Annotated in this window: 98 protein-coding genes and 5 pseudogenes (1 of these 103 cut by a window edge); 39 read left to right on the top strand and 64 right to left on the bottom strand. The window is 65.5% G+C overall.

The annotated features are described in order from the left end of the window. The 3 genes from AVHM3334_RS07165 to AVHM3334_RS07155 all read right to left on the bottom strand — a co-directional run. Nucleotides 1-341 carry the beginning of an amino acid ABC transporter substrate-binding protein gene (locus AVHM3334_RS07165; RefSeq protein WP_284410895.1) on the bottom strand. Its footprint begins 562 nt before the window's first position, so only the first 341 of its 903 coding nucleotides appear in the window; the start codon lies at nt 339-341; its stop codon lies beyond the left edge, outside the window. 121 nt (nt 342-462) lie between these two features. Then, a complete protein-coding gene (locus tag AVHM3334_RS07160) occupies nt 463-1,353 on the bottom strand; it encodes an amino acid ABC transporter substrate-binding protein (RefSeq protein WP_502869872.1) in 891 nt (296 codons plus the stop codon). 186 nt (nt 1,354-1,539) lie between these two features. Continuing rightward, entirely contained in the window at nt 1,540-2,478 is a 939-nt protein-coding gene (locus AVHM3334_RS07155; protein WP_284410894.1) for a LysR substrate-binding domain-containing protein, read from the bottom strand. A gap of 200 nt (nt 2,479-2,678) precedes the next feature. On the opposite strand from AVHM3334_RS07155, the gene AVHM3334_RS07150 reads away from it, so the two are divergent. From AVHM3334_RS07150 to AVHM3334_RS07140, 3 genes are read left to right on the top strand one after another with little or no spacing between them, the layout of a single operon-like run. Further along, complete coding sequence (locus tag AVHM3334_RS07150) at nt 2,679-3,236, top strand: TRAP transporter small permease (RefSeq protein ID WP_284410892.1); 558 nt, start codon at nt 2,679-2,681, stop codon at nt 3,234-3,236. Further along, nucleotides 3,233-4,531, top strand: coding sequence for a TRAP transporter large permease (locus tag AVHM3334_RS07145; RefSeq protein ID WP_284410890.1), 1,299 nt, complete (start codon nt 3,233-3,235; stop codon nt 4,529-4,531). Before AVHM3334_RS07150 ends, AVHM3334_RS07145 begins: the two co-directional genes overlap by 4 nt. Before the next feature lie 43 nt (nt 4,532-4,574). Next, a complete protein-coding gene (locus AVHM3334_RS07140) occupies nt 4,575-5,606 on the top strand; it encodes a DctP family TRAP transporter solute-binding subunit (protein WP_284410888.1) in 1,032 nt (343 codons plus the stop codon). Nucleotides 5,607-5,662: 56 nt separating this feature from the next. Here AVHM3334_RS07140 and AVHM3334_RS07135 read toward each other — a convergent pair whose 3' ends face one another. After that, nucleotides 5,663-7,492: an ABCB family ABC transporter ATP-binding protein/permease gene (locus tag AVHM3334_RS07135; RefSeq protein WP_284410886.1), complete on the bottom strand. Its 1,830-nt coding sequence runs from the start codon at nt 7,490-7,492 to the stop codon at nt 5,663-5,665. 41 nt (nt 7,493-7,533) lie between these two features. On the opposite strand from AVHM3334_RS07135, the gene AVHM3334_RS07130 reads away from it, so the two are divergent. Further along, complete coding sequence (locus tag AVHM3334_RS07130; RefSeq protein WP_284410884.1) at nt 7,534-7,971, top strand: acyl-CoA thioesterase; 438 nt, start codon at nt 7,534-7,536, stop codon at nt 7,969-7,971. Between the two features lie 94 nt (nt 7,972-8,065). Here AVHM3334_RS07130 and AVHM3334_RS07125 read toward each other — a convergent pair whose 3' ends face one another. The 18 genes and pseudogenes from AVHM3334_RS07125 to AVHM3334_RS07045 all read right to left on the bottom strand — a co-directional run bounded on the left by AVHM3334_RS07125 (nt 8,066) and on the right by AVHM3334_RS07045 (nt 25,882). Beyond that, nucleotides 8,066-8,650: a bactofilin family protein gene (locus AVHM3334_RS07125; protein ID WP_284410882.1), complete on the bottom strand. Its 585-nt coding sequence runs from the start codon at nt 8,648-8,650 to the stop codon at nt 8,066-8,068. Nucleotides 8,651-8,800: 150 nt separating this feature from the next. Further along, nucleotides 8,801-9,289: a thioesterase family protein gene (locus AVHM3334_RS07120; protein WP_284410880.1), complete on the bottom strand. Its 489-nt coding sequence runs from the start codon at nt 9,287-9,289 to the stop codon at nt 8,801-8,803. A 16-nt stretch (nt 9,290-9,305) separates the two neighbouring features. After that, nucleotides 9,306-10,337: a tripartite tricarboxylate transporter substrate-binding protein gene (locus AVHM3334_RS07115; protein WP_284410877.1), complete on the bottom strand. Its 1,032-nt coding sequence runs from the start codon at nt 10,335-10,337 to the stop codon at nt 9,306-9,308. A gap of 187 nt (nt 10,338-10,524) precedes the next feature. Then, on the bottom strand, nt 10,525-11,304 hold the full coding sequence (locus AVHM3334_RS07110; RefSeq protein ID WP_284410875.1) for an enoyl-CoA hydratase: 780 nt from the start codon (nt 11,302-11,304) through the stop codon (nt 10,525-10,527). A 76-nt stretch (nt 11,305-11,380) separates the two neighbouring features. Beyond that, a complete protein-coding gene (locus tag AVHM3334_RS07105; RefSeq protein ID WP_284410873.1) occupies nt 11,381-12,208 on the bottom strand; it encodes an acyl-CoA thioesterase in 828 nt (275 codons plus the stop codon). 67 nt (nt 12,209-12,275) lie between these two features. Further along, nucleotides 12,276-13,475 (bottom strand): acetyl-CoA C-acyltransferase, encoded by a 1,200-nt coding sequence (locus AVHM3334_RS07100; RefSeq protein WP_284410871.1) that lies wholly within the window; start codon nt 13,473-13,475, stop codon nt 12,276-12,278. Nucleotides 13,476-13,524: 49 nt separating this feature from the next. Next, nucleotides 13,525-14,046 (bottom strand): DUF4442 domain-containing protein, encoded by a 522-nt coding sequence (locus AVHM3334_RS07095; RefSeq protein WP_284410869.1) that lies wholly within the window; start codon nt 14,044-14,046, stop codon nt 13,525-13,527. A gap of 24 nt (nt 14,047-14,070) precedes the next feature. After that, a pseudogene (locus AVHM3334_RS07090) lies at nt 14,071-16,371 on the bottom strand (3-hydroxyacyl-CoA dehydrogenase/enoyl-CoA hydratase family protein); the annotation flags it as partial. Nucleotides 16,372-16,455: 84 nt separating this feature from the next. Then, nucleotides 16,456-16,572 (bottom strand): annotated as a pseudogene (locus AVHM3334_RS24030) (3-hydroxyacyl-CoA dehydrogenase NAD-binding domain-containing protein); the annotation flags it as partial. Nucleotides 16,573-16,612: 40 nt separating this feature from the next. Continuing rightward, a complete protein-coding gene (locus tag AVHM3334_RS07085) occupies nt 16,613-17,047 on the bottom strand; it encodes a DUF2147 domain-containing protein (protein ID WP_284410866.1) in 435 nt (144 codons plus the stop codon). A gap of 60 nt (nt 17,048-17,107) precedes the next feature. After that, the gene (locus tag AVHM3334_RS07080; RefSeq protein WP_284410865.1) at nt 17,108-18,913 is read right to left on the bottom strand and encodes an acyl-CoA dehydrogenase C-terminal domain-containing protein; all 1,806 of its coding nucleotides are present in this window, start codon (nt 18,911-18,913) and stop codon (nt 17,108-17,110) included. Between the two features lie 80 nt (nt 18,914-18,993). Continuing rightward, complete coding sequence (locus AVHM3334_RS07075) at nt 18,994-19,662, bottom strand: TetR/AcrR family transcriptional regulator (RefSeq protein WP_284410862.1); 669 nt, start codon at nt 19,660-19,662, stop codon at nt 18,994-18,996. Between the two features lie 232 nt (nt 19,663-19,894). Next, the gene (gene slmA / locus AVHM3334_RS07070; RefSeq protein WP_284410861.1) at nt 19,895-20,548 is read right to left on the bottom strand and encodes a nucleoid occlusion factor SlmA; all 654 of its coding nucleotides are present in this window, start codon (nt 20,546-20,548) and stop codon (nt 19,895-19,897) included. A 116-nt stretch (nt 20,549-20,664) separates the two neighbouring features. Beyond that, the gene (locus AVHM3334_RS07065) at nt 20,665-22,107 is read right to left on the bottom strand and encodes a sensor histidine kinase (protein ID WP_284410859.1); all 1,443 of its coding nucleotides are present in this window, start codon (nt 22,105-22,107) and stop codon (nt 20,665-20,667) included. Nucleotides 22,108-22,155: 48 nt separating this feature from the next. Beyond that, a complete protein-coding gene (locus AVHM3334_RS07060) occupies nt 22,156-22,863 on the bottom strand; it encodes a response regulator transcription factor (protein ID WP_284410858.1) in 708 nt (235 codons plus the stop codon). Between the two features lie 112 nt (nt 22,864-22,975). Beyond that, entirely contained in the window at nt 22,976-23,869 is an 894-nt protein-coding gene (gene argB, locus AVHM3334_RS07055) for an acetylglutamate kinase (protein ID WP_092745378.1), read from the bottom strand. A gap of 127 nt (nt 23,870-23,996) precedes the next feature. Further along, on the bottom strand, nt 23,997-25,100 hold the full coding sequence (locus AVHM3334_RS07050) for a glycosyltransferase family 4 protein (RefSeq protein WP_284410856.1): 1,104 nt from the start codon (nt 25,098-25,100) through the stop codon (nt 23,997-23,999). Next, nucleotides 25,097-25,882: a glycosyltransferase family 2 protein gene (locus AVHM3334_RS07045; RefSeq protein ID WP_284410854.1), complete on the bottom strand. Its 786-nt coding sequence runs from the start codon at nt 25,880-25,882 to the stop codon at nt 25,097-25,099. The genes AVHM3334_RS07050 and AVHM3334_RS07045 overlap by 4 nt, the downstream gene beginning before the upstream one ends. 76 nt (nt 25,883-25,958) lie before the next feature. On the opposite strand from AVHM3334_RS07045, the gene AVHM3334_RS07040 reads away from it, so the two are divergent. Continuing rightward, entirely contained in the window at nt 25,959-29,849 is a 3,891-nt protein-coding gene (locus AVHM3334_RS07040) for a methyltransferase domain-containing protein (RefSeq protein ID WP_284410852.1), read from the top strand. Between the two features lie 141 nt (nt 29,850-29,990). Here AVHM3334_RS07040 and AVHM3334_RS07035 read toward each other — a convergent pair whose 3' ends face one another. From AVHM3334_RS07035 to gspE, 18 genes are all read right to left on the bottom strand, one after another. Then, nucleotides 29,991-30,848: an SAM-dependent methyltransferase gene (locus tag AVHM3334_RS07035; protein WP_284410850.1), complete on the bottom strand. Its 858-nt coding sequence runs from the start codon at nt 30,846-30,848 to the stop codon at nt 29,991-29,993. A 66-nt stretch (nt 30,849-30,914) separates the two neighbouring features. Then, a complete protein-coding gene (locus AVHM3334_RS07030; RefSeq protein WP_284410849.1) occupies nt 30,915-31,805 on the bottom strand; it encodes a class I SAM-dependent methyltransferase in 891 nt (296 codons plus the stop codon). Nucleotides 31,806-31,991: 186 nt separating this feature from the next. Next, complete coding sequence (locus AVHM3334_RS07025; protein ID WP_284410847.1) at nt 31,992-33,326, bottom strand: ABC transporter ATP-binding protein; 1,335 nt, start codon at nt 33,324-33,326, stop codon at nt 31,992-31,994. Then, nucleotides 33,323-34,123, bottom strand: coding sequence for an ABC transporter permease (locus tag AVHM3334_RS07020; protein ID WP_284410845.1), 801 nt, complete (start codon nt 34,121-34,123; stop codon nt 33,323-33,325). Before AVHM3334_RS07020 ends, AVHM3334_RS07025 begins: the two co-directional genes overlap by 4 nt. Nucleotides 34,124-34,216: 93 nt before the next feature. Then, entirely contained in the window at nt 34,217-35,122 is a 906-nt protein-coding gene (locus tag AVHM3334_RS07015; protein ID WP_284410843.1) for a peptidylprolyl isomerase, read from the bottom strand. Nucleotides 35,123-35,217: 95 nt separating this feature from the next. Then, nucleotides 35,218-36,873 carry a cell surface protein gene (locus AVHM3334_RS07010; RefSeq protein WP_284410841.1) on the bottom strand — a complete coding sequence of 552 codons (1,656 nt, stop codon included), beginning with the start codon at nt 36,871-36,873 and terminating at the stop codon, nt 35,218-35,220. Nucleotides 36,874-37,067: 194 nt separating this feature from the next. Beyond that, on the bottom strand, nt 37,068-37,490 hold the full coding sequence (locus tag AVHM3334_RS07005) for a hypothetical protein (protein WP_284410840.1): 423 nt from the start codon (nt 37,488-37,490) through the stop codon (nt 37,068-37,070). Between the two features lie 49 nt (nt 37,491-37,539). Continuing rightward, nucleotides 37,540-39,972, bottom strand: coding sequence for a type II secretion system secretin GspD (gspD, locus tag AVHM3334_RS07000; RefSeq protein ID WP_284410838.1), 2,433 nt, complete (start codon nt 39,970-39,972; stop codon nt 37,540-37,542). Nucleotides 39,973-40,018: 46 nt separating this feature from the next. Then, nucleotides 40,019-40,630 (bottom strand): hypothetical protein, encoded by a 612-nt coding sequence (locus tag AVHM3334_RS06995; RefSeq protein WP_284410836.1) that lies wholly within the window; start codon nt 40,628-40,630, stop codon nt 40,019-40,021. Next, complete coding sequence (gene gspM, locus AVHM3334_RS06990) at nt 40,627-41,187, bottom strand: type II secretion system protein GspM (RefSeq protein ID WP_284410834.1); 561 nt, start codon at nt 41,185-41,187, stop codon at nt 40,627-40,629. Before gspM ends, AVHM3334_RS06995 begins: the two co-directional genes overlap by 4 nt. Next, nucleotides 41,184-42,500 carry a PilN domain-containing protein gene (locus tag AVHM3334_RS06985; RefSeq protein ID WP_284410832.1) on the bottom strand — a complete coding sequence of 439 codons (1,317 nt, stop codon included), beginning with the start codon at nt 42,498-42,500 and terminating at the stop codon, nt 41,184-41,186. Before AVHM3334_RS06985 ends, gspM begins: the two co-directional genes overlap by 4 nt. A gap of 6 nt (nt 42,501-42,506) precedes the next feature. Beyond that, nucleotides 42,507-43,325 carry a type II secretion system minor pseudopilin gene (locus tag AVHM3334_RS06980; RefSeq protein ID WP_284410831.1) on the bottom strand — a complete coding sequence of 273 codons (819 nt, stop codon included), beginning with the start codon at nt 43,323-43,325 and terminating at the stop codon, nt 42,507-42,509. Between the two features lie 44 nt (nt 43,326-43,369). Beyond that, a complete protein-coding gene (locus tag AVHM3334_RS06975) occupies nt 43,370-44,044 on the bottom strand; it encodes a prepilin-type N-terminal cleavage/methylation domain-containing protein (RefSeq protein WP_284410829.1) in 675 nt (224 codons plus the stop codon). Next, a complete protein-coding gene (locus AVHM3334_RS06970; protein ID WP_284410941.1) occupies nt 44,044-44,451 on the bottom strand; it encodes a PulJ/GspJ family protein in 408 nt (135 codons plus the stop codon). Before AVHM3334_RS06970 ends, AVHM3334_RS06975 begins: the two co-directional genes overlap by 1 nt. Then, nucleotides 44,451-44,897: a GspH/FimT family pseudopilin gene (locus AVHM3334_RS06965; protein WP_284410827.1), complete on the bottom strand. Its 447-nt coding sequence runs from the start codon at nt 44,895-44,897 to the stop codon at nt 44,451-44,453. Before AVHM3334_RS06965 ends, AVHM3334_RS06970 begins: the two co-directional genes overlap by 1 nt. Nucleotides 44,898-44,923: 26 nt before the next feature. Continuing rightward, complete coding sequence (gene gspG / locus AVHM3334_RS06960) at nt 44,924-45,379, bottom strand: type II secretion system major pseudopilin GspG (RefSeq protein WP_284410826.1); 456 nt, start codon at nt 45,377-45,379, stop codon at nt 44,924-44,926. A 28-nt stretch (nt 45,380-45,407) separates the two neighbouring features. Further along, on the bottom strand, nt 45,408-46,679 hold the full coding sequence (locus AVHM3334_RS06955; RefSeq protein WP_284410824.1) for a type II secretion system F family protein: 1,272 nt from the start codon (nt 46,677-46,679) through the stop codon (nt 45,408-45,410). Then, entirely contained in the window at nt 46,672-48,414 is a 1,743-nt protein-coding gene (gene gspE, locus AVHM3334_RS06950; protein WP_284410822.1) for a type II secretion system ATPase GspE, read from the bottom strand. The genes AVHM3334_RS06955 and gspE overlap by 8 nt, the downstream gene beginning before the upstream one ends. A gap of 229 nt (nt 48,415-48,643) precedes the next feature. On the opposite strand from gspE, the gene AVHM3334_RS06945 reads away from it, so the two are divergent. Continuing rightward, nucleotides 48,644-50,533: a hypothetical protein gene (locus AVHM3334_RS06945; protein ID WP_284410820.1), complete on the top strand. Its 1,890-nt coding sequence runs from the start codon at nt 48,644-48,646 to the stop codon at nt 50,531-50,533. Nucleotides 50,534-50,567: 34 nt separating this feature from the next. Here the strand turns inward: AVHM3334_RS06945 and rfbC are convergent, their stop codons facing one another. From rfbC to rfbB, 4 genes are all read right to left on the bottom strand, one after another. Further along, the gene (gene rfbC / locus AVHM3334_RS06940) at nt 50,568-51,113 is read right to left on the bottom strand and encodes a dTDP-4-dehydrorhamnose 3,5-epimerase (RefSeq protein ID WP_284410818.1); all 546 of its coding nucleotides are present in this window, start codon (nt 51,111-51,113) and stop codon (nt 50,568-50,570) included. Nucleotides 51,114-51,201: 88 nt separating this feature from the next. Beyond that, nucleotides 51,202-52,086 carry a glucose-1-phosphate thymidylyltransferase RfbA gene (gene rfbA / locus AVHM3334_RS06935; protein WP_284410817.1) on the bottom strand — a complete coding sequence of 295 codons (885 nt, stop codon included), beginning with the start codon at nt 52,084-52,086 and terminating at the stop codon, nt 51,202-51,204. Nucleotides 52,087-52,110: 24 nt separating this feature from the next. After that, nucleotides 52,111-53,001: a dTDP-4-dehydrorhamnose reductase gene (gene rfbD / locus AVHM3334_RS06930; protein WP_284410816.1), complete on the bottom strand. Its 891-nt coding sequence runs from the start codon at nt 52,999-53,001 to the stop codon at nt 52,111-52,113. Continuing rightward, a complete protein-coding gene (gene rfbB, locus AVHM3334_RS06925; RefSeq protein WP_284410814.1) occupies nt 52,998-54,083 on the bottom strand; it encodes a dTDP-glucose 4,6-dehydratase in 1,086 nt (361 codons plus the stop codon). Before rfbB ends, rfbD begins: the two co-directional genes overlap by 4 nt. A 246-nt stretch (nt 54,084-54,329) precedes the next feature. On the opposite strand from rfbB, the gene AVHM3334_RS06920 reads away from it, so the two are divergent. The 3 genes from AVHM3334_RS06920 to AVHM3334_RS06910 all read left to right on the top strand — a co-directional run bounded on the left by AVHM3334_RS06920 (nt 54,330) and on the right by AVHM3334_RS06910 (nt 56,509). Beyond that, nucleotides 54,330-54,875: a phasin family protein gene (locus tag AVHM3334_RS06920; RefSeq protein WP_284410812.1), complete on the top strand. Its 546-nt coding sequence runs from the start codon at nt 54,330-54,332 to the stop codon at nt 54,873-54,875. Between the two features lie 152 nt (nt 54,876-55,027). After that, a complete protein-coding gene (locus tag AVHM3334_RS06915) occupies nt 55,028-55,696 on the top strand; it encodes a TetR/AcrR family transcriptional regulator (RefSeq protein WP_284410810.1) in 669 nt (222 codons plus the stop codon). Between the two features lie 36 nt (nt 55,697-55,732). Further along, a complete protein-coding gene (locus AVHM3334_RS06910; RefSeq protein ID WP_284410808.1) occupies nt 55,733-56,509 on the top strand; it encodes a tetratricopeptide repeat protein in 777 nt (258 codons plus the stop codon). Nucleotides 56,510-56,521: 12 nt separating this feature from the next. Here the strand turns inward: AVHM3334_RS06910 and AVHM3334_RS06905 are convergent, their stop codons facing one another. Next, on the bottom strand, nt 56,522-57,313 hold the full coding sequence (locus AVHM3334_RS06905; RefSeq protein WP_284410806.1) for a type III pantothenate kinase: 792 nt from the start codon (nt 57,311-57,313) through the stop codon (nt 56,522-56,524). Nucleotides 57,314-57,494: 181 nt separating this feature from the next. Here AVHM3334_RS06905 and lysM point away from each other — a divergent pair, with 181 nt between their 5' ends. After that, a complete protein-coding gene (gene lysM / locus AVHM3334_RS06900) occupies nt 57,495-57,977 on the top strand; it encodes a peptidoglycan-binding protein LysM (protein ID WP_284410805.1) in 483 nt (160 codons plus the stop codon). Between the two features lie 118 nt (nt 57,978-58,095). Here the strand turns inward: lysM and AVHM3334_RS06895 are convergent, their stop codons facing one another. From AVHM3334_RS06895 to glyQ, 6 genes are all read right to left on the bottom strand, one after another. Then, nucleotides 58,096-58,551 (bottom strand): rhodanese-like domain-containing protein, encoded by a 456-nt coding sequence (locus tag AVHM3334_RS06895; RefSeq protein ID WP_284410803.1) that lies wholly within the window; start codon nt 58,549-58,551, stop codon nt 58,096-58,098. Between the two features lie 75 nt (nt 58,552-58,626). Then, nucleotides 58,627-59,655, bottom strand: a complete 1,029-nt coding sequence (locus AVHM3334_RS06890) for a M48 family metallopeptidase (protein ID WP_284410801.1) — start codon at nt 59,653-59,655, stop codon at nt 58,627-58,629. After that, complete coding sequence (locus tag AVHM3334_RS06885; protein ID WP_284410800.1) at nt 59,655-60,401, bottom strand: lysophospholipid acyltransferase family protein; 747 nt, start codon at nt 60,399-60,401, stop codon at nt 59,655-59,657. Before AVHM3334_RS06885 ends, AVHM3334_RS06890 begins: the two co-directional genes overlap by 1 nt. Nucleotides 60,402-60,476: 75 nt before the next feature. Next, nucleotides 60,477-61,067: a D-glycero-beta-D-manno-heptose 1,7-bisphosphate 7-phosphatase gene (gmhB, locus tag AVHM3334_RS06880; RefSeq protein ID WP_284410798.1), complete on the bottom strand. Its 591-nt coding sequence runs from the start codon at nt 61,065-61,067 to the stop codon at nt 60,477-60,479. Between the two features lie 55 nt (nt 61,068-61,122). Continuing rightward, nucleotides 61,123-63,402, bottom strand: coding sequence for a glycine--tRNA ligase subunit beta (gene glyS, locus AVHM3334_RS06875; RefSeq protein ID WP_284410796.1), 2,280 nt, complete (start codon nt 63,400-63,402; stop codon nt 61,123-61,125). Between the two features lie 32 nt (nt 63,403-63,434). Then, a complete protein-coding gene (glyQ, locus tag AVHM3334_RS06870) occupies nt 63,435-64,379 on the bottom strand; it encodes a glycine--tRNA ligase subunit alpha (protein ID WP_284410939.1) in 945 nt (314 codons plus the stop codon). Between the two features lie 375 nt (nt 64,380-64,754). Between glyQ and AVHM3334_RS06865 the strand changes: the two genes are divergently transcribed. Both AVHM3334_RS06865 and AVHM3334_RS06860 read left to right on the top strand, forming a co-directional pair. After that, nucleotides 64,755-65,471: a DUF7079 family protein gene (locus tag AVHM3334_RS06865; protein ID WP_284410794.1), complete on the top strand. Its 717-nt coding sequence runs from the start codon at nt 64,755-64,757 to the stop codon at nt 65,469-65,471. A 127-nt stretch (nt 65,472-65,598) separates the two neighbouring features. Continuing rightward, nucleotides 65,599-66,636 (top strand): c-type cytochrome, encoded by a 1,038-nt coding sequence (locus AVHM3334_RS06860; protein ID WP_284410793.1) that lies wholly within the window; start codon nt 65,599-65,601, stop codon nt 66,634-66,636. Nucleotides 66,637-66,741: 105 nt separating this feature from the next. On the opposite strand, the gene fabB is transcribed toward AVHM3334_RS06860, so the two are convergent. The 3 genes from fabB to AVHM3334_RS06845 all read right to left on the bottom strand — a co-directional run bounded on the left by fabB (nt 66,742) and on the right by AVHM3334_RS06845 (nt 69,792). Then, entirely contained in the window at nt 66,742-67,968 is a 1,227-nt protein-coding gene (gene fabB / locus AVHM3334_RS06855; protein WP_284410791.1) for a beta-ketoacyl-ACP synthase I, read from the bottom strand. Continuing rightward, nucleotides 67,965-68,504 (bottom strand): 3-hydroxyacyl-[acyl-carrier-protein] dehydratase FabA, encoded by a 540-nt coding sequence (fabA, locus tag AVHM3334_RS06850; protein ID WP_284410789.1) that lies wholly within the window; start codon nt 68,502-68,504, stop codon nt 67,965-67,967. The genes fabB and fabA overlap by 4 nt, the downstream gene beginning before the upstream one ends. Before the next feature lie 202 nt (nt 68,505-68,706). Then, nucleotides 68,707-69,792 carry a type II asparaginase gene (locus AVHM3334_RS06845; protein WP_284410788.1) on the bottom strand — a complete coding sequence of 362 codons (1,086 nt, stop codon included), beginning with the start codon at nt 69,790-69,792 and terminating at the stop codon, nt 68,707-68,709. 150 nt (nt 69,793-69,942) lie between these two features. Between AVHM3334_RS06845 and AVHM3334_RS06840 the strand changes: the two genes are divergently transcribed. Further along, complete coding sequence (locus AVHM3334_RS06840) at nt 69,943-70,869, top strand: LysR family transcriptional regulator (RefSeq protein ID WP_284410786.1); 927 nt, start codon at nt 69,943-69,945, stop codon at nt 70,867-70,869. Between the two features lie 74 nt (nt 70,870-70,943). Here the strand turns inward: AVHM3334_RS06840 and lnt are convergent, their stop codons facing one another. The 4 genes from lnt to AVHM3334_RS06820 form a co-directional block, all read right to left on the bottom strand. Then, nucleotides 70,944-72,641, bottom strand: a complete 1,698-nt coding sequence (gene lnt, locus AVHM3334_RS06835; protein WP_502869871.1) for an apolipoprotein N-acyltransferase — start codon at nt 72,639-72,641, stop codon at nt 70,944-70,946. Then, nucleotides 72,638-73,522 carry a CorC family transporter gene (locus tag AVHM3334_RS06830; RefSeq protein WP_284410784.1) on the bottom strand — a complete coding sequence of 295 codons (885 nt, stop codon included), beginning with the start codon at nt 73,520-73,522 and terminating at the stop codon, nt 72,638-72,640. Before AVHM3334_RS06830 ends, lnt begins: the two co-directional genes overlap by 4 nt. Nucleotides 73,523-73,612: 90 nt before the next feature. After that, nucleotides 73,613-74,338, bottom strand: coding sequence for a GNAT family N-acetyltransferase (locus AVHM3334_RS06825; RefSeq protein WP_284410782.1), 726 nt, complete (start codon nt 74,336-74,338; stop codon nt 73,613-73,615). A 168-nt stretch (nt 74,339-74,506) separates the two neighbouring features. Then, nucleotides 74,507-74,989, bottom strand: a complete 483-nt coding sequence (locus tag AVHM3334_RS06820; protein WP_092745358.1) for an Lrp/AsnC family transcriptional regulator — start codon at nt 74,987-74,989, stop codon at nt 74,507-74,509. Nucleotides 74,990-75,154: 165 nt separating this feature from the next. Here AVHM3334_RS06820 and AVHM3334_RS06815 point away from each other — a divergent pair. From AVHM3334_RS06815 to AVHM3334_RS06790, 6 genes and pseudogenes are all read left to right on the top strand, one after another. After that, nucleotides 75,155-76,038: pseudogene (locus AVHM3334_RS06815) on the top strand (esterase/lipase family protein). 61 nt (nt 76,039-76,099) lie between these two features. After that, entirely contained in the window at nt 76,100-76,423 is a 324-nt protein-coding gene (locus AVHM3334_RS06810) for a lipase secretion chaperone (protein ID WP_284410780.1), read from the top strand. 142 nt (nt 76,424-76,565) lie between these two features. After that, nucleotides 76,566-77,702, top strand: coding sequence for a 4-hydroxyphenylpyruvate dioxygenase (gene hppD, locus AVHM3334_RS06805; RefSeq protein WP_284410779.1), 1,137 nt, complete (start codon nt 76,566-76,568; stop codon nt 77,700-77,702). Nucleotides 77,703-77,787: 85 nt separating this feature from the next. Further along, entirely contained in the window at nt 77,788-78,756 is a 969-nt protein-coding gene (locus AVHM3334_RS06800; RefSeq protein ID WP_502869875.1) for a Bug family tripartite tricarboxylate transporter substrate binding protein, read from the top strand. 61 nt (nt 78,757-78,817) lie between these two features. Continuing rightward, on the top strand, nt 78,818-79,657 hold the full coding sequence (gene phhA, locus AVHM3334_RS06795) for a phenylalanine 4-monooxygenase (RefSeq protein ID WP_284410775.1): 840 nt from the start codon (nt 78,818-78,820) through the stop codon (nt 79,655-79,657). 229 nt (nt 79,658-79,886) lie between these two features. Beyond that, complete coding sequence (locus AVHM3334_RS06790; protein ID WP_284410773.1) at nt 79,887-80,984, top strand: polyadenylate binding domain-containing protein; 1,098 nt, start codon at nt 79,887-79,889, stop codon at nt 80,982-80,984. A 104-nt stretch (nt 80,985-81,088) separates the two neighbouring features. Here the strand turns inward: AVHM3334_RS06790 and AVHM3334_RS06785 are convergent, their stop codons facing one another. Further along, the gene (locus tag AVHM3334_RS06785; protein ID WP_284410771.1) at nt 81,089-82,021 is read right to left on the bottom strand and encodes an esterase/lipase family protein; all 933 of its coding nucleotides are present in this window, start codon (nt 82,019-82,021) and stop codon (nt 81,089-81,091) included. A gap of 136 nt (nt 82,022-82,157) precedes the next feature. Here AVHM3334_RS06785 and AVHM3334_RS06780 point away from each other — a divergent pair, with 136 nt between their 5' ends. The 8 genes from AVHM3334_RS06780 to AVHM3334_RS06745 all read left to right on the top strand — a co-directional run bounded on the left by AVHM3334_RS06780 (nt 82,158) and on the right by AVHM3334_RS06745 (nt 91,589). Continuing rightward, a complete protein-coding gene (locus AVHM3334_RS06780; protein ID WP_284410769.1) occupies nt 82,158-83,843 on the top strand; it encodes an AMP-binding protein in 1,686 nt (561 codons plus the stop codon). A 506-nt stretch (nt 83,844-84,349) separates the two neighbouring features. Further along, on the top strand, nt 84,350-85,306 hold the full coding sequence (locus tag AVHM3334_RS06775; protein ID WP_284410767.1) for a sugar ABC transporter substrate-binding protein: 957 nt from the start codon (nt 84,350-84,352) through the stop codon (nt 85,304-85,306). A 146-nt stretch (nt 85,307-85,452) separates the two neighbouring features. Further along, on the top strand, nt 85,453-87,069 hold the full coding sequence (locus tag AVHM3334_RS06770) for a sugar ABC transporter ATP-binding protein (RefSeq protein WP_284410934.1): 1,617 nt from the start codon (nt 85,453-85,455) through the stop codon (nt 87,067-87,069). Next, complete coding sequence (locus AVHM3334_RS06765) at nt 87,066-88,088, top strand: ABC transporter permease (RefSeq protein WP_284410765.1); 1,023 nt, start codon at nt 87,066-87,068, stop codon at nt 88,086-88,088. The genes AVHM3334_RS06770 and AVHM3334_RS06765 overlap by 4 nt, the downstream gene beginning before the upstream one ends. 63 nt (nt 88,089-88,151) lie before the next feature. Further along, nucleotides 88,152-89,162 carry a LacI family DNA-binding transcriptional regulator gene (locus tag AVHM3334_RS06760; protein WP_284410762.1) on the top strand — a complete coding sequence of 337 codons (1,011 nt, stop codon included), beginning with the start codon at nt 88,152-88,154 and terminating at the stop codon, nt 89,160-89,162. 117 nt (nt 89,163-89,279) lie between these two features. Continuing rightward, nucleotides 89,280-90,230 (top strand): ribokinase, encoded by a 951-nt coding sequence (gene rbsK, locus AVHM3334_RS06755; RefSeq protein ID WP_284410760.1) that lies wholly within the window; start codon nt 89,280-89,282, stop codon nt 90,228-90,230. Next, entirely contained in the window at nt 90,227-90,616 is a 390-nt protein-coding gene (gene rbsD, locus AVHM3334_RS06750) for a D-ribose pyranase (protein ID WP_284410758.1), read from the top strand. Before rbsK ends, rbsD begins: the two co-directional genes overlap by 4 nt. A 34-nt stretch (nt 90,617-90,650) precedes the next feature. Next, nucleotides 90,651-91,589: an MBL fold metallo-hydrolase gene (locus AVHM3334_RS06745; RefSeq protein ID WP_284410756.1), complete on the top strand. Its 939-nt coding sequence runs from the start codon at nt 90,651-90,653 to the stop codon at nt 91,587-91,589. 103 nt (nt 91,590-91,692) lie between these two features. Here the strand turns inward: AVHM3334_RS06745 and AVHM3334_RS06740 are convergent. Next, nucleotides 91,693-92,642: pseudogene (locus tag AVHM3334_RS06740) on the bottom strand (IS5 family transposase). 238 nt (nt 92,643-92,880) lie between these two features. Here AVHM3334_RS06740 and AVHM3334_RS06735 point away from each other — a divergent pair. Beyond that, nucleotides 92,881-93,474, top strand: coding sequence for a hypothetical protein (locus AVHM3334_RS06735; RefSeq protein WP_284410753.1), 594 nt, complete (start codon nt 92,881-92,883; stop codon nt 93,472-93,474). A gap of 412 nt (nt 93,475-93,886) precedes the next feature. Here the strand turns inward: AVHM3334_RS06735 and AVHM3334_RS06730 are convergent. From AVHM3334_RS06730 to AVHM3334_RS06720, 3 genes and pseudogenes are all read right to left on the bottom strand, one after another. Then, nucleotides 93,887-94,034: pseudogene (locus tag AVHM3334_RS06730) on the bottom strand (IS5/IS1182 family transposase); the annotation flags it as partial. A gap of 40 nt (nt 94,035-94,074) precedes the next feature. Beyond that, complete coding sequence (locus AVHM3334_RS06725) at nt 94,075-94,602, bottom strand: DUF4124 domain-containing protein (protein WP_284410751.1); 528 nt, start codon at nt 94,600-94,602, stop codon at nt 94,075-94,077. A gap of 120 nt (nt 94,603-94,722) precedes the next feature. Continuing rightward, entirely contained in the window at nt 94,723-96,705 is a 1,983-nt protein-coding gene (locus AVHM3334_RS06720; RefSeq protein ID WP_284410749.1) for a lytic transglycosylase domain-containing protein, read from the bottom strand. A gap of 15 nt (nt 96,706-96,720) precedes the next feature. Between AVHM3334_RS06720 and AVHM3334_RS06715 the strand changes: the two genes are divergently transcribed. The 4 genes from AVHM3334_RS06715 (at nt 96,721) to AVHM3334_RS06700 (ending at nt 100,050) form a co-directional block, all read left to right on the top strand. Further along, nucleotides 96,721-97,293: a 5-formyltetrahydrofolate cyclo-ligase gene (locus tag AVHM3334_RS06715; protein WP_284410747.1), complete on the top strand. Its 573-nt coding sequence runs from the start codon at nt 96,721-96,723 to the stop codon at nt 97,291-97,293. Between the two features lie 116 nt (nt 97,294-97,409). Next, nucleotides 97,410-98,102 (top strand): glutathione S-transferase family protein, encoded by a 693-nt coding sequence (locus tag AVHM3334_RS06710; protein WP_284410746.1) that lies wholly within the window; start codon nt 97,410-97,412, stop codon nt 98,100-98,102. Nucleotides 98,103-98,239: 137 nt separating this feature from the next. Then, nucleotides 98,240-98,605, top strand: coding sequence for a hypothetical protein (locus AVHM3334_RS06705; RefSeq protein ID WP_284410745.1), 366 nt, complete (start codon nt 98,240-98,242; stop codon nt 98,603-98,605). 173 nt (nt 98,606-98,778) lie between these two features. Next, entirely contained in the window at nt 98,779-100,050 is a 1,272-nt protein-coding gene (locus AVHM3334_RS06700; protein WP_284410744.1) for a multifunctional CCA addition/repair protein, read from the top strand. A 57-nt stretch (nt 100,051-100,107) separates the two neighbouring features. Here AVHM3334_RS06700 and trxC read toward each other — a convergent pair whose 3' ends face one another. Next, on the bottom strand, nt 100,108-100,554 hold the full coding sequence (gene trxC / locus AVHM3334_RS06695; protein WP_284410743.1) for a thioredoxin TrxC: 447 nt from the start codon (nt 100,552-100,554) through the stop codon (nt 100,108-100,110). A gap of 125 nt (nt 100,555-100,679) precedes the next feature. Here trxC and otsB point away from each other — a divergent pair, with 125 nt between their 5' ends. The 7 genes from otsB (at nt 100,680) to AVHM3334_RS06660 (ending at nt 113,678) form a co-directional block, all read left to right on the top strand. Then, nucleotides 100,680-101,417 (top strand): trehalose-phosphatase, encoded by a 738-nt coding sequence (gene otsB, locus AVHM3334_RS06690; protein ID WP_284410741.1) that lies wholly within the window; start codon nt 100,680-100,682, stop codon nt 101,415-101,417. Then, complete coding sequence (locus AVHM3334_RS06685; RefSeq protein WP_284410738.1) at nt 101,414-103,225, top strand: glycoside hydrolase family 15 protein; 1,812 nt, start codon at nt 101,414-101,416, stop codon at nt 103,223-103,225. The genes otsB and AVHM3334_RS06685 overlap by 4 nt, the downstream gene beginning before the upstream one ends. Nucleotides 103,226-103,293: 68 nt before the next feature. Continuing rightward, nucleotides 103,294-104,667 carry an alpha,alpha-trehalose-phosphate synthase (UDP-forming) gene (gene otsA / locus AVHM3334_RS06680; RefSeq protein WP_284410736.1) on the top strand — a complete coding sequence of 458 codons (1,374 nt, stop codon included), beginning with the start codon at nt 103,294-103,296 and terminating at the stop codon, nt 104,665-104,667. Nucleotides 104,668-104,844: 177 nt separating this feature from the next. Further along, nucleotides 104,845-107,286 carry a type VI secretion system Vgr family protein gene (locus tag AVHM3334_RS06675; protein ID WP_284410734.1) on the top strand — a complete coding sequence of 814 codons (2,442 nt, stop codon included), beginning with the start codon at nt 104,845-104,847 and terminating at the stop codon, nt 107,284-107,286. Nucleotides 107,287-107,377: 91 nt separating this feature from the next. Then, nucleotides 107,378-112,105, top strand: coding sequence for an RHS repeat-associated core domain-containing protein (locus AVHM3334_RS06670; RefSeq protein ID WP_284410732.1), 4,728 nt, complete (start codon nt 107,378-107,380; stop codon nt 112,103-112,105). Between the two features lie 262 nt (nt 112,106-112,367). Beyond that, nucleotides 112,368-112,811 carry a DUF5412 family protein gene (locus AVHM3334_RS06665; protein ID WP_284410730.1) on the top strand — a complete coding sequence of 148 codons (444 nt, stop codon included), beginning with the start codon at nt 112,368-112,370 and terminating at the stop codon, nt 112,809-112,811. Nucleotides 112,812-113,324: 513 nt separating this feature from the next. Beyond that, the gene (locus tag AVHM3334_RS06660; protein WP_284410729.1) at nt 113,325-113,678 is read left to right on the top strand and encodes a hypothetical protein; all 354 of its coding nucleotides are present in this window, start codon (nt 113,325-113,327) and stop codon (nt 113,676-113,678) included. Nucleotides 113,679-113,953 lie beyond the last annotated feature (275 nt).

The following is a 113,953-nucleotide window of genomic DNA, read 5'->3' as shown; positions in this document are numbered from 1 at the left end:
TTCTGGCGGGCCGCGTTGTTGGTGGTGGAGCCGCACTCGATGTCCACCGTGCCGTTTTGCACCAGGGGAATGCGGTTTTGCGACGTCACGGGCTGGTACTTGACGTCCAGCTTGGACAGGCCCAGCTGCTTTTGCACGTCGGCGATGACCTTGGCGCAGACATCGTAGTGAAAGCCCGTGTACTTGCCGTCACCCAGGGTGTACGAAAGACCGGAAGATTCGCGCACGCCTTCGGTGATCGTGCCGGAGGCCTTGATCTTGGCCAGCGTGTCGTTGGCTTGCGCGAAAGCGCTGCCTGCGGCCAGGGCGGTGATGGCGACTGCCAGCAAATGTTTCTTCATCAGGATCTCCTAAGAACTTACGGATGCGAGGGAAAGAATCGTTCTAGATAGTGGCACAGGGCGGAATCCGCCACCATGCCGAATACCCGGAACATCGGGGAAGCGCAGCAAAAAACCTTGCTCAAAACGGAACCTGGTCGGTGGGGTATCTCCAGAAATCCCTCAAGAGATAGCTCACGGGAAGATTGAGCGCGCGGTTGGAAGGCGGTATGGGTTGCGTGAACCACTTGTCGTAGATGGGGTAGATCTCGCGGCTGGTGATGAGGCGGCGCATTTCGTCGTCCACCAGCTTCTTGAACGCGGGATCGTTCTTGGGCAGCATGATCGCCAGCGGCTCGGTGGTGATGAACTTGCCGACCACCTTGAGCGCAGCGGGGTTGGGCCGGTTGGAAGCCAGGCCGTACAGCAGCACATCGTCCATGGCGAAGGCGTCGGCCTCGCCCTTTTCCACCATTTCGACGGCTTTGGCGTGGTCGGGGGCTTCGATGACGTTGATCTGCAGCAGGCGCTCGCGGTTGATCTGCTGCGCGGCCTTGAGCGGCGTGGAGCCCTTGGTCGAGACGAGCTTCTTGCCGCTCAGGTCTTCGATGCGGTCCACATTGCTCTGCGCCGGCACCAGCAGGCGGGCGCCGGTGATGAAATGCGGCACGGTGAACGCCACGGCCTGGCGGCGCTCGGCATTGTTGGTGGTGGAGCCGCACTCCATGTCGGCGCGGCCCTTTTCGATGGTTTCGAGGCGGTTGGCCGAAGTGACCGGCACGAATTCCACCTCCATGTCCTTGCGGCCGGTCTTCTTGCGAACGACCTCGGCGATCCGCTGGCACAGGTCCACGGCATAGCCGATGGGCTTGCCGCCATCCACATAGGAAAAGGGCACCGAGGATTCGCGGTAAGCCAGAACCAGCTTGCCGCCCGCTGACACACGGTCCAGCAGCCCTTGGGCGGAGACAGCCATGCCCCACCAGCACAAGGCTGCGGCGACCCCTACGGGCTTCCAGCGGAATGTTTTCATGGCTTGTCTCAAAGTTCGTAAGTTCTAACCCGAGCAAACACCGTGCCAGGCCGGGCCTCTCTGTTGGGCGAAGGCTTTTGCGCTTCGCTCCGGACGCCGGGACGGAATGTACGTCCCGACACAACGTCTTTCCAATGCCAATTGCTCTGTGGAATTATGCAATTGACACATAACGCGCCTACCGCGTCAAAGGGGCTTGTCCGTACCGTGGGCCTGCAGGTAGGTCCACAGCGATTGCACGATGCCCTTGGAGGGCTCTTTGCCCGACGGCTTCTCGCGGTAGGCGCGCACCTCCATCGCCATCTGCAAATCCTCCACCCCCGGTGGAGCGGCGCTCACCAGGCGGCGGGAGCGGAGTTCCTTTTTGACGGCGCTGTGCGGAAGGAAGGCGACCCCGTGCCCTTCCACGGCCATGGCCTTGAGCCCCTCCGCCATGTCGGTCTCATAGACACGGTCCAGGTGGATGGCCGTGCTCGACTGTTTAAGGATCAATTCCGTCACGCGGCCCAGATACGCACCGGGCGCATACCCCAGATAGGGCAACGGATCGCTGGCACGGCCCGGCAGGCTGAACAGCGGCTGGCCTTCGGCATTGGCGCGGGAATAGGGCGAGAGGATTTCCTGGCCCAGCGTCACCATCTCGTAGCGGTCGGCATCGAGCTGGAACGGCTGCGAGGGGTGGTGGTAGGCGATCAGCAGATCGCACCCTCCTTCCACCAGGCGCAATACGGCGTCGTGCACGTTGAGGGCGATCAGGCGGCTCTTGACGGGCCCGAAGCGCTCGCGAAGGCTCGACAGCCATGCGGGAAAGAACGTGAACGCCAGCGTATGGGGCACCGCGAACTCGATCATGTCCTTGCCGGCGCTGGTGTGGGCCCGCAGCATGGCACGGGTGTTCTGCATGGCCTGCAGCATCTCCAGCGCCTCTTCGTAAAGGGTCTTGCCCGCGGGCGTGAGCCGGGTCGGGTAGGAACTGCGGTCCACCAGATCGGTGCCGGCCCAGGCCTCGAGCGCCTGGATGCGGCGCGAGAACGCTGGCTGGGTCACATGGCGCAACTGCGCCGACCGGCTGAAGCTGCGCGTTTCCGCGAGGCTGACGAAATCCTCGAGCCACTTGGTTTCCATGGCGCGCATTATCGGGGCGAGCGCATGCCCCTCCTGCTCAACGCCCTGGGGAAACCCTGCACCGGACGCTGGCACGTTTGCTTGCAAAATGGCCTTCGGCGTTCCGAACGCCGCCCGTCCGGGCCCCTGGCGCACAAGGCCGGTGGGCAGAGTGACCTGCATCGCCACGTTGTTTGATCTCCCTGACCCCTCTGCCTCCCATGCCCCTACCTCCCCCGTCCGGGCCTTCGCCCCATGGCGCCGCACCCGTCGCCAAGCCTGACGACGACACCCCCCGTTCCCTGCGCATCGAAGACTGGCTCACCGTCATCGTGATGGCGGCCCTGGCCCTCATCACCTTCGCCAACGTGCTGGTGCGCTATTTCACCAACTCCTCTTTCGCCTGGACCGAAGAGATTTCGGTCTTTCTCATGATCGTTCTGGCGCTGGTGGCGGGCTCTGCCGCCGTCGCGCGCGACCAGCACATCCGCATCGAATGGTTCGCCGAAGGCGGCTCGGCCGCGCGGCGGCACGGCCTGGCGCGCTTCGGGGCGCTGATGGTGGCGCTGCTTTTCGGCGTGATCGCCGTGCTGAGCGTGCGCGTGGTGTGGGACGACTACCGCTTCGGCGAAACCTCGCCCGGCATCGGTGTGCCGCAATGGTGGTATTCGGTGTGGCTGCCGCTGCTGTCCGCGCTGATCACCTGGCGCGCAGTCGGCCTGTTCATCCGGCGGGGCCGCGCGGCCCCATCGCCGGGCCGACAGGCCGCCGACGAATGATCGCCACCCTGCTGTTCGTGGCGTTCCTCGCCATGATGTTCGTGGGCGTGCCGATCGGCGCGTCCCTGGGCCTGGCCGGCGTGACAGCCATCGCGCTGGCCAATGCCGACAGCCAGTGGTTCGGCCTGCTGGCCGTGCCGCAGAACTTCTATGCCGGCCTGGGCAAGTACCCGTTGCTGGCCATTCCCATGTTCGTGCTCGTGGGCTCGATCTTCGACCGCTCGGGCGTGGCACTGCGGCTCGTGAACTTCGCGGTGGCCATCGTGGGCCGCGGCCCGGGCATGCTGCCGCTGGTGGCCATCGCCGTGGCCATGTTCCTGGGCGGGATTTCCGGCTCCGGCCCGGCCAACGCCGCGGCCGTGGGCGGCGTGATGATCGCGGCCATGTCGCGTGCGGGCTACCCCGGTTCGTTCTCGGCCAGCGTGGTGGGCGCTGCGGCAGCCACCGACATCCTGATCCCTCCGTCGGTCGCATTCATCATCTATTCGGTGCTGGTGCCAGGCGCCTCGGTGCCGGCGCTGTTCGCGGCCGGCATGATTCCGGGCGTGCTCGCTGGCATCGCGCTGATCGTGCCGGCCGTGTGGCTGGCCCGCCGGCACAAGATGGGAGCGCTCGAATCCTCCATGCCGCGCCCGCCCTTTTGGCGCAGCCTGCGCGATGCGTCCTGGGGCCTGGCCGCGCCGGTGCTGATCCTGGGCGGCATGCGCGCCGGATGGTTCACGCCCACCGAGGCCGCGGTGGTGGCGGTGTTCTACGGCCTGTTCGTGGGCATGTGCGTCCACCGCACGATCAAGGTGCGCGACCTGTTCCCCATCCTGCGCGAAGCCGGCGAACTCTCCGCCGTGATCCTGCTGGTGGTGTCGCTGGCCGGCATCTTCGCGTTCTCGCTGTCCACGCTGGGCGTGATCGATCCGGTGGCGACGGCCATCGTGAACTCGGGCCTGGGCGAGTACGGCGTGATGGCGCTGCTGATCCTGCTGCTCATCACGGTGGGCATGTTCCTGGACGGCATTTCGATCTTTCTCATCTTCGTGCCGCTGCTGCTGCCCATCATGCAGCACTACCAGTGGGACCCGGTGTGGTTCGGCGTCATCCTCACGCTCAAGGTCGCGCTGGGCCAGTTCACCCCGCCGCTGGCCGTGAACCTCATGGTGTCGTGCCGCATCGCTGGCGTGCGCATGGAATCCACCGTGCGCTGGGTCGGGCCCATGCTCCTGGCGATGTTCGTCGTCATGGTGCTGGTCATCGCCTTCCCGCAACTGGCACTGTGGCTGCCCGCCCGCCTGGGCTACTGACGGTTGCCCCGCCCTTTTCCGAGAAAACCAGGAGACTGAAACCATGAAACTGCGCACCTTCCTCACCAGCGCCGTCGCTGCCGCCGCCGCACTGGCCTTCGCCACGCCGGCCCTGGCGCAAAACTACAAAAGCGAATACCGCATGTCGCTGGTGCTGGGCACCGCCTTTCCATGGGGCAAGGGCGGCGAGCTGTGGGCCAACAAGGTCCGCGAGCGCACGCAAGGGCGCATCAACATCAAGCTGTACCCCGGCGTTTCGCTGATCCAGGGCGACCAGACGCGCGAATTCAGCGCGCTGCGCCAGGGCGTGATCGACATGGCCGTGGGCTCGACCATCAATTGGTCGCCCCAGGTCAAGCCGCTCAACCTGTTTTCGCTGCCCTTCCTGTTTCCGGACTATGCGGCTGTGGACGCGGTGACCCAGGGCGAGGTCGGCAGGAGCATCTTCCAGACGCTGGAAAAGGCGGGCGTCATGCCGCTGGCCTGGGGCGAGAACGGCTACCGTGAAATCTCCAACTCCAAGAAGGCCATCAAGTCCCCCGAAGACCTGAAGGGGCTGAAGATCCGCGTGGTCGGCTCACCCCTGTTCCTGGACACCTTCACGGCGCTGGGCGCCAACCCCACGCAGATGAGCTGGGCCGACGCCCAGCCCGCCATGGCCAGCAGCGCCGTCGATGGCCAGGAAAACCCGGTCTCCGTCTACATGGCCGCCAAGCTCTACACCGTGGCGCAAAAACACGTGACCATGTGGGGCTACATCAACGACCCGTTGATCTTCGTGGTCAACAAGGACATCTGGAACAGCTGGACACCCGCTGACCGCGAGATCGTCAAGCAGGCGGCCATCGACGCCGGCAAGGAAGAGATCGCCATCGCGCGCAAGGGCATGGTCGAGGCCGACAAGCCACTGCTCAAGGAAATCGCCAGCCACGGGGTGACGGTGACCCAGCTCAGTCCGGCAGAGCGGGAATCCTTCGTGAAAGCCACGCGGCCGGTGTTCGACAAGTGGAAGGGCCAGATCGGCGCCGACCTGGTGGACCAGGCCGAAAAGGCCATCGCCGCGCGCAAGCCCTGAGGCAGCGCACGCCTGGCGCGCTTCTTACAAGCAGCGCCAGGGCCTGAGCGCACCGATCAGCCCGCTTCGCCGCTTTGCTGCAGCGCCCACATGCTGGCGTAGCGCCCATTGCGCTCCAGCAGCGCTGCATGGGTGCCGCGCTCGATGATTCGGCCGGCCTCCATCACCAGAATCTCGTGCGCATCGACCACCGTGGAGAGGCGGTGCGCGATCACCAGGGCCGTCTTGTTGCGCGCCGCGCTTTTCAGTTCGGCCTGGATCGCGCGTTCGTTGGCGGAGTCGAGCGCGGACGTGGCCTCGTCGAAGATCAGGATGGGCGGGTTCTTCAGCAGCGTGCGCGCAATGGCCACGCGCTGCTTTTCACCACCGGACAGCTTGAGGCCCCGCTCACCCACCTGCGTGGCGTAGCCCAGCGGCGTGGCGGCGATGAAGCCATGGATGCGGGCGGCCTGGGCGGCGGCTTCGACGTCTTCCTGGCTGGCGCCCGGGTGCCCATAGGCGATGTTGTAGGCGATGGTGTCGTTGAACAGCACGGTGTCCTGCGGCACGATGCCGATGGCACGCCGCAGGCTGTCCTGCGTCACGCGCTGGATGTCCTGCCCCGCCACCGTGATGCGGCCCGACTGGATGTCGTAGAACCGAAAGAGCAGGCGTGCCAGCGTGGACTTTCCAGAGCCCGACGGCCCTACCACCGCCACCGTCTTGCCGGCCGGGATCTCGAAGCTGATGCCGTGCAGGATAGGCCGGGCACTGCCGGCGCGGCTTTCATACGCGAAATGCACGTCTTCGAACCGCACGGCCGGGTGCTCCAGGTGCGCCAGCGGCTGCGCGCCCGGGGCGTCGGCCACTTCGCGGTCCTTGTCCATCAGCGTGAACATCTTGTCCAGGTCGGTGAGGCTCTGCTTGATCTCGCGGTAGATCACGCCGAGGAAGTTGAGCGGAATGTAGAGCTGGATCATGAAGGCGTTCACCATCACGAGGTCGCCCAGCGTCATGCGGCCATCGGCCACCCCTTGCGCGGCGCGCCAGAGCATGGCGACGAGGCCGGTGGCGATGATCAGCTGCTGCCCGGTATTCAGCAGCGACAGCGAGGTCTGGCTCTTGAGCCGTGCATGGCGCAGCCGCTGCAGGCTCTCGTCGTAGCGCTGCGCTTCGAACGCCTCGTTGTTGAAGTACTTGACCGTTTCGTAGTTCAGCAGCGAGTCCACGGCCTTCGCATGGGCGGCAGAATCGAATTCATTGGCCTGGCGGCGAAATTTCGTGCGCCATTCGGTCAGCAGCACCGTGAACAGGATGTACAGCCCCAGCGCACCCAGCGTGATCCAGGCGAACCATGCATCGAACTTCACCGCGAGCACGCCGAGCACGAGAAACACCTCGACCAGCGTCGCCCCGATGTTGAACAGGGTGAACGAGATGAGCGATTCGATGCCACGCACGCCGCGCTCGATGTCGCGCGTCATGCCCCCCGTCTGCCGCTCCAGATGGAACCGCAGGCTCAAGGCATGCAGATGCTCGAACGTCTGCAGCGCGATGCTGCGGGCCGCGCCCTGCGTGGCCTTGGCGAAGACCAGTTCACGCAGTTCGGTCAGGACCGAAGTGGACAGGCGCAGCGCGCCATAGGCCAGCAGCAGCGCCATGGGCACGACGACGACGGCGGTGGGATCGCCCGGGGAAATCGACATGGCGTCGATCAATTGCTTGAGGAGCAGCGGCACCCCGACGTTGGCCACCTTGGCGCCGATGACGAACACCAGCGCTGCGATCACCCGCCATTTGTACTGCCAGAGATAGGGAACGAGCCGCCCGAGCGTGGCCCAGTCGGTGCGGGTGCGGGCGGCGGATGTCGCGCCCGGAGAGGGAGAGGATTCGCCAGTGGGGCGCATGGGGGACAATTCCGGTTGTTGTTTTTACCGAGATTGTGCCCATGACCGCTCTTCCCAGCGCTGCCCTCACCGAGTTGCCCACCGACAAGGAGCTGGTACTCAAGGTGATTCCGATGCCGGCCGACTGCAATGCCAACGGCGACATCTTCGGCGGATGGGTCATGGCCCAGGTGGATCTGGCGGGATCCGTCTTGCCGGCGCGCTACGTGCAGGGGCGCATGGCGACCGTGGCGGTGAATGAATTCGTGTTCAAGCAGCCCGTGCGCGTGGGCGATATTCTTTCGTTCTTTTCGGCTGTCACCCGCACCGGGCGCACCTCAGTCACCGTCGAAGTCGAGGTGTATGCGGAGCGCTTTTCAGCGCAGGGCCGATATATGAAGGTGACGGAAGCGCGGTTGACCTATGTGGCCATCGACGCCGCGGGCAGGCCCCGTCCGTTGCCGGTGGCCGACGCGCCCGGCGGCACCACGCCCTCCTGAACACGCCAGCCCCGCCGCGTGGCCGTACGCGGCGGGGCCGTGGGCGTGGCCCCGGCACCACAAGCCAAGGGCCGATGAATCGCTTGCCGGCCGATCAGGCCGCCGCGAGCGCGGGCACTTCGTTGCGCGCGTTCAGGCTGTTGGGGTTCGATGCGTTATTGGAGCGTGGCGCTGCGGTGGACGTACCGGCGAAGATTTCACCGGCCAGTTGGCCGCCCTCTTCGATCACCACCTTGCCGTAGCGGATCTTTCCGGTCACCTTGCCCGTGCTGTAGATGACGAGCTTTTCACGCACGGTCAGGGTGCCGTCGAACTCGCCGTGGATCTCGGCGATGTCGATCTCGGCGGAGCCCCGGAAAGCGCCCTGCTCGGCGATGTGGATCACGCGGGAATCCATGGTGGCTTCGACCGTGCCTTCGACCACCAGCGTGTCGCAATCGGTGATCTCCACCCCCTTGAGCTTGATGTTCGGGCCCACCGTCAGCTTGCTGCCCACGCCGTCGGCCACTGCACTGGTCGTCGCGGTCGCTGAAGACGCAGGTTTGGACGCCGAAGGGGTCGTGGCAGCGGTGCTCGTACCGCCAGGGACCACGGAAGAAGCGCCACCGAGGACGGAAGAAGGGCGAGGCTGGAACGCGTCGGGTTCACGCTTGCCGAAGAAAGGGTTTTGCACGGCCATCAGATCTCCTTGAAAAAAGGCCATGCTAGAAGCAGCGTTCCACGAAAACTCCCCGCGTTACGCAAGATTGGTAACCAAACCATTCTATCGTTGCATGCACTTGCATGCCTTGCAGCGACATACATCGCCGCGACCTTTCGTAGGAAGGAATTACGACACGATGTAAGCGGCAGCCCCCGCCGACATGAGCGTGCCGTCCGGCCCGAAGAACTCCATGCGCGTCGTGGCCACCCGCGAGCCAAGGCGCAGCACCTCGGCCCGCAAGGTGAAATGGCTCCCGATGCCGGGCCGCAGATAGTCGATGCGCAAATCGATGGTGCCCAGCTTGCCGAACCGGTGCAGGCGCTGCGCGGGCGCCTCGTCCATGTGGCGCGAGCCGATGGCCGCCATCACCGCCAGGCCGCCCATCGCATCGAGCCCCGCGCTGATGACACCGCCGTGCACCCGGTTGTAGGCGTAGTGGCCCACCAACTCGGGCTTCATGTCGATGCGCGCTTGCACATGCGAATGCCCCAGGTGCGTGACCTTGAGCCCCAGCAACTGGTTGAAGACGATGCGCTGTTCGAAGATGTCTTTCAGGCCGGCGATGAACTCCGGCTCGAATGGGGGAGGTGAAGCGGTAGAAGGCGGTGGATTCATTGAATGCGGTCGGTGTTCAAGGCTGAAAACCCGAATGGCGCACCACTGGCGCCCATTGCGCCTTGTAGGCGGTCAGCATCTTCTGGGTCTGGTCGCGGGTGCTGACGACAGGCACCATGTCGGCGGCCACGAAACGCGCCTGCAGCGCCGGGTCGGCCATCACCTGGGCCACTGCGTCCGCGATACGGCGGGCTTTCGGAGCGGGCAGCCAGGCAGGGGCGTAGAGCACGTTCCAGCCCTGGGCGGCCAGGCCGAGGCCCGCTTCCTTGAAGGTGGGAACGGTCGGGAGCGTGGGTGCCCGCTGCTCGCCGGACACCGCCAGAATACGCAGCTTGCCTGCCTTGTGCAGGGGCTCCAGCGCGTCCAGCGTATCGACGGCGATCGGCACATGCCCCCCCATCAGATCGTTGAGCAGCGGTGCCGAGCCCCGGTAGCCCACCACGGGCAATTGGAGGGCCAGTTTCTCCGCCAGCATGAGCGAGAAAAAATGCGGCAGGCTGCCGGTGGCCGGAACGCCGGCGGCCAGCTTGTCCTGGTTGGCCAGCATCCAGGCATGCAGATGGGCAAATTCCTTGACCGGCACTGCGGTGGATACCGCCAGGCCGAACGAATAGCTCGTGATCTGCGACAGCGCGACATAGTCCTTGTCGGGGTCGTAGCCGTTGTCCTTGAACACCAGCGGGGCCACCAGCATGGTGGCGGGATTGGCGAGCACGACCTGGTTCTGGCCCGAGCTGTCCCGGTGCAGCTGCTGGATGGCCAACCGCCCGCCCGCCCCGACCCGGTTTTCCACCACCACCGGCACCCCCAGCTGGGGGCCGAGCGCATCGGCCAGCAACCGCGCCGCGCGGTCCGACGCGCCCCCGGCCGCATACGGCACGACCACCTTGAGCGTGCCGCCTTCCAGAGGCACCGGTCCTGCGGTGTCCTGGGCCCATGCCGAGGCACCCAGCGCGCCGCTGGCGAGCACGGCCCCCCACTGCACAAAGGCGCGGCGCGACGTCGCACAGGACACAACAGCTGGCACGGGTGATTTGGGAGAGGTCATGGCAAGCGTCCTGCAGGAAAGGGAAGGTGAGCGGTCAATGTACCGCCAGATTCATGCAATGGGTATCTATCGTTATGCGCCGCCACGCTGAAAAACCCTGGGCAGCTTTCCCACCTCCACAAGCGCATGGAACACGCAAGCGGCTCGCAGCGCCGGCTGCATGCCGCCCCTCACCCCATGGAACGCGCTAGACCGCGCTGAAATCCGGACGGCGCTTTTCGACGAAAGCGCTGAATGACTCCCGCGCTGCTGGCTCCTGCAGCATGCGTCCGAAGCTCGCGCCCTCCTCCGCCATGCGCTCCAGCACGGCGGCGGTCTGGCCTTTCTTCATGAGGCGCTTGGTTTCGATGAGGGCGGACAACGGCTTGCCAGCCAGCTTGCGCGCCTGGGTCTGCGCCACCATGTTGCACTCCGTGGGGGGCACCACGCGGTTGACCAGTCCGACTTCCAGTGCGGCTTCGGCCATGAAAGGCTCGCCCAGCAACAGCGCTTCGGCGGCGCGGTGGTAACCCATCATCTGCGGAACGAGCAGGCTGGATGCGGCCTCGGGGCACAGTCCCAGGTTGACGAAGGGCATCGAAAACGCGGCGTTGTCCCCGGCATAGACCAGGTCGCAATGAAAGAGCATCGTCGTGCCGATGCCCACGGCTGGCCCGCAGACTGCGGCCACCACCGGCTTCGGAAACGTGGCGATGCCGCGCAGAAAGCGGAACACCGGCGAATCCTGGGTGGATGGCGGCTTGTTCAAGAAATCTCCGATGTCGTTGCCGGCACTGAAGATGGCCACATCGCCCTGCAGCACGACGACCCGCACAGAGCCATCGGCAGCGGCCGCTTCCAGCGCATCCGCCAGCGCGGCGTACATCGCGGTGGTGATGGAGTTCTTCTTTTCCACGCGGTTGAAAGTGATGGTGGTCACACCGGATTCGGTGTGCACGAGGATGTCCTGGGTCGCGGTGTCGGTCATGGGAAAAACTCCTGCCATGGAAATCAGAGTCGGGGAGGGATCAAGAAAGCGGGGCGCACGGGCTGAACGGTGCGCCTCATTCCTTGTAATAAACGATCTGGTGGCTGCTGGCCAGCATGGTGCCGGCCTCGTTCCACAACTGCGCAGTCTGGTCGAAAAAGCCGTTGCGAAATTCCTGCGCACGCGCCTGGCCCAGTAGAAAACCGGTGCCAGTGGCCGCCAACTGTGCGCTGCCGGCATGGAAATACACCGTCAGCGACACCGTTCCTGCAGGCACCCGATGGGCACGGCGCAGCCATACCCGCGGAAAGAACACATCGGCCAACCCCGCCAGCGCGCAGAAGTCGAGGGGGCGGGCTGGCGCATCGCGCATCCACAACTGCGTGAGGCTGCTGTCGCCGCTGCCGTCCCACTGCTGCGGCAGGCTGCCAGCCACCGCGCGCAGTTCATACCGGTCGAGCCATGCGACGCCCAGCCCTTTGGGCGGGGCATCCAGCGTGTCCGGATGGGGCGCCTGGGGCATGGGCGTATCGGTCTGGCTCCAGGTTTCGCGGCGTGCGGCCGTGACGGCCGTGCCGATGGTGGTGACGGCCGGCGCTCCTTCGGTGTATGGCTGCACGATGGACAGCGTCCAGTGCTGCGTGGACCGGTTGGTGCGCACGGGCGTGGCATGCACGGTGAAGGGGCCTTCGGCCACCGCACCCGCGTAATTGACGGTGAGCGAAAGGGGCTCGCCCAGGCGGTCGGGGTGCTGCATGAGGGCCTGCAGCAGCGTGGCGGCGGTGGCCCCGCCGAACGGGCCGACCATGTTCCAGTAGGCAGGCGTGGTGCGGCCGGTGAACTGGCCGGGGCCGGCCGGCTGCAGCGCGAGCGCGTCGTCCAGCGGGTGGATTTCGGAGGTCATGGGGTGCGAGTGTGCCGCGAAAGGCCCGGCCGCGCGGTCATGCCCGCGACGCCCGGGCGGCCTCGGGTCAGACGCGTTCGAAGATGCCTGCGGCCCCCTGCCCCATGCCCACGCACATGGTCACCATGCCGTACTTGAGGTTCTTGCGGCGCAGGGCATGCACCACCGTGGCCGCGCGGATGGCGCCCGTGGCGCCCAGCGGGTGGCCCAGGGCGATGGCGCCGCCCATGGGGTTCACCTTGGACGGGTCCAGCCCCAATTGCCGCACCACGGCCAGCGACTGCGCGGCGAAGGCTTCGTTCAGCTCGAACCAGTCGATGTCTTCGTGCTTCAAGCCCGCATAGCGAAGCGCGGCGGGAATGGCCTCGATGGGCCCGATGCCCATGATGCTGGGCGGCACGCCCTTGCTGGCAAAGCTCACGAAGCGGGCCAGCGGCGTGAGGCCGAAGCGCTTCACGGCGGCTTCGCTGGCCAGGATCAATGCGCCCGCGCCGTCGCTGGTCTGCGAGCTGTTGCCGGCCGTGACGGACCCGCGCGCGGCGAACACCGTCTTGAGCTTGGCCAGGCCTTCCAGGCTGGTCTCGGGCCGCGCGCCCTCGTCGAGCGTGACGGTGCGGGTCTTGGCGATGCTCTCGCCGGTCTCCAGGTTCGCCGTGCGGTCGGTCACTTCGATGGGCGTGATCTCGTCGGTGAACTCACCGGCCTGCTGCGCGGCCAGGGCCTTCTGGTGCGACTGCAGCGCGAAGGCGTCCTGGTCTTCCCGCGAGACCTTCCACTGCTGCGCGACCTTCTCGGCCGTGAGACCCATGCCGTAGGCGATGCCCACGTCGCCGTCCTGGGCGAAGATGCTGGGCGACAGCGACGGCGTGTTGCCCATCATCGGGACCATGCTCATGCTCTCCACGCCGGCGGCGATCATCACGTCGGCCTCGCCCACGCGGATGCGGTCGGCCGCCATCTGCACGGCCGACAGGCCGGACGCGCAGAACCGGTTCACGGTGATGCCGCCCACGCTGGTGGGCAGGCCCGCCAGCACGGCGCCGATGCGCGCAACGTTCAGGCCTTGCGCGCCTTCGGGAATGGCGCAGCCGCAGATGATGTCTTCGATGGACGCCGGGTCCAGCCCGGGCACCTGCGCCAGCGCGGCCTTCAGCGTGGTGGCCAGCAGGTCATCGGGGCGGGTATTGCGGAAATAGCCGCGGTGCGACTTGCCGATGGGCGTGCGGGTGGCGGCGACGATGTAGGCGTCCTGCATTTGTTTTGCCATGGAGAAGGCTCCTTCAATCGATCAAGCGATCGGTCAGTCAATCGGTCAGTTATTTGGCGGGGCGGGTGGACGGAATCCAGGCCCAGGTGAATTCGCATTCCACGGGTTCGATGCCGGTTTCGTCCGTCACGGTGACCTGCACCTGCATCTCGCCCTTGTCGTTGTCACGCAAGTGCTCGCGTTGTGCATCGCTCAGCACGGCCACCGCGCGCATGGCGCCCGTGGCGCGCTTGCGAAAGGCCATCTTCAGGTCCTTGGCGAGCGGCAGGCAGTCATCGCGCACGTTCAAGCCGATCACCATGCCCGTGGCCATTTCGGCCAGCAGGTTCATGGCCGACGCATGGATGCCGCCGATGTGGTTCTGCACGCGGTGTTCGTTGGGCAGGCGCACTTCCACGCGGTGGGGCGACATCTCGATGAACTCCACCCGCGCGGTGCGGGCGAAGGGCACGGCGCGGCGCAGCACCAGGTTGCGGACCCAGGGGCGCAGGAACTTCGGCACGTCGTCCAGTTGCTCCAGCTGAAGCTGCATGCGGTTGGGCGGAAACGCCGAAGCGGCAGGTGCGGTCATGGGGTGGCTCAAACCGGCACTCGATCAGTTGCGCACCGGCTTGCCGGTGGACAGCATGCCGAGGATGCGTTCCTGCGACTTGGGGTGCTGGATGAGCGCGCAGAAGGCCTTGCGCTCCAGCGCCATCAGGTATTCCTCGCTCACCAGCGTGCCCGCGTCCACGTCGCCGCCGCACACGATCTCGGCGATCAGCGTGGCGATGTGCTGGTCGTGGTAGCTGATGAAGCCCCCGTCGCGCATGTTCACCAGCGAGCCCCGGATGGTGGCGGTGCCGCTGCGCCCCGCCACCGGGAACAGCCGCTTGTTCGGCGCGCGCCAGCCGCTGGCCGCCATGGCCTTCGCCTCGTTCAGCGCGACGAACAGCACCTCGTCCTTGTGCGGCACGACGATGTCGCTGTCCAGCAGGTAGCCGAGCTTCTTCGATTCCTGCGCGCTGGTGCCCACCTTGGCCATGGCCGCCGCGGTGAAGCCTTCGGTCAGGAAGGGCAACAGGTCTTTGCCAGTGGATGCGGCAGCGTTCTCGGCCGCACGGCGGGCGATGTAGGTCAGGCCGCCCGCGCCCGGCACCAGGCCCACGCCCACTTCCACCAGGCCGATGTAGCTCTCCATGTGCGCCACGCGGCGGGCCGAATACACGGCCAGCTCGCAGCCGCCGCCCAGCGCCATGCCGTGGATGGCGGAGACGACGGGCACCTGGGCGTAGCGCAGGCGCAGCATCAGGTTCTGCAGCTCCTGTTCCACGCTTTCGATGGCCGAGATGCCGGCCACGACGAACGCAGGCATGGTGGCGGCCAGGTCGGCGCCCACGCTGAAGGGACCATCGCCCGACCAGATCACCAGCGCGTCGTATTCGCGCTCAGCGGTGTCGATGGCCTCGATGAGGCCATCCATCACGTCGGGGCTGATCGCGTGCATCTTGCTCTGGATGCTGGCGATGAGAACGCGGCTGCCGGAAGCGCCGCCTTCCTTGTCGAGGGTCCAGGTGCGCAGCGCGTCGGATTCGCTGATGGTCGTGCCGGCCGTGCGCCAGTCGGGCAAGTTCTCGCCCAGCAGCTTTTCGGGAAAGTGCTGGCGCTCGTACACGGGCAGATGCCGGCGCGGCACGAAGCGCTGCTGCGATGCGCTCCACGAACCTTCGGCCGTGTGCACGCCGCCCGCATCGGCCACCGGGCCCTTGAAGACCCACTCCGGCAGCGGCGCCTTGCTCAACGCCTTGCCGGCGTCGATGTCTTCCTGGATCATCTTCGCCACGTCGAGCCAGCCGGCTTCCTGCCACAGCTCAAAGGGGCCCTGCTTCATGCCGAAGCCCCAGCGCATGGCCTGGTCCACGTCGCGCGCGTTGTCGGCGATGGAGGAAAGGTGCACGGCGGCATAGTGAAAGCTGTTGCGCAAGATGGCCCAGAGGAACTGGCCCTGAGCGCCTTCGGCGTTGCGCAGCAGCTTCAAGCGCTCGGCCGCGGGACGCTTCAGCATGCGGGCATACACCTCGTCGGCCTTCTGGCCGCCGGGCACGTACTCGCCGCGCTCCAGGTCGAACCGCAGGATGTCGCGGCCCACCTTCTTGTAGAAACCGGCCTTCGATTTCTGGCCCAGTTGCTTCAATTCGATCAGCTTGTTCAGCACCTCGGGCGTGCCGAAGCTGCCGTAGAACGGGTCCGTTTCTTCCGTCAGGTTGTCCTGCAGCGTCTTCATGACGTGGGCCATCGTGTCCAGCCCCACGACGTCGGCGGTGCGGAAGGTGCCGCTGCTGGCGCGGCCCAGCTTCTTGCCGGTGAGGTCATCGACCACGTCGAAGGTGAGGCCGAAGTTCTCCACCTCCTTCATCGTGGCCAGCATGCCGGCGATGCCGACGCGGTTGGCGATGAAGTTGGGCGTGTCGTGCGCGCGCACCACGCCCTTGCCCAGGCCGCTGGTCACGAAGGCTTCGAGCTGGTCGAGCACGGCGGGTTGGGTGGTGGGCGTGTCGATCAGCTCCACCAGCGCCATGTAGCGCGGCGGGTTGAAGAAGTGAATGCCGCAAAAGCGCGGCTTGATCGCATCGGGCAGCGCTTCGGACAGCTTGGTGATCGACAGGCCCGAGGTGTTCGACGCCACGATGGCGTGCGGCGCGATGAAGGGCGCGATCTTCTGGTACAGGTCGAGCTTCCAGTCCATGCGCTCGGCGATGGCCTCGATGATGAGGTCGCAGTCGCGCAACTGTTCCAGATGCTCTTCGTAGTTGGCCTGGCCGATCATTGCGGCGTCTTCCACCACGCCCAGCGGCGCGGGCTTCAATTTCTTCAGGCCGTCGATGGCCTTGGCGACGATGCCGTTCTTCGGGCCTGCTTCGCCGCCGGGCCGCCCCAAGGCGGAAGCGGTCCCCTCGGGGGGCAGCGAACCACGCGCAGCGGGGAGCGTGGGGGCCGTGCTGGCGGGCAGGTCGAACAGCACCACGGGCACCTTCACGTTGGCGAGGTGGGCGGCGATCTGCGCGCCCATCACGCCCGCGCCGAGCACGGCGACTTTCTTCACTTGGAATCGGGACATGGTTGGTTTCTTTGGAATGGTTGTGAGCCGCCGCGCTGAATTACTGCACGCGCTGCCAGACTTGCGTGCGCCAGAAAGGCCCCAGATAGCCGCGCACTTCCATCCTGGCGCCGCCGTCGATGGGCGTGAAGCTGGCGCGGTATTCCTTGCCGTTCTCGGGGTCGAGGACCTTGCCGCCCTCCCACACGTCCTTGCCTTCGGCCTTCTTGCCGCCACGGATGATTTCCAGCCCGGCGATGGGCTTGCCCTTGCGGTCGTCCGTGCATTCCGTGCAGATGGCGTCCGGCGCGGTGTCTTTCCTCAGCGACTTCTCGATGCGCCCGCTGAGCGCACCGCCCGATTCGGTGACGCGGATCTCGGCCTTGGCCTCGCCCGTCTTGTCGTCGATGCTGCGCCAGCCACCCACGGGCGACATCTGGGCCCAGGCGGGGGCGGAAATTGCTACACAAACGATAGCTGCTAGCGCTTTATTCATAAAGGCTCCAGTGCAAAAAGGCTTGAAGTTCGGCAAAGCGGCGAGAAAGCGGCCCGGCGATCAGGCCAGCGCGGCGTCGGTGTCCATCAGCGGCTTGGCGCCAGCGCGCGCGGTGCGCATCAGCGTGGCCGTCTCGGGGAACAGCTTGGCGAAGTAGAAACGCGCGGTCTGCAGCTTGCCCACGTAGAACGGATCGGTGTTGCCGGCCGCGATCTCGCGCAGCGCCACCTGCGCCATGCGGGCGAACAGGTAGCCGAACACCAGGTGGCCCGCCACACGCAGGTAATCCACCGCGGCAGCGCCCACTTCGTCGGGGTTCTGGAAACCCTTGAAACCGATCTCGGTGGTGAACTTCGTCATCTGGTCGCCCAGATAGGCGATGGGGTTGATGAACTCGGCCATCTTCTCGTTCACGCCTTCTTCGGCCACCAGTGCGCCCACCAGCTTGCCGAACTTCTTGAGCGTGGCGCCGTTGTTGCCCAGCACCTTGCGGCCCAGCAGGTCCAGCGACTGGATGGTGTTGGTGCCTTCATAGATCATGTTGATGCGGTTGTCCCGCACGTACTGCTCCATGCCCCATTCCTTGATGAAGCCGTGGCCGCCGAAAACCTGCATGCAATGGTTGGTGGCGATGTGGCCGTTGTCGGTGATGAAGGCCTTGACGATGGGGGTCAGCAGCGCCACCAGTTCGTCGGAGTCCTTGCGCACCTTTTCGTCGGGGTGGCCGTGTGCCTTGTCCAGCAGCAGCGTGCAGTAGATCTGCAGTGCGCGGGCGCCTTCGGCATACGCCTTGGCGGTCAGCAGCATCTTGCGCACGTCGGGATGCACGATGATCGGGTCGGCATCCTTGTCCTTGGCCTTGGTGCCCGACAGGCTGCGCATCTGCGTGCGGTCCTTGGCGTAGGCCAATGCGTTCTGGTAGGCCACTTCGGTCAGGCCCAGCGACTGGTTGCCCACGCCCAGGCGCGCGGCATTCATCATCACGAACATCGCCTGCAGGCCCTTGTGCGGCTGGCCCACCAGCGTGCCGATGGCGCCGTCGATGGCGATCTGCGCCGTGGCGTTGCCGTGGATGCCCATCTTGTGCTCCAGCCCGGCGCAGAAGATCGGATTGCGGTCGCCCAGCGAGCCGTCGGCGTTCACGTGGTACTTGGGCACGATGAACAGGCTGATGCCCTTGCTGCCCTTCGGCGCATCGGGCAGGCGGGCCAGCACCAGGTGGACGATGTTCTCGGTGAAGTCGTGCTCGCCCGCGCTGATGAAGATCTTGTTGCCGGTGATCTTGTAGGTGCCTTCCGGCGCGCCGGCCACGGGCTCGGCCTTGGTGCGCAGCAGGCCCAGGTCGGTGCCGCAATGCGGCTCGGTCAGGCACATGGTGCCGGTCCATTCGCCGCTGGTGAGCTTGGGCAGGTACAGGCGTTTTTGCTCTTCGGTGCCGTGCGCGTGCAGGGCTTCGTAAGCACCGTGCGACAGGCCGGGGTACATCGTCCAGGCCTGATTGGCGCTGTTCAGCATTTCGTACAGGCACTGATTCAGCACGAACGGCAGGCCCTGGCCACCGTATTCGGTCTCGCAGCTCAGCGCGGCCCAGCCGCCTTCCACGTATTGCGCGTAGGCCTCCTTGAAGCCCTTGGGCGTGGTCACCTCGTGGGTTGTCTTGTCGAGCGTGCAGCCCTCTTCGTCACCCGTGATGTTGAGCGGGAACGCCACGCCGGCGGCGAACTTGCCCGCCTCTTCCAGCACGGCATTGATGGTGTCGGTGTCCACCTCGGCATGCTTGGGCAGCGCCTGGAATTCTTCCGCCACCTTGAACACCTCGTGCAGTACGAATTGCATGTCGCGAAGGGGCGGCGTGTAGGTCGGCATGGGGAGGCTCCTTGGATGGAAAAGATGAAATGAAAAAGAAAGAAGGGACGAAGAATCGGAAAGCAAAAATGCGAAACGGTTCAGTCAGGCACAGGCGCCGATGCGCCATAGCGGGTGAGGATGCTGTCGAAACCGGCATTGGCGCGGTCGATGGAGCCGGGCGTCTGCAAGAACCGCGCTTCATAGTGCAGCGCCAGGATGAGGCCATGGATCTCGAACAGCATCTGCTCGGCATTCACGTCGCTGCGCAGCTCGCCCTGTTCCTTGCACTGGTCGATGGCGCGCTTCATGGCGGCCAGCCAGGTCAGCACGGAACTGGCCAGGGCATCGCGCACGGGACCGGTGCGGTCATCGAACTCCACCGCGCCGCTGATGTAGATGCAGCCGGAGTCGATTTCGATGGAAGTGCGCTTCATCCAGTTGGCGAACAGGGCGCGCAGACGCGGCAGGCCACGCGGGGCGGACACGGCGGGGTAGAACACTTCCTGCTCGAAGCGCGCGTGGTATTCGCGGATGACGGAGATCTGCAGTTCCTCGCGCGAGCCGAAGTGGGCGAACACGCCGGACTTGCTCATGCCCGTCACATCCGCCAACGCGCCGATCGACAAACCTTCCAGCCCGATGTGCGTGGCCAGACCCAAAGCGGCCTCCACGATCGCCGCCTTGGTCTGCTGGCCTTTTTGCAAGGCACGGCCTTCGCGGGTGCTGGCAGAGCGGACGGGGCGGGAAGAAAGGGGGGTGACCGGCATGGGGAAAATAAAACGAACGATCGTGCTATTTTGCATGAAAATTTGCCGATTGCCCATTTCCAGGTCTATGTCGCAGGCTCTTGCGGGTAAACCCCTAACCCCCTAAATCCCATCAATACGCGTGTGTGGGGCTCGCGAGTCCCCGCGCCGGACAGCGCCGCGCGAGTTCTCTAGCCTGTGTCGATGGGCAAAAAGGGGCGCCGCCCTTTTCGCAGCCGCTCAGGACCGCGCGCTACAGCAGCAGCGCGAGCGTCGCTTCCAGTTGCTCACTGGGCGCACGCCGAAAGCCGGACCGGGCATGCCGCTGCAGCCGTCCGCGCACCAGATCGCACAGCGCTGCGGCTCTGACCTGGGCATCCACCGTAGGGGTATCGGCCCCAGCAGCCTGCGCTGCCGGGCGCAGGCATTGCCGCAGGCTCGACTCGATCTTGTCGAAGAACTGGTTCATGCGCTGCTGGAGGCGCTCGTTCTCAAGAACGAGGGCATCGCCCACCATCACACGCACCATGCCCGGGTTGCGCTCGCCGAACTGCAGCACCATGGTCACGATGCGGGCGGCCTGCTGCGTGCCGGAGGCATCGCTCTGGGCGCCGCGCTCCATGATCTGGTTCACCAGGGTGAGGACCGATTGCTCGATGAAATCGATCAATCCCTCGAACATCTGCGCCTTGCTGGCGAAGTGCCGGTAAAGCGCTGCCTCGCTGACCGACAGGCGGGCCGCCAGCGCGGCGGTGGTGATGCGCTCCGAACCTGGCTGCTCCAGCATGCCCGCCAGCGCCTGGAGGATCTGAACCCGCCTTTCCCCCGGCTTCGGGCGCTTGCGCACCGCGGGGGCGTCAGGGACCACGACAGCGGCGGATTCGGGCAAAGGGAGGGTTTCGGACATGGGCAACAGATGTATGCAATTGATTCTCGCACACGGTCCTGGCGCACCTTTGGCTACCGGCTTCCCGCTTCACGCCTCGTACCCAGCCAACTCAACATGCCGGCCAAGGCTGCGGCTCAAGCCGCTTTGCGCGCCGGGCCGAAAAACGCGGTAACGACCAGCCCCCGCCCGTCCGGCCCGCGCCCCAGGCCCAATGCGGCGCCGTGCACCCGCGCGATTTCGTCGGCGATGGCAAGGCCCAGGCCCGTGCCCTCCCCTTCAGCCCCTGGCACCCGGTAAAAGCGCTGCAGCACCCGTGCCTGCTCCGCGTCGGGAATGCCCGGCCCGTCGTCCTCGACCTGCAGGAAGGCGCCGCCGTTGGAAGCGACACCGCAGCGGATGGTCACTGCCCCACCGGCCGGCGTGTACTTGATGGCGTTGTCCACCAGATTCGTCAGCAACTCACGCAGCAGCCAGCCGTGGCCCACGGCCCGGGCAGGGGCGACCTCCAGCCCGAGATCCAGCCCCTTGGCGGTGGCGGTGTCGAGAAACGCCTCCAGCAGGCTTTCGCACAGGTCCTTCAAATCGACGCTCTGCATGGCCTGCGCATCCAGGCTGCGGGCGTCGGCACGCGACAGCGCCAGTAGCTGGTGCGCCAGCTTGGAGGTGCGGCGGGTGGCCTGTCTCAGCTTCTCGATCTGATCAGCTCCTAAATATATAGCACCGCTCCCTAGAGGAATATGCACTGGAGCATGATTTGACTCCAAACCATTGCGATCGCTCCCGCCTTGAGCGGACAGCGCCCAGGCCTCCACCTGTGCCTGCAGGCTGGCCAGCGGCGTGCGCAACTGGTGCGCGGCGTCGGCCACGAAGCGGCGCTGGCCCTCGGCCTGTTCGTTCACCAGCGCAAACAGCCGGTTCAGCGAATACACCAGCGGCCGCACCTCCACGGGCGAGGCGGCCTCGTCGATGGGGTTCAGGTCGCGGGGGGAACGCCGGGCCACGGCCTCCGCCAGGTCCACCAGCGGCTTGAACGCTCGGCGCACGGCCCAGTGGATGGCCAGCGCCGCCGCCGCCACCAGTACCAGATTGGGCAGCAGCACGCGCAGCAGCATCTGCTTGCCCCACTGCTGGCGCGGGTCGGAGCCGTCCGCCAGCGCCACCACCAGTTCGCCCGCTCCGGTGCGGCTGCGCTGGACGGCGATGCGGTAGGTGACGCTGTCGTACTCCAGGCTGTGAAACTCAGGGTCGTGCGTGGCCGGCACGGCGCTTTGCACCCAGCGTTCGCCCAGCAGCACGCGGCCGCTCAGGTCCTGCACGCTGTAGCCGGAAAAACCCGCGTTCTGGCGCAAAAACTCTTCCACCGGCGGGGCGAGCAGCAGCAGCGGCGGGCCTCCGTCGCTCACGGGCGGGGCCAGCACCGAATCGGCCAGTGCAGGCAGCAGGCGCAGCAGGCGCTGGTCGTGCCGGCTGGCGGCTTCGTCCGCCGAGCGGTAGTCGAGCCATGCGCCGGCCAGGGCCAGCGCACACAGGGGCACGATCAGCAGGAGCAACAGCCGCAGGCGCAACGCGGAGGTCATGGCGGGAGCAGAGGGTGAAGAGAGCGGGCGAGGGAGCGCGCCGGCGCCTCAGCCGCGCGGAGGCTGCAGTTCCAGCCGATAGCCGAAGCCGCGGATGGAGCGCAGCGCCACGCCGTTGGGCTCGAGCTTGCTGCGCAGGCGCGAGACGTACACCTCGACCGCGTTGGGCGTGATTTCCTTGTCCCAGCCGGTCAGGGCCTGGAGCAGCTTGTCTTTGCTGGCCGGCTTGGGCGCGTGGATCAGCAGGTATTCCAGCACCGTCCATTCGCGCGGGCCCAGCTCGATGGCCTGTCGCAAGGCCGGCTCGCCCGGAGTGCGGATGCTCACGGTGCGGCCGGCGGTGTCCAGCTCCAGCGGGCCGAAGCTCAGGATGGCCGTGGTCGCCGCCTGGGACCGCCGCAGCAGGGCACGCAGCCGCGCCAGCAGTTCGGGCAGCTCATAGGGCTTGACCATGTAGTCGTCAGCCCCCAGGTCCAGGCCCTGGACCCGGTCATGCAGCGCATCGCGGGCGGTGAGAATGAGCACCGGCATCGCCGGGTGGGCCATCTCGGGGCGGCGCAGGCAGCGGGTGAGTTCGAGCCCGTCCATGCCAGGCAGGCCGATGTCGATGATCGCGGCGTCGAAAGATTCGGTGCGCAGCACTTCTTCGGCGCGCTCGCCGCTGCCGACCCAGTCGACGGCATACCCCGCGTCGGTCAGCCCCAGCTTGATGCCGCTGGCCAGCATGACGTCGTCTTCGACCAGCAGCAATCGCATGGCGCCGGCCCCCGTTCAGGCAAGGCTTGCGCAGCTGAAAAAGGCAGGGCGCCGTTCCACCGCGCTGAACGCGGTGCCGTCGTGCACTGCGGGCGAAGTGGAGGATCGCATCTCAGTGGCTGCGGATCATGGTGCCGTAGGCCTGTTCGGTCAGGATCTCCAGCAGCATGGCGTGCGGCACGCGGCCGTCGATGATGTGCACGGCGTTCACGCCGGCCTTGGCCGCGTCGAGGGCGCCGGCGATCTTGGGCAGCATGCCGCCGGAAATCGTGCCGTCGGCGAACAGCGTGTCGATCTCGCGCGCGGTGAGGTCGGTGAGCAGTTCGCCCGCCTTGTTCAGCACGCCGGGAATGTTGGTGAGCAGCACCAGTTTTTCGGCCTGCAGCACGGTCGCGAGCTTGCTGGCCACCACGTCGGCGTTGATGTTGTAGCTCTCGTTGTTCTCGCCGAAGCCGATGGGGCTGATGACGGGAATGAACGCATCGTCCTGCAGCGCCTTGACCACGCTCGGATCGATGGAGACGATGTCGCCGACCTGGCCGATGTCGTGCTCGATGCTCGGGTCCTTGTTGTCCACCATCTTGAGTTTTTGCGCCCGGATCATGCCGCCGTCGCGCCCGGTCAGGCCCACCGCCTTGCCGCCGGCCTGGTTGATCAGGCCCACGATGTCCTGCTGGACCTCGCCGGCGAGCACCCACTCCACGACTTCCATGGTCTCGGCGTCGGTCACCCGCATGCCCTGGATGAACTGCCCCTTCTTGCCCAGCCGGTTGAGCGCGGTCTCGATCTGCGGCCCGCCGCCGTGCACCACCACCGGGTTCATGCCCACCAGTTTGAGCAGCACCACGTCTTCGGCGAAGTCGGCCTGCAGCGCCGGATCGGTCATGGCGTTGCCGCCGTATTTGATGACCATGGTCTTGCCATGGAACTTGCGGATGTAGGGCAGCGCCTGGGCCAGGATTTCGGCCTTGTCGCGCGGGGCAATCGAAAGAAGGTCGGTCGTCATGAAAAGCTCGCGGCTGAAGGAGCGGTTAGCGATGGAGATGCGCATTGTGCCTTGCTGCCGCCCCGTGGGCGGCGCTTTGTGAGCACCCTGGCAACTCGCGTTCTGCGCCGCTGTACGGCAGCGCGGCTCAGTGCCGCAGCCAGCTGGGCACCTTGAAGCGGACGATGGCCAGGTACGCCGAGACATACGCGATCATGAACAGGCCGCAAAAGATCACCAGCACGACGGTATTGCTCCAGAAAAGCACCGCGGGCACCACCGTCAGCAGGGTGAAGCCCCAGAGATAGGGCGAAGTGCGGTTGTTGCGCATGAGCACCCGCCGCGACTCATCGTCGTGGAACACCCCGCGCACGATGCGTCGGTAGATCAACTGGTGAAAGTGCAGCGCGTCCGCGACGCCGGGCGACACGCCGCGCACCAGTTTGCGGTAAATGGAGAACACGGTCTCCCATACCGGATAGATCAGCAACAGCATGGGAAACCAGGGCGACACGTCATGGTTGCGCTGCACCAGCGAGATGCTGCCCAGCGCGATGACCACGCCCCAGATGTAGGAGCCACCGTCCCCGGCGAAGATCATGCCCCGGGGGTAGTTCCAGACCAGAAACCCCGCAGTCGCCGCAGCCGTGCAGACGAACAGCGTGGCCAGCGAACGGTCCCCCACCTGCAGGCTGACGTGCGCGAGCGCCAGACAGACGATGAAAGCCACCATGCCTGCCAGGCCGTTGTAGCCATCGATGATGTTGAAGGCGTGCGGCAGACCGGCCACCGCGAGCACCACGATCACCATGCCCAGCCAGGGCGTTTCGGAGAGGAAGGTGTCGAGCCAGGGCAGGCCCATGCGTTGCACGTTGAGTTGCAGCACCATCAGTGCCAAGCCGCCGGAAAGTGCCGTGAGCAGCAGGCGATAGCGCACCGTGAGCCGCTGCGTCAGGTCTTCGACGATCCCGCCGATCGCGGACGGCAGCAGGGCCACGATCCACCACACCACCCAGCCGCCGAGCCGCAGCGAACCCGGGTCGCCCATCCAGGACGACTGCAGCATTCCCAGCATCCAGCTGCACGCCATGCCGGCCAGCAGTGCCGCGCCTCCCAGCCGGGGAATGTCGCCCAGGTGAAACCGCTGGGGCATGGTCTCGCCATACACCGACGCGTGATCGCGCCCCCAACGGACGATGCCCGCAGCCACCAGCGAAGAAACCAAAAAAGCAACCAGAGACAACCAGATCATGGAGCGCCGATGGTACGTGCGCGGCCCGTGTCCACTGGTAACAAAGATCTCGCCTGCCGATACACCGGCGACCGCCACAAACGCCACAGACTGCGCACATGCCATGCGAGGTACGCGGCGCGGCGCTGGCTGTCGCGCTGGCCCACGTGGCCTACCTGGACCGCGGCCTTTTGCAGGCTCAGGCCCATCAGCCGCATCCGCAGGCTCAAATCCACATCCTCGCAATACATGAAATACCTTTCATCGAAACCGTCCAGCGCATCCCACACCTCCCGGCGCATCACCAGGAAGGCCGCATTCACCCAGTCCACGCGGCGCTCGCGCCGCCCCAGCACCCGCCGGCGCCAGAGCGCGGCAGGTGACGGCAACTCGCGTTCGGCGTCCTGGACCTGGCCGCGCTCGTCCACCTGCTCGGGGTACGCGCAACCCACGTCGGCTGGCGAAGCCGCCGCGCACAGCGCGGGAAACGGGTTCCCCCCGCGCAAGCTGACGTCGGGGTTCAGCACGCAGACCATGCGCTCCACAGCGCCCCGCAGCGCGCGGTTGTGATTGGCCCCGAAGCCCAGAGGCGCGGCGTTGCGGCGAATCTCCAGCAAGAATGGCCACCCGCCGGCGGGAGCGACAGGCTCTGCCTCCGGCAGGTTCAGGGTGAGCACCACCCGCGCCACGCTGCCTTGGCAACCCTGTGCCAGATCCTGCAGCAAAGACTGCACCAAACGGCCGTGGCCGTGGCTGATCACCGAGGCTGCCAAGCCCGGTTCTGCATGGGGATAGGACGTCATGAACCGCGTATTGTCGTCTGCTCGGCACAACGGGCCGCCAAACAGGCGGCTGCCATGCGCCCGTCATAATCTCGGGATGACCCAAACAATCGAGGATTTGCACGTCTATCTGCGCACCATCAAGCAAGACGAGCGCACCTCTCTTTCCGTGCTGGCGAGCCTTGTCCGCGAGGGATCCACGGTGCTCGACCTGGGCTGCGGCAGCGGCGCACTCGGGCAATACCTGGCAGAAACACGCGGCTGCACCAGCGACGGCGTCACGCTCAGCGAAGCCGAAGCGGATCATGCCCGCCCCCACTATCGCCGCGTCGAAGTGGCCGATCTGGAGGCCTGCGATCTCGTTACCCTTTTTACCGGGCAACGGTACGACTACATCGTGTGTGCCGACGTGCTGGAGCACCTGCGGCGCCCCGAGGGAATCCTGGCGCAGTGCCGCCAATTGCTGGCACCCGGCGGCCAACTGCTGATTTCAGTACCCAACGCCGGTTATTGCGGGTTGATCGCGGAATTGCTGCAAGGCGAGTTCCGCTACCGCGAAGAAGGCTTGCTGGACCGCACCCACCTTCGCTTCTTTACCCGGCGGTCTCTGGCGCGTTTTCTCGGTGAGCAGCGCTGGGCGGTCGACCAGATCGACACCGTGCGCCGCGAAGTGCCCGAGTCCGAGTTCAAGGCCGCGTTCGACCTGCTGCCCCCCGCCGTGGCGCGGCACCTGCTGATCGCGCCCGATGCCATGGCCTACCAGTTCATCGCGGCAGCGCAGCCTGCCGCGCAGGCGATCACCGCAGACCAGGGTGGCGTCGCAGACGCACAGGACGCCCATGCCCTGTTCACTGCCCAGCTATATCTCGGCCAGTCGGGCCAATATGCCGAAGACCGAAAGCTGACATCCACCGGCATCATCGGCCGTGACCGCCAGACGGTCCGGTTCGCCCTGCCTGGCATGGACGCGCCCCTGACCAACGTGCGGCTCGACCCCGCAGACCGCCCCGGGTTCATGCACCTGCACGGCATCGTGCTGCGCAACGCCCAGGGCGAGGCCGTCTGGACGTGGCAGGCGGACAGCGCGTCGCGGTCGCTGCTGGCCAAGGCTCCGCACAGCCAGATCGTCTGGGAACAGCCCATGCCCGCCGCTTCTCCGGCCACCTTGTTGCTGCTGACCGGGGACGACCCCTGGATGGAATTGCCGATTCCGCGAGAGATCCTCACCGCCCACGGTGGCGAGGGGGCCATGCTGGACATCGAACTGGGTTGGCCCATGTCGGCCGACTACCTGGCGCTTTCCAATGCCGTCTTCCCTTTGCAAGATCGCATCTCCACCCTGGAAAAGGACGTCGCCCAGGCTCACCGCGACGCGGAGCAGCGGTTGCGCGAAACCCGTGAGGCGCTCGAACGCGAAAAGCGGGCGCTGGGCGATCAGAAAGACGCCCTGGAAGGCGACAAGCGCACGCTGGAATACCACAACCAGGCCCTCCAGGAGCACAACCAAACCCTCAAGAGCAGCACCGAAACGCTGCTGCGCCAGCGGGCCGACCTGCAATTGGAATCCGCGCAGTTCCAGCGCAATGCCACCCGCTTGCAACATGAACTGGGTCGCCTGCAGCACGACTACGGCGCCCTCACCCACCATTTGAAAACCATCGAAAACTCCACCGTGTTCCGCGCCACCCGTCCCCTGGTCCATACCAAGATGCGCCTGGACCGTCTTCTGGGACGCGCGCCCAAGCATGCCGCGACCACGGCGCAGGGGCCTGTGCAAGTCACGCCACCGTCGCACCCCGTGGACGTGATCGTCCCGGTCTACCGCGGCCTGGCGGACACGCAGATGTGCGTCGATTCGGTCTTGGCCAGCCCTTGTGCCACCGCCTATCGCCTGATCGTCATCAACGATGCCAGCCCCGAGCCTGAAGTGACTGCCTGGCTGCGCGAGCGGGCCACGCAGGACGAGCGCATCATGCTGCTCGAAAACGAGGAGAACCTCGGCTTCGTCGGCACCGTCAACCGCGGCATGGCTTTGAGCGGCACCAACGACGTGCTGCTGCTCAACAGCGACACCGAAGTCGCGAACGACTGGCTCGATCGGATCCGCCGGGCGGCGTATGGCGATGCCAAGGTGGCCTCGGTCACCCCGTTCTCCAACAACGCCACCATCTGCAGCTATCCGCGCTTTTGCAAGGACAACGATCTGCCTGCGGGCTACGACACGGCACGCCTGGACGCGCTGTGTGCCGCGACCAACCCGGGCGCGGTGGTGGACGTACCCACGGGCGTCGGGTTCTGCATGTACATCCGGCGCGACTGCCTGGTGCAGCTGGGCCTGTTCGACACCGAGCACTTCGGCAAAGGCTACGGCGAAGAGAACGATTTCTGCCAGCGCGCGCACGCCGCCGGCTGGCGCAATCTGCACCTGCTGGACACCTTCGTGCTGCACACCGGCGGGGTCAGCTTCGGCGACAGCAAGAGCCCGCGTGAACTGGCCGCCATGGAAACCCTGCGCCGCCTGCACCCCCGCTACGAACGCGACGTGCACGCGTTCGTGCAGGCCGATCCGGCGCAGCCATACCGCCTGGCACTCGACGTCGCCCGCATGGCCGAAGCCGGGGTGCCGGCCGTTCTCGCCGTGTTGCACGACCGCGCGGGTGGCACCGTCCGGCACGTCCGTGAACTGGCCTCTTACCTGGCGGACCAGGCCACGTTCCTGACCCTCACGCCGGCTCCCGGACACAGCGTGCGGCTGCGCATGGCGAGCGCAGATGAAGGCTTCGAGCTCACGTTCCGCCTGAACGACCAGTACGACGATCTGCTCGGCGTCCTGAGGCAGCTGGGCGTGCGCCATGTGCACTTCCACCATTTGCTCGGACATGGCCAGGAGGTGCGCAACATCCCGCACCTGCTGGATGTGCCGTACGACTTCACCGCGCACGACTACTACAGCTACTGCACCCACATCTCGATGACCGACGCGACCAACCGGTACGCGGGCGAGATCGGTCCCGGGCAGTGCAAGTGCTGCGCCCCCGACATGCACTCGCCCATGGGCGGCACCGTCGCCGAGTGGCGCGGTGCGAATGCCCGACTGCTCACCGGCGCACGCCGCGTGCTGGCGCCCAGCCACGACACGGCTCGGCGCATTGCCGGCTTTGCGCCTGCGGCGCACGTGCATGCAGTGCCGCACACCGACCTGCCGGACAGCGCGTCGCTGCCTGTGCCCGCACCGCGCACGCTGCTGCCGGGCCAGCGGCTCAAGGTCGTCGTGATCGGTGCGCTCAGTGCCATCAAGGGCGCGGATGTCCTGGAGGCCGTTGCCATCGAAGCAGCGCGCCGCAATGCCCTGGTGGACTTTCACCTGATCGGCTACGGCTACCGACATCTGCAGACACAGCCGCGTGCGCGCCTGACGATTCACGGGGAATACGAAGAAAAGGACCTGCCGGGCCTGCTGCAATGGCTGGAGCCGGACCTGGTCTGGTTCCCTGCGCAGTGGCCAGAGACCTACAGCTACACGCTGAGCGCCGCTCTGCTGGCCGGCCTGCCGGTGGTGGTACCCGACATCGGCGCATTCGCCGAACGCTTGTCCGGACGGCCCTGGAGCTGGGTCCACCCCTGGGATGCGACCCCTGCCCAATGGCTGGCCTGGTTCAGTCAAGTTCGCGACCAGCAATTCGCCACGGGCGAGGCGCCGGCCTTGGCAGAGTCGCAGCCCGATGCCCCCGCGCTGCATGCGTCAAACGCCGCGCCTTTCCGCTACGAATCGGACTACCTGGAGAACATTGCGCTCCCGACACCCCTGCAATCCATCGCCATGGCCGACCTGCAGCAATACCTGCCGCAAGCCACTCCCGCCGCTGCCGCCAAGTCCGGCGTGCTTTCCGCGGTGGTGTATCTGCGGTCCTTGCCAGTGCTGCGCGGCGTTGCCCAACGCATTCCAGCGCATTGGCAACGACGGGTCAAAAACTGGCTGCAGGCCTGACCGCACGGTCTGTCGCAACAGTAAAAAGGGCTGCCAGAAATGGCAGCCCTTTTAATTGGCGAGATGACAAGCGCAGTCGGCGGGCTGTGCGAACCGGCACGCCGCGGCAACCTCACGCAACCATCAGATGATGGCCATCGATCATTTACCCAGCAGCAAAAAGATCTCGTTGTTGAGGAGCAGCTCTTGCGGATACTTGTCCTGCAAAGCTGGTGGAACCGCCATCTCCAAACTGCGGCGCTCCTGGCGGATGACGTGGAATCCCACCTGGGTCATCAAGGCGACGAGTTCGTCCGCCGTCAGCCGGTTCAAAGTCTTGTACTCATTGAAGACAAACCTCTTGTATCCCTCGACCCCGAAGTCGTCGAAACCAAAATCCCGCTCGGCGCCGTCGATCGGTCCTTCATGCGCCTGGATGATGGCCCAGAGCTCTTCGTCGCTGACGAGCAGGTGATGCCACGGAACGTCGTCATAGCGCCGCAGGTGCGAACCGAACGGCGAAAAGTACAGCGGCTCGATCTGCAGGAAGAACACGCCCCCGGGATTCAATGCGGCATAGAGATCGCGGGCAATGGGCTCGAGTTGGTCCTTGCTCACGTGCTCGAAGGTGGACCAACTGAAAATTCCGTCGACAGGCCTCCGCCCGGCCAATGGCGTGGCGGGTGCGATGGTTTCAAAGCTCAAGGCCTTGGGGACGCGGCGAAGGCCCAGTTGCTCCCTGGCGATGCGCGGCAATTTGGAATACTCCTGCCGGATGTCGATGCCATGGATCGCCGTCGCTCCATGCCGCAAAGCCAGGGCCAGATCCGTGATGCCATCGCCGCATCCGAAATTGAGCAGCCTCGCAGTTTTCACGTCCAGCGCGGAGCCCAGCCAATGCTGGACGACGTCGGCGGCGTAGTGGAAATGCGCCCGGAACCATTCGTCCGAGATGCGTTCGGCATCCCACTGGGGCGGTCCCCAGAATCGTTGCTGGATGCGATCGAACAAGGTGGTCATGGGCAGGCGCCTATCGCGGAAAGAAAGAGAAAGCAGAGCACCGGGGAGCCATCAGCCGGCAAGCCTTCAGGGCTTGGCCAGTACGTAAGCGTCCTGGTGATTCCAAAAATGCACCGGCACCCGGTGGATGAGCCGGTCCATGCCCACGGTTTCGGCGATGCGCGCGAGGACAAACGCTTCGGACGTGAAGGCCGTGCCGTATTCCTGCACATCGATCGCCTGGGACTCGCTGGATGGCGCAAAGAAAAAGCCTTCGTCGTCCAGCGGAACGCTGTCATGCGCAGCCGCCTTCAAGCCATGGGTGGAGAACACCAGAACACCACCGGGGGCGACGCCCTCGTACAGGCATTGCAGCCAGCGGGACCAGGTACGGCGCGGCAAATGGCTGAACAGCGACAGCACGAACACCACGTCGTACTTCTGGTCCCAAACCACGTCTTCCGGCACGGTGGAAGAAAGAACACTGCGCACGCCGAAGGTGCCCTGTGCGAACTGCATGGCGTCCGGAACCACGTCGGAAACGGTCACGCGCTCCGCTCCCAGCGCCTTCACCAAATGCCGCGTGAAACGGCCATGGCCACTGGCAAACTCCATGAAGTGCCGGGTCTTGAGCAATGGCCGGTCCACGGCCTCCAGCAGCACCATCAGCTCGGAAAGCGTCCGCCAGCCATCCGCCAGGTAGTCGCGCAGCGGGTTGGTGCTGGAGGGGTGACCCTCGAAGAAACGGAAGATGTCGTCCGCGCGCGAGATCTCGCAGTTCAGCCCCATCATCTGAGAGAAGGCACCTGGCAGGGTGTGCTGCTCGATCAACTGGTGCGCCGTCAGGCGCGTTTCGCGATCCTGCAAGGCATGGCGCAAAGCCTCTGCGGCCAGCGCACGTTCGCCGCGCTCCAGGTGCTGCTGTCCACGGGCCAGCCACTCGGCGGCTGTTTGAGAAGGGGCGGTCAAGTCATTCATGGGTAAAGGGCCGGGTGAAGACCGTGCCGAAAAGGCATGCGAACTTCATTGGCATAAAAAGGCTCCAGCGCATATTCTACTAGGGCATATTGCTATTAAAAACATAGCACTCAACCCAGATGATGAATGCCCGCCTTCGATGCTGAACCCAGCGATCCGCAATGATCCGCAGCGAATCGCCGGGTCTCATTCCCAGCGGTGCGGCAATTTCACCAGCCCCGGCATGAGCGTCGGCGACACCCAATTGAAGTTCAGGAACTGAAACCACTCGTCATACACCACCAGTCCGCTCTCATCGAAAAGAAACGCGCTGATGACGTAGTCGCCGCTGTGCAGCGGAAGGTTGGGAAACGTGAGCACCGAACGCCACAGACCATCGCCCAGCGACACGGGTGCCGCCCCCTCTTCGTGGGTCGCCAGGGACGTAATGCCGACCCCCTTGGACTGCTCGATCATGAAGCCGACATTGGGCTGCTCGCTTCCGCGGCCCCGCACGAGGATGGTGGCGACCAGGTCTTTTCCGGACAGCCGGCCGTAGCAACCGGCCTGCGGTTCACCCAGGTTTCCGATATCGACCGAAAGAATGCGAGCGGAGCCATCGTCGCGGGCCGGGACATTGCCGTTGCGTTGACGGCGGCCTGCAGAAGTGGCGTTCGCTGTCGCTTCCCCCGCCCCAGCAGAAACATCGTCGCCGTCGAGTGGCGCGCCATTGTCGGGAGCCGGCGCATCGCTGGCACCGTCCTGCCCGGCCATTTCATGCATCGTCTCCGCATTGCGCAGTCGAGAGTGCACGTCATAGGCGCCAAGCACCGGCTCGGTCAGGCCGAACTGCTTGACATGCCCTCCATCGAGCCACAGCGCCAGATCGCACAGGTGGCGAATATGGTACGGACTGTGCGAGCAGAACAGGATGGTGCAGCCGGCGTTGCGGAACGCCATGATGCGGTCCACGCATTTCTTCTGAAAATGCTGATCGCCCACCGCCAGCGCCTCATCGATGATCAGCACGTCGGGCTGAACGGCGGTCACCAACGCAAATGCCAGCCGGACCGACATTCCTGACGAATAAGTCTTGACCGGTCGGTCCAGCGCCTCGCCCAATTCGCAGAACTCGATGATCTCCGGCTCGAGCCGCTGCATCTCTTCGCGGTCGATCCCGATCAGGCTACCGCCGAAGTACAGGTTGTCGCGGCCACTGAAGTCGGGATGAAAGCCTGCGCCCAGTTCCAGAATGGCAGTCACCCGGCCCACCCGCTCGATCGAGCCGGTCGATGGCTGTAGCGTGCCCGCCAGCAACTTGAGCAGCGAGCTTTTACCAGCACCGTTGTCGCCGATCACACCGATGCACTGGCCCCGCTGCAGTTCGAACGACACATCGCGCAACGCCCAGTGGCTGCGGTGTGCAGACCGGCCGGTGATCAAGGATTTGAGGCGTTGGCGGGGTGAGGCGTAGAGTCGATATTCTTTACCGACGTTCTTCACCTTCAGGACGATCTCGGAAGTGCGTTGAACGTTCGTCATAGCCAGTCCACCAACTGATCGCGGCTGCGCTTGACCAAGATGTTGAGAGCCAATGCCAAAACCACCAGCCACACCAGACCCGCCACCCACACACTTACTGGCGGCCAATTGCCTTGCAGAAGCACCTGTTGGTAGCCGATCACCAGTGCGGTCATCGGGTTCAGCCAGAGCACCCAGCGCCAGTTGGCAGGAAACATCGCCAGCGGAAAAAGAATGGGGGTGAGATAAATTCCCACCGACAGCAGAAATCCCACGATCTGAACCGTGTCCCTCAGCGCAGCCGCCAGGATGGCCAGCAGATAACCGAGCAGTACGCAAAGCACCAATTGCAGCGCCATCAATGGCAGCAGAGCGAGCATCGCGGGTCGAAAACCGTGCAACGGTGTGTATGCCAAGGCCACCAGGCAAAGCAGCGGGCCAAAAATTACCGCACTGGCCAGCACCGAGCGGGTCGTGAAAAGCACGGGAGGCAGGGGATTTTTCTGCAGCATGCTGCCCGCCTCAATGAGGCTGTTCATTCCTCGCGAGACAGCGTCGCAAAAAGCCATCCAGGGCAATGCGCCCACGACCAGGAAAGTACCGACGGCATGCGTCGGCGCTCCTTCGCCCAGTCGCATGGAAAAAACGACGTCGAAAACCAAGTAGTAGGCAGCTACCGTCAAAAGAGGCTGGAGGTAAGGCCACAGCACGCCAACCGCAGTACCTGCGTGGCGCGCGGCCACCTCGCGTTGTACAAGAACCCACACCAAGGAGCGCGCACTCCAGATCGCGCGCCATTCATTCCACAAAGTTTGCATGCAGCTTGTTCAGAGGATGGCAATCAGCACATCGGAAAGAAAAGAAGCAAGTGCCCCAGGGAGCACTTGCTTCACCTCCACCAGCGTGGAGTATCAGGGCGCCATCTTAACGGGCGGAATCTTTGCCGCGTAAGACTGGGCGTAAGAGGCAATCGCGGAGGCATCGATTTTCGCCTCCTGCTGCATCTTCTGGGCTTCGGCAACACGCGCTTCCTGGCGGACGTTGTTGCGAACCTCATTCATCAACTCTTCACGAACCTCGCTGAACGCCCGGGTGCGTGCAGGAATACGCTCTTCGAGTTTGAGAACGTGAAAGCCGAATTGGGTCTCGACCACATCGCTCAGTTGTCCAGGCTTGGTCAAACCAAAAGCGGCTTCGTCGAATTGTGGCGCCATGCGGCCTCGTTCGAAGGCGCCTAAATCTCCACCCTTTTCGGCAGAGCCTTTGTCCGCAGAGCGCTCTTTGGCCAGCTTGCCAAAATCTGCGCCGGTCTTGAGTTCCTGCAGGATCTTTTCGATCTGTGCGCGGGAATTGGCGTCTGAGCCTTCAACCAGAATGTGCCTCACACGGACTTGTTCAGGTGCTTTGAAGCGCTCAGGCTTGGCCTTGTAGATGTCTCGGGCCAAATTTTCGGCGACAGCATCGGTAGGCGTGCTTTGTTTGTCGATCTTTGCAATGTAGGCATCCGAGAGCACTTTGTCTCGCGCAATCTTCAGCGCTGCTGCAACTTCAGGATCCTTTTCTACCCCATCAGTTTCTGCACGTGCTGCCATCACCCGGCGTGCGTACAGATTGGAGGCAATCTGCGTAACGGTCTGAGGACGTGCCAGAACGGTGTCACGCATCTCGGCAGGCATGCGAAGCGAGTCCGCTTGAATGTCCAGCGTATCGATCACGACTTTTGGCCCCTGGATCAACACCGGAGCTTGAGCGTGAACGGAAAGAGCGGTTGCAGAAAGTGCTGCCAAAGCAAGCAGGCGATAGGTTGAGCGAATCATTTGCAAATCCAACACTCCATCAAAAAAGCATTAAAAAAAGGCGGGGTTGCCCCCGCCTTTTTTGGTTCACATTACTGTGAAAAGTGCCGTACGAATTAAGGAGCAACCGTAGGGAACGTGAAGCGGTGGGGCCACGTGATACCGTAGGTACCGGACGTGCCAGCCGTAGCGCTTGGGTTGGACAGCTTAATCATCGAAGAGCCCAGAATTGGCAGACCCAGGGATTGACCACCCACCGAGTTGGACACATCTACGCGGCTCCAGCCGTTGGTGAACGCGCCGGTCGACAAGTTTTGACGAGCAACAGATGCACCAAGCACCGAGGTACCGGCATCAGCGAAACTCAGAACGCTGGTTTCACCGCAGAAACGGGTCTGCGTGATGGAACCAGGCGAGAACACAGCGCCCGAGGTCGTCGTGGTTTCTTCACGGTCATAGAACGCTTGACCCGTAGAGCTCACGCAGATGGCGCCACCGGTGGTGATCAACGAAGTATTGCTTGGGTTGAAGCGCTCATCGTTGACACCATTACCCGTAGCGATCAGGTCGGAGAAGTAACGAACTTGAGCAGCGTTACCACCGGTTTGCGCAGCAGCGTAGTTGGAAGCCACGTTGTAACGGCGGGTAGGCATCGAAAACACCCAGTCCGTCTTAGCCGAGATGCTGGAATCGTTGGCGTACTGGTTAGCGATCGAGGTCACAGCCAGAGCGTTCGTCAGCAAGCGAGCTTGCGTCAGAGGTGCCGTATTGCTAGGAGCCGTCACATAAGGCGTCGACATGTCAGGCAAGTCATAGTTCGCTGCTGCGATCGCCGGAACGGTCGTAGGCGCAACATTGGCTTGGGTAAACACGTTCAACGTACGGAAAAGCGGGTCAGCAGTGTACTGATCAGGCGTAGGTGCATTGGAGTCCGTTTGTGGGAAATGCACAAAATTGGCAATAGCCTGGGTGCCTGCATTTTCTGCACGGATCGCGGTCGCACTACCAGAGAACGTCGTCGTTTGAGCAACGTTCAGAATGTACCAGTCGCCCAACAGGCCGGTCGAAGGCGTGTCGAAGCCAGCCTGAGCAACAGTCGCAGCCGACGTGAAGTTTTGCAGAGTACCGTTCAAAACAGCAGGCGTGCAAGGTGCAACGCCATTAACGTGCTTGATTGCAGTGAACAATGGGTTAGCCGTAGAGGTAACACCGGTCGCAGGATTCACAGCGGTCAAGCCACCAGCCAGTTGCTGGGGAATGTCAGCCATGTTGAAAATTTCAACGTAGCCTTCGCGCGTGTTGTTTGCTTGGTCAGGAGCAGCGATGCCTGGGTTCAGACGATTCGTAACGAAACGCTGATTTTGACCCTTGGCCAGTGCTGGCAACGTGCAGGTGCCGTCAGCGGTCACGATTTGTGCGACGCCATCAGCGCCAGCCGTCACGGCAGCGGTCCACACGTCACCAGGCGACATGAAGACTTGGAAGTCAAGAATGTCGTCGGAGTTCAGGGCGCCGCGGAAACGAACCTTAACAGCCTTGCCGTTGGAGGTGTCGGTGTTCACAACGTGCATCACGGTCATGTTGCCGTTTTGCGCGTTGAAGTAAGGAACCAGCAGTGCATGACCCACGCCACCTTCCGCGAACGACATCGTCGTAGCGGTGGTTGGCTTCAGAGGAGCTACACCGACCACCACATCAGCAGATGCGGCGCCAGCAAAGCCCAGGCCACCAATCATGGCAGCAATGCTCAGGGCCAGAACATTTTTTCTCATATCAAGAACTCCAGTTAAAAAGTTGGTAAGCGCAACTACCACGATTGATTACGCTAAGGGATGGTAGCACAGCGCTCTAACGTGTTGTACAACGGAACCGCTGTAACAAAACCTGTTGTTGAGGAAATGCAACACCGTTTGCGGTTGGGTGAATCTTGCTTCGCAAACTGCTTGCAGACGGCTTCTGATACCTATCAAAGATCTTGGTAGTGCCACCATTGGCCGTCTTCAAGGAGCCATGTCTCGTTCAGGTAGCTGTCGATCGTACCAAGCTTTACCCCGATCATGGCAGGCTGAACTCCTAATTTCACCTGAGTGGTGCATTTGTCACTCTCGCAAGTGACTTTCGTGACTTCTACGCTCTTCACAGCGACCCCAGCACCGAACTGCATCTTGAATTGATCCGCCGTCTTGGTCTTGCGATAGGCTGGCGTGGACAGTGCGTAAGCCTTCTCGAACTGACCCGCGACACGGGCATCCCAGTACGCCTTTGCCCGTTGCTCGACGATCTGCTCGGGGGTGGCTGGATTGAAGGCCGCGCAGCCTGACAACGCCAATACGCCAGCAGCCAGCAAAAAGGCGCTCATTCGACGGCCAGGAACAATGTCGTGATTCATGGTTGTGTGATCTCCTATTAACAATCTAGAGGGGTGCGCTTGTTCTAGTTCAATTTGGCTGAACAGGTTGCACAGGCGCTTGCGGGGAAGCAGACGGTTTCGCATTGTCCTTTTCCTTGAGTTCTATGATGCGCAAGCCCTTCATTCGGTCGCGCAAGTCTTCGCTGACTTCGCGAATGTCCACATCAGTGCGTACTACACGTGGCGTGAGCACAACCAGCAATTCCGTTCGATTGTTGGTTTTACTGTTAACCCCGAAAAGGTTTCCAAGGACAGGAATATCCTGAAGTAGAGGGACGCCTCCCTTGCCCGTGGTGCTGTTGTCCTTGATGAGACCGCCAAGAACGATGGTCTCCCCCGAGCGGACAGCCACCTTGCTGCTGATTTGCCGCTGAAGGAAAGCTGGCTGAAGGTTAGCCTGCGCTCTTCTTTCTCCCAAATCAGTCACTGTCTGGTCCACCTGCATGTTCACGATATTGCCCGAGTTCACCGATGGGGTAACGACAAGGTTGACCCCGGTATCCTTGTACTGGACAGAAGTGGTGGTGTTGTTATTGAGATTGCTTGTAGTGATATCAGAGGTTATCGGCTCCTGACTGCCTACATTGATAGAAGCAGTGTGGTTGTCTAAAACCATGAGCGAAGGACTGGAGATCACTTTCAAGAGCGACTTATCAGCAAGTGCATTTAGCACCACTTGAACCCCATTTGCACTGCTAAGAACATAGGAAAACCCTCTACCGACCCCACCCAGCAAGGCGTCTGTACTTAAAGTTTGAGGTGCAGTTCCACTGACCAACCCTTGCCCGGTGTAGCCATTACGGCTATTGTTAAAAGCCCATTGCAAACCGTAGCGCAACTCATCGTTCAAGGTCACCTCGATGATGCTGGCTTCGATGAGCACCTGAGTAGGCGGAAGATCCAGCCGTTTCAATGCGGCTTCAATCTTTGAGTATTCTGATCGGGTGCCCCATATGAGCACGGAGTTATTCAACTCGTCAGCCATCACCCGTACGCTGCCTAAATTGGCGCTCAAAGCTCCCTGCTGCTGCGTCCCTTGAGTGTTGTTCGCTCCACGATTTCCTAAAGCGCCAGTACTGCCAGTTCCAAAGCCAGTGCCTCCGAATCCTGACGATCGCATAGCACTGGCACTGCCGCTCCCCCCCAAATAACCAGAGCCGCCTCCAAAGGAATTACCTCCAGTACTGCCAAAGCCGCTTTGCTGGCCAAAAGAATTGGTCGTGGAATTTCCCAAACCAGGCGCTACCCCACTATTAGCGACGGCAGATCCACCAGTCTGTCCACCAAAAATGCCACTAAGCACACTCGCAAGATGCTTGGCATTGACGTTCTGAACCTGATAGATGAACAGTTGGGGCTCTGAACCGTTGTCACTTGGCTGGTCCAGCTTTTCGATCCAGCGGCGCGCTTCTTCCAGATAGGCAGCCCGGGGCGTCACCACCAGAATGCTGTTGAGCCGCTCGATGGGCATGATGCGCAAAGCACCAAACAAGGGATTCCCCTCGCCCAGCATTGCCTGAGCCGCTCCAGCTGCGTTGGCTTGGGCGGCACCCGGAGTTCCCGCTGCCACGGCACCGCCCGAAGGAGAGCCCGAAGTTGCACTTCCGCCTCCACTGACCAAGCGCAACGCCGTCTCCACTTCTTTGATCGAGGCGTGCTTCAGCGGAAACACACCGACGGACATTCCCTTCAGCAAGTCAATGTCGAAGGTGTTCACCAAGTCGAGCCATCCTTCGGCCTGGGTCCGTGTGCCGCTCAAAATCAACAGATTGCGAACATTGTCCACTCTCACTACGGCATCGGCCGGCATCATCGGTCGCAAGATGGAAGCCATTTCGCTCGCGCCGATATATTGCAATGGAACGATGATGGCACCAGAACCTGGTGGCAGAGGGCCGTTACCCACCTGCCGCACGGAGCCGCCGATGCTGCGCAGCGCGTCTGGGCGCCCGACGTGATAGGTGCCCCGAGCGTCGCGAAGCATGGCAAGCCCATTGGCTTGCAGCGAACTTTCCAGCAGAAAAACCGCTTGATCGGGTGCGATGGGTGTGCGCGTGGCCAATGTCACCGTGCCGCTCAGCGGAGGATGCAGCACATAATCTGTTTTCAGGATGTCTCCCAAAATGGTGCGTACGACCTCTGCCACGGGTGCCTCTTCAAAATTGAATGAAAGTGGCGCCCCTTGTACGGTTGCAACAGGCTTTGCCGGAGCGATCACACGGTCATTTCCGATGATGTAACGCGGCTCGGCAACAGGTTCTCCGTCTCCCTTGGATTTATCTACGGCTTTGGGCGACACATTGACAGACGAACTGTTTGCGGGCCCCGGCATCACGGCACCGCTCGATTCCGTAACGAGATTGCTGCCACCGGATGCGGGAACGGACTGCTGCGTCTGAGCGCTTGCCAATTGACAAGTGGCTAGCGCAATGGCGGTAAGTGCGTATCGGTAAGGGGTCATGACTGCGTGCCTGAAAACGGAGAGAAACGAACGGGCGAAAAGACGCTCACTGAGAGCGGCCGCCAAATGTCGCTCGAGGTGGGGCTGATCGAACAGGGGGCTGCCCCGCTCCACGGTTGATAGAAGTTGGAGCGCCAACTGGCGCTGCGGGAGCCATTCCGGTGTAAGCGGTGACGGCTGCACGAGGAAGTTGGAGTACGCGGCTCTGGCCGTTCTTCACAAAAGTCACATTGCGACCATTGATGGATTGAAGGGTCCAACCATCGACGTCATCGTTCAAACGTGCACGGCGTTGCTTGCCTGCTACTTCAATGATGATTCCTCCGGCACCGTCGCCGGCAAAGACACCGGACAACCGAGCGGTGCTGAGATTGTCGACCTGCACTTCATCTGGCGCCTTGGGCGGAGGCGGCGGTGGCGGCGGCCTGCGCGTGAAGGAAAACAGTGGCCGATCCAGCATCGCGATGAATTGCGTGGTGTCGGCATTGGTGACCCCCGGCAGCGCTGAAAGCATGGACGCAAAATCCGTCCGATGGGGAGCAGGAGCTTCCCAACGAACATTGCGAATGCTGCCGTCCGGTGCAATCCACATCCAAGCCAGGAAGATCAGTAACGCTGTATTGATTGCCAGCAGCAGATGCAAGGCATAGCGCTTCATGTGCGCTCCCTCAGCACACTGAGACCGAATTGGGCAGACAACCGAGGGGCGACCTTAGGGTCTGAATTGGCATAGCCGCCCTGAAGTTGAATATCCAGATCATTGATGACAATGATTGGCAGTTGGCTGGTCAGGACAGCCAATGCGCTCTGAAGCGCCAGCATTTCGCCTTCGGTCCGTACCGTCAACGGAATCCGATCAAAACCCTTTTCATCTTTGGCAGGCAGTACCTGGCTGCTGATGACCTGCAATCCCGCTGCACTGAAAATGTCCCTGATGCGTTGCTGTACAGCATTGCCTGTCTGGTTGGCATCTTGCGACGCGGGATAGATATATTGTGACCTTGCCTCGCTGGCACGGGAAAGCACTGCCTCGATATCGGACCGCTGCGCCTCCAAACCCAGCAGTCGGGCATAGCGAGGCTCCAGCTGTGCCAGTTGAGTCTCCGTATTTGCGTGCCTCTCAGCGACATACCAGCCCAGCAAAGCCAAGGGAAAAATCGCCAAGGCCACAGTGCAGACGAGAATCAGCCCCTCGCGAGATGAAATGCGCTTCATGGCTTTGTACGGCTCGCAGGAGAAGATGAGGACACGGCGGGAGGACTGGCAGCACGGCCGCCAAACGTGGCGACCGTTCCCCCAAAAGCGGCGCCGCCTGAGGGCACAGCATTCACTGGGGCAGCAGCACTAGCAGCCGAATTGGCAGGCGGCAAGGGCAAAGACGCTGCTGTAGAGGCACCAGGAAGCGTCGAGGTTGCAGCGCTCGCAGCACTGCTGGCCGCAGTGGCAACAGTCGCCGCTACGGCAGTCGCGGGGGTGGCAGGAGCCTTCCCAACGACACCGAAAACCTGGGAGTCCAATGTAAATTCGATGGCGAATGTTTCCTTTGCAGAATTGCCCATCCTCGTGGCGGCAGAGGGTGCACGCACTTCACGCAATCCAGGCTCGTTTCCAAGAACCTGCATCAAGGCAGCGGCGTTTCCAGTCATACCGACGATGGTTACTTTCGAACCTTGAAGGCGAAAGCTCTGCAAATACGTATCGTCTGGCAGTAACTGCGTCAGTTTGTCCAGCACCCTCATCGGCTCAATGCGCGTGGACAGTACTTCCGACAGCATCCCGAGCTTCTCTACAGACTGCATCAAAGCATCGCGCTTGGCAACTACAGGTGCGGTTCGTCTCGCCGCATCTTGGTAACTTTGCGCTGCTTCCAATGCACGCTCACGCAATTGAAGTGTTGGAGTGACTGCGATGGCTGCTACAAGCGCGGCAATCAACAATAGAAGACCATAGCCAGCGCGTCTCCACCGCAGGGCATGCGCCTGACGTGAGCCCTCACCGTAACCACCCAGCACGATCGGCCGATGTTGGCCACCAAGCACCCAGACCTCAGGGCCAGACACGCCCCCAAGGCGCCCCGCCTGGGCGGCCAAATATTGGCCGATTTGTCTGCGAGATGCCAAGGCCAGTTCAATGCGCAAACCTCCCGGAGAATCCTCCAAGGCACGGCAACCCCACACCAGATCGGACTCCGGAAAAGGGCTGATGGCGCGAACTTCCAAAGCCCCGGCATTGGCGATGTCTGATTCAGCCATGGGAGGCAAGGTCAAGGTGCGGCGAAGAACGTAATCTTCCGGCAACTCCACGGCAGTGAAGCTTGCCTTGACGCGACCAGTGACCTTGGATTGTTTGTCGTCCCCCAACCAGAAAGATACGCCATCCCCTGGATGGAGCAGCACGATCGGGGCCGAAGGGGTTAGCCAGGAAAGCAGCGGCCACGCATGCATCCCCCGCCACGGACTGCGGATGTCACGCCAGAGCGCGTGCAGATCGACTCCCAGAAAGCGGGCATCGGAAGATATGGAAGGCATGGTGGCTCAGGAATTTTTACGTATCACGGGCTCAACGCTTGAACTGGTACGGAAGGTATGCCATGGCACGCCGTCCTTGCTCCGAGCGTTGAAATCGACGCTGCGCGACACGCGCAACCAAACACCGTCCGGCATTGGAACCCGTGCCTGGACCCGAAGCCGCCGAATCGTTGAGTTATCTAAAAAAGCAGCATCCAAAACAGTGGTATCGATGCCTTCCGCTCCGGCATCCCGGTCGGCCACGATACGCATGGCAGCGGCAGCATTCCCTCCGGCGAGGACTGTCAACACATCTGCGGGTGCGGCCATCGGATTGACCAAGCCACGCCCTCGGAGATCTGCAGTGATAAGCGGGGAAAGTCTAGCATAGAGGGTGTAGTCCACTCCCGGCACTTTGAGCAGGTCTTCTTCCGATTCAAACCGTTGCGGAAAGCCTCGCGGATCGCGGCGCTCCCGCATCTCCACGGTCGCTTGCGCAAGCATTTGAGCCGCGTCTTGCGGCAGGTCTCCCGCGACTGAAAAGAGCTTCGCCAGCAAAGCAACAGGGGCTCCGTTGATGTCGATGAGACCATTCAAAGGCATCGCCTGAACCTGCATATTCACACCGTGATAGGTGATCTGCGCCTGCTTTGTGCGACCGATCGGAGTATTGCTGGCCATCAGCGCTTGCAGCGCCAACTGGATCGCGGCATCACCCAAAGCCTGTGCCTGCACGTTTTGGCGCGATAGCGTCATCATGCGAGCTTCTTCGCGAATGGATCGGGTCAGCCCGGACACGATGATGGTCAGCGCAGCGACCATCCAAAGCACGGCAATGAGTGCCATGCCTGACTGTTTCTTGTTACGCCGCTTACCGTGCCGGCACTCAATCATCCCCGGCTCCCGCCGAAAGTGGCGCCGTCACTTGCAGGATCGCTGGCCGGCAGCACGCGCATAGGGACGACGATATCCGGCCACATGCCAGAAGTAGCGCGGATGGCAATAGAGACACGTTGGGGCAGCCGATCAATCAACGTCCAGGGAGCCCCCCAAACTGGTGGCTCTTCGTTGGCATTTTCGTAACTCAGAGAAAATCCGGTGACGCCTTCTACCAGCACGTAGCTGGCCGCCTGCTCCCAATCGGGTGCACCTCCGCCATCAATCCAAGGCAGATATCGAAGTACTAGCGCAGAACCTGATCCCCGGCTCATTACGCTCAAACGGAAGTGATAACGCCCGCCCACTCCATAGCGCGCTGGCATCACTCCCACCCACGCCATCTCTTCGGGCAAGCCGACAAAGAAATAAGGGCTCTCGTCTATCGAATTAACGCCCGCCCGCTTTTGCAGCGACACCCGTCCCAATACCGAACGGAGAAAACCGCTGGCCACCCGCAGTTCGTCAGTATTCAATAAACGGCGGTCCACCCGCTCCTCCGTCTGCGCCGTCGTACGCAAAGCCGACCCCAGCGCAAGCATCACCAGAGACAACAAAGTGATGACCACTAGCAGTTCGACCAGCGTAAAGCCGCGCTGGTGAAAGACCCTCGTGACTCGAACCCTCATCATCGCCCACGCCCCGGTTCCGGCGGCTTGCGTTGCGGTCGCAAAGTGCTCAATTCGAAATTGCGCAGGCGTACGCCATCCGACCAGGAGATGACGATGTTCACTTCATGCAAAGGCGGGATGGCCGGGCCGTTAAATTCCGTGGCATAGGGCGCGGTGCTCAACCGCCATTGGTAGCCGGCAGACTCCCCGGATTGGTTCAACCCTTGCTCCGGAATCGCGTCCCGCAAGGACAGTAACGATTCGGCCAGGACCACCGCGCGCTGGTAGCGATCCACATCCCCAACGCTGCGGGCACTGCTTCCCATGGCGCGGTAGAGCATGCCGAGCGATAACGCCATGATGGCAAAAGCCACCAGCAATTCCAGCAAGGTCAGCCCTCGCTGGTGACGGTGCCTGCGCTGCATCATTGAGTGAGTGCCTCTTGGGTCACGCGCCCGGACAGCCAGTCCACCCGCAGGCGGGTCCCCACTCCAGGGGCTCGCAAAATTTCGATGCTGCCCCCTGTCGCGCCTCCGCCGGGCAGGAAGCGGATGGCCGCCTGGCTTTGCCCGTTCAACTCCGTACCCGCGACGATGGCGCGCAACTGCAAGGGCTCGGGCAGCGGCTTCAACGCCGAGTCGTTGCCGTACATGCGGTTTTTCAGATCCACGGAGAAACGGACCTCACGCCCCTCCGCCATTGCGGTGAAACGGGCTGCGCGCATCTGGCTCAGCATCGTGCGGACCGTGTCACGGTACTGGGCGGAATCGCGCAGCCGTTCGAAAGCCAGCGGTGCCAAGCCGATCACGAGCGCCAGAATGGCGAACACGACCAGCAATTCGACCAGCGTAAAGCCGCGCTCGCGCCGCATGGCAGAACGGCAGGGGATGAAGATGGTCAGGGGGTGTTGCGGATGTCGGCCGCTTCGCCTTCGCCGCCGGGCGCGCCGTCGGAACCGAGCGAAAGGATCTCGATGCCGCCGTTCGGACCGGGATTTGCGTAGCGGTAAGGATGGCCCCATGGGTCCGAAGGCACGCCGCCCTTGAGGTAAGGACCTGTCCAGCCATTCACCGAGCCCGGGCGCTTGACCAGCGCTTCCAGGCCTTCTTCGGTCGATGGATAGCGGCCCACATCGAGCTTGAACAATTCGAGCGACTTGTCCAGATCGGCGATCTGTACGCCCGCGGTTTTGGCCTTGGCGCCGCCCAACTGGTTCAACACACGGGGCCCGACCAAGCCAGCGAGCAACGTCAGGATGGCCAGAACGACCAGCAGTTCGATCAGCGTGAAGCCGCGAGCGGATTTGCGTTGCAGAGGGGTGCCACAGGAGCGGCCAGCACGGGAATGCGCCATGGAAAGAGAATCCTTGGACAAACAAAAATTATACGGCGAGGTCATTGATGGACAGGATCCCGAGGAGGATGGAAACAATGATGGCGGCGATCAAGATACCCAGCACCAGAATGAGCACAGGCTCCACCAGAGTGAGAAGGCGTTTGATACCGGTTTCCACTTCGCGGTTCAATATATTGGAGAGCTCGATCATCATCTGGCCGATGCGGCCGGTTTCCTCGCCCACGCGGATCAGGTTGATCGCCAGTGGTTCGAAAATGCCCGTGGCGGAAATGGCCTGGACGACCTTGCCCCCTTCCTTCACGATGGGGGCAACGCGGGAAAGCGCCTGCTGCAACACGGTGTTGCTCACGGTTTCGGTCGCGATGTGCAAGGCCGTCAGCATGGGAACCCCATTGCCGAGCAAGGTGCCCAACGAGCGCGAGAACAGCGTGAGCTGGTACTTGAGCGCCAGGCGCCCCATGAGCGGTAGCTTCAGCAGTCGCGCCTGCCACCACTGCCGGCCTGCTGGCGAGGCCACCCAGCGGCGCACCATGAGACCCAGCCCCAGCGCCACGATGCCGATGAACAGCCCATAGCGCGTGAAAGCGTGGCCCAGCGCCATGACGATCTGGGTGGGCATGGGCAGCGCATCGCCCATGTCGGTGAAAAGCTTTTCGAACTGCGGCACCACGAACCCCAGCATGGCGATGAGCGACAGCACGGCCACGCCCAAAAGGATCGCTGGATAGATGGTGGCGGAGATGACGCTGTCGCGCAGGGCGCGCTGGCGCTCCATGTGCTCCACGAGCCGCTCCAGCACCGACGACATCTGGCCGCTGGCCTCGCCCGAGCGGATCATGTTGATGTAGAAATCTCCGAACAGATCGCGGTGCTGGGCCAGCGCGCGGCTGAGCGGCGTGCCGCCCTTGACGGCGTCCAGAATGCCCTGCAGCAGCGTGGCCATGCTGGGCTTGTAGCTCATGTCGATGAGCACGCGCAGTGCGTTGTCCAGCGCCAGGCCGGCGCGCAGCATGATGGACAGCTCCGACGTGAGCGCCAGCACATCCGCCGACTTCACCGGCCCCTTGCCCGCACGCCCCTTGGGCACGGTGGCTGCACCGATTGCCTCGTTGGCCGAGGCGGCGCCCATGGCGCTGCTCGCACCGGCAACGGCCGAGGTGGCCGAATCGCCGATGCTCAGGGGCGTGAGCCCCTGCGAACGCAATTGCTTGAGGGCCTGGGCTTCGGTGACGGCGCTGAGCCGGCCCTCGACCACTTTGCCGGAGGCGGCAGCGGCACGCCAGACGTAATCAGGCATCGGCTTGGTCCTGGGTGACGCGGGCGAGCTCGTCGATGGTCGTCACGCCGGCGGCCACCTTGCGCAGTCCGTCTTCGTAGAGATTGAGCATGCCGCCTTCCGCCGCCAGCGCATTGAGCGCATTGGCGTCGCGGCCTTCGATGATGGCGCGGCGCATGGGCTCATCCAGCACGAAGAGCTCATGGATGCCGGTCCGGCCCCGGTAGCCGGAACCGCGGCACTGATCGCACCCTACCGCCCGGTAGATCGCCTGCCCCACGCCGCTGAAGCGCGACAGCCCGGTGCTCTGGCGCAGTTCTTCGCCGGGGTCGTAGGGTTCTTTGCAGTGGCTGCACAGCGTTCGCACCAGCCGCTGCGCCAGCACGCCGTTGACGGCGGAAGTGATCAGGTAGCCCTCGACGCCCATGTCCTTCATCCGGATCACCGCGCCTGCCGCCGTGTTCGTGTGCAGCGTGGAGAGCACCAAGTGGCCCGTGAGCGCTGACTGCACCGCGATCTGCGCCGTTTCTCCGTCGCGCATTTCGCCGATCATGATGATGTCGGGATCCTGCCGCAGGATGGAGCGCAGCGCGTTGGCGAAGGTCAGGTTGATCTGGGGGTGCACCTGGATCTGGTTGATGCCTTCCAGTTGGTATTCGACCGGGTCTTCCACGGTGATGATCTTGTTGGAGCCGGCATCGATCTTGGACAGGGCCGCATACAGCGTGGTGGTCTTGCCCGAGCCCGTCGGGCCGGTGACCAGCAGGATGCCGTGGGGGCGCGCCAGCAGGCCGTTGAACCGCTCCAGCGTGTCCTTTTCGAAACCCATGGTTTCCAGCTGCAGCCGCACGCTCGCCCGGTCCAGCACCCGCATCACGACGCTTTCGCCGTGCACGGTGGGAACGGTGGACACGCGCAGATCGAGCTCCCGGCCCTTCACGCGCGTCTTGATGCGGCCGTCCTGAGGCAGGCGGCGCTCGGCGATGTCCAGGTGGGCCAGCAGCTTGACGCGCGAATTCACGGCAGCGCTCAGGCGCGGGGGCACCAGCTCGCCCGCGTGGATCACGCCGTCCACCCGGTAGCGCACATGCAGGCCGTCGTCGAACGGCTCCAGATGGATGTCCGAAGCGCGCAGATCGATGACGCGGCCGATGATGACGTTCACCAGGCGGATGACGGGCGCTTCGCTGGCCAGGTCTTTCAGATGCTCTACGAAGTCGCCGCCATCGGAGCCGTCGCCGAAACCATCGTCGGACTCGCCGCCCTCCTCGCCCTGCTCCACCACCGGCTGGGACAATGCCTTTTCGATGTCGCTGTCCAGGGCCAGGTGGGGAACGACCACGTGCCCGGTCGCCAGATGCAGCGCCTTGACGACGAAAGGATCCTGTGGAACCGCCATGGCCACGTGCAGACGGCCTTCGCTGACTTGCAGCGGATACACGCTGTTGGCGTGCAGGAATTCGGGCAGCAACCCTTCCACCTCGGGCATGAGTTCTGGAAACTCGGCCGCCGGCACGATGGGGATGCCCAACTGGCGCGACAGCGCCTGGATCACGTCCAGCTCCGACACCAGCCCCAGGCGCACCAGCACACGGCCCAGCAGGCCGCCCATCTCTTGCTGGGCGGAGAGCGCACGGTCCAGGTCGCGGGCGCTCAACTTGCCCGATTGAACGAGCAGCTCTCCCAACGGAGGGCGAGGCGCTGGCGGAGTGTCTGCCAGCGGTTCTATGCGGTCGGGAAGGGTGTTCGTCGTCATGGAGGTGTAGAAAGCTCGCGGGGAGCGGCGCTGCGTTGCGATTTACGGGCCCGGACGTGCGCGCGGCGGGCTCCAAGTGTAGCCGCGGCGGCCCTTGCGCCCGCTGCGCGAAAAGGCATGCATTTGTGCGTGCCCCAAGGCACGACCCTGGCACGGCCCGTGCAAAGCAGGGCATTCGCTTACAGTCGGGCCGGCTTTTTGATTTTCCAGCGACCGCTGCTTCCCGCCCATGCAAAAACCTCCCCGCCGCACGTTCCTGCACACATCCATGGCCCTGGCGGCCATCGGCCTGTTTCTGGCCGGCGCAGGCGGCGTGGCGTTTTTGAAGCAGCAGGCGCCGGCACCTTCTCAGCCACCGGGTGGCGTTCCCTTGCTTTTGGCGCCGATGGTCAGCGTCATCGAACCTTGCGTGCTGGCGCCCGAAGCATTGCCGGCGGGGCTGCGCGACCTGGCCGAGCGCTGCCAGGGGCCGCAAGGGTCCGCAGCCGCCTTGATCGAATCCACGCTCGAAACCCTGCAGCCCCACGCGCAGCCGTCTTCGAAGGAGGTCCTCGGCTACACCCTGCCAGTGCCGCTGCTGCGCCTGTTCCAGCAGGACGCGGATGGCGCCTGGCGCATCGACGATGAAAAGGTCGGCCGCCTGGTGCGCACGGTGCGCGACACGCCCAGGCCCGTGATCCTCTATTTGTTCTCCACCCATTTTTCGGCGCAGGCCCCCATCGAAGCCACCTTGGCCGCGGACCCGGCCAACATGGGCCAAACGCGCGATGGCCCGCTGGGCACGGACGACTATTACGACTCCAAGGTGTTCAACTGGACCTTCGCCACCACGCGCAACACGCTGACCGAGCGGCGTGCGCAGGCGATGCAGGCCGTGCTGGACGCGACCTGCCAGCTCCCGGCGCAAGACCGCGCCAAGATCCGTGGCGTCACGCTGCTGGGGGAACTGCACCACCTGTTCCCCAACTTCCAGGCGGGCATGGGTTTCGATGGCCCCTATCGGGTGACTGATTACAGCGCGGCGTCGGTGGAGGGTTTCCGCCGGTATGTGCAGGGCCGGTTCGGCAGCGTCGAAGCGCTCAACCGGGCAGTCGGGGGCGACTACGCCACGTTTGCCGAGGTCGAACCGCCTTCCCGCGACATCCGGACCGAGCCCCTGCGCCGCTACGCCGAGCACATCGACGCCTTCGCGCAGGGGAGCCTTCCGATCTCCGGCTGGGCCCATGTGGAAGGCGCCGACCCGGAGCGCCCTGCATGGATTCACATCTACCGCAACGGCCAGTTCGTGGGCAAAACGGCCGTGCGGCTGGGCCGGCAGGATGTGCTGGCCGCCAAGCCGGAGTTCGGCGATGCCAACACCGGCTGGCGGATGGACCTGGACTTCCGCCAGCTACCGCCCGGGCTGCACCAGTTGGATATCTTCCTGGAAACCCGCCCCGGCCACCTCGCCCATCTGGGCCGCCGCGACATCGCCGTCATGGACCGGCAGCAAAGCACGCCGCAGCGGCTGCCGCAGGCAGCCCTGCCCCCCAGCATGCCCGCCAGTCCTGCCGTACAGGCCCACATCGACACGCCCAGGGATGCATCGTCGTACTACTACAACCCGCTGGTGCCGCTGTGGCATGAGTTCCGCGCGCAGCAGGTGGTGGACTATCTCCGGTATTTCGACGGCGAAGTAGCGCGCTCGTGCCTGGCCGGCGTGCCGCGCTACACGCACCAGATCGTCCCATTCACGAACCCGGGATGGGATGAAAACAAGTTTGCGATCCAGGCATCGCTGCAGCCGCTGGACGGCATGCGCCTGGGCGTGAGCCTTTATGGCGAGCCGACCTACGGGCATTCCTATTTCGATTGGCTGGGCCGCAACGGCCACCGCCGCTACGGCATCACCGAGTTCCATCCTTTGAAGGCCATGGATGGCCCATCGCTGCGGCGCGTTTTCGATGCGCATGCCCGGCACGGGGCCGACTTTCTATCGTTCTTCGCCGAGCCGCGCTGGAACGGTGCGCTGGTGCCGCGGGGGCACAACATTTTTTCGTTCGACCCCGACAACGCGAAGTTCGGCTCGGACCACCTCTACCGCGCCGTGCAGCGGACGCTGGAGGCGCCCAAGCCATAGCACGGCGGCACCGGCGGCACGGTGGCGCACCTTCTCAGGCGAAGACGTCGGCCTGCGCCAGCGGCAAGCCCTTCATGTCCTTGGCGGACAGGCTGGGCTCGCCCTCGAAACGCCAGTCGATGGCCAGCGCCGGGTCGTTCCAGGCGATGCAGCGCTCATGCTCGGGCGCGTAGTAGTCGGTGGTCTTGTAGAGGAAGTCCGCGCTCTCGCTGAGCACCACGAAGCCGTGGCCGAAGCCGGGCGGCACCCACAGCTGGCGCTGGTTGTCCTCGCTCAATTCCTCGCCGACCCACTGGCCGAACGTGGGCGAGCTCTTGCGCAGATCCACCGCCACATCGAACACGGTGCCGCGCACCACGCGCACCAGCTTGCCCTGCGGCTGCAAGAGCTGGTAATGCAGGCCGCGCAGCACGCCACGGGCGCTGCGGCTGTGGTTGTCCTGCACGAACGCATGGCGCGTTCCGGTGGCTTCGTCGAACGCGCGCTGGTTGAAACTTTCGAAGAAGAAGCCGCGCGCATCGCCGAACACCTTGGGCTCGATGAGGACGACGTCGGGAATGCGGGTAGGGGTGACGTTCATGGATGGGCCAACAGCGAAAGAAGGGGAAACAGATCGGAAGAAAACCGCACGGCGCGGCGCCGGAACAGCGCAGCGCCCGCAGGAGCCGCTAGTCGCGGGGCTCCTTGAGCAACCGCTGCAGGTACTGGCCGTAGCCGTTCTTGGACAGTGGCTGCGCCAGCCGCGCCAGTTGCGCATCGTCGATGAATCCGTTGCGCCACGCGATTTCTTCGGGGCAGGCGATCTTCAGGCCCTGCCGGTGCTCCAGCGTGGCGATGAACTGCCCGGCTTCCAGCAGGCTTTCATGCGTGCCGGTATCGAGCCAGGCATAGCCGCGCCCCATGATCTCGACATGCAGCCCGTCCTGCTCCAGGTACAGGCGGTTCAGGTCGGTGATCTCGAGTTCGCCCCGTGCGGACGGCTTCAGGCGCTTGGCGAGTTCCACCACCTGCGCATCGTAGAAATACAGCCCCGTGACCGCATAGCTGGACTTCGGGGCCTTGGGCTTTTCTTCGATGGAGAGCACCTTGCCCTGGGCATCGAACTCGGCCACGCCGTAGCGTTCGGGGTCCTGCACGTGGTAGGCGAACACGCTGGCGCCCTCCTCGCGCCGCAGGGCACTGCGCAGCAGATCCTCGAAGTCATGGCCATGGAAGATGTTGTCGCCCAGCACCAGCGCGCTGGGGCTGCCGGCCAGGAACGCCTCGCCGATCAGAAACGCCTGGGCCAGCCCGTCGGGACTGGGCTGCACGGCATAGCTCAGTTGAATGCCCCACTGGCTCCCGTCGCCCAGCAGCTGCTCGAAGCGCGGCGTGTCCTGCGGCGTGCTGATAACGAGGATTTCGCGGATGCCCGCCAGCATGAGCGTGCTGAGCGGGTAATAGATCATGGGTTTGTCGTACACCGGCAGCAACTGCTTGCTGATGGCGAGCGTGGCCGGGTGCAGGCGGGTGCCCGAACCGCCGGCGAGGACGATGCCCTTGCGTGTGGTCATGGGTGCTTTCTCTCTGGCTTGGTGCTAAAGGATTTCGGCAAGCATGCGCGACACGCCCGTCTGCCAGTGCGGCAGCACGAGGCCGAAGGTGGACTGCAGCCGGCGGGTATCGAGCCGCGAGTTGTGCGGACGCACGGCCGGTGTGGGAAACGAACTCGTCGGCACGGCCGCGACTTCTTTTGCTACTATTTTCATAGCATCACCCCCTAGTGCTGCTTGCGCCAGCACGTATTTTGCATAGGCATGCCAGTTGGTTTCGCCACTGGCCACCAAGTGGTACAGGCCCGCATCTTCCGGGCGCTGCTGCAGGTGGCGGATGGCGTGCGCCGTGACGTCGGCGATCAGGTCGGCGCCGGTCGGGGCGCCCCACTGGTCGTCGATGACCGTCAGCCGATCGCGCTCCTGGGCCAGCCGCAGCATCGTCTTGGCGAAGTTGCCGCCGCGGGCCGCATAGACCCAGCTCGTGCGCAGGATGAGGTGGCGGGCGCCGCTTTCCCGGATGAGCGTTTCACCCTCCAGCTTGGTGTGCCCGTACACGGACAGCGGCGCGGGCATGTCGCCCTCCACCCACGGGCGATCGCCGCTGCCGTCGAACACGTAGTCGGTGCTGTAGTGCACCAGCCAGGCGCCGATGCGCGCGGCCTCCTGGGCCAGCACGCCCGGGGTGGTGGCATTGAGCGTGCGGGCCAATTCGGGCTCGCTCTCGGCCTTGTCCACGGCCGTGTGCGCGGCGGCGTTCACGATCACGTCCGGGCGCAGCGCCCGCACGGTCTCCACGATGCCCGAGGGGTCGGCGAAGTTGCCGCAGTGGTCGGTGCTGTCGTGGTCCAGCGCGGTGACGGTGCCGAGCACCGACAGGCTGCGCTGCAGTTCCCAGCCGACCTGGCCGCCTTTGCCGAAAAGAAGAACGTTCATGCGCGGGCTGCCAGGGCGTCGGGGGCCGCCTGGTACTGCGTGCGCACCCAGTCGCGGTAAGCGCCGCTCGTCACCGCGGCCACCCAGTCGGGGTTGTCAAGGTACCACTGCACCGTCTTGCGAATGCCGGTCTCGAAGGTTTCGGCCGGCTTCCAGCCCAGTTCGCGCTCGATCTTGCGGGCGTCGATGGCGTAGCGGCGGTCATGGCCGGGGCGGTCCTGCACGTAATGGATCTGCGCGGCGTAGCTCTGGCCGTCGGCGCGGGGGCGAAGCTCGTCGAGCAGCGCGCAGACCGCGCGCACGATCTCGATGTTGGGCTTTTCGTTCCAGCCGCCCACGTTGTAGGTCTCGCCCAGAGCGCCCCCTTGCAGCACGCGCCGGATCGCACTGCAGTGGTCCTTCACGTACAGCCAGTCGCGGATCTGCATGCCATCGCCATACACGGGCAGCGGCTTGCCCGCGAGGGCGTTCACGATCATCAAGGGGATGAGTTTTTCAGGGAAGTGATACGGCCCGTAGTTGTTGCTGCAGTTGGTGGTGAGCACCGGCAGGCCGTAGGTGTGGTGCCAGGCGCGCACCAGGTGGTCGCTGGCAGCCTTGCTGGCCGAGTACGGGCTGTTGGGCTCGTAAGCGTGCGTTTCGGCGAACGCCGGGTCGCCGGCCGACAGCGTGCCGTAGACCTCGTCGGTGGACACGTGCAGAAAGCGGAAAGCGGCTTTCTCGCCCTCGGGCAGCGCATGCCAGTGCTGGCGGGTGGCCTCCAGCAGGCGAAACGTGCCGACCACATTGGTCTGGATGAAATCTTCCGGCCCGTGGATGGACCGGTCCACATGCGACTCGGCGGCGAAGTTGACGACGGCCCGGGGCCGGTGCTCGGCGAACAGCTTTTGCAAGAGCGCCGTGTCGCCGATATCGCCTTGCACGAAGACATGCCGGCTGTCGCCCTGCGCGCTCGCCAGGTTTTGCAGGTTGCCTGCGTACGTGAGCTTGTCCAGGTTGACCACGGGCTCGTCGCCCGAGGCCAGCCAGTCCAGAACGAAGTTGGCGCCGATAAAGCCCGCGCCGCCGGTGACGAGAATCATGGGAAAGGGGGGGTCGCTCAAGGCGCCGCTGTGGCAAAGCGGGGGATTATCCCATCGCACGCCGCGGCGCTGTTACCAGCTGCAGCGCCACATCGCCGGGCGATGCCGCGCGTGTGCCGCGCGTGTTGCGTGTGCCGTGCATGTTTAGTGGCGGCTCACTACACAAGCACGGGCGGGCGCCCGTAAAGTCAGGGCCGATGCCGCCAGAACCCGGGCGGCGCCGTTGACGCCCCGAAGGAAAAGCCCATGCCCCGATCTTCCAAGAACCCCGACGCCCCGGACGACACCGATTCCACCGCCGGCGACTCGTACCGCAACAAGGCGCGCGACTCCGCGCAGCAGATCTGGCTCGCGGGCCTGGGCGCCTTCGCGAAGGCGCAGCAGGAAGGCGGCAAGGTGTTCGAAGCGCTGGTCAAGGAAGGGGCCGCCATGCAGCGCAAGACCCAGTCCACCGCGCAGGAGCGCCTGTCCGAAGCCGCCGAGCGCATGACCAGTGCCGCCAGCCAGTTCGGCACGCGTGCGGCCGGCCAGTGGGACAAGCTGGAGACGATTTTCGAAGACCGCGTGGCCAAGGCGCTGGCGCGGCTCGGCGTCCCCACGGCCCGGGAAGTGCAGGCCCTGCACGAGCGCATCGACGCCCTCACCCAGGCGCTGGAGGCCGCCACCAGTGCGCAGGCGGCGCCCCGCCCCGCCGCGAAGCGCGGTGCCGCCAAGCCGGCCACCGGCCGCGCCACCGCAGCCCGCAAGACCGCCGCGGCGCGGCCCCGCACCGCAAAACCACCGGCCGAATAAAGCGGCGTTCGCCCGGCGGCGCGGACCATTCAGCGGGGAATCCCAAAGGGCTGCCTATCCCTTGCATGATGCACTGCAACACCGTGCGGATGGGCTGCCTCGGTTAGAGTGGGTGAAAGAGACAACCACCCACCGCCTGGGAGGCCGCCGATATGGTGAAAAAAGCGCCGCGCCGCACTGCCGAGCGCATTCTGGAGTCCACGCTGGAGCTGTTCAACCGCTTCGGCGAGCCCAACGTGTCGACCACGGCGATTTCCGCTGAACTGGGGATCAGTCCCGGCAACCTGTACTACCACTACCCGGCCAAGGACGAGCTGGTCAACGTGCTGTTCTCGCGCTACGAGGCGGCTCTCAACGAGCTGCTGGACGCGGCCGATGGCGTGCGCGACGTGGAAGATGCATGGTTCTTCCTGCACACGCTGTTCGAGCTGATCTGGCAGTACCGCTTCCTGTACCGCGACCTGAACGACCTGCTGTCCCGAAACCGCCGGCTCGAAACCCACTTCCAGACCCTGCTCACCCGCAAGACCCACGCCCTGCGCGCCGTGCTGAGCGGCATGGAGCGTTCGGGCGCCCTGCGCCTGGGTGCCCGCGATGCCGGCTCCATGGCCACCAGCATGGTCGTGGTGCTGACGTACTGGCTCAGCTTCGAATACGTGAGCAATCCGCGGCACGCCCTCGAACCGGAAAGCGCCCAGAGCGCCCTGCTGCGCGGCGCGCACCATGTGCTGGATCTGCTCATGCCTTACCTGGAGGCAAGCCAGCGCGAGCATCTGCAGGCGCTGAGCGGCGCCTACACCACCCAGGCCGTGGCCGCCTGAACCGATGCCATTTCGATTGCCCCGAGGAGCCCTGCCGTGAAGCCCTGGACGCCCTTCCCGAACTCCGACGCCTTTCCCTTCACCGCCGCCTCGGTGCGCAGCCAATGGAGCCGCCTGCATGCCGGCGATGCCGAGCCCTGCCCGGACGACGGCCCCGTGATGGACGCCTGGGTGCTGTTCCACCGGGGCGCCTTCGAAGAAGCCACGCGCGCCGGGCTGGCCGCCGGCGGTGCCGGCATCACCGTGGCCAACAAGGCCGCCATCGTGTATGCCAACTATCTGGAGCCGCACGAAGACCGCCGCCTTGAGTTGCTGACCGAGGCGGCCGAGCGGGCCGCCGAGCAGATGCGCGTGGAGCCTGCCAATCCCAACGCCTGGTTCTGGCACGCCTACGCGATCGGCCGCTACAGCCAGGGCATCAGCGTGGCCAAGGCCATGGCGCAGGGCCTGGGCAGCCGCGTGCGCAAGACGCTGGAGCAGGCCATCGTGCTGTCGCCCCGCCATGCCGATGCGCGCCTCGCGCTGGCCGTGTTCCATGCCGAGATCATCGACAAGGTCGGTGAAATGGTGGGCAGCATGACCTACGGCGCCCGCAAGGCCAGCAGCCTGCGGCTGTTCGAAGAGGCCTTCGCCATCAATCCGGAGTCTGTGATCGGAAAGATCGAGTACGCGAACGCGCTGCTCATCCTGGAGGGCGACCAGCGCATGGACGACGCCACGCGCCTTTACGAAGAGGCCGCCGCCGCCCAGCCGGCCGATGCGCTCGAGCAACTGGGCGTGGAACTGGCCCAGATCGAACTCGCCGAGGGCTGAGCCGCCGGCGAGCTAGCGGCGTTCGCGGTCGGGAATGCTCTCGGTGAACCGCTGCGCGGCGATGGCCAGCAGGCCGTCGAAAATCAGGTTCTCGACCAGGTCGAACGGCCGGGTCATGCTGGGCGCCATCTTCCAGCCGGCGCCGCCGGTCATCATGCAGGCCGGCGGTTCGCCGCAATGCTGCGTGACGTGCTGGACCATGCGCTCCACCGCGCCGGCGATGGCATACGTGCCCCCGCTCGTGAGCGCATCGCTCGTGTTGGTGGGAAAGAGGCGCACTTCGCCCGTGGGCACGTGCAGGCCCGCGGTACCGGTTTCGAGGGCGCGCAGCATGATGCCGTGGCCGGGCAGGATCAGCCCGCCCAGAAAGCGCCCTTCGGCATCGATGGCCTCGACCGTCACAGCGGTGCCGACCATCACCACGATCAGCGGACGCGCCGGGCCTTGCTCCAAAAGCCGGTGGCGCGCGCCGATCATGGCCACCCAGCGGTCCGAGCCCAGCCGGGTGGGATGGTCGTAGCCGTTGATCAGCCCCGCTTCCTGTCCGGACGACACCACCCACAGCGGCAGCACGTCCCACAGCTCCATCTGTTCCATGACGCGGCGGCGGACGGCATCGCCGGCCACCACGCATCCGAGCATGCGCTCGGGCACAGGCAGCCCGGCCCACGAGCTTTCCGCCAGCCGTTCGATGTTGTCCAGAAATTCAGCGCCGTGGGCGAGCACCGCAGCGCCCGGCTGGGGTGCGTCGTACATCGCCCATTTCAAGCGCGTGTTGCCGACGTCGATGGCCAGAAAAGTCATGCGGGATTATCACGAGTTTTACAAACCGCACTTTCTTGCAGGAGACACCTGCAAGACGCTCCGCCAGGCCGGCGCCTCCCCCCGCGCAGCAAAGCCCTTCGGGCGGCTGTCCGACAGGCGCTCTGCCGTTCAGGGGACTACAGTGACCGGCCCGATCCACAGACCATCAAGGAGCCAGCACATGGGACTTTTCAGCTTCATCAAGGAAGCCGGTGAAAAACTGTTCGGCGGCAAGGAAGCCCAGGCCGCAACCACCGCAGCACCGACGCAGGACGAACTGAACGCCAAGGCGGGCAAGGCCATCGAGACCTACATCGCGTCGCAGAACCTCGGCGTGGGCAACGTCCAGGTGGCGTTCACCGGCCCCGAGGGCAAGGTCACGGTGAAGGGCGAAGCGCCCACGCAGGCCGCCAAGGAGAAGGTCACCCTGTGCTGCGGCAACGTGGCCAGCGTGACCAGCGTCGACAACCAGATGACGGTCACGAACCCCGAGCCGGAAGCCCAGTACCACGACGTGGTGCGCGGCGACACCCTCTCGGCCATTGCCAAGAAGTTCTACGGCGACGCCAACAAGTACCCCAAGATCTTCGAGGCCAACCAGCCCATGCTGACGCACCCCGACAAGATCTACCCCGGCCAGAAGCTGCGCATTCCCGCGCTCTGACCTTCGGCGCCGTGTGCGCCGTCCCTGAACGGGCCTTTTCGGGCCCGTTTTTCATGGCTGAACGCTGGCGGATTTTCGTGCCGGGCTCAGCGTCGGGCGCGGTGCCCGGCTCCGGCGCTCAGCCCTGCCGCCACGGCAGGCCGCGCAGGCGCCAGCCGCCCTTGCGGTTGCGGTGGCCGTTCTCATCGGCGTCGCCCTCGAAGCCTTCCAGGATGTTGTACGCCCGGAGCCCCAGTTCTGTGGCGCGCCGCGCGGCCGCCATCGAGCGCACGCCGCTGCGGCACAGCAGCACGGCCTGGCGGCCCGGTGGCACCGCGGCCAATATGGCGGCGTCGTACTGGGGGTTGGGCGCCATGCCGGGCCAGTGCTTCCACGGCACGGCGACCGCGCCGGGCACGAAGCCGACCCAGTCGCGCTCGGCGTCGGTGCGCACGTCCACCAGCACGGCCTGGCCCGATTGCACCCATTGCCATGCCAGTTCCGGCGACACGTCACCCGCATAGCCCTCGGCCGGCTGCGGATGGTCCGGCAAAGGCGAGAAAGCCGAAGAAGAGGAAGAAGCGTTGAAAAGCATGCGCGGCATTTTGTCAGCACCGGCGGCCGGGCCGCAGGGTTTCAAGCACTGCCGTCAGGGGCTTGGGCGCCTGCCTCAATCCCAGGGCGGCGCGGGCTCGTCGCGCAGGCGCCCGCGCAGGTCGGCGTAGTCGGGCACGACGGTGCGCACCGTGTCCCAAAAGCGGGGGCTGTGGTCCATCACGCGCAGGTGCGACAACTCGTGCGCCACCACGTAGTCGATGATGGCCGGGCGGTAGTGCAGCAGCCGCCAGTTCAGGCGGATGGAGCCGTCGCTGCGGGCGCTGCCCCAGCGCGTCTGGGCGCTGGACAGGCGCAGGCTGCTCCAGCGCACGCCCAGCAGCGGCGCGAAATGATCGAGCCGCGCGATGAAGCGCTGGCGGGCATCGCGCATGAGCCAGGCCTGCACCGCGTCGCGCACCTGGGCGGGCGAGGCGGTGTGCGGCAGGCCGACGTGCAATTGGCGCTGCCCCTCAGGCCCTTCGACCAGCGCGCCGCCCGCGCCGCGAAAGCCGTGCGTCGGGTCCAGCACCACCGTGAGCGGCTCGCCCAGGTAAGGCAGCACGGCGCCGTCGCCCCAGGCGATGCGGGTTCCTTCGACGCGCTGCTGGCGGGCCTGGGCCTCGCCGAGCTTGCGCAAGATCCACGCGGATTTTTCCTGCAGCGCGGCGTCCACCGCGGCCAGCGTCACCCAGCCCGGCGCGCGCACCGAAAGGCCGTCCGCACCCACGGTGAACCCGATGGTGCGCCGCCGCGCGCGCTGCAGCGCATAGGCCACCAGGGCATCGCCCAGCAGCACTTCGCGGCTGGCGCGGGGGTGGCGCAAGATCGCGGGCGACAGCAGCGTGCCCAGCGGGGCGGCCGGCGCAGATGGCGATGATGTGGTGGGGGAAGGCGAAGGCGCGGGCTTGGCGCGGGCAGGCGGCGCAATGCCGACCGGCCCCTGCTTTCGATCGCCTTTTGCTACTTTTTCAATAGCATCACCGGCAATCAAATCGCCGGCGCTCACCGGATTCGATGGAGAACCGCCCTGTCGGGGCGGCTGCGCCTCGCCCGGCGGCGGGCCGCCGAACAGATCGAGCGCCAGCTGCACCAGCCGCTGCATCACCGCCTCGTCGGATACGCCTCGGGGTCGAGGCGCTGCATTTCGTTTTCGATCCAGGCCTCGACCTCGCGCATCAGCTCGTCGGGCTTGCGGCCCTCGGTCGGGATGGGGCGGCCGATGGAGACGTCCACGGTGCCCGGCCGCTTGATGAACGCCTTGCGCGGCCACACCTTGGCCGAGGTGACGGCAACGGGCACGACCGGCACGCCGGCCTCGATCGCCAGCCGCGTGCCGCCGCTCTTGTACTGGCCCTTGCGCCCGCGCTCCACGCGCGTGCCCTCGGGGAACATGATGACCCAGGTGCCCTTGGCCAGCAGCGCGCGGCCCTGCTGCAGCACCTTCACGAAGGCACGGGCGCGCTGGCCGCGGTCGATGTGGATCATGTCCAGGCTGCCGATGGACCAGCCGAAGAACGGCACGTACAGCAGTTCCTTCTTGAACACGTAGGCCAGCGGGCGCGGCATGATCGCCGGCATCAGGAAGGTCTCGTAGGTGGACTGGTGCTTGACCAGCAGCACCACGCCCTGCCCCTGGTCGGTGGGCAGGTGCTCCATGCCCGTGATGCGCGTGCGGATGCCCATGATGACGCGCGCCGCGTCGGTGCTGAGCTTGAGCCAGGCGCGTGCGATGCGGTAACGCGTGCGGCTGCTGGCCCCGAACAGGCGCACCAGCAGGATGAGCAGCGTGTAGGGGATGACGGTGACGCCCATCCAGAGCAGGTGAAGAATGGAACGGATCAGGGCCATGGCAATCAGGGAAAAGAGTGTTTTCGGGCTCCAGCGCTACATGGACGTGCGCTGGCAGCTATTCAATCGATAGCATCAAACGGCAAGATTCAAGCCCGGTGCCGCAGCTGCGGCCGATGACTGCGCGGCGACATGGTCGGCGAAGTCGGCCAGACTGGCATGCACCTGCGTGCCCTCGGGCCACGGCGCGGGCAGTGCCTCGCCGGGCGCCACCGGCACGGGCTGGCCGGTGTTCACCAGATGCAGGCGCGCACCGATGGCGGCGCCGGCCTGCAGGTGCTCCATGCAGTTGCCGGCCACCAGTATCTCGTCGCCCTCCAGGCCGTAGCGGTCGCGGATCTGCTCCATCAACCCCGGCGCCGGCTTGCGGCAGGCGCATTGGTCATCGGGCGCGTGCGGGCAATAGAACACCGCATCGATGCGCCCGCCCACCGCAGCCAGTTGGCGGTGCAGCTTGGCATGGATGGCATTGAGCGCCAGCACGTCGAACAGACCGCGCCCCAGCCCCGGCTGGTTGGTGGCGACGACCACATGCCAGCCGGCATGGTTGAGCCGCGCCACCGCCTCCAGCGCGCCGGGCAGCGGGGTCCACTCTTCGGGCGAGGCGATGAAGCTCTCGCCCAGCGGGTTGAGCGTGCCGTCGCGGTCGAGGATGGCGATTTTCATGGTGATGGAGCGCCGGTTGAAAGACTGCGCCAGCCTACCAGAGCCACCGGCCGCTTCAGGCGGCCAGCCGCGACAGGTCGGCCACGCGGTTCATGGCGACGTGCAGGCGCTTGAGCAGGCCCTGGCGATTGAGGCGCAGGTCCAGCGCTTCGGCGTTGACCATCACGTCGTCGAAGAACGCATCCACCGGCGCGCGCAGCACGGCCAGCGTCTGCAGGCTGGCGGTGTAGTCGCCCGCGTCGAACTGGGCATCGGCCTCGGGCACGAAGCGCTGCAGCGCGGCGTAGAGGTTCTTCTCGGCCTCTTCCTGCAGCAGGCCGGGATTGACGTGCGGGTCCACGGGGCCGGCCACTTCGGCCTTCTTGAGGATGTTGCCCACGCGCTTGTTGGCCGCGGCCAGGGCCGGGCTTTCGGGCAGTGCGGCGAAGGCGCGCACGGCGGCGAGCCGCCTTGGCATTTCATCTAGCCTCTCCACTTCACCTTGCAAAACTGAATCAATTTCCTTCGCGCCAAATCCCAACTCTCGCAAATACCCAGCCAACCTATCGTTCATGAAACTCCGGATAGCGCTGTAAGAAATTACAGACGAAATTTGAGTTACATAGCTTGGATAAAACACTTCCACAACCGCTCGCTCTGGTTGTGACAGAGAAGCCATGGAGCCAACTTTCTGCTTAAACCATTTTCTAAAAACATTCAATGCATCGGTAAGCAGCGAATACAGACTCAATGGCAGACGCTTTTCAATCAACATGCGAATTACTCCTAGCGCATGTCGACGTAAAGCGAATGGATCTCGATCTCCGCTAGGTCCGTTATCGATTACAAACATGCCCACCAGCGTTTCCAGCTTGTCCGCCATGGCCACGATCAGGCCGACGTTGTCGCGCGGCAGCTCGTCGCCCGCGAAGCGCGGCTTGTAGTGGTCCTCGATGGCGTGGGCCACTTCGTGCGCCAGGCCGTCGTTGGCGGCGTAATAGCCGCCCATGATGCCCTGCAGCTCGGGGAATTCGCCCACCATGTCGGTGACCAGGTCGGTCTTGGCCAGCAACGCGGCGGTGTCCACGCACGACAGCAGGTAGTCGCGCGCGATCTCGCCCTCGGCCGAATCCAGCTCGGAGTTGTGCGCACCGATGCCGGCGAACAACTGCTCCGCGATGGCCTTGGCGATGGCGCGCACGCGCTCCACGCGCTCGCCCTGCGTGCCCAGCTTGTTGTGATAGACCACCTTACCCAGGCCCTCGACGCGCGACAGCAGCGTCTTCTTGCGGTCCTGGTCGAAGAAGAACTTGGCGTCGGCCAGGCGCGGGCGCACCACGCGCTCGTTGCCCTGCACCACGGCGCTGGCATCGGCCGGCGTGATGTTGCTCACCACCAGAAATTGGTGCGACAGCCGGCCATCGGCCTGCAGCAGCGGGAAGTACTTCTGGTTGGCCTTCATCGTGAGGATCAGGCATTCCTGCGGCACATCGAGAAACTCCTTCTCGAACTCGCAGACCAGCACGTTGGGGCGCTCGACCAGGGCGGTCACTTCGTCGAGCAGGGCATCGTCCTCGATGGGGCGCACGCCGCCGCCCATGCGCTCTGCCGCGGCCTGCAACTGGCGCACGATCTCGGCGCGGCGCTCGGCGAAGCTGGCGATCACCGCACCCTGCTCGGCCAGTTGCTGGGCGTAGCTGTCGGCACTGGTGACGACCACCGGGTCCACGGCGGCCTCGAAGCGGTGGCCGTGCGTGGTGTTGCCGGCGGTCAGGCCCAGCGCCTTCACCGACAGCAGCACCTCGGTGCCGTGCAGCGCCACCAGGCCGTGCGCGGGGCGCACGAAGCTCACGCTGGTCCAGCCGGGCTGCTCGCAGCCGGAGGTGAGCTGGTAGCGCATGACCTTCGGAATGGGCAGCTTGGCGATGGCCTCCTGCAGGGCCTTTTGCAGGCCTTCGGACAGCGTGGCGCCGCGCACGGTGCTGTCATGGAACAGCACCTCGGCCTTGCCGTCGGGCACGCGGCGCAAGGTGGCCACGGCGGAGGCGTCGGCCCCCAGCGCGGTCAGCTTCTTGAGCAGCGCGGGCGTGGCGTTGCCGGCGGCATCCAGCCCCACGGCGACGGGCATGAGCTTTTGCGAGACGGCCTTGTCGGCGGCCTGGGGCGCCACTTCGGTGATGTGCGCGGCCAGGCGGCGCGGCGAGGCGAAGGCCGTCAGGCGGGCGCCCGGCGCGGCCAGCCCTTGAGCCTGCAACTGCTCGAACAGCACGCCGGCAAAGGCGTCGCCCAGCTTCTGCAGGGCCTTCGGGGGCAGTTCTTCGACGAACAGTTCAACGAGAAGATTCGGATGGGTCATGGTGGTCTGTGCTCCTGCTGCGCGTGCGTGCCTCAGGCCGCCTTCTTCTGCTGTTGTTGTTGCTGCTCCGCCTTGGCGAGGTCGGCCAGCACCTCTGCGGCCCACTCCTTGGGCGCCATCGGAAAGCCCAGCCGCGCACGGCTGTCCAGGTAGCTCTTGGCCACGGCGCGCGCCAGGTTGCGGATGCGGCCGATGTAGGCCGCGCGCTCGGTCACGCTGATGGCGCCGCGCGCATCCAGCAGGTTGAAGCTGTGCGCCGCCTTCAGCACCTGTTCGTAGGCCGGCAGGGCGAGCTGCTGTTCCATCAGGTGCTGGGCCTGTTTTTCATGCGCGTTGAATGCGATGAACAGGAAGTCGGCGTCGGAATGCTCGAAGTTGTAGGTGGACTGCTCCACCTCGTTTTGCTTGTACACGTCGCCATAGCTCAGGCCATCGGTCCAGGTCAGGTTGTAGACGTTGTCCACGCCCTGCAGGTACATCGCCAGGCGCTCCAGGCCGTAGGTGATCTCGCCGGTGGCGGGCTTGCAGTCGATGCCGCCGACCTGCTGGAAGTAGGTGAACTGCGTCACCTCCATGCCATTCAGCCAGACCTCCCAGCCCAGACCCCAGGCGCCGAGCGTGGGGTTCTCCCAGTCGTCCTCGACGAAGCGGATGTCGTTCTTCTTCAGATCGAACCCCAGCGCTTCGAGCGAGCCCAGGTACAGCTCCAGGATGTTGGCCGGCGCGGGCTTCAGGACGACCTGGAACTGGTAGTAGTGCTGCAGGCGGTTGGGGTTCTCGCCATAGCGGCCATCCTTGGGGCGGCGGCTGGGCTGCACGTAGGCGGCCTTCCAGGGCTCGGGTCCGAGCGCGCGCAGGAAGGTGGCGGTGTGCGAGGTGCCGGCGCCCACTTCCATGTCGTAGGGCTGGAGCAGTGCGCAGCCCTGTTCAGCCCAGTACGACTGCAGCTTCAGGATGATTTGCTGGAAGGTCAACATGCGTGTGTGTGTCATGGCGGCCAGGGGCGGCGACAGCCGTCTTCCGGGCGCGTGGTCTGGAGAGCGAAGCCGCGCGGAGCGCGGAACTGCGGATTCTACGGGGCCGAAAAGTGGACGTTCTGCAACCACCCTGGGGAGCCACGCAAAACCACACAGATCACGGCAGCCCGGCAGCCCGGCATTGCAAAACAACACACCAACTGCAAGCACCGGCAAACACAATCCGCCCGCTACCAAAAGCAGAGGAGGTCTTACAGAATGAGCACAGACTTAAAATCCAGTCAGGATGCCAAACAGCTCCATTCGGCTCTTGCCTAATTGCAGGCCACTGCTGCCAATTTCGCTCATAACTGCATCAAGGATGCGCGTGTGCGAGTGCAATACGTGCAAGACTCAGCAGCGGCGGCCAACGAAATCGCGCAAGCCGTGGAGTCGGGAAGAATGACGGCGCTGCAGGGGGCGGAGACCGCCACCGCCATGAGGAACCACATCATGGAACTGGCACGCCTGCGCGGTCGCCCCATAGGCAGGGCCTACGCGACGAAGCTCAAGCGCTACGGCAAAATTTTCGCCGAGCTTTCCGAAAAGTACGCCCAGTCGCTCTACAAGACTGCATTCACTGGCCTGGACGAAGTGAAGCAGGCCAAGGTCTATACCGAGATGGTTGCCGCGTCGGGACGACCCAATGCCATTCACCCCTCTTCAGAGACAGCGCTAGATACCCATGTGCCGGTCTGGATGGCTCTCGCAGACCTGTTCGTCGGCAAGGAACTGCAGGACTACGACTTCGACCACATCGCGCGCCGACTTCTAGACGCCGAGTTCCCGGTATCCCGCATCGAAACGATACTTTGGCAGGAAGTCTTTCCGGTGCTAGGAGCCAACCTTGGAGCCTTGGCGATACCCGAGATGGAAGGCTGGAGCGAACCTGCCCTCCGAAGCGCGATCAAAGACGCCGTCCGCCATCCACCCTCGGCGCCGGCCCGTCTCGTGCTTCGCTGGCGCAGAAGCGGCAACCGCACGATACGCTCGCGCTGGACCCGCCTGCGGAGGGAACTGGCCGGTCTCGCGGAGCAATCCCGCAGCGAATAGAAACCGCCGGATGTGTTCACGGTCTCCGGCATGGAAACCCTCGCGTTCTACAGTGCAGAATCCACGATCCGGCCACGGGTGCCTGCTAGGCACGGCCTTCCTCGAAAAAACCAGCACCATGACATGCATGAAACGAGCGGGATCGCTCGCACTTTTCCTCGGCCTCTCGGTCTTCTCTTTCTGCGCGCGGGCCTTCGACGTCGCGCCTCACCGAATCGGCGACACCTTGAGCACCACGCAGGCGCGGGCCCTGCTGGAGCGCTACGCGGCCCGCCCGCCGCAGCCCTGGGCGGAGCCAGACGAGAGGCGCATCCCGGCAGGGCCAGAGGGCGACGCGATACGGGACGGTATCGACCTGCTGCGCAACACGTCGTCGCGGGTCGGGAAACTCACCCCCGATGCCACGAAACGGCTGAGCTGGAACAGTCTCAACTGCGTGCAATGCCACCAGACAGGCGCCTCTGGCCTGCCAGGCACCAAGCCCTTCGCGTTGCCGCTGGTGAACGCCGTCAACGACTATCCGAAGTTCGATGCCAAGTCGGGCAAGATCATTTCGCTGGAGCAGCGCATCATCGGCATGTTCGGCCCAGGCAGTGTGCCGATCACGCTGGACACGGCCGAATTGAAATCCATCGTCGCCTATCTGCGCTGGCTGGCACGCGACACGCCGGCGCACTCCGCCATGGAACGCACGGGTCTGCTGCCCATGCCCTCCATCGCGCGGGCAGCCGATCCGCTGCGCGGCGCAACGCTCTACGCGGCGCAATGCAGTGCCTGCCACGGAAAGGACGCGACCGGCCAGCAACGCTCCGATTTCAAAACCGGCGGCGGATACCTGTTTCCGCCCATCGCCGGCTCCGACACCTATGACAATGCCGGCCACATGTTCGCCGTACCGCTCCTGGCGCGCTACATCAGGGCCTCCATGCCACTGGGAGCTACCTACGACCGTCCCCAGCTCACGCCGGCGCAAGCGCTGGACATCGCTGCGTTCCTCAATGACGACGCCATGCCGCGCCTGCAGAACCCGAACCGAGGGCGCCTGTATCCCGACCCGGCGCTGCGCCCGCAGGGCTTCGCGATTCCGGAACACTTTCCGGGGCAGCCCGAGGCGTACCTCCGGGCGAAGTTAGGCCCCTTCAAAGACGTCAACGAAAACTATTGAGCCGCAGCGACCCCAAGGAAAACAGCGCCCAGGGGTGCTGTTTTGCGGTTCGATTTGCGCCAATGTGCATGAGCAGCGCCGAAAGCGCCGCTCAGCAACCGGTGGTCAGTGATCCCAGCGGCGCAGCACCAGGCTGGCGTTGGTGCCGCCGAAGCCGAAGCTGTTGGACAGCACCGTGGTCAGCGCGGCATCGCGCGAGGTGCGCACGATGGGCATGCCCTCGGCGGCCGGGTCCAGGTTCTCGATGTGGGCCGAGCCCGCGATGAACCCGCCCTGCAGCATGTACAGGCAGTAGATGGCTTCCTGCACGCCCGTCGCACCCTGCGAGTGGCCGGTGAGCGACTTGGTGGAGGAGAACGGCGGTACGGCGTCGCCGAACACCTCGCGCAGGGCGCGCAGTTCGGGCAGGTCGCCCACCGGGGTGGAGGTGCCGTGCGTGTTCACGTAGTCGATGGTGCCGCCGCCGGCTTCGGCGATGGCTTGCTGCATGCAGGCGATGGCGCCGTCGCCCGAGGGCGCGACCATGTCCTCGCCGTCGGACGACAGGCCGAAGCCGACGATCTCGGCGAGGATGGCGGCGCCGCGGGCCTGGGCGTGTTCCAGGCTTTCCAGCACCAGCGCGCCGCCGCCGCCAGCGATCACGAAGCCGTCGCGGTCCGCGTCGTAGGGGCGCGAGGCCGACTCGGGCGTGGCGTTGAACTTGGCCGACATGGCGCCCATGCCGTCGAACAGCGTGGCAAGGCCCCAGGACAGTTCTTCGCCGCCGCCCGCGAACATCACGTCCTGCAGGCCGAAGGCGATCTGCTGGGCCGCCATGCCCACGCAGTGCGCGGAGGTGCTGCAGGCCGAGGTGATCGAGAAATTGATGCCCTTGATGGCGAACGCCGTGGACAGGTTGGCCGACACGGTGGAGCCCATGCAGCGCGTGACCTGGTACGGCCCCACGCGGCGGATGCCCTTGGAGCGCAGGGTGTCCGCCGCTTCGATCTGGTTGGCCGGCGAGCCGCCGCCCGACCCCATGATGAGGCCGGTGCGTGGGTGCGACACCTGGGCGGGCGTCAGGCCCGACTGGGCGATGGCGTCCTTGAGCGACACGTAGGCATAGGCCGCCGCATCGCCCATGAACCGGCGCTGCTTGCGGTCGATGAGGGCGTCCAGGTCGATCTGGGGGGCGCCCGCCACCTGGCTGCGCAGCCCCATTTCGGCAAACTCGGGCATCGCGCGGATGCCGGATCTGCTCTCGCGCAGCGACGTGGTCACTGCCTGCTGGTCATTGCCGATGCACGAGACGATGCCCGCACCCGTGATGACGACGCGCTTCTTCATGGTCATTCCGTGGCTCCCGCTGCGGGCGATCCGTCCTTCCCGTCTTCACGCTTGAAAAGGCCCACGCGCAGATCGTTCGCCGCGTAGATTTCCTGGCCGTCGGCCAGCAGGCGGGCATCGCCGATGGCCATGACCAGCTTGCGCTTGATCACGCGCTTGATGTCGATTTCGTAGGTGACCAGCTTCACGTTCGGGCCGACTTCGCCGGTGAACTTGACTTCGCCCGCGCCCAGCGCGCGGCCCCGGCCCGGCAGTTGCAGCCAGGTGAGGTAGAAGCCGATGAGCTGCCACATGGCGTCCAGGCCCAGGCAGCCCGGCATGACCGGATCGCCCTGGAAATGGCAGTCGAAAAACCAGAGGTCGGGGCGCACGTCGAGTTCGGCCCGGATTTTCCCCAGCCCGTGTGCCCCACCATCGCTGTCGATGTGCGTGATGCGGTCAAACATCAGCATGGGCGGCAGCGGCAGTCGTCCGCTGTCAGGGGTGAACAGCTTGCCTTCACCGGAGGCGATCAGTTGTCCATAGGAAAAGGAATCAGCCATTGTCAGTCGTGCTCCAGATCGGCGGTGCGCCCGCCGGATTTTGATTGCGCGCCATCGGGGGGTTTCCGGTGGCGGGGCATCCATTATCAAGGCACACGGCGGGCCGACTGTGACACAAGGCCAAGGGTGATTCCCTAATTCCGTGAAAGCGGGGCGCGCCAGCGGGCGTCAGCCCAGGCCGCACGGGGGTGCGGCCGAGGGATCAGTACTGCCAGAAAATGCGCTGCAGGTCCTTGCTGGTCTGGGGCTTGGTGAGGGCCACGGCGGCCAGGATGCGGGCCTTTTGCGGGTTCAGGTCATGCGCGACCACCCAGTCGTACTTGTCGTCGGGCTGCTCGGCGTTGCGCAGCACGAAACCGTCGGCGATGCGCGACGAACGGATGATCTGCACGCCCTGGCCGCGCAGTTCCTGCAGTGCAGGCACCACGCGGTCGGCCACCGAGCCGTTGCCCGTGCCGGCATGGATGAGCGCCTTGATGCCCGTGCGGCCCACGGCGTCCACCGTGGCGCGCGGCACGTTGCCGTAGCCATAGACGATCTCCACCGGGGCGAGCGCTTCGATCTCGTCGATGTTGAACTCCGACTGCGCGGTGTGGCGCTTGACGGGGGCACGGAACCAGTAATTGTTGCCTTCCACCACCATGCCCAGGGGGCCCCACTGGCTGCGGAACGCCTGCGTCTTGATGTTGACGCCCTTGACCACGTCGCGGCCGCTCTGGATTTCGTCGCTCATGGTCACCAGAACGCCCTTGCCGGCGGAGTCCTTGCTGGCCGCCACCGAGACGGCGCTCAGCAGGTTCAGCGCGCCGTCGGCCGACAGCGAGGTGCCGGGGCGCATGGAGCCCACCACCACGATGGGCTTGTCGGTGCGCACCACCAGGTTCAGGAAGTACGCGGTTTCTTCCAGCGTGTCGGTGCCGTGCGTGATGACGATGCCGTCCACGTCGGGCTGCTTGGCCAGGGCCGAGACGCGCTTGCCCAGCTTGAGCAGCTGTTCATTGGTGAAGCTTTCCGAGGCGATCTGAAAGACCTGCTCGCCCTTCACGTTGGCCACGTTCGCCAGCTCGGGCAGGCCCGCGATGAGCTTGTCCACCGGCACCTTGGCGGCGGCGTAGGAAGCGCTGTTGGTCGCCGAGGCGCCCGCACCGGCGATGGTGCCGCCCGTGGCCAGCACCACGACGCTGGGCTTGGCGGCCGGCTGTGCAGCGGGCTGCGCCGAGGCCACGACGGACCAGGCTGCGAAGGCAGCGCCGGCCAGCAGGCGCTTCAATTTCAAAGGGGAAAGCATGTGAGTCTCCGTAATAAATGACACTTCTTGTGCCCGCAGCATTTTCCGCGGGTGCCGTATGGTAGGAAGCAGCGTGGCGGGCCGTGGGGAATAATCGCCGCCAGGGTGTGACTTGCGGTCATATCCTCGTTTTCCCTTCCCCTCCTTGCGATGAATCTCCGCCAACTCGAAGTCTTCCAGGCCGTCATGCAGACCGGCAACATGAGCGCGGCTGCCCGGCTGATCAATATCACCCCGTCGGCCGTGAGCAAGACCATCGCGCACGCGGAGCTGCAACTGGGCTATGCGCTGTTCAGCCGGGCGCGCGGGGCGCTGGTGCCCACGCCGGAGGCGCAGGCGCTGTTCACCGCGTCCAGCCAGATCCACAGGCAGCTCGACGAACTGCGCCGCACCGCGCACAACCTGCGCCAGCCCGAGGGCGGGCTGGTGCGGCTGGCGGCGATCCCGGCGGTCACGCACGAATTCCTTCCCTCAGTGCTGGAACACCACGCCCGGCAGTCGCCGCGCGTGCGCGTGGAGGTGCGCACATTGCACCAGGACCAGATGGCCCAGGCGCTGCTGACGCGGTCGGTGGACTTCGCACTGGGCTTTTACGACCACCCGCATCCGCAGCTGCAGAGCAGCATTTTGGTGAGCGGGCCGCTTTACATCGCGGTGTCGCGGGACATCTGGCTGCGGGCCGTGCGGGTGAACCGGTCGGACCCGATCACCTTCCTGGCCAACACGCCCATGATCCAGCTGCTGGGCGACGAACCGATGCGCCAGCCCATGGCCGAACTGGCGCAGCACCTGGGCGTGCACACCGAACTGGGCATCCAGATGCAGACCTCGCAGCTCGCGCTGGCGCTGGTCAAGCGCGGCATGGGGTGGACGGTGATCGACTTTCTGACGGCCCGCAACCTCGACCCGTCGGCCATCACGGCGGTGCCGCTGCGCGACCTGCCGCCCATCGCCCTGCATGCCTACCACGCGGCCAACCGGCCACCGGATCGCCACGCCGCGGGCATGCTGGCGCTGTTGTCGGGCCTGCTCGTGCAGACGATGACGCGGCCGCCGTTCGAGGCGGCAGGGCTTTGAATGCGGCGCAGGCCGCTGCGGTCGGCCACTGCATCGACTGCAGCAATGGCAGCGGCCGCGCCCCGGGCGAACCGTCAGCCCCGCGGCCTGGCCGCGCGGCCAGGCCGCAGCCACGCCAGGCCCGCCACCAGGGCGCCGAGCGCCCACAGCGGCCACAGGCCCCAGCGCGACACCCACCAGGCGTAGGGCGTGACGTCGCCGCTGCGCCCCAGCACATCGCCCGCCAGCACGCCGCGCACGTGCGACGGCAGGCGCTGGGTGACCACGCCCCGGTGGTCGATGATGGCCGTGGCCCCGGTGTTGGTGGCCCGCACCATCGGGCGCTCGAACTCCAGCGCGCGCATGCGGCTGATGGCCAGATGCTGGTCGATGGCCACCGAATCGCCGAACCAGCCGATGTTGCTCAGGTTCACGAAGATCGTGGGCGCCTGGGCCGGGTCGGCAAAGCGGGCCCCGAGTTCTTCGCCGAACAGATCCTCATAGCAGATGTTGGGCGCGATGCGCTCGCCCGCCCACACGAACGGCGCCTGCCCCACCGCACCGCGGTTGAAGTCCCCCAGCGGGATGTTCATCATGGCCGTGAACCAGCGGAAAAACGGCGGAATGAACTCGCCGAAAGGCACCAGGTGGTGCTTGTCGTACTGGTACGGTGCGGCCTGTCCGGGTGCGAATCCCATCACCGAATTGGTGTAGCCCAGCGCCATGTCGCCCAGCGGAATGCCCAGCAGGACCGCCTGCGGCCGTTGATCGCTGGCGCCGATACCGCCCGTCTCGCCCGTCACGTCCGTGGCGCCCGTGCCGCCTGTCGCGCCCGTGCCGACCTCGGCCGCATTCGTCGCCTGCGGTGCCCGCGTGTAGCGCGCGGTGATCGAGTCGAGGTAGCCGGGGATCAGCTGCTGCGGCAGCAAGGGAATGGCCGTCTCGGGCGCCACCACCAGCAACGCCTGGGCGCTGCGCAGCTGCTCGGCATACCAGCGAAGCGCGGTCGGCACGCCGCTGCCGGCCTGGAATTTCTCGTCCTGGGGAATGTTGCCCTGCAGCAGCGCGATCGACAGCGGCGCCGGGCGGCGCATGGGGGTGTGGCACAGCTCGACGGCGCAGTGGCGCTGCAAGGCCAGCCCGGCCCACGCGGCCACGGCCAGCCCCAGCAGGCCCCAGGCCCGCAGGCTGCGAAGGTCGCTGCGCCGTGCCTGCGCCACCAGCATGGCCAGCGCGGCGGCGATGAAGCCGATGCCGTACACCCCGATCGACCGGGCCAGCACGGCCAGCGGGCCTTCGACATGCGCGTAGCCGCCGGCGCCCCACGGGAAACCGGTCCACCACTGGCCGCGCGCCAATTCGGCCAGGAGCCAGAACGCTCCGAAAATGATAGCAACCTGCCAGCGGCTTGATTGCGCCAGAGCCCTCAAACACCCTGAAGCCACCGCGTAGTAGCTGCCCAGGAAGGCCGCCAGCCCCAGCACCGCCAGCGCGGCCAGCGGCGCGGCCAGACCGCCATAGGTGTGCATGGAAATGAAAAGCCACCAGAAAGTGCCCGTGAGCCACGCCGTGGCGAACACCCAGCCCAGCAGCGCTCCCTGCCGGGCGCTGCGGCTGGCCAGCAGCAGCCGGGCGAAGACGCCCAGCGACAGGAGCTGCAGCCACCAGACCGGTTCGCCGCTCCAGGGCCAGGCGATGGAGGCCGCCTGGGCCAGCCCCGCCAGCAGCGCGGCGCCCCCTGCCAGCACCGCAGGCCCGGCCGGGCCCCGGCGCGCACCGGCGGCGCGCGTCACTCCGAAGTCCGTGCTGCGTCTTCGGCGGGCACCGGCGACACCTTGAACCAGCGCACCGCGCCGCCCTTGGTGTGCAGCACCACGAACCGCAGGCCGCCCAGGTCGAGCGTCTCGCCGCGCTTGGGCGCACGGCCCATCTCGTGCGTGATGAGCCCGCCGATGGTGTCGAAGGCTTCCTGCCGATCCGAGCCTTCCAGCACCGCGTTGAACGCCTCGGCCACCCGCTCGACGGGGGTGTCGCCGCTCACTCGGTAGGTGCGGTCGGCCAGGCCGAAGATGTCGCCTTCGTCCTCGGGAATGTCGAACTCGTCCTCGATCTCGCCCACGATCTGCTCCAGCACGTCCTCGATGGTGACCAGCCCGGCCACGCGGCCGAACTCGTCGATCACCACCGCCATGTGGATGCGGTTCACGCGGAACTCGCGCAGCAGGTCGTTCAGGCCCTTGCTCTCGGGCACGAAGGCGGCCGGGCGCAGCAGCGCGCGGATGTTCAGCTCGGGCGCGCGCTGCAGCTTGAGCAGGTCCTTGGCCATCAGGATGCCGATGATGTTCTCGCGCTCGCCGTGGTAGACCGGAAACCGCGAATGCGCGGTGTCGATCACCTGGTGCAGCAGGGCGTCGAACGGCGCCTCGATGTCGATCAGGTCCATGCGCGGGGCGGCCACCATCACGTCGCTGGCCGTCATCTCGGCCATGCGCAGCACACGCTCGAGCATGACGCGGGCGTCGGCATTGATGATCTGGTTGTCTTCGGCTTCCGCCAGGGTGGCGATCAGCTCGTCGGTCGAATCCGGTCCGGGGTGGATGAATTCGACGAGCCGCTGCAGGAACGTGCGCTTGTCCTCTCGGTCGGACGAGCGCGCGGAATGGGGGTCGGACACGGTCTTGGAATGCAGGACGTGCGGTGGTTGATCAGGCCCCAAGGATAGCGGAAGCCATGCCCCGGGGGCGCTGCAGCGCCCCCGGGGCGTTCATTCGGCCGACTGGTGGCGCCCTTCGCGCACGCCGCGCCGCACCTCCTGCAGCCCGGACAGGAGCCGCCAGAACTGCCGGGCCTGCTTCTTGAAGCGGTAATCCATCTCGGCGAACTGATGCACCACCATCTGCGCCATGCGGGTGTCCAGGCCCGCGCGCGGCAGCTGCAGGTAGGCCTCGGATTCGGAGCCGTCGCGGCGCACCGTGGCGCCGGCGTTGCGGGCGATCTTGAGCATGGCGGTGTTCTCGCTCAGCGCATGGATGAACACCATGCTCACCCCCTGGTTGCGCGCATGCATCACGGCCCGCTCGAACAGCCGCGCGCCGAAGCCGCGGCCCCGCGCCTGGCCCAGCACGGACACGCCGAATTCGGCGCAGCTTTTGTGTTCGGGCGAGTCGGCGTAGGCCAGGTGCGCCACGGCGATCAGTTCCAGGCGGCGGTTGTAGATGCCGAAGATTTCATCGCGCACGAAATCCAGTTGGTCCACGTAGCGCTGCACCTGTTCGTCGCTGGCGGCGTAGCCGAAGCGCAGGTAGCGGTCCGCCGGCTCCAGCCGCAGCAGGTGGGCGGCGATGCGCTCGCGGTGGCCGGGCCCGAGCGAGCGGATGGGCACCATGACCGGCGAACCCCCGGGCCGGCGCGGAGGACGGGGCACTGCGCTGTTCGGCAGCGTGCTGCCTGCAGGGGTGGGCGCTCGGAGCCAGTCTTGGGTGGGGTTCATGGTGGGCCGATTTTAGGGTTTTCCCTTAGATTTGGCCAACAATTTGTTGCAATGCAGCAAGGCTGGCAGGGAGATATGAGCCCCAGAAGGCTCCAGCACATATTCCACTATGGCAGTTAGCTATTATTTTCATAGCAACCTCTTGCGACACCGCGCTGTGCCGGAGCGCTACACCGGCACCGCCGTGGTGGCCTTGACCCGGTCCAGCACGAAGCTGGTCTTGCAGTCCTGCACGCTGGGGTGCTTGAGCAGCGTGTCCATGATGAAACGGCTGTAGTGCGCCATGTCGGCCACCACGACCCGCAGCAGGTAGTCCATCTCGCCCGTGAGCGCGGCGCATTCCACCACTTCGGGCCAGGTCTGCACGCTGGCGCGGAACAGGTCCATGGGGTTGCGCTTGTGGCTCTCGGTGTGTTTTTCGAGCCGCACGTTCAGGTAGGCGGTGAGGCCCAGGCCCACCGACTCGGGCCGGACCAGCGCCACGTAGCGGTCGATCACGCCGCTGTCTTCCAGGCGCTTGGCGCGGCGCAGCACGGCACTGGGCGACAAGCCCACCCGCTCGCCGATTTCGTCGTAGGTTTCGCGCCCGTTCACCTGTAAACAGCGCAATATGGCGCGGTCGAGCTTGTCGAGTGCGTGGTCAGCGGTCATGCCGCAGGATTCTACGGAGGGCATGGCCGGCCGAGGGTGCGGATTCACGCGGCGGCACTGCAGGTATGTCCCGATGTGGAGCGCGGCGTAACGTCGCAGAATCTCCAAAAAAGAACGGTCGTTCTTTTTTATAAGAGAGTGTTTTCACACCACCGGAGACAAAGCATGCACGTTGCCTTCGGCCGCCTGCTGCGCGGCCTCGCTTTCGTTCTCGCGGCCTTTGCCTTGCAGGGGCTTCAGGGGGCCAGCGCCCAGTCCGGCCCTGCGCAGACCCGCTACCCCATCGTCCTCGTGCATGGCCTGTTCGGGTTCGACTCGGCGCTGGGGGTGGACTACTTCTACCGCATTCCGCAGGCGCTGCAGCGCGATGGCGCCAGGGTGTTCGTGGCGCAGGTGTCGGCGGCCAACAGCACCGAGGTGCGGGGCGAACAGTCGCTGGCCCAGGTGAAGACCATCCGGGCGCTCACGGGGGCCGAGAAGGTGAATCTGATCGACCAGTCGCACGGCGGCCCGACGGCACGCTAAGTGGCGGGCGTGGCGCCGCAGTGGGTGGCTTCGGTCACTTCGGTGGGAGCGTCAGCGAAGCGGTGGCGAGCCAGGCGGCCTCGGCGCTGGTCGCGCTCATCAACCTGTCCTCGGGCGGCAGCGGCCTGCCGCAGATGCCCACGGCGGCGCTGGATTCGCTCACCACGGAGGGCGCCGCCCGGTTCAACCAGCGCTTCGGCGCAGGCATTCCCGCCAGTGGCTGTGGCGACGGGGCCGATCTGGTCAACGGCGTGCGCTACTACTCCTGGACCGGCGTCCGCACGGTGACCAACGTGCTGGACGCCAGCGATGCGCTGCTGGCCACGACCGGGCTGGTGTTCAACGAAGCCAACGACGGCCTGGTGTCCGCCTGCTCGGCGCGCCTGGGCAAGCACCTGGGCGATTACCGCCAGAACCACCTGGACGAAGTGAATCAGCTGCTGGGCCTGCGCGACTGGCTGTCCGTGGACCCGGTCACGCTGTATCTCGATCAGGCCAGCCGCCTCAAGAAAGCGGGCCTGTGAAACACGCCAGGCGTGCGGTGCTGGCGGTGGGCGCACTCGCCACCACCGCTGCGCTGCTCTGGTGGACCGGCAGCGGCCCGACGCCGGAGGCAGAGGCAGAGGCAGAGGCAGAGGCAGAGGCCTTTTCGATCCTGAGCGCGCCCGGCACCGCAGCCAGCGCAGGGGCGCGCAGGCCGGCGCGCAGGCGGCCGAGCGGCTGGCCCAACTCGACGGGCAGGAGCAGCAGTGGCAGCTTCGCCTCGGCCAGTACCAGGCGGCGATCGGCTCGGCGGCGGCGCAAGGCCGGCTGGCGCAGTTGCGGGACGAACTCTTCACCCCGCAGGAGCAGTTGCGCCTGAATGCGGCGCTGGCGCTTCGGGCGCAGTCAGGCGCCGCTGCACCGTGATCGAGCCTCTCGAACTGCGGCATTGGCGCACTTGACGCAGTTTTCCTGCAAAACGCACTGATCGAGGTCATGATTTCGCCTGAATGCTGAGTCTCTACGGCCTAAAGTGGATGGCAGATATTCATCCACGAATGGAGACGCCATGAACGCAGCCTTGCCGCAGCAAGCCACGCAAGACACCGCCGCCTGGGAGAACCCCATGGGCACCGACGGTTTCGAATTCATCGAATACGCCGCACCCGACCCGCAGGCCATGGGCCAGGTGTTCGAAGGCATGGGCTTCAAGCCCGTGGCGCGCCACCGCCACAAGAACGTCACCCTGTACCGCCAGGGCGAGATCAATTTCATCATCAACGCCGAGCCGGACAGCTTCGCGCAGCGCTTTGCGCGCATGCACGGCCCCAGCGTCTGCGCCATCGCGTTCCGCGTGCAAGACGCCAAGGCCGCCTACGAGCGCGCACTCGGCCTGGGCGCCTGGGGCTACGCCGGCACCGCCGGCCCGGGCGAGCTGAACATTCCCGCCATCAAGGGCATCGGCGACAGCCTGATCTATCTGGTGGACCGCTGGCGCGGCAAGGGCGGCGCGCAGCCCGGCGACATCGGCAACATCGGCTTCTTCGATGTGGACTTCGAACCGCTGCCCGGCGTGTCGGCCGAAGAGGCGCTGAACCCCTACGGCCATGGCCTGACCTACATCGACCACCTGACGCACAACGTGCACCGGGGCCGCATGAACGAATGGGCCGAGTTCTACGAGCGCCTGTTCGGCTTTCGCGAGATCAGGTACTTCGACATCGAAGGCCAGGTCACCGGCGTCAAGAGCAAGGCCATGACCAGCCCGTGCGGAAATATCCGCATCCCGATCAACGAAGAGGGCAAGGAAAAGGCCGGCCAGATCCAGGAGTACCTGGACATGTACAACGGCGAAGGCATTCAGCACATCGCCATGGGATCGGACGACCTGTACGCCACGGTGGATGCGCTGCGCGGCGCCGGCGTGCGCCTGCTGGACACCATCGACACGTATTACGAACTGGTGGACAAGCGCATTCCCGGCCACGGCGAGCCGCTGGCCGAGCTGCACAAGCGCAAGATCCTCGTGGACGGCAAGAAGGACGCATTGCTGCTGCAGATCTTCAGCGAGAACCAGCTGGGCCCGATCTTTTTCGAGTTCATCCAGCGCAAGGGCGACGATGGTTTCGGCAACGGCAACTTCAAGGCGCTGTTCGAAAGCATCGAACTCGACCAGATGCGCCGCGGCGTTTTGAAATCCGAGTGAAAGGTTTGCAACCGAATGCTCCTGCACGGCGACGTATCTCTACACTGCGGCACGTCTTAGAGCCGCAGGAGATACCGTGAAGTTACTGCGTGCGAAAACCTGCCTGGCGGGAGCATTGCTGTGCGTGGCCGCAGTGGCCGCGCAGGCGCAAACCCCTTCGGCGCCGTTGAAAATCGTCGTTCCCTCCCCTGCGGGCGGGCCCGCCGATGCGTCGGCCCACATCGTTGCCGATGGCGCCAAGGCGGCGCTGGGCAACGTGACGGTCGAGAACAAGCCGGGCGCGGGCGGCAACGTCGGCGCCGACCTGGTGGCCAAGGCGCCGGCCGGCGGCAACCTGCTGGTGATGGGCGCGGTGGCCACGCACGCGGTGAACCCCTGGCTGTACAAGAGCTTTCCATACGACCCGATCAAGGACTTCAAGCCGATCGCCCTCGTGGCGCGCACGCCCAACGTGCTCGTCATGAGCGCCGAGCAGGCCAAGGCCTTGGGCATCAACAGCACGACGGAACTGGTCCAGTACCTCAAGAAGCACCCGGACCAGCTCAAGTACGGCTCGGGCGGCAACGGCAGCATCGGCCACATCGCGGGCGAGATGTTCAAGTCGCTGACCAACACGCGGATGGCGCACATGCCGTTCCAGGGCTCGGCCCCGGCGCTGAAGGCCTTGCAGGCGCAGGAAGTGAGCCTGGTGTTCGACAACCTGGCCTCGTCGCTGCCGCTCATCAAGGCCGGCAAGCTGAAGGCGCTGGGCGTGACCTCGCTGGGCCGGGACGACGACCTGCCCGATGTGCGCAGCATCAACGACGAAGTGCAGGGATTCAACGTGGTGACGTGGTTCGGCCTGTTCGCACCCGACGCCCTGCCCGACGCCGATGCCCGCCGCTACGCCATGGCGTTCACTGCGGGCATGAAGTCGCCCGCCAGCCTGGAGCGCTTCAAGAAGATGGGCCTGGAGCCCGAGGACGTGACGCTCGAGAGCTTCGGCCAGTTCGTGCGTTCGGAGCACAGCAAGTACGGTTTTCTGATCAAGGCCGCAAAGATCAAGATGGATTAGCCGCGGCCGGGGCATGACGGCCCGGGCTGCGGCAATGGATAAAACCCAAGGAGCCAAGCAAATGGGACAGCCCCCCGTCGTCTACGGTCAATCCGACCGTCCCCCCCGTGGCGATTACGCCCGCGCCAACGCCGACTACACCTGTGCGCAGGATTACGCGGCCTACACCGCGGCCGACCACGACACGTACCGGCGCCTGTACGAACGCCAGTCGGCCCTGCTGCCCGGACTGGCGAGCGATGCGTTCATCAAGGCCCTGCCCTCGCTGGGCGCCAGCGATCGAATCCCGCGCTTCGAGGAAGTGAACGAGCGCCTGTACAAGGCGACGCGCTGGGAGCTGGTGGGCGTGCCGGGGCTCATCCCCGAGGTGCCCTTCTTCACGCTGCTGGCCAATCGCAAGTTTCCGGTGACCGACTGGATCCGCACGCCGCAGGAGTTCGACTACATCGTCGAGCCCGACATCTTTCACGACCTGTTCGGGCATGTGCCGCTGCTGTTCAACCCGGTGTTCGCCGACTATGTGCAGCGCTACGGCCAGGGCGGCCTGAAGGCCCACGACCTGGGCGCCTGCGAACTGCTGTCGCGCCTGTACTGGTACACGATCGAGTTCGGACTCATCCGCCAGGACGACGGACTGCGTGCCTACGGCGCCGGCATCCTCAGCTCTTCGGGCGAGCTGGCGCATTCGGTGCGCAGCCCCGAGCCGCAGCGCATCCCGCTGCAACTGGAGCGCACCATGCGCACCCGCTACAAGATCGACACGTACCAGCGGACCTACTTCGTCATCGACAGCTTCCAGCAGTTGTTCGACATGACGGCGGCCGACTTCGCCCCGATCTACGAGCGCCTGAAGGGCCAGCCTGAGTTCGCGGCCGACGAGCGCGAGGCCGTTCCGGCCTGACAGACAGACAGATAGACCGACCGAGATAGACAGACCGGTCACGGCCGGCCGCCGCTTCGCATGCGGCGAGGCACGAAAGGCCACCGCTTCGCACGCGGCGGCATGGCTTCGCGCCCGGCGCGTGGCGGCCCGGGCGCGTGCGGATGATCGACTCCGTCATCCGCCGCAAGGTCAAGCTGGCGCCCGGAGCGAGGCACATTGGCGGCGGATTTCTTTGAGGAATCCATTCATGTCGCGCATTTCAGGCATTCAGGCACAGCTGCGCCCCGCAGCGGGCATCGTCGTCGACGCCACGCCGGGGTTGATGACGCCCGTCACGCCCGTGCGGCGCCGGCGCCAGCCCCCGTCCACCGAGCAGACGCTGCCCGAACTGGCGCGGCGCCTGTCCGCCGCTCCGTCGATGGCGCCGCGCACCTCGCTCAGCGTGGTGCGGCATTCGCTGCTGGCGCCGCAGTTCCAGTCGCCCCAGCGGCCCGGCACCGCGCCGCCCACCACCTACCAACGCCATTCGAAGCTGCCGCTGCAATTCCAGTCGCCGCAGCAGCAGAGCTTTTTTCCGCCGCAGGCCTACCAGCGCCATTCGGCGATGAACGCGTTCCAGTCGCCCTACGCCCCGGTGCTGCAAGGGGCCTTCGGCGGCTCTGTGCTGCCCCCGGCCCCGGCGTCGCAAGACCCCTCACGGCCGGAAGACGCCGCGCAACGGCCGCCGCGCGTGTCGGTGCTGCCACCGCAGCAGCAGCGCCCCGGCCTGCCGAGCCAGCGCCCGCAGGGGCCCCGCCCTTCGGTGCTGCCGCAAAGGCCGTCCTTCAAGCAGAGCAGTGGCAGCACGAGCGGCAGCGCGGCCTCGTCCCAGGCGCCCATGGAAACGCGGTATTCGGTCCTGCCGGCCAAGCTGCAGGCGGCTTCGGCGGTCTTCCAGAACGTGGCCCAGGCCGCGGTGGCCATCGGCCTGGAGAGCGCCAACACCGTGCAGATCACCACGGCCGTGCAGGCACAGGCGGTGCTCGCCAAGGTGCAGCGCCTGGCCACCCAGGTCGCACCCGCCCTGCATGCGCTGGCTGGCGCCCTGGGAAAGATCGTGGAGACCAAAGCACGGTTGTCGCCGGAACTGCGCGAAGAGCTGGCCAGCGCCGGCCAGTCGCTGGTGGCAGCCGGCCAATCGATGCAGACATTCCTGAACCACACGCTGGGACGTTTCGCGCCGCAGACCCTGCCGCCCGAAACCGCGTCCGATGCACCAGCCGACGCGGCGGCGAACGCCGAGGCCGCCGACCCCGCCGAAGCAAAAGCCGCAGCGATGCCCCCACCGCTTCGCCGCCAGCGCTGAAGCGGCCCCTGCCGCATCGCAGGGCCGGTCGCCACGCCATCTCCATCCCACCCCATCGGCAGCCATGGCAACTGCGGCTGCCCCGGGGCGGCAGCACGGCAATGCTAAGGCGCCGCGATGATGTCCAGGCAGGCCCGCACCACCGGCGGGTGAAAAGCCATGTGCACGTGCGCCAGCCCTGGCACGAAGCGGTTGTCCGCCCCGTCCAGCATGGCGGTGGCGGTGGGGTACACCGCGTTGTCGCAGTTGGAATAAAAGCAGGTGAACAAGGCCCGCCGCCCGGCCGGCTCATCGTGTGCGAGCTGCCGCAGCCACTCGCCCCCGCGCACCATCTGCCGGCCATTGGCCGACCGGCTGTACCGCGCAGCCCAGGCGCCGTGGTGCGGAGAGCCCAGCGTGATCACGCGGTGCACGCGCGCATCGGCCGGCCGCGCCCGCATCCACGCCCGCACGGCCAGTCCACCCATGCTGTGGCCGACCACGACCGGGGGCCGGCCCGTGGCGGCGGTGACGCGGCGCACGGCTTCGTCCAGCGTGTCCACATAGTCGTCGATGCTGCCGAACGCCGGCTCCAGCGTGACCGCGACGAACGGGTGCCCCCGGCTGCGCAGCACCTTCATCCACGGCGTCCAGAACCCGCGATTGCAGAGAAAGCCGTGCACCAGCACCACGCCGCGTGCCGGGGCCGGCCCGTCCGCCGACGCCGCGGGCAGCCAATCGGGAAGGGCGTTGTGGCGAAAGGGCTGCCACCAGCCGAACACCACGCCGGCCCAGCGGGCCTCGGCCGACCAGGCGCGCAGCAGCTGCCCCAGCGATGGCGCAGGCAGCCCGCCACCCAGGTCGGCACGGTGAGCGCACCCGTTCACCCGTGCCATGGCAACGAACTGCAGCCCCATGAACAGGCGCAGCAGCAGCATCGCCGCCGCCAGCCCCAAAAGCGCCCGCACGGGCGAGGCGGGCCATTGCCACACCAGCCAGCCAGCGGTCAGCAGCAGATTGCACAGCACCATCCAGCGTTGCCATCGCGCATTGGTCAAGACAGGCACCTCCCTGAAAACAAGCAGTGCGCATCATGTCACTTGCGGGACGGGCCTAGGACAAGCCCCCTGGACAGGGCGCCGGGCGCTTCCACAATCGTGCCCACATTGCCCCCCGCACCGAAAGGAAGAGCGCATGGAACGGATCTGGCTGAAAAACTACCCCCCCGGGGTGCCGCACAGCGTGGAGCCCGAGCAATACCGCTCGCTGCCGCACCTGCTGGAGGAGTCGTTTCGCAAGCATGCCGACCACCCGTTCTCGGTGTGCATGGACCGCTGGATGACCTACGGCGAGCTCGATCGCCTCTCCGCCCAGATGGGCGCATGGCTGCAGGGCAAGGGCCAGGGCCTGGAGCCCGGCGCGCGCGTGGCCATCATGCTGCCGAACGTGCCGCAGTTCGGCGTGACCATGGCGGGCGTGCTGCGCGCCGGCTACACCTGCGTGAACGTGAACCCGCTCTACACCGCGCGCGAACTGGAGCACCAGCTCAAGGATTCGGGCGCCACGGCCATCGTGATCCTGGAGAACTTCGCGCACACGCTGTCCGAGGTGATCGACCGCACCGAGGTGCGGCACGTGTGCGTCGCCAGCATGGGCGATCTGCTGGGCGCGGCGTTCGGGCGCTGGATCACCTTCGCCGTGCGCCACCTGGCCAAGATGGTGCCGGCCTACGAGATCCCGCTGACCCATGGCCGCCAGGTGGTGCCGTTCAACAAGGCCCTGGCTTCGGGGGCGCAGCGCACGCTCGCCCCCAGCAACGCCACGCTGGATTCCACCGCTTTCCTGCAATACACGGGCGGCACCACGGGGCTGTCGAAGGGCGCCGTGCTCACGCACCGCAACATCGTGGCCGCCACGCTGCAGGCCGAAGCCTGGTTCACCCCGGCGCTGTCCAAGGTGGGGGACGTGCGAAAGGCCAACAGCATCGCCGCGCTGCCGCTGTATCACATCTTCGCGCTCACGCTGTGCCTGCTGGCGATCCGCCAGGGCTCGCACCTCACGCTGATCCCGAACCCGCGCGACATTCCGAAGTTCGTCGCCGTGCTGAAAAAGCGCCCCTTCCACATGCTGCCGGCCGTGAACACGCTGTTCAATGCGCTGCTGCACAACCCGCAGTTCACCGCGCTCGATTTTTCGCACCTGTGCGTGTCGCAGGCGGGCGGCATGGCCGCGTCGGAGAGCACCGCGCGCCAGTGGCAGAAGGTGACCGGCAGCACCATGATCGAGGGCTGGGGCATGAGCGAGACCTGCGCCATCGGCACCAACAACCCGGTGAACAACCCCCAGTTCACCGGCACCATCGGCCTGCCGCTGCCGGGCATCGACATCGCCATCAAGGACGACACCGGCGAGAGCCTGCCCGTCGGCCAATCGGGCGAAATCTGCATTCGCGGCCCCAACGTGATGACGGGCTACTACCAGCAGCCCGAAGAGAACGCCAAGGCCTTCACGGCAGACGGCTTCATGCGCACGGGCGACATCGGCATCATGGACGAGGCCGGCTACACCCGCATCATCGACCGCAAGAAGGACATGATTTTGGTGAGCGGCTTCAACGTGTTCCCCAACGAGCTGGAGCAGGTGGTCTCACTGTGCCCCGGCGTGCTGGAATGCGCGGCGATCGGCGTGCCGGACGAAAAACAGGGCGAAGCCATCAAGGTGTTCGTGGTGAAGAGCGACCCGGCCCTGTCGGAGGAAGACGTGGAGCGGTATTGCCACGAGCACCTCACGGGCTACAAGCGGCCCCGGCACATCGAGTTTCGGGATGCGCTACCCAAGACCAACGTGGGCAAGATCTTGCGGCGGGAACTGCGCGGTTGATCTGACCCCAGGCCACGCCCTCGCCGCGGAGGCCGACCGACCCGGCGGGCTCAGGCTTAGTTCCGGCGCGGGGTTGCCGCACGCGCTGCGTGCAGGTGGATGTAACAGCTGCATCCACTGATTTCTGCCTCCCACCTGCCCTGGCGCGCCCCGCCGCGCCCCTTCCGGCCCATCGGCCGCTTCGGGCACGCCGCATTTCGGCGCAGTCCCCCACGCCTCCCACCCGATTGCGCCCTGGACAAGGGTGACCCCATCACCCCATTACCGCGCCATTTCCCCGTGAACGGACGGCAACACCGACCCTGGGCTCAGGGATAATCCCGACGCGCAAACGTTTGCGCAAACGTTTGCGCAAACGTTTGCGCAAACGTTTGCGCAAACGTTTGCTTTCGCTACCATGGCGATCCGCGACGGTTTCACGGATGGCGATCGGGGCACCTTCGCAGCCCCATCGGTTCCGCCGACCGGCGCATCCAGCCCGACAACCCCCTTTCTCAGGAAACACCATGCCCTTCTTCACCCGCCGTTCCGTTCAGACCGCCGCCGCCCTTGCAGTGCTGGGGGGTCTGCTGGCCTCGCCCGCTTTCGCACAGGACAAGCCCAAGATCGCGCTGGTGATGAAGTCGCTGGCCAACGAGTTCTTCCGCACGATGGAAGACGGTGCCAAGGCGCACCAGAAGGCGCATGCCAGCGAATACACGCTGGTGGCCAACGGCATCAAGAACGAGACCGACACGGCCGCGCAGATCAAGATGATCGAGCAGGCGGTGGCGCAGAAGGTCAACGCCATCGTGCTGGCACCGGCCGACTCCAAGGCGCTGGTGCCGGCCGTGAAGGCGGCGGTGGACAAGGGCATTCTGGTGGTGAACATCGACAACCGCCTGGACACCGATGCGCTCAAGGAAAAGAACCTGACCGTGCCTTTCGTCGGCCCGGACAACCGCGCGGGCGCCAAGCTGGTGGGCGACTACCTGGCCAAGTCGATCAAGGCGGGCGACAAGGTCGGCATCATCGAAGGCGTCTCGACCACGTTCAACGCGCAGCAGCGCACGCTGGGCTTTCAGGACGCGATGAAGGCCGCCAACATCAAGGTGGTGGGTGTGCAATCGGGCCAGTGGGAGATCGAAAAGGGCAACACGATCGCCGCCGGCATGCTGCGCGAGCACCCCGACCTGGTGGCGCTGCTGGCCGGCAACGACAGCATGGCGCTGGGTGCGGTCGCTGCGGTGAAGGCCGCCGGCAAGGCCGGCAAGGTGCAGGTGGTGGGCTACGACAACATCAACGCGATCAAGCCGATGCTGGCCGATGGCCGCGTGCTCGCCACCGCCGACCAGTACGCCGCCAAGCAGGCGGTGTTCGGCATCGAACTGGTGCAGAAGGCGCTGGCCGCCAAGACGCCCCAGGCCCAGTTGCCCGCCGAGGTGAAGACCGACGTGGTGCTGGTGACCAAGGACAGCAAGTAAGCCGGCTCGCCGCGCCTGCCTGCCTGCCCGACCGCCTGTTGAGACGCTTGGCTTGACCGCCCGCTCCTGCCGCCTTTGACCTGAGGAACGACCCCGTGCCCCCTCTGCCGCCCGCCGCCGCGCCCGCGTCCGCCCCCTTGCTGGAGATGATCGGCGTGGGCAAGGACTACCACGCCACCACCGTGCTCCACACGGTCACGCTGTCGCTGCACGCGGGCGAGGTGCTGGCCCTGACCGGCGAGAACGGCGCGGGCAAGAGCACGCTGTCCAAGATCCTGTGCGGGCTGGAGCCCGCCACGCGCGGCAGCATGCGGCTGGGCGGCCATCCCTACGCGCCCGCCTCGCGCCGCGATGCCGAGGGCCAGGGCGTGCGCATGGTCATGCAGGAGCTGGGCCTGGTGCCCACGCTCACCGTCGCCGAGAACCTGCTGATGGGCCGCCTGCCGCACCGGGCGGGCTGGCTGCGCCGGGGCGCGCTGCACGCGGCGGCCAGCGCGCAACTGGCGAAGATCGGCCTGACCGACATCGACCCGGCCACGCCGGTGTCGCGCCTGGGGCTGGGCCAGCAGCAAATGGTGGAGATCGCCCGCAACCTGCACGACGACACGCGCGTGCTGGTGCTGGACGAGCCCACCGCCATGCTCACGCCGCGCGAGACCAACTACCTGTTCGAGCAGATCGCGCGGCTCACGGCGCGCGGCGTGGCGATCGTCTATGTGTCGCACCGGCTGGAGGAGTTGCGCCGCATCGCCGACCGCGTGGCGGTGCTGCGCGACGGCGCGCTGGTGGACGCCCGCCCGATGGCCGGCCTGAGCGAGGCCGATCTGGTGCAGCGCATGGTGGGCCACGCGGTGAGCGACCTGGAACACCGCCCGCGCCGCCGCGCCGGCCCGGTGGTGCTGCGCACCGAAGGCCTGGGCCGGGGCACGGCGGTGCAGGACGTGAGCCTGGAGCTGCGCGCCGGCGAGGTGTTCGGCATCGCCGGGCTGGTCGGATCGGGCCGCACCGAACTGCTGCGCCTGTTGTACGGCGCCGACCGGGCGGACCGTGGCACGGTGGTGCTGTCCGAAGACCATGAACCAAATCGGCCTCCAGCGCAATCAGCACTAGGGGGAACTGCTACAAATTCAATAGCAAACGATTCAAGGACTCCGCCGGATGCACCGCTGGCCGGCCAGCGGATTCCGCGCGGCTTCGCCTCGCCGATGCAGGCGATCGCCGCCGGCATCGGGCTCGTGGCCGAAGACCGCAAGTCGCAGGGCCTGCTGCTCACGCAGCCGATCCGCGTGAATGCCACGCTGTCCGACCTGTCGGCCGTGTCGCGCTTCGGCTGGCTGCGCCGCGCGCACGAAAGCGCCGTGGTGCAGGGCTTCATCCGCACGCTGGGCGTGCGCTGCCGCGGGCCCGAGCAGCCCGTGGGCCAGTTGTCGGGCGGCAACCAGCAAAAGGTGGTCTTCGCCCGCTGGCTGCACCGCGATGGCCGGGTGCTGCTGCTGGACGAGCCCACGCGCGGCGTGGACGTGGGCGCGCGCGCCGACCTGTATGCCGAACTCGACCGCATGGCGGACGACGGGCGCGCGCTGCTGATGGTGTCGTCCGACCTGCGCGAACTGATGGCCATGGCCGACCGCATCGGCGTGATGAGCGCCGGGCGCCTGGTCGCCGTGTTCGAGCGCGGCCAGTGGACCGAGCAATCCCTGCTCGCAGCCGCTTTTTCCGAACCCGGTGGCCGCACGGCCGCCAAAGAACCCTCTCCCGCATGAACACCCCCGCCGCACCGGCAGCGCAGGCCGCCGCCCCTTCCTCCTCTTCATCCGCCACGCCCCCTGCGTCGTCCGCCTCGGTCTGGCGCACGCAACTGGGCACCTACCTGGGCCTGGCTGCCGTGCTGGTGGGCATGGTGGTGCTGTTTTCGTGGATGTCCGAGTACTTCTGGAGCCGCGAGACCTTCGTCACCATCGCCAACGAGATCCCGGCGCTGGCCGTGATGGCCGTGGGCATGACGTTCGTGCTGATCATCGCGGGCATCGACCTGTCGGTGGGCTCGGTGATGGCGCTGTCGGCCGCGGCTTCGGCCGCCGCGATCCTGCAATGGAAATGGAGCGTGCCCGCCGCTGCGGCTCTGGCGCTGGCCACCGGCCTGATCTGCGGCACCGTGACGGGCGCCGTGTCGGTCGCCTGGCGCCTGCCGTCGTTCATCGTCTCGCTGGGCATGCTGGAGGCGGTGCGCGGTGGCGCCTACGTGGTCACCGATTCGCGCACGCAGTACGTGGGCGATGCGATCTCCTGGCTGTCCGCGCCCGTGGCGGGCGGCGTCTCGGTGGCGTTCGTGCTGGCCCTCGTGCTGGTCGTGGTGGCGCAACTGGTGCTGTCGCGCACGGTGTTCGGCCGCTGCCTGGTGGGCATCGGCACCAATGAAGAAGCCATGCGCCTGGCCGGCGTGGACCCACGCCCCCTGCGCATCGCCGTGTTCGCGCTCACCGGCCTGCTGGCCGGACTGGCCGGGCTGATGCAGTCCGCGCGCCTGGAGGCGGCCGACCCGAACGCCGGCACCGGCATGGAGCTGCAGGTGATCGCCGCCGTGGTGATCGGCGGCACCAGCCTGATGGGCGGACGCGGCTCGGTGATCACCACCGCGTTCGGCGTGCTCATCATCGCGGTGCTGGAGGCGGGCCTGGCGCAGATCGGCGCGAGCGAGCCGAGCAAACGCATCATCACCGGCTGCGTGATCGTGGCTGCCGTGATCATCGATACCGTGCGCCAGCGCCGGGCGGCCGCATGACCACCGCACCCACGGCTTCGCAACCCCGGCCGGTGGCCCACCCGCGCCGGTCGCGCTGACCCAATGGCCACCATCAAGGACGTCGCACGCCACGCGCAGGTTTCGGTGACCACCGTGTCGCACGTGGTCAATGGCACGCGCCACGTGAGCCCCGAGGGCCGCGCGCGCGTGGAAGAAGCGATCCGCACGCTGGGCTATGTGCCCAGCGCCATCGCCCGCAGCCTCAAGCGCAACAGCACGCGCACGCTGGGCATGCTGATCCCCAACAGCTCCAACCCGTACTTCGCCGAGGTCGTGCACAGCGTGGAAGACCGCTGCTTCGGTGCGGGCTACAACCTCATCCTTTGCAACACCAACGACGAGGCGCACCGCCAGGGCTCGTACCTGCAGGTGCTGGCCGAGCGCCGCATCGACGGGCTGATCGTGGTGTCCACCGGCTACGACGCCACGCTGGCGCGGCAGCTGGAAGGCCTGTCGATTCCGACCGTGCTGGTGGACCGCGAAATCGGCGTGCCCCGGCAGCCGTGCGACCTGGTGGAAACGGCCCATGCCCAAGGGGCGCTGCTGGCCACCCGCCACCTGATCGGCCTGGGGCACCGCCGCATCGCCTGCATCGGCGGCTCGCAGGGGCTGGCGCCCAGCGAGCAGCGCATCGCCGGCTGGCGCTCGGCGATGGCCGAGGCCGGCGCCCCGGCCGAGGGCCTGCTGTCGCACGGCAACTTCACCAGCCAGGGCGGCTACGAGGCCATGCAGGCGCTCTTTCGCGCGCCGGCCACGCCCAGCGCCGTGTTCGTGTGCAACGACCTCATGGCGATCGGTGCGCTGTGCGCCGCGAACGAACGGCAGCTGCGCATTCCCGACGCCCTGTCGGTCGTCGGCTTCGACGACATCGAACTGGCCGCCTTCACCAGCCCGCCGCTCACCACCGTGGCCCAGCCCAAGCAGCGCATCGGCGCGCTGGCGGTGGACATGCTGCTCGAACGCATCGACGGCAAGCGGCAGGAGCCGCGCCAGGTGCTGCTGCAGCCCGAGCTGCGCGTGCGGGCATCGACCGCCCGATACCTTTTTTCCTGACGCTTTTTCCATGCTTTCGCTGCCATCCGCGCCCCTGTTCGCCCGCCGTTTCCAGGGCCCGCTCGCCGGCCCCTGCCCGCTCCTCGTTTCCGTCCTTTCCTCGGGTCCTTTCCGCGCATGAACGCCGCCGCTTTCTCCCACCCCCGCATCGCCGTCGTCGGCAGCCTCAACATGGACCTGGTGCTGCGCGTGCCGCAAGCCCCCTGCGCCGGCGAGACGGTCATGGCGCATTCGCTGAGCCATGTGCCTGGCGGCAAGGGCGGCAACCAGGCCGTGGCCTGCGCGCGCCTGGGCGCGGACGTTCAACTGTTCGGGCGCGTGGGCGCCGACGGCAACGGCCAGGCGCTGCGCGCCGCGCTGGCGGCCGACGGCATCGACCATTCGGGCGTGCAGACCGACGAGGCGGCGCCCACCGGCGTGGCGGCGATCGTGGTGGACGATGCGGCGCAAAACCGCATCGTCGTGGCGGCGGGGGCCAACCTGAATTTCGTCCTGGATGCCGTGGCGCTGGCGCCTGCGCTGCAGGGCGCGGCCTGTCTGGTCGCGCAGTTCGAAGTGCCGCTGCCCGAAGTGCTGGCCGCGGCCAGCCAGGCGCATGCCGCCCGCTGCCGCGTGCTGCTGAATCCCTCGCCCATGCAGCCCTTGCCCGATGCGCTGTGGCCCTTGCTGGACACGCTGGTCGTGAACGAGGTCGAAGCCGCCGCCCTGGCCGGCTGCGCCGTGGCAACGCCCACCGACGCGGCGCACGCGGCCCGGCTGCTGCGCGCGCGCGGCCCGGCGCGCGTGGTCGTCACGCTGGGTGCGGCCGGTGCCGTGGCGGCGGATGCCTACGGCTGCCGGCACCACCCGGGAATGGCCGTCACGGCGGTGGACACCACCGCCGCCGGAGACACCTTTCTCGGAGCGCTCGCCGTCGCACTGGGCCGGGGCGAGCCGCTCGACCTGGCCGTGCAGGGCGGCATTCGCGCTGCGGCGCTCTGCGTCACGCAGCCGGGCGCACAGCCTTCCATTCCCACGCAGGATGCCGTCGCCGCCAGCCCCTGCCCCCCCGACTGGAGATTGCTATGAAGCGTCGCCCCTTGCTGCATGCCGAACTCTCGCACGCCATCGCCTGCATGGGCCATGGCGACATGCTCGTCATCGGCGATGCCGGGCTGCCCATTCCGCCCGGCCCGCGCCGCATCGACCTGGCCGTCACGGCGGGCATTCCTGCCGTGGACGAGGTGCTGTGCGCCGTCCTGTCCGAGCTGCAGGTGGAGCGAGCCATCGTCGCCACCGAAGCCATCGAGCGCGCCGCGGGCCAGGTGCCCGACTGGTGCCTGCTGCCCGTGGCGCCCGAGGCCGTGCCGCACGAGGACTTCAAGCGGCTGTGCCAGCAGGCGCGCGTCATGGTGCGCACGGGCGAATGCACGCCCTATGCGAATGTCATACTCATCGCCGGCGTGACGTTCTAGACGGCCGAGGGCGGCGCGCCAAGAAAGCCCCGCCATGCCCTGCTCCCCGAATTCCGGCGCACCCCGCCTGCCCCCAGAGATCACCGTGCTGGAGCGCGGGTGGCTGTCGGCCAACAACATTCTTTTCCTGGGGGCGGAACGCACCGCGCTGGTGGACACCGGCTATTGCACCCATGCCGCGCAGACCGTCGCGCTGCTGGAAGGCGCCCTGCAGGGCCGCGCGCTGGACAGCGTGTTCAACACCCACCTGCACAGCGACCACTGCGGCGGCAACGCCGCGCTGCAGCAGGCTTGGCCGGCACTGCGCACTTTCATTCCCCCGGGCCAGGCGGAACACGTGCGCCACTGGGACGCCAACGCCCTGAGCTACACGCCCACCGGCCAGGACTGCCCGCCCTTCCGCATGGACGGCGTGCTCCAGCCCGGCACCGAGGTGATGCTGGGCGACCGGCCCTGGCAGGTGCATGCCGCACCGGGACACGACCCGCATTCGATCGTGCTGTTCGAGCCCATCGACGCCCTCATGATCTCCGCCGACGCGCTGTGGGAAAACGGCTTCGGCGTGGTCTTTCCGGAACTGGAAGGCGACAGCGCCTTCGCCGAGGTGGCTGCCACGCTGGACCTGATCGAATCGCTGGCGCCCCGCACGCTGATCCCTGGGCATGGCCGCGTTTTCACCGACCTGCCCCGCGCGCTGGACACGGCGCGGCGTCGGCTGGACGGCTTCGTGCACTCGCCCGAAAAGCACGCGCGCTACGCCGCCAAGGTGCTCGTCAAATACAAGCTGCTGGAATGGCAGCGCATCGAAGCACAGCAGTTGTGGGACTGGGCCGCCGCCACGCCGTACTTCGCGCTGCTGCACGAGCGGTACTTCAGCGACGAGCCCATACAGGCTTGGCTGGACGGCACTTTGCATGATCTGGTGCGCTCAGGCGCGGCCGCCGTGCAGGTCTCACAGATTTGTAACCTATAGATAAAAATTTCTGTTTTGACCGATAGACCGCAGACGCATGTCTTAACAGGGCTTTGTTGCACAAGTCGGGAGCGAGGCGAGATGACCCCTACCCCAGACGCAGCTACGCCATGGCAGGCACAGCCACCGTGGTCGGACGCCCCAGCTGCGTGAAGCGGTTGAGCAGCGCCACCCGCACGTGCAACTTCTGTGACCTGACGCTCGAACGTGCGTGCCATTACCCGCTCTCCCAGGCGCTTGAAGCAATGCATCTTGGTCTCCGCCAGGCTTCTTCGGTGGTAGCCGCTGCACTTCTTGCAAAGGCTCCCCCCCAGCCTCTGGCAGGCCCGCAGGGCTTCGTTGCGCACCGCCGCTCCCATCGGAGTCTCTTTCCACGGCTTGCCGTTCTTGCGCGGCGGTATCACCGCCTGTGCGCCCCTTTGCGCTATTGCCGCATGGCAGCCCTTGGTGTCGTAGGCGCCATCCCCGCCGACGCTGGCCACCGGCTCATCGGGCGGTATCTGCGAGAGCAACCCGTGCAGCATCGGCGCATCGCCCACGCTGCTGTCGGTGACCTCGATGGCCCGTATCTCCAGTGTCTTGGCATCGATGCCCAGGTGTACCTTGCGCCACTGCCTGCGGTACTCGGCGCCGTGTTTCTTGCGTTTGCATTCACCTTCGCCCAGGAACTTGATCCCGGTGCTGTCCACCAGCAGGTCCAGGGCCGTGCTGCTGCGCCGGTAAGGCAGCCGCACCTGCAGCGTCTTCTGGCGACGGCTGAGGGTGCTGAAGTCGGGTACCCGCCAGTCCATGCCTGCCAGGCGCAGCAAGCCCTGCACCAACCCCAGGCTCTGGCGCAGGGCCAGACCGAACAGGCACTCGATGCTCAGGCAAAACTCAATCGCCGCATCGCCGAAGATGGGCTGGCGACCGCGTTTGCCACTGGCCGGCGCGTACCACTGCATGTCCTTGTCCAGCCAGATCGTCAGCGATCCTCTCGCTTTGAGCGCGGCGTCGTACGCCGCCCAGTTCGTTGTCTTTTAGCGCTGCTTGGCGCCCCTTGGGTTCACTCATCGGCCTAGGCTAACCGTTCGACTGGCCGTGTTTGTGCGACAAAGCCAGTTGAAACCATGCGTAGTCAGCCGTGATTTAAATGTTTGTGCTGGTAGCATCGCTCAACCGATTTTCATAGTTGGGCATTGAAAAACGCTGCCTGTGATAACACGCCTGCGTCTAGTTTTGAATTATCTCGATTCATTTAGGTCTTGCACAACAAAAAACGTCAATGAATTATTATTAAGGGAGTAGTAGTATGTCAGCCGCAATTGATAATAAAAAAGAACCAGAATTTACTGTGATAGCCCGTATTGCTGCGATAGTTGTCGGTCGGATTGTGAGTCCATTCAGTCCAAGCCTTCACTTGACCTTGCTAATAAAGGACTTGTATGAAGGAGTTACGGCCATTGATGGGCAACCGGATGGCGCTTTTAGAATTGGTGGTTTTGAAAGGATAAAATCTAATTTCTACAAAAATACTATCCCAAATCATTTGTTGACCTATAATAATCAAATGACTGTTGCAGAAAGATTGAAATACTCCAATCCAAAAGACATTGAAATTTCTATAATTCCACCAAAATTCATAACGCCAAGGGAATTTAAAGATAAACTTATTAGAAATGCCAGAAATTTTTCTGGCGTGATCACTCCATATTCCATTCCTCAAAATATAGGTGGCGACAGAATGATTTCTGGTCAATATAATAGTTCATCCTATTTGATTGGATTGCTAAACAGTGTTGCGGGAGATGGTATTGGGTACGATATTGTGATTCGAACAGCTCTTAGGGGGTACCAAGTGCCAGGCCTGGACATGCCCATACCTTCAGGACACTTTACCGGATAAGTAGAATGCCAAAAGTCTTAAGTTTTTGGCTCAACACAATCTTTTTGTTTGTCTTTTCAATAGTAATTAGCCTTGCAATTGTTGTTGGCGAGCAAAATCGGGAATCCGGTTATTTATGGGTTAAATTTACTGTATTGATTCTACTGGCGCTCACGTATGCGGGATGGATTTTTATTAAATATTTCAAATCAACGCTGAGAAATTTTTTTCGCTATTTTTTGCTAATGTTTTTTATTGGTTTAATAGCGGTCTGCATATTTTCTGTGACGGTAGTAAAGTTGATTGGTCTTTGAAGAAGGGCGGATTCAAAAGCGAAGCGCAACACCCTGGCTTTGAATGAACAAGAGTGGATGGCTGCGGCTTTGTTGCACAAGTCGGGAGCGAGGCGAGATGACCCCTACCCCAGACGCAGCTACGCCATGGCAGGCACAGCCACCGTGGTCGGGCACCCCAGTTGCGTGAAGCGGTTGAGCAGCGCCACCCGCACGTGCAACTTCTGTGACCTGACGCTCGAACGTGCGTGCCATTACCCGCTCTCCCAGGCGCTTGAAGCAATGCAGAGTGAGTGCGCCGGCCGGGCGCACACGCTGCCGCTGCCCGTCAGAAGCGATGCTTTTCCGCGCAGCCCATCACGTGGTTGCGGTCGTTGGAAATGCACTGGTAGAAATCGCGCTTCACGCCCGAGGCCGACTGGCAGTCGCCCACGGTGATGTTGCTGCGCGTGCTGCGGATCTTGCCGGCAGTGGACTCGTACTGTTCGCGCGACATGTAGCCGTCGCGGGTGTTCTTCTCGCCGGTTTCCAGCATGGTGTCCAGGCCCCAGCGCGCGTTGTTCACCGCCTTGCCGCAGTCCAGCTGCACGGTGCCGGGCTGCGTCTGGGTCAGGCCTTTGGCCATGCCGTTCACTTGCTCCTGCACCTCCCGCGGGAGCCTGCGCGGGGCGGCGCCTGAACTGCCGCCACCACCGCCGCTGTTGAACGGCACCGTGTTGTGCAGCTGGGGCTGCTCGGCGGTGGACAGGTCCGGTGGCTGCTGCCCATACTGCATGCGGCCCTGGGCGTCCACCCATTTATAGACCGGCTGCGCCGAAGCGACTGACTCCGCAAAAGGCGCATGCCACCACTGCAAGGGCCGCAGCGGCCCTGATATTTTTCTTCAACATGTTTTTATGGCAAGAAACAGCCGCCCTCCGCGGCCGATGACAACACGATGCCGGCGCCCCTCAGCACCGGCATCGCTCCAGAAACATCAAGGCAGGTCTTTGTTCGGCTCCGGTATGGCAGCGTCACGCGGCCCCACGCTGCCCAGCCGGCCCTTGAGCGACTGCGGCTGTCCACTCAGGATGGCGGCATAGATCGTGGTGTTGGCCAGCACCTTCTTCACGTAGTCGCGGGTTTCGGTGAAAGGCACATTTTCGGCCCAGATGGCCGCCTCCAGCAATGGGCCGTTGCGCCAGTTGCGCGGCCGGCCAGGGCCCGCGTTGTAGGCGGCCGCTGCCAGCGGCATGGAACCGTCGAAATCGTCCAGCGCGAGCTTGAGGTACGCGGTGCCGATGGTGATGTTGGTGTCGCGGTCGGTGATCTGGTCGGGCGTGAAGTTCGCCATGCCGATCTTGCGGGCCGTCCAGCGCGCCGTGGCGGGCATGACCTGCATCAGGCCCGAGGCGCCCACGCCCGAGCGGGCGTCCATCACGAAGCGGCTTTCCTGGCGGATGAGCCCGTACACATAGGCCGGGTCGAGCCCGATGGCCTGCGAGCGCGCCACCACCGTGGTGCGAAACGGCATGGGAAAGCGCTGCGTGGCATCGAAGGCCGCCTTCGTGCGTTCGCTGGTGTTGATGCAGCGGTCCCACACCTCGCGCTGGCATGCGAAATCGGCGGCGGCCAGCAGTTCGCGGTCGGCCATGCCGCCGGGGCTGTGCAGGTTGGTGGCGTAGTTCCACTCGCGCACGCCTTCGCCGCGCAGCCCCAGCAAGATGGCGTACAGCCCGCGGTTGAGCGAAGGATTGGCCCGTGCAGCGGCCTTTTCCTCGGGCGTCGGGGGCAGCGGCGGGGCCGGCAGCGCCACGCGCTGGCCCAGCTCTTCCAGGGCCAGCATTTCGTAGAAACCGTTGGTGCCGGCGATGCGTTCGAGCAACTCGTGCGCACGGGCCTTGTCCTCGTCGCCAGGGCGGTTGGACAGCCATGCGCGGGCGCGCCAATAAGTCCAGGTGCTGTCCAGGCGGCCGGCGGGCGACATGGCGTCGATGGCGCGCACCACCTGCTTCCACTGGCCTGCGCGCAGGGCGGCGCGCACCTTCCAGCCCAGGGTGTCATCGGACAGATCGGCGTCTTTCGAGACATTGCCGAAGTAGCCCATGGCGTCGGGCGACAGCGCCAGGGCCGACTGTTTGCCGATCACGCCCCAGACCCAGTTGCGCTCCTCGGCCGAGAGCTGCACGCCCCATTTGCTGTCCAACAGCCGCGCGGCAGCACCGTGATCGGCCATGGCCATCTTGATGAGGGCAAGCACCACCAGTTCCTGGCGCACCCGCCCGCCTGCGGTGGCCCGGCTGGCCAGGAACTTGACCGGGGAGTCGAACACCTCGCGCAGCTGCGGCAGCGCCTCGGGCGCCACGATCTCGACCGCGTTGTGCGTGGCGCGGGCGCGGTTGGCTTCGGCCGACAGGCGCGCCTTGCGCCACACATCCATGGCCGTGACCTTCTTGTCGGCATAGAACTCGGCCACCGCGTGCGTGCAGCCGTCATCGGCCTCGCGCTGGCCGTACCAGTTGCGCAGCACCTCGTCGATGGCGCCGGCCGGCGCGGAGCCCTTGATCTGCTCGATCAGCAAGGCATAGCAGCGCACCTCGCGGTCGTCGCCCATGCGGAACTGGGGGTGCAGTTCGGCGAACTGCACCCAGTCGCGGCGCTGGCCCACCAGCAGCAGCCAGTCGTTGCGCAGGCGGTCTTCCTGGTAGGTGCCGGCGTAGCGCTGCAGGAAAGCGCTCACTTCCTGCGGCATGGCCTCGCCCAGCCGGGCCCGCAGCTCCCAGTAAGCGGCCCAGGGTTCCAGCACATGGCCGCGTGCGCCGGGCAGCAGTTGGGCGAGCCGCTGGCGGTCGCCCTTGCGAAAGGCCTGCTGCATCTGCAGCAGGGTATCGTCACCCCGGTTTTGAGCGACCGCAAGGGTCGCTCCACCGGCGAGCAAGGCGCCCGCGACGAGCGGTGTCAGAATCTTGAGCAATTGCATTGGGGGAATTATGTGATGGACAAAGCAGCCCTGCGCCGCGCACTGGTAGAAGAACGCCTGAACCTCCCCGACCGCCTACAGCGGGCGGACCTGCTTCAGCGCGTCATGCGAATCTGGCTCGTGGACCGGCCAGATACCGTCATCGGCGCGTATTGGCCCATCAAAGGCGAGTTCGACCCGCTTCCGGCGCTGCACCGCTGGAAGGAAGACGGCGAGCTGCTGGACGAGCCCCAGCGCCGCCGCATCGGGCTGCCGGTGGTCAACAAGCTCCACAAGACGCTCACCTTCCACGCCTGGTACCCCGGCTGCCCCATGGAGGAGGACGCCTACGGCATCCCCAAGCCCAAGGACACCGAGGTGATCGTGCCCACCCTGCTGTTCGTGCCCTGCGTGGGCTACGGCCCCGGCGGCTACCGACTGGGCTACGGCGGCGGCTTCTACGACCGCACGCTGGCCACGCTGCAGCCGGCGCCGGTCACGGTGGGCCTGGGCTTCACGCAGGGCTACATCGACGATTTCGAGGCCGAGCCGCACGACCGGCCGCTCGATGCCATCCTGAACGACAACGGCGTCGTCTGGCCGTTCTGACCGGGGCGGCCGTCGAGCGTTGATGCGCGCGGCGCATCAGTGGCGGCGAGAAAAGGCATCGAAAGACCGGGGGTGGGCATCGTAGGATGCAACTCCCTTTTTTCGAGGCGACCTCCATGTTCCAGCTCTACATCGGCAACAAGAACTACTCCTCCTGGTCCATGCGCCCCTGGGTGCTGCTGCGCCAGGCCGGCGTTCCCTTCGAAGAAGTGCGGGTGCGCTTCGACAGCTTCGACGAAGGCTCGCAGTTCAAGCAGCGGATCCATGCCGTGACCCCCACCGGCAAGGTGCCCGTGCTCGTCGATGGCACGCTGGCGATCTGGGACACGCTTGCCATCGCTGAATACGTGGCGGAAACGCACCCGGACAAGGCCCTGTGGCCCGTGAACGCCGCGGCACGCGCCCGCGCCCGCAGCGTCTGCGCCGAAATGCACAGCGGCTTCACCGCGCTGCGCGGTGCCTGCCCGATGAACATCGAGGCCCGCCTGCCCGACACCGGCGCGCTGCTTTGGCGCGACCGCCCCGCCCTGCGTGCCGACGTGGCACGGCTGGTGGACATGTGGGCGGCGTTGCTGCAAGAGCACGGCGGCCCGCTGCTGTTCGGCGAGTTCACCGTCGCCGATGCCTTCTTCGCCCCGGTGTGCTCGCGCCTCTTTACCTACGCGCTGCCGGTGCCGCCGCACATCGCAGGCTATGTCGAACGCGTTCTGGCGCTGCCCGGCGTGCAGGACTGGGTGCGTGCCGCCGAAGCCGAGGCGGATTTCCTCGACTTCGAAGAGCCATACCGGCTCGGCCGCACCGCGCGCTGAACAGGAAGCGGACGGGAACGGGGCGAGAAGGCGCCCGCCGGGCCCTTCGCAAAGCGGGACATCGCTTCCTGCGGGCAACGAACCGGGGGCGGAGCAGGCGGCACGCTGTGGGGGCAGCCACTCCAGGAACGAGTTCCATGCCCTCCACCTTCTTCAGCACCCCTCCCCATCCATCCCTGATGGGCGTCGAAACGCCGGCCCGCAAGCCCACGCGGTTCGCCCTTGTGCCACCGCCTTTCACACCGGGCCTCGGCACGATGCCGGACAGCGGCTTCGGGGAGCCGGCCGCCGAAGGCGGCACGCTTTCCTTCGACCGGGGCGTGGCCGGGCGGCACCACCCCGAACTGCTGGCCTACCTCGACCGGCTGCAGGCCGACTTCGAGGCCCAGGCCACGCTGGGGCCGAACGGCATCAAGACCCTGCGGTACAGCCATTCCTACGAGGCCCAGCGCATCGAGGTGATTCGCGGAGCGCTCGCACGGTTGACTGCCGACAAGCACTGAGCGCTGCGGCAGCCCGCCCGAGCGGAGTCCGGCCAGGGCCGTGAGCAACAGCTTTTGCTATGAATTCAATAGCTGCAAAACTCGTCGATACTGCGTTGGATGCCTTTTTCCCTTGAACGAGGTGAAGCGCTCCGCTGCTCGCACGGGGCCGTGCGCACCGTAAACTGCCGCCCATGAAAATCTACATGGTGGGCGGCGCGGTGCGCGACAGGCTGCTGGGCCGTCCGGTCAACGACCGGGACTGGGTCGTCGTAGGAGCCACGCCCGACGAAATGGCTGCGCAAGGCTACCTGCCCGTGGGGCGCGACTTCCCCGTGTTCCTGCACCCGCAGACGCACGAGGAATACGCGCTGGCACGCACCGAGCGCAAGAGCGGAAACGGCTACCGCGGTTTTGCCGTGCAGGCCTCGCCCGAGGTCACGCTGGAGGAAGACCTCTCGCGCCGCGACCTCACGATCAACGCCATCGCGCAGCACGTCGATGCGCTCCCCGGTGCCGGCACCTCGGCGCTTTCAGCCACGCCCGATCTGTGCGACCCCTACGGCGGCGTGCAAGACCTTCGGGCGCGCGTGCTGCGCCATGTGACGGACGCCTTTCGCGAAGACCCGGTGCGCATCCTGCGCGTGGCGCGCTTCGCTGCGCGCTTCACCGACTTCACCGTCGCCCCCGAAACGCGGTCGCTGATGCGGGAGATGGTCGAAGCCGGCGAGGTGGACCACCTCGTGGCCGAACGCGTCTGGCAGGAACTGGCCCGCGGCCTCATGGAAGCCGCGCCCTCGCGCATGTTCGAAGTGCTGCGCGACTGCGGCGCGCTGGCCGTGCTGCTGCCCGAACTCGTCCGCCTCTGGGGCGTGCCCCAGCGCGCCGAATACCACCCCGAAGTCGATACCGGCGTGCACGTGATGATGGTGCTGGACATGGCCGCGCGCCTGCAGGCGCCGCTCACGGTGCGCTTTGCCTGCCTGGCGCACGACCTGGGCAAGGGCACCACGGCGGCCGACGTGCTGCCGCGCCACATCGGCCACGAAACCCGCAGCGCCGAGTTGCTGCGCGATGTGTGCGAGAGGCTGCGCGTGCCGGTGGATTGCCGCGAAACCGCCGACGTGGTCGCCCGGGAGCACGGCAACATCCACCGCAGCGCAGACCTGGGCGCCGCCGCCCTCGTGCGCTTGCTGGAACGGTGCGACGCCCTGCGCAAGCCAGCGCGCTTTGCACAGGTGCTGCTTGCCTGCGAATGCGACGCGCGCGGCCGGCTGGGCTTCGAAAACAACGCCTACCCTCAGCGCCCCCGGCTGACCGCCGCCCTGGCTGCCGCGCAGTCGGTGGTGACGGCGGAGATCGCCGCACGCGCTGCAGCCGCTGGCGCCGCCGGGCCGCAGGTCGGGCAATGGATTCGCGAAGCGCGAGTGCGTGCGGTGGCCGATTGGCTGGCTGCGCAGGGCTGAAGCGGGCCGTCGATCGGCCGCCCGTGCCGGCCCGGCCCCGCTCTGGCCTGATGGTTCTCACTGGGTGGTAGCGGTGCGCACCCACCGTGCGATGTCGGCCGCACCCAGTGCCCCCGAAATGCGCGCAGTCTCCTGGCCATTTTTGAACACGATCATCGTTGGAATGCTGCGGATCTGATAGCGCGCCGCCAGGGCCTGGTGTGCCTCGGTGTCGAGCTTGGCCAGGCGCACCAGCGGTTCCAGTTCACGCGCGGCCTGTGCGAAGGCGGGCGCCATCGTTCGGCATGGCCCGCACCAGGGCGCCCAGAAATCCACCACCAGCGGAATGTGGCTGCGCTGTGCATGGCGCTCGAAACTCTCGGCATCCAGAGCCAGCGGCGTGCCGGTGAAGAGAGGCTGGTGGCATTTCCCGCAGTCGGGTGCGCTGGCGAGTTGCTCCGGGCGCACGCGATTGGTCGTATGGCAATGCGGGCAGACGATGTGCTGGGGCGAGGTGTCGTTCATGGCATGGGCAAGAGGTCAAGGTGCAATGGGCAGATGGACGCGCGCGCCGGTCTTTCAAGGCGCCTACAGCCGCCCTGCCTTGGCGCCTACAGCCGGTTGAAAGGCTTCTGGTAAGGTGGCTGGCAATGCAAAAGCTACCGCTGCTGACTGCGAGATACGCACTTTTCCTCGATTTTGACGGCACGCTCGCCGATATTGCGCCACATCCCGATGCGGTGCAGGTACCGCCGGGCATCGTGCCCGCCCTCCAGGCGCTGCACGAACGCCTGGGCGGCGCTCTGGCGATCGCCACCGGGCGCACGCAAGCCGACATTGATCGATTCCTTTCCCCACTGCAATTGCCCCTCGCCTGCGAGCACGGCGCCCAGTACCGCCTGGGCAACGGCCTCGTCGGGGCCGTGCCGGCCACCGATCTGACGGGGGTGATCCGAACCATCGAGGCCTTGCGTGACCGCTACCCCGCCCTGGTGCTGGAGCGCAAGAGTGCAGGCGTCGCGCTGCACTACCGCCAGGCGCTGGAGCTGGAAGCGCTGTGCCGCTCGACCTTGGAACATGCGCTCAAGCACGCGCCCGGCCTGGAACTGATGCAGGGCAAATGCGTGCTGGAGATCAAGCCGTCCGGCCCCAGCAAGGGGCGCGCCATCACCGACTTCATGCAGCACCCGCCGTTTAAGGGCCGCATCCCCATTTTTGCGGGCGACGATGTGACCGACGAAAACGGCTTCGTCGCCACGCAGGCCCTGGGCGGCATCGGCATCAAGGTGGGTACCGGTGAGACCGCGGCGGTGGTCCGCTGCGAAGACACCACGGCCCTGCGCGAGTGGCTTTACCAGATGGCCGCGCCCGAAAGGCCCATGGAATGAAGACCGGCTCGCTCTTCGGGCCACGCGCCGAGCCGTCCCTCTCGCTCGGCATGGTCGGCAACTGCGCCATCAGTGCGCTGGTGGACGAACAAGGCCACATCGTGTGGTGCTGCCTGCCGCGCTTCGATGGCGACCCGGTGTTCAACGCGTTGGTCCAGCCGGGCGAAGAGGGAAGCCGCTTCGCCATCGAACTGGAAGACCTCGCCACGACCGAGCAGTGGTACGAGCCCAATACCGCGGTGCTGCGCACCCGGCTCACCGACCGCTCGGGCAACAGCATCGAGATTACCGACTTCGCGCCGCGTTTCTATGCCCGCGCCCGCTACTTCCGGCCCATGATGCTGGTGCGCCGCGTGCAGCGCCTCTCGGGCGCGCCCCGCATCCGCGTGACCGTGGACGTGCGCTTCGGCTGGGGCAGGGATGCGCCCGAGATCACGCAGGGCAGCAACCACATCCGCTACGTCGGAGAGGAGCTGACGCTGCGGCTCAATACCGACGTGCCCATTTCCCACGTGCTGTCGGGCCAGCCTTTCGTGATGGCGCGCGAGCACAATTTTCTGCTGGGCGCCGATGAATCGCTGCCCACCGGCATCGCGGACACGGCCCGCCACTACGAGCAGGAAACCGTCTGGTACTGGCGCCATTGGACGCAGCGCCTGGCCGTGCCGCTCGAATGGCAGAGCGCGGTGATCCGCGCGGCCATCACGCTCAAGCTCTCGCTATTCGAGGACACCGGCGCCATCGTGGCGGCCATGACGACGAGCATTCCCGAATCGGCCGACAGCGGCCGAAACTGGGACTACCGCTATTGCTGGCTGCGCGATGCTTTCTTCGTCGTGCGGGCGCTCAACAGCCTGTCCGAGACGGCGACGATGGAGGACTACCTGCGCTGGCTCAGCAACGTGGTGGCCGAGGCCAGCGACGGCCACATTCAGCCGCTGTACGGCATCGGCCTGGAGCACGACCTGCCCGAAGCGTTAGTTCCGCACCTGGCCGGCTACCGGGGAATGGGCCCGGTGCGCGTGGGCAATCAGGCCGCCGAGCATTTTCAGCACGACGTGTACGGCAACATCATCCTGGGCGCGGCGCAGGCCTTTCACGACCAGCGGTTGCTGCACCCCGCGGGCGCGACCGAATTCACGCGCATGGAACAGATCGGCGAACTGGCCGTGCGCGTGTACGGCCAGCCGGACGCCGGCATGTGGGAGCTGCGCACCCGTGCCCGCGTGCACACCTCGTCGGCGCTGATGAGCTGGGCCGCCTGCGATCGCCTGGCCAAGATCGCCCATGCACTGAACCTGCCCGACCGCGCCAGCTACTGGAGCGATCACGCCCACGCCATGCGCGAGGAGATTCTTGCCAAGTCCTGGAGCGAAGAGCGCCAGGCGTTCGCCGAAAGCTTCGGCGGCAACGAACTGGACGCCAGCGTGCTGCTCATGGCCGAAGTGGGCCTGATCGATCCGAAAGACCCGCGCTTCGTCTCGACGGTGGACGCCATGGAGGCTTCGCTCTGCGACGGGCCCTACATGCGCCGTTACGAGGCGGCCGACGACTTCGGCAAGCCCGACACCGCCTTCAACATCTGCGCGTTCTGGCGCATCGATGCGCTGGCCCGCATCGGCCGCAAGGCACAGGCCCGCGAAATCTTCGAGGCCCTGCTGGCTGCGCGCAACCCGCTCGGCCTGCTGTCCGAAGACACGCATGCGCAGACCGGCGAGATGTGGGGCAACTTCCCGCAGACCTATTCCATGGTCGGCATCATCAATGCCGCCATGCGGCTGTCCGCCCCCTGGGACAGCGTGATCTGACCGACCTGAAAGGCGCCGCCATCCGCCACGCCCAACGCCCGCACGCACGCACCGCAAGGAAACTTCCCATGAGCCGCCTCGTCGTCATCTCCAACCGCATCGCCGATCCCCGCAAGCCCGCCGCCGGAGGCCTGGCCGTCGCGCTGGGCGAGACGCTGAGCCGAACCGGGGGCCTGTGGTTCGGCTGGAGCGGCAACATCGCGGAAGACGGCCTGCCCGGCGAAGCCAAGCTGCAGACGCGCCAGGCCGGCACCGTCACGCTGGCCACCGTGGACCTGTGCCAGGAAGACCACGACAGCTACTACAGCGGCTACAGCAACAGCGTGCTCTGGCCGGTGTTCCATTACCGGCTGGATCTGGCGGACTTCGATGCCAGCTACATCTCCGGCTACCGCCGCGTGAACCAGATGTTCGCCCGCAAGCTGCTGCCGCTGCTCAAGGACGACGACACCATCTGGGTACACGACTACCACCTGATCCCGCTCGCCGCCGAGCTGCGGGCGCTGGGCTGCCGCCAGCGCATCGGGTTCTTTCTGCACATTCCCGTGCCGCCCCCGCTCATCATGGCAGCCATCCCGCAGCATGAATGGCTGATGCGCTCCCTGTTCGCCTACGACCTCGTGGGCCTGCAGAGCGAGGCCGACGTGTCGCATTTCACGCGGTATCTCAGCAACGAGGCCAACGCCGAAACGGTCGGGCCGCAGCATCTGCGCGCATTCGGCGCCACGGTGCAGGTCGGCGCCTTTCCCATCGGGATCGACGTGGACGAATTCACCCGGCTGGCCGCCGCGCCCGAGGCCGTGCAGACCTACACCGCCATGCGCGACGAATACTCGCGCCGGCGCCTGTTGCTGGGCATCGACCGGCTGGACTATTCCAAGGGCATCCCGCAGCGCGTGCGCGCCTTTCGCGAACTGCTGGCGCGCTACCCCGAGAACCACCACAGCGCCACGCTGGTGATGATCGCCTCGCCCACCCGCGACAGCGTGGACGCCTATGCCGACCTGCGCCAGGAACTGGAAGGCCTGTGCGGCGCCATCAACGGCGACTACGGCGAACTCGACTGGATGCCCCTGCGCTACATCCACCGCACCGTCGCACGCAAGCGCGTGCCGGGCCTGTGCCGCGCCGCCGCCGTGGGCCTGGTGACGCCGCTGCGCGACGGCATGAACCTCGTCGCCAAGGAATACATCGCCGCCCAAGACCCGGACGACCCCGGCGTGCTGGTGCTGTCGCGCTTCGCCGGCGCGGCCGAGCAGATGAAGGAAGCGCTGCTGGTCAACCCCTACGACACCCAGGGCATGGCCGACACCATCCAGGCCGCGCTGCAGATGCCTTTGAAAGAACGCCAGCGGCGCTACCAGGCCCTCATGGCGCGCATCAAGGAGCACGACATCCACTGGTGGCGCAAGACGTTTCTGGAGACGCTGGCTGAGGGCTGAGGGCTGCGGCAGAACCCATTCGACATGCACGAAAGGCAGCACCATCGTTTGCACAAAAGTCACTCACTGGCAAACAACTTTCCCGATGGATCGAGGGGAAATTTTTAGAATTTCCGCACAGCGAGATATGATCGCGGCCATTTCAACGTAACGGCCCGGTACGCGGGCCTGCAAAACATGACCCGCCGCGTCACGATCCAAACGCCCCTGGGAGAGCAGCTGCAGTTCCGGCAGTTGCAGGGCAAGGAAGCCATCAGCCAACTCTTCTGCCTCGACCTGGACCTGCTCTGCGACAGCAAAAGCATCGACCCGAAGGCGCTGCTGGGCAAGCACGCCACCGTGGTGGTGGAAACGCAGGGGGGCGGGCGGCGCTACCTGGACGGCATCGTCACCCGCTTCGGCATGCAGGGCGAGGACCACCGCTCCTACTCCTACCGCCTGCGCCTGCAGCCCTGGCTGTGGCTGGCGACCCGCAAAACCGATTTCAAGATATTCCAGAACAAGACCGTTCCGGAGATCGTCGAGGAGGTCCTGGGCAAATACGGCTACGCCCTGCAAAAGAAGCTCACCCGCAGCTACCGCATCTGGGACTACTGCGTGCAGTACGGCGAGAGCGATTGCGACTTCGTCTCGCGCCTGCTGGAACACGAAGGGGCGTACTACTACTTCGAGCACGCGGCCGGCCAGCACACCTTGATCCTGGCCGACGACATCGTAGCCTCGCACAGCCCGCTGCCGGGCGCGGCGGTCATCCCGTTCTACCCGCCCGAGAAAGCCGCCGTCGCCGACAAAGAGAACATCCATGCCTGGGAACTGCACCAGAGCATCCACTCCGGGCGGCGCTACAACGACGACTACGACTTCCAGAAACCGCGCGCCGACCTGTCCAACATGCGCCAGACCCCACCGGGGCACGCGCACGACGCCCACGAGATCTACGAATGGCCGGGCGGCTACACCCAGTTCGGCGACGGCGAAGCCTACGCGCGGGTGCGGCTGCAGGAAAGCCTCACCGGCCACAGCACCGTCAAGGGCCAGTCGCGCCACCGGGCGCTGGCCCCCGGCTACACCTTCACGCTGGAGAACTACCCGCGGGAAGACCAGAACCAGCAATACCTGATCACCGGCCTCGAATACCACTTCAAGGAAAACCCCCAGGTCAGCGCCGCCGCGCCCGGCGCCAAGGGCACGCCGCAGGAAGAAGGCTCGTTCCAGAAGTTCACCCTGCAGGCCCAGCCCACCAGCGTGCCCTACACGCCCGCGCGCACCACGCCCAAGCCCAAGACCACCGGCCCGCAGACCGCGGTGGTCGTCGGCCCGCCCGGCGAGGAAATCTGGCCCGACCAGTACGGCCGGGTGAAGGTGCAGTTCCACTGGGACCGCATCGGGGCGATGAACGAGAACTCCAGCTGCTGGGTGCGGGTATCCAGCAGCTGGGCCGGCTCGGGCTTCGGGGCCATGTTCATCCCGCGCATCGGCCACGAGGTCATCGTGGATTTTTTGAACGGTGATCCGGACTACCCGATCATCACCGGCTGCGTTTACAACGCCGACAACATGCCACCGTGGGCCTTGCCGGGCAACGCCACGCAGTCGGGCATCAAGACCAAGTCGAGCAAGGGCGGGGCGTTCGGCGCTGGCATGAAAGATGGGGCAGGCGATGCCAACGCCATCCGCTTCGAGGACAAGGCCGGGGCCGAGCAGCTGTGGCTGCATGCGCAGAAGGATCAGTTGGTGGAGGTCGAGAACGATGAGACGCATTGGGTCGGTCGGGATCGGCAAAAAACCATCGACCGGGACGAGACCAACGTCATCCACCGGGATCGGACAGAGACGGTTGATCGGAATGAAGACATCACGGTCCACAACAACCGCACCGAGCGGGTGGACCACGACGAAAAAATCAGCATCGGCGACAACCGGCGCGAGGACGTGGGCATCGACGAGACGGTGAGCATCGGCAAGAACCGCACGAAGAAGGTCGGCCAGAACGAGAGCGACGACATCGGCCGGGACTGGACGGTCCAGGTGGGCTCTCACAAAAAGGAAACCGTGGGCAAGACCTACCGCGAAACCACCGGCCTCGCGAAACTGATGAACATCGGCATGGCCTACAGCCGCAACGTGGGCATGGCGATGAACTCCCTGGTCGGCATGCTTCAGGCCAGCGAAGTCGGCCTGCAAAAAAAGCTCTTCGTCGGACAAAGCTACGCCGCCAGCATCGGCGAATCGTTCGAACTGAAAGTGGGCGAGCGCAAGACGGAAACCGTTGGACAGGTATCGATCCATTCGAGCGGCGATCACCTCGAACTGGTGTGCGGTCAGGCCAGGATCGTGCTGAAGGCCGACGGCGGCATCTACCTCAAGGGCGCGCACATCGAACTGCAGGGCGACAGCGGCATTCATGGCGACGCCGGCACCATCCAGTGGAATTGCGGCGCCAGCCAGACGCCGCCCGCAGCCCCTGCGGGCGGCGATGGCGCAGGCAATGCAGGCACCGCCGCCGATGCCGGATCGCCCGGCAAGACACCCGGCTTCGCCGGGCAGGCCGCAGCATCCGCCATGGCGGCCACGTCAGGCGCCCCACCCGCGTCGGTGCTGACCAAATCGGCGTTCTGACCGCTCGGGTCATTCAACGCGGCGTGACCGCCGGCACGCCACGGGCCAACCCCTGCGCCCCCACCATCACCCCCCCTAAAAGCGAGACTCCATGGGCAAGCCAGCAGCCAGACAAAGCGACCTCACCAAGAAAGGCGGGCCCATCGTTCAGGGCTCGCGCACGGTGCTGATCGGCACCAGCGGGGGCGTGGCGTGCTCGGCCTGCCCGGGCGGGGTCACCGAAGGCCACCCGGTCAATCCGCTGCTGGGCGCCAAGGTGCTGCCCGGCGAGCAGGACTTCGCCCTGCCCGGCCCCCTGCCGTTCACGCTGACGCGCTCGTACTCCAGCCACCAGAGCCCGCAGCCGGCCCCCGTGGGGCTGCTCGGTCCCGGCTGGTGGCTGCCGGGGGAGGCCAGCTTGGTGCACGGCGACGACCGCTCGCCCGGCGACGACCACGCGCCCGGCGCGCTGCGCCTGCACGACGGGCGCGGGCGAAGCATCGCCTTCGAGCCGCTGGCGCCCGGCGAGATCGCCCACAGCGCCAGCGAAGGGCTGTGGCTGGTGCGCTGCGGCACCGGGCACCTGCCGGGGGCCGCCCAGGGCGGCCACGCAGCACGCCTGGCGCGCCTGTGGAGCGCCCTGCCCGCGTCCGTGCGGGCCGACGCTCGGGCCACGGTGGCCACCGCCTCGCCGCTGGGGCCATGGTGGGTTTTTGCGCCCTCCAGCGCGGGCGCTGCGCCCGCAGGGGAGATGGGGGCGGCAGGGGCGGCTGCGGCCGCAGGGGAGATGGGGGCCGCAGGGGCCGGGCACCGCGACGTGCTGCACGGCCTGTGCGACCGCTTCGCCCGCGTGCAGCGCCACGAGCACCATGCCGACGGCCCCTTCGCGGGCCACCTGCACACGGTCACCGATGGCGCAGGCCGCTGCTACCGCTTCGCGCTGCAGCGCATCGCACCGCCCGGACCGCCCGCCCACGGCTGGGGGCACGATGCCGGCGTGCGCCTCACGGCCGTCTGGCTGGAATCAGACCCCCACCAACCGCACCAGGATCAACCGCGCCAGGACCAACCGCGCCAGGCACTGCCCCTGGCCCTGGTGCGCTATGCCTACACCCCGCGCGGCGAACTCGCCCGCGTGATCGACCGCACGGGCCGCACCGTGCGCACCTTCGACTACGCCGATGCCGCACACCCCGGCCACCCCGGCCGAATGACCGGCCATGCCCACGCCGGCCGGCCCATGACGCGCTACACCTACGACGCGCTCGGCCGCGTCGTCTCCCAGACCACGCCCCACGGGCTGGACCTGCACCTGGACTACACGCCGCTGCCCGCCGACGCCAGCGCCACCCCGCCCCTGCCCGAGCGCGCCAGCACCCTCGTCACCGACAGCCTGGGCCGGCAGCGGCGCTACGTGTTCTCCGGCGAGGCGGGCCTGGCCCGCGTGGCCGAGCGCATCGAGGCCGACGGCGCGCGCTCTGCCTGGCGCCACGACAGCGCCGCCCGCCTGCTGGAGCGCACCGATCCCCTGGGCCGCACCGTGCGCCACGACATCGATGCGGCCACCGGCCTGCTCGTGGGCACCACCGATGCGGCCGGGCGCAGCCAGCGCATCGAGCACGATGCATGGGGCCTGCCCCTGCGCCACATCGCCAGCGCCCCCGAGGGCGCCGCCGGCGAGCCGCTGGCCTCCACCTGGCGCCACGATGCCTGGGGCCGGCTCTTGGAGCACACCGATGCGCTGGGCCAGACCACGCTCTACCGCTACCCGCAGATGCCCGGCGCCGAACCGCAGGGCAACTCGCAGGACAAACCGCAGGGCGAGACCCCGGCCATGCCAGACCTCACTGGCCTGCCCGGCCTGCCCGGCCTGCCCGACCTCCCGATCGCCATCACCGACGCGCGCGGCGGCACCACGGCGCTGCAATGGAATGCCCTGGGCATGCTGGCCAGCCGCACCGACTGCAGCGGCCGCACCACCCGCTGGCACTACGACGCCTGGGGCCGCACCACCCGCGTGCAGGGCGAGCAAGGCTGGCAGCAGCGCACGGCCTACGACCCATCCGGCCGACCCGTCGAGACGACGGACGCGCTGGGGCGCACCACCCGCTACCGCTACGCCCCGGACAGCGGCGATCTGCTGGCCGTCGAGCACCCCGGCGGGCTGCACGAGCGCTTCACGCACGATGCCTGGGGTCGCATCGTCTGCTATCAATACGGTAGCAACGAGGGCAATCAAACCCACGGCGCGGGCACTGAAACACCTAAAAACCCCTCCCAGCGCCCCCTGCTCACCCAGCACTACCGCTACGACCCCGCGGGCCGCCTGGTGGAGCTGCACAACGAGAATGCCGGCGTGCACCGCTTCGCCTACGACGTGCGCGACCGGCTCCTCCAGGAGACGGGCTTTGACGGCCACGCCACCCGCCATGCCTACGACCGGGCCGGCCAGCGCATCCGCACCGAGGATGCCCGCCACGCCATCGCCTACCAGTGGAGCGAGGCGGGCATGCTGCTGGCCCGGGTCATCACGCCGGTCGGCGCACCTGGCACACCTGGAAAGGCGCCCGACGGCACGCCGCCGGACCGGTCCGCAGCCCTGCCCGAGCCCGGCGCCGCCAGCGAGGCCGCCCCGATCGTCGAGTGGTTCGAGCACGACGGCGCCGGCCTGCTCGTGGCCGCCCACCACCACACGGCCGTGCTGCGCCACCGCGTGAGCGTGCACCTGCGCCGCGACCGCCTGGGCCGCATCCTGGGCGAGCGCCAGGCGATGCATTCCCTGGACGGCACCCTGCTGTGGAGCCACGAGAGCGCGCATTCGCTCGATGCGGGCGGCGCCCCCGATCAGGCCGACCTGCCGGGGTTGCCGCCGCTGCAGTGGCTGACCTACGGCGCGGGCCATGTGCATGGCCTGCTCCTGGGCGCAGAACCCCTGCTGCACATAGAGCGCGACGGCCTGCACCGCCCCGTGGCCCTGGACTTCGGCGCCAGCCGCTCCCGCTGGCAGCACGATGCGCTGTCGCGCCTGCAGGCCATGGCCGTCGGGCGCTTGGAGGGCACCGAGGGTTCTACGGCCCCGGTCCCGGACCACGCCGGCATGCCGGCCATGCCCTCCATGCCCTCGCTGTCCTCGCTGGCGCGCCAGCACCACTACGACGCGGCCGGCCGCCTGGCGCGCATCGACACGCCGCATGGCGCCTTGCAGCATGCCTACGATGCAGCCGGCCGGCTGGCCGCCGCCCAGTGGCCAGGCACCCAGGCCCGGCACTACCGCTACGACCCCGCCGGCAATCCCTGGGCGCCCCCGGCCAGTGCCTCCAAAGGCCATCCCCAGGACGACTGGGCCAGCGAGGTGCGCCGCCAGTTCCACGACCCCGCCTTCGACCTGCTGCGCCAGGACGCCCCGCTCCCGCCCGGCCACCCCCGCGACCGCTGGCCCGACAACCGCGTCCTCGCCCACGGGCCCTGGCGCTACCGCTACGGCCCCTGCGGCAACCTGCTGGAGAAGACCCATGCCGATGGCCGGCAGTCCCACCGCCTGCACTGGGACCACGCACAGCGCCTGGTCGTCCACGAGCAGCACGACGCAGCCTCTGGCCTGCGCATCCGCCGCGTGCACCACTACGACGTGTTCGGGCGGCGTATGGCAACCCGCATCGAGCGAACTGCAGCAGAGGGGCAGACAACCACCACCGAGATGCGCTGCCATGGATGGCAGGGCGATGCCCTGACTTTGACGGAGTTGCGTGATCTGGGAGAACTGGGCCAGCAGGGCGAGCCAGCACGCCCCCAGGACACTCGCCGCATCCATACGCTCTACGCCCCAGGCTCCTTCCTGCCCCTGCTGCGCATCCAGACCCGCGCCCACGCCGAGCCGCCCACCCTCGCCCAGCTATTGGGCGCCGCCCAAGCCCACGAGCGCGAACAGCCAGAAGCGCTGCAAGCCCTGCAGGACGAACTGCGCCACGGGGCGAGCGCCGCCACCCGCCGCCATCTGCAATCGATGGGGCTGGATGCCGAACGCCTGCAGGCCCGCCTGCGCGGCGAGAGCGCACAGATCACGCATCTGCACCTGTACCACTGCGACCACCTGGGCACGCCACTGGCGCTCATCAACCTGCAAGGGAATATCGACTGGCACATCCAACTGGACCCCTGGGGGAACACCATTGCCGAGCACAACCCGCTCCAATTGCACCAGCCCATTCGCATGCAGGGCCAGCATGACGAGGGGGAGGGGGCAACGCTGTTTTATAACCGGCACAGGTATTACGACCCCGGCCTGGGGCGGTATGTCTCGCAAGACCCTATTGGGTTGGCGGGTGGGGTGAATAATTACCAGTATGGTGAAAATAATCCGGTGAGATTTACCGATCCCGAGGGTTTGCAAGCCAATCGACCAAATCGTCCTAGTTGGTGGAATGAGGGGTGGTCGCCTAAAACCCCGCCAGGAAATTGCGCAACAGCGGAATGCGCAGCAGGAATTGGAGATACCAAACCCATGGGGAAGATCAACTCTACTGAGGGCCTCACCTGTACCGTTCGAGTAGGAATAGGTATTGGTGTAACGGCGTCATATAACACTGAGAAGGGTCTTACGTATCTTGGTGTAGGCCCCCAAGCTGGATTGAGTGCCTCTATTACAGGGGCAGGAGAAATGCTGGTCACAGGTGAGGGCGCAAAAGGAATAGTGGTCCAAACTTCCGGTGCATTTGGCAATGGATTTATAGGCGTTAGTGGAAACAGTGCAATGGGGACTGCCGGTACTACGACAACGGTTTCCCCCGGCATAGGCACAATAGGCGTCTCTGCTGGAGCAACCATAGGGTATCGCAAATGAAAGAAATACCAATCTCAATATGGGCAGCAACTATATTTGCAATAGTTCATATGGTTGCCTGTCAATTATTAATAAATCAAATAAAAGACAAATATCCTGCAGAATACGAAATCATGGGAAGACCTCATGTTATCAAAAATAATACCCCTGCCAGTACTTTTCTTTTTTGGAAATGGCTACTAAAGAAACCATCGAATCTATTGGAAAGAAAAATTATTCGTCAAATTTACGCAATTAGGTTGGTTACATTAATATTTTTATTATGGTTTTTTTATTCAATTTTTATGATAACGAGTGGAAGTTCATAGCCAGTTTTGTAAATGCATGGGATTTTAAAATGAGGATTTTAATTTTCGTTGTTTGTTTGGCGCTCGCTGGATGCTATCCAATCCATGATGAGAGCAACTGTCAAGATGAAATCATATTATCGAAAAACTCGCCTGACGGTCAATTTACAGCTACGGCAGCGCTTCGAAGCTGCGGCAGCACAACCTCAATTGCAAAAATAATTTATTTGAAAAAAATTAACACCAAAACCAATGAAGAAGATAAATACGGAGAAAGAATTTTCGTCACAACCGCTGAAGTTGAACCTTCATTTCAATGGCAAAATGATTTATTAATCATAAACTCCCCGAAACTCAGAAACGATATTTTCATTAGCAAAGATGAATGGAAGAATATAAAAATAATATACGCCCAATAATAAATATAAATCTAAAATGTGAAGAATTCAGGACATGCATTGCATTCAGACGGGGGCGTCGTAATGTTGTTTTTGATATGCATACGTCGCTGGGAACCCGCTGATGTTCATAGACCCGCACGGGCTGCAAGCGTCTGGCGGTGATGGCGGCTTGGGCTCGGGACCATGTTTCGACTTCAACCAATTCACCAACCAAATCGAGGAGAACCGTTCGAGTACCGCAGCAGACTTGGCAGCTCTTACGGCTACCGGGGCGGTTGGGACCATGCCGAAAACTCCTAGCGAGCTTCGGGGGCTTGGTGTACCAAAGAGCGAGCTGAACCCCTATACAAGCCAGATGAGCCGTTGGTCGAGTCGTCTTGGAATGCGTGAGCTGCGGGTAATAGGGCGCACAGCCGGAGGCGTGGCGCTTGGAGCGACTGCCACGGGCGCACTCATATTCGATGGCTTCTACAACTGGGGAGTTATTGGCAAGGCTGCATGGGATGCAACGTCGTCAGGAGGAAACTGCGGATGTGGTTCAAAGTGAAAAAGCCTGCGATGGCGGTCCCTTCGGAAGAGCTTGTGCGCCTGCGCGCGCTGCAGCATCTGGCAGAGGTGTTTGGTGTGCCTGAAGAATCGCTCTCCCTTGATGCCCGCTTCGGTCAAGAGTTGAGGGCAAACCCAGTCTCTGACTTTAAGGAAAACCAGTTCGACATCGTTCACAACAACATCAAGGATGTTGCGGACAAGCGCCTTCTCAAGGAAATGGCGCAAGGGCGTCTGGTCATTAGGAGTGTCGGCGAATACTGCGAGCACATGGTCCGCTGCAGCAATATCAATCCCGAAGAGGTCGTTCGCGTTCTTCGACTGCCAGCGACGGAGTAGCGCTGTTCCGCCGAATCCAGGCTGGCCGCAGGCGGTGAATAGGCGCCCCTTTCAATCCGTTGTTGCCTCAGATCATGGCTGTGACAAAAAACCCATCAAAACCTCCCGATTTCCTCTTGCCAACCTTTCTCCGTTGACCCCACATTCCCCATGGGCAAGCCAGCAGCCAGACAAAGCGACCTCACCAAGAAAGGCGGGCCCATCGTTCAGGGCTCGCGCACGGTGCTGATCGGCACCAGCGGGGGCGTGGCGTGCTCGGCCTGCCCGGGCGGGGT

Origin of the sequence: Acidovorax sp. SUPP3334 (assembly GCF_030159055.1) — a bacterium.
Taxonomy (GTDB): domain Bacteria; phylum Pseudomonadota; class Gammaproteobacteria; order Burkholderiales; family Burkholderiaceae_C; genus Paracidovorax.
This window is presented reverse-complemented; position numbering and strand designations above follow the sequence as displayed.

Coding starts and splice junctions, on each gene's coding strand:
- AVHM3334_RS07160 (WP_502869872.1), bottom strand. CDS start 1,353: ATGAAAACATTCCGCTGGAAGCCCGTAGGGGTCGCCGCAGCCTTGTGC.
- AVHM3334_RS07155 (WP_284410894.1), bottom strand. CDS start 2,478: ATGGAAACCAAGTGGCTCGAGGATTTCGTCAGCCTCGCGGAAACGCGC.
- AVHM3334_RS07150 (WP_284410892.1), top strand. CDS start 2,679: ATGCCCCTACCTCCCCCGTCCGGGCCTTCGCCCCATGGCGCCGCACCC.
- AVHM3334_RS07145 (WP_284410890.1), top strand. CDS start 3,233: ATGATCGCCACCCTGCTGTTCGTGGCGTTCCTCGCCATGATGTTCGTG.
- AVHM3334_RS07140 (WP_284410888.1), top strand. CDS start 4,575: ATGAAACTGCGCACCTTCCTCACCAGCGCCGTCGCTGCCGCCGCCGCA.
- AVHM3334_RS07135 (WP_284410886.1), bottom strand. CDS start 7,492: ATGCGCCCCACTGGCGAATCCTCTCCCTCTCCGGGCGCGACATCCGCC.
- AVHM3334_RS07130 (WP_284410884.1), top strand. CDS start 7,534: ATGACCGCTCTTCCCAGCGCTGCCCTCACCGAGTTGCCCACCGACAAG.
- AVHM3334_RS07125 (WP_284410882.1), bottom strand. CDS start 8,650: ATGGCCGTGCAAAACCCTTTCTTCGGCAAGCGTGAACCCGACGCGTTC.
- AVHM3334_RS07120 (WP_284410880.1), bottom strand. CDS start 9,289: ATGAATCCACCGCCTTCTACCGCTTCACCTCCCCCATTCGAGCCGGAG.
- AVHM3334_RS07115 (WP_284410877.1), bottom strand. CDS start 10,337: ATGACCTCTCCCAAATCACCCGTGCCAGCTGTTGTGTCCTGTGCGACG.
- AVHM3334_RS07110 (WP_284410875.1), bottom strand. CDS start 11,304: ATGACCGACACCGCGACCCAGGACATCCTCGTGCACACCGAATCCGGT.
- AVHM3334_RS07105 (WP_284410873.1), bottom strand. CDS start 12,208: ATGACCTCCGAAATCCACCCGCTGGACGACGCGCTCGCGCTGCAGCCG.
- AVHM3334_RS07100 (WP_284410871.1), bottom strand. CDS start 13,475: ATGGCAAAACAAATGCAGGACGCCTACATCGTCGCCGCCACCCGCACG.
- AVHM3334_RS07095 (WP_284410869.1), bottom strand. CDS start 14,046: ATGACCGCACCTGCCGCTTCGGCGTTTCCGCCCAACCGCATGCAGCTT.
- AVHM3334_RS07085 (WP_284410866.1), bottom strand. CDS start 17,047: ATGAATAAAGCGCTAGCAGCTATCGTTTGTGTAGCAATTTCCGCCCCC.
- AVHM3334_RS07080 (WP_284410865.1), bottom strand. CDS start 18,913: ATGCCGACCTACACGCCGCCCCTTCGCGACATGCAATTCGTACTGCAC.
- AVHM3334_RS07075 (WP_284410862.1), bottom strand. CDS start 19,662: ATGCCGGTCACCCCCCTTTCTTCCCGCCCCGTCCGCTCTGCCAGCACC.
- slmA (WP_284410861.1), bottom strand. CDS start 20,548: ATGTCCGAAACCCTCCCTTTGCCCGAATCCGCCGCTGTCGTGGTCCCT.
- AVHM3334_RS07065 (WP_284410859.1), bottom strand. CDS start 22,107: ATGACCTCCGCGTTGCGCCTGCGGCTGTTGCTCCTGCTGATCGTGCCC.
- AVHM3334_RS07060 (WP_284410858.1), bottom strand. CDS start 22,863: ATGCGATTGCTGCTGGTCGAAGACGACGTCATGCTGGCCAGCGGCATC.
- argB (WP_092745378.1), bottom strand. CDS start 23,869: ATGACGACCGACCTTCTTTCGATTGCCCCGCGCGACAAGGCCGAAATC.
- AVHM3334_RS07050 (WP_284410856.1), bottom strand. CDS start 25,100: ATGATCTGGTTGTCTCTGGTTGCTTTTTTGGTTTCTTCGCTGGTGGCT.
- AVHM3334_RS07045 (WP_284410854.1), bottom strand. CDS start 25,882: ATGACGTCCTATCCCCATGCAGAACCGGGCTTGGCAGCCTCGGTGATC.
- AVHM3334_RS07040 (WP_284410852.1), top strand. CDS start 25,959: ATGACCCAAACAATCGAGGATTTGCACGTCTATCTGCGCACCATCAAG.
- AVHM3334_RS07035 (WP_284410850.1), bottom strand. CDS start 30,848: ATGACCACCTTGTTCGATCGCATCCAGCAACGATTCTGGGGACCGCCC.
- AVHM3334_RS07030 (WP_284410849.1), bottom strand. CDS start 31,805: ATGAATGACTTGACCGCCCCTTCTCAAACAGCCGCCGAGTGGCTGGCC.
- AVHM3334_RS07025 (WP_284410847.1), bottom strand. CDS start 33,326: ATGACGAACGTTCAACGCACTTCCGAGATCGTCCTGAAGGTGAAGAAC.
- AVHM3334_RS07020 (WP_284410845.1), bottom strand. CDS start 34,123: ATGCAAACTTTGTGGAATGAATGGCGCGCGATCTGGAGTGCGCGCTCC.
- AVHM3334_RS07015 (WP_284410843.1), bottom strand. CDS start 35,122: ATGATTCGCTCAACCTATCGCCTGCTTGCTTTGGCAGCACTTTCTGCA.
- AVHM3334_RS07010 (WP_284410841.1), bottom strand. CDS start 36,873: ATGAGAAAAAATGTTCTGGCCCTGAGCATTGCTGCCATGATTGGTGGC.
- AVHM3334_RS07005 (WP_284410840.1), bottom strand. CDS start 37,490: ATGAATCACGACATTGTTCCTGGCCGTCGAATGAGCGCCTTTTTGCTG.
- gspD (WP_284410838.1), bottom strand. CDS start 39,972: ATGACCCCTTACCGATACGCACTTACCGCCATTGCGCTAGCCACTTGT.
- AVHM3334_RS06995 (WP_284410836.1), bottom strand. CDS start 40,630: ATGAAGCGCTATGCCTTGCATCTGCTGCTGGCAATCAATACAGCGTTA.
- gspM (WP_284410834.1), bottom strand. CDS start 41,187: ATGAAGCGCATTTCATCTCGCGAGGGGCTGATTCTCGTCTGCACTGTG.
- AVHM3334_RS06985 (WP_284410832.1), bottom strand. CDS start 42,500: ATGCCTTCCATATCTTCCGATGCCCGCTTTCTGGGAGTCGATCTGCAC.
- AVHM3334_RS06980 (WP_284410831.1), bottom strand. CDS start 43,325: ATGGCACTCATTGCCGTGCTTTGGATGGTCGCTGCGCTGACCATCATC.
- AVHM3334_RS06975 (WP_284410829.1), bottom strand. CDS start 44,044: ATGAGGGTTCGAGTCACGAGGGTCTTTCACCAGCGCGGCTTTACGCTG.
- AVHM3334_RS06970 (WP_284410941.1), bottom strand. CDS start 44,451: ATGCAGCGCAGGCACCGTCACCAGCGAGGGCTGACCTTGCTGGAATTG.
- AVHM3334_RS06965 (WP_284410827.1), bottom strand. CDS start 44,897: ATGCGGCGCGAGCGCGGCTTTACGCTGGTCGAATTGCTGGTCGTGTTC.
- gspG (WP_284410826.1), bottom strand. CDS start 45,379: ATGGCGCATTCCCGTGCTGGCCGCTCCTGTGGCACCCCTCTGCAACGC.
- AVHM3334_RS06955 (WP_284410824.1), bottom strand. CDS start 46,679: ATGCCTGATTACGTCTGGCGTGCCGCTGCCGCCTCCGGCAAAGTGGTC.
- gspE (WP_284410822.1), bottom strand. CDS start 48,414: ATGACGACGAACACCCTTCCCGACCGCATAGAACCGCTGGCAGACACT.
- AVHM3334_RS06945 (WP_284410820.1), top strand. CDS start 48,644: ATGCAAAAACCTCCCCGCCGCACGTTCCTGCACACATCCATGGCCCTG.
- rfbC (WP_284410818.1), bottom strand. CDS start 51,113: ATGAACGTCACCCCTACCCGCATTCCCGACGTCGTCCTCATCGAGCCC.
- rfbA (WP_284410817.1), bottom strand. CDS start 52,086: ATGACCACACGCAAGGGCATCGTCCTCGCCGGCGGTTCGGGCACCCGC.
- rfbD (WP_284410816.1), bottom strand. CDS start 53,001: ATGAACGTTCTTCTTTTCGGCAAAGGCGGCCAGGTCGGCTGGGAACTG.
- rfbB (WP_284410814.1), bottom strand. CDS start 54,083: ATGATTCTCGTCACCGGCGGCGCGGGCTTTATCGGCGCCAACTTCGTT.
- AVHM3334_RS06920 (WP_284410812.1), top strand. CDS start 54,330: ATGCCCCGATCTTCCAAGAACCCCGACGCCCCGGACGACACCGATTCC.
- AVHM3334_RS06915 (WP_284410810.1), top strand. CDS start 55,028: ATGGTGAAAAAAGCGCCGCGCCGCACTGCCGAGCGCATTCTGGAGTCC.
- AVHM3334_RS06905 (WP_284410806.1), bottom strand. CDS start 57,313: ATGACTTTTCTGGCCATCGACGTCGGCAACACGCGCTTGAAATGGGCG.
- lysM (WP_284410805.1), top strand. CDS start 57,495: ATGGGACTTTTCAGCTTCATCAAGGAAGCCGGTGAAAAACTGTTCGGC.
- AVHM3334_RS06895 (WP_284410803.1), bottom strand. CDS start 58,551: ATGCTTTTCAACGCTTCTTCCTCTTCTTCGGCTTTCTCGCCTTTGCCG.
- AVHM3334_RS06890 (WP_284410801.1), bottom strand. CDS start 59,655: ATGCAGCGGCTGGTGCAGCTGGCGCTCGATCTGTTCGGCGGCCCGCCG.
- AVHM3334_RS06885 (WP_284410800.1), bottom strand. CDS start 60,401: ATGGCCCTGATCCGTTCCATTCTTCACCTGCTCTGGATGGGCGTCACC.
- gmhB (WP_284410798.1), bottom strand. CDS start 61,067: ATGAAAATCGCCATCCTCGACCGCGACGGCACGCTCAACCCGCTGGGC.
- glyS (WP_284410796.1), bottom strand. CDS start 63,402: ATGACCCATCCGAATCTTCTCGTTGAACTGTTCGTCGAAGAACTGCCC.
- glyQ (WP_284410939.1), bottom strand. CDS start 64,379: ATGTTGACCTTCCAGCAAATCATCCTGAAGCTGCAGTCGTACTGGGCT.
- AVHM3334_RS06860 (WP_284410793.1), top strand. CDS start 65,599: ATGAAACGAGCGGGATCGCTCGCACTTTTCCTCGGCCTCTCGGTCTTC.
- fabB (WP_284410791.1), bottom strand. CDS start 67,968: ATGACCATGAAGAAGCGCGTCGTCATCACGGGTGCGGGCATCGTCTCG.
- fabA (WP_284410789.1), bottom strand. CDS start 68,504: ATGGCTGATTCCTTTTCCTATGGACAACTGATCGCCTCCGGTGAAGGC.
- AVHM3334_RS06845 (WP_284410788.1), bottom strand. CDS start 69,792: ATGCTTTCCCCTTTGAAATTGAAGCGCCTGCTGGCCGGCGCTGCCTTC.
- AVHM3334_RS06840 (WP_284410786.1), top strand. CDS start 69,943: ATGAATCTCCGCCAACTCGAAGTCTTCCAGGCCGTCATGCAGACCGGC.
- AVHM3334_RS06825 (WP_284410782.1), bottom strand. CDS start 74,338: ATGAACCCCACCCAAGACTGGCTCCGAGCGCCCACCCCTGCAGGCAGC.
- AVHM3334_RS06820 (WP_092745358.1), bottom strand. CDS start 74,989: ATGACCGCTGACCACGCACTCGACAAGCTCGACCGCGCCATATTGCGC.
- hppD (WP_284410779.1), top strand. CDS start 76,566: ATGAACGCAGCCTTGCCGCAGCAAGCCACGCAAGACACCGCCGCCTGG.
- phhA (WP_284410775.1), top strand. CDS start 78,818: ATGGGACAGCCCCCCGTCGTCTACGGTCAATCCGACCGTCCCCCCCGT.
- AVHM3334_RS06790 (WP_284410773.1), top strand. CDS start 79,887: ATGTCGCGCATTTCAGGCATTCAGGCACAGCTGCGCCCCGCAGCGGGC.
- AVHM3334_RS06780 (WP_284410769.1), top strand. CDS start 82,158: ATGGAACGGATCTGGCTGAAAAACTACCCCCCCGGGGTGCCGCACAGC.
- AVHM3334_RS06775 (WP_284410767.1), top strand. CDS start 84,350: ATGCCCTTCTTCACCCGCCGTTCCGTTCAGACCGCCGCCGCCCTTGCA.
- AVHM3334_RS06770 (WP_284410934.1), top strand. CDS start 85,453: ATGATCGGCGTGGGCAAGGACTACCACGCCACCACCGTGCTCCACACG.
- AVHM3334_RS06765 (WP_284410765.1), top strand. CDS start 87,066: ATGAACACCCCCGCCGCACCGGCAGCGCAGGCCGCCGCCCCTTCCTCC.
- AVHM3334_RS06760 (WP_284410762.1), top strand. CDS start 88,152: ATGGCCACCATCAAGGACGTCGCACGCCACGCGCAGGTTTCGGTGACC.
- rbsK (WP_284410760.1), top strand. CDS start 89,280: ATGAACGCCGCCGCTTTCTCCCACCCCCGCATCGCCGTCGTCGGCAGC.
- rbsD (WP_284410758.1), top strand. CDS start 90,227: ATGAAGCGTCGCCCCTTGCTGCATGCCGAACTCTCGCACGCCATCGCC.
- AVHM3334_RS06745 (WP_284410756.1), top strand. CDS start 90,651: ATGCCCTGCTCCCCGAATTCCGGCGCACCCCGCCTGCCCCCAGAGATC.
- AVHM3334_RS06735 (WP_284410753.1), top strand. CDS start 92,881: ATGTCAGCCGCAATTGATAATAAAAAAGAACCAGAATTTACTGTGATA.
- AVHM3334_RS06720 (WP_284410749.1), bottom strand. CDS start 96,705: ATGCAATTGCTCAAGATTCTGACACCGCTCGTCGCGGGCGCCTTGCTC.
- AVHM3334_RS06715 (WP_284410747.1), top strand. CDS start 96,721: ATGGACAAAGCAGCCCTGCGCCGCGCACTGGTAGAAGAACGCCTGAAC.
- AVHM3334_RS06710 (WP_284410746.1), top strand. CDS start 97,410: ATGTTCCAGCTCTACATCGGCAACAAGAACTACTCCTCCTGGTCCATG.
- AVHM3334_RS06705 (WP_284410745.1), top strand. CDS start 98,240: ATGCCCTCCACCTTCTTCAGCACCCCTCCCCATCCATCCCTGATGGGC.
- AVHM3334_RS06700 (WP_284410744.1), top strand. CDS start 98,779: ATGAAAATCTACATGGTGGGCGGCGCGGTGCGCGACAGGCTGCTGGGC.
- trxC (WP_284410743.1), bottom strand. CDS start 100,554: ATGAACGACACCTCGCCCCAGCACATCGTCTGCCCGCATTGCCATACG.
- otsB (WP_284410741.1), top strand. CDS start 100,680: ATGCAAAAGCTACCGCTGCTGACTGCGAGATACGCACTTTTCCTCGAT.
- AVHM3334_RS06685 (WP_284410738.1), top strand. CDS start 101,414: ATGAAGACCGGCTCGCTCTTCGGGCCACGCGCCGAGCCGTCCCTCTCG.
- otsA (WP_284410736.1), top strand. CDS start 103,294: ATGAGCCGCCTCGTCGTCATCTCCAACCGCATCGCCGATCCCCGCAAG.
- AVHM3334_RS06675 (WP_284410734.1), top strand. CDS start 104,845: ATGACCCGCCGCGTCACGATCCAAACGCCCCTGGGAGAGCAGCTGCAG.
- AVHM3334_RS06670 (WP_284410732.1), top strand. CDS start 107,378: ATGGGCAAGCCAGCAGCCAGACAAAGCGACCTCACCAAGAAAGGCGGG.
- AVHM3334_RS06665 (WP_284410730.1), top strand. CDS start 112,368: ATGGTTTTTTTATTCAATTTTTATGATAACGAGTGGAAGTTCATAGCC.
- AVHM3334_RS06660 (WP_284410729.1), top strand. CDS start 113,325: ATGTGGTTCAAAGTGAAAAAGCCTGCGATGGCGGTCCCTTCGGAAGAG.